The sequence below is a fragment of the Thiomicrospira aerophila AL3 genome, assembly GCF_000227665.2.
In the GTDB taxonomy this organism is placed as follows: domain Bacteria; phylum Pseudomonadota; class Gammaproteobacteria; order Thiomicrospirales; family Thiomicrospiraceae; genus Thiomicrospira; species Thiomicrospira aerophila.
On sequence record NZ_CP007030.1, the window covers coordinates 400,249 to 515,591 of the forward strand.

A 115,343-nucleotide genomic window follows, 5' to 3' on the forward strand; every position below is an offset into this window, starting at 1 on the left:
TAGGTATGGCGCAAAAACGCTGGCAGATGCCTTAGCCTTGGCACCCAATATCGATATGCAAATTAACCTGTTAGGCCAACGGGTCATTGTTATGCGCGGTGTGGGTGCGGCCTTTTCTAATTCAAGTGTTAAGGTCATGCTTGATGGCGTCAATACGGTGCATGCGAGTCAGGGGTTTGCACAAACTCTATTGCATATGCCTGTTGAGCAAATTGAGCGGATTGAGATTATCCGCGGTGCGGCAACCGTGGTGCATGGTGAAGATGCGATTGCCGGTGTGGTTAATATTATTACTCGTGATACGCCGCATGCCCATCTAGCCGTTGGTTCGAATGGTTATCGTGGCGCGTCGATTTCCCAAGGCTCGGACCTAGGTTCAGGACGCGTGCGCATTAATTTGAGTGCCTGGGGTCATCAGGCTACTGGCGTGCGCGCTGAAAGTGACGCAGTGACGGTGTTTTCGGATGCAGTGAATGAACGATTTGGTTCATCGTTTGGTTTTGAGCAGTATTCAGCCGCACCTGGCCGGGTCAATAATCAGCGCGCCTTTGAGCAGCTGCAGTTAGGTTGGCAAACCGACCAGACGCAGCTAAGTTTTGCATACAATCGCCTGCGAACGGGTGATTTTTATGGCGTGATTGAGTTTTTACCGCCCAGTGACGAGCGTTATGCGCAGACCTATGAAGATTATCTAATCAGTTTGAACCATGAGCAGGCGTTGACCAATAATCTGCGCAGTGTCACGCAGCTGTCGCTGAGTCAATTGAGTTATGAGCTAGATACACTATATGTACCAAATTTAATTCCAGGCTCAGTTGTGAACAACCTTCAACAAGGAGTTTTAAGTTTTTGTAGTTCGCAGCCAGAACCTATGAACTGTATAAATGAGGAAACCTCTAGACTCTCATTTTTGCCTGGTTTTTTGGAGCAACAAAGTTACATTAATCAAGTCCGCGAGCAGCAAGTCCAGCTTCAGCAACAGTTTATTTATGATTTAAACTCCGCACATCGTTTATTGTTTGGCGTGGATGTACGGTGGGTTGAGATTACTCATGCAGCTGCAGAGGGTATTCAAAATTTACCGAGTAATGACCATGAGAATGTAAAAACTCGGTTTGGTTCAACTGGTGACAGCAGGCATACGCTTGCGTTGTTCTTGCAGGATGAATGGCGTATTAGTGAAGATTTTACATTAACGGCAGGGATTAGATGGCAGCAGCAATGGGTTAACTATACTGACCGTTCGAAAGATAATCAAAAATTGGCTGATCCTTGGCAGGACTTAGAAGTTGCAAAAGTGACACCTAAATTAGCCGCGGTTTGGCAAGTTGCGCCAAAACATATTTTAAAAGCGCAGTTTAGTCAGAGTCATGTCACGCCGCCAATCAATCAAGTAACGGATGTAGGTAACTTAAAGCCAGGTGAAGTTCGTCCAGAGGCTGCTCAGTCCGATCATTACGAGCTAGGGTATGTATATGCTGGTTATGTGCAAACCCATCGTATAACCTTCTATCATTCTGAATTTGCACAACTCGCTGCGGGTACCCATTATTATCATTATTTTAGACCATTAAATGCAAGTGAGTTTGGACAAACTGACTATGCCGGTTTACGCCAAATCCGCGCTAAGGGTGTGGAGTGGGATGCTGATTTTAGACTCGGTTTTCGTTGGCGAGGGTTTACTAATTTAAGTATTAATCAAACGGATGACCTGTCTGGCAATGCTGTCGTCGGGTCGCGTCCCTATTTAGGGCGATTAGGCTTAGACTATAAATTTAATGATGCGCTGCATTTAGCCGGGAGTGTATCCTATGCCGCTCCCTTAGCGCTGGAGCCTTATGATGATCGTGATGATTTACCTAGCTATTGGCTATGGAATGCGGCGGCAAACTATATGTTACCCGTCCGCGGTTGGCGGGCTAGGTTAACCGTCAATAATCTGACTAATGTGCAGGTCGCCAGTCCATCACCGATTAATGTTTCCTTGAGTCAGTTGGCTGGTAAACCCACAGCCCCTTATGCCAATGGCTATCTCCATGAGGGGCGGAGTATTACTTTGAGTTTAGATTATCAGTTTTAAGCACTAACCATGCAGCGCTGATAAGCAGGCCTGCTTGTATCCAGCCGGCCATGTCTAAGCCTGGGTTTTGTAATTCTAAGTAAATGGCTACGCCAACTAATGCAATAGCAATGGCACGGCGGCGTTGTTGTTTGGCTTGGTTTTCGAGCGCTTTTTCGAGTCGCGCGATTTGGCCAGAGTGCAATTCTAATTGACCATGCGCGGCTTTATTTAGCACCGAATGCACCAGGCCTGGTAGCTGCGGTGCGTTTTCAATCCAAAACGGCAGGTTGCGTTGGGTGTTTTTAATCAGGCTTTTTAGGCCAACTCGTTCTTGCATCCAGTCTTCTAAAAAGGGTTTAGCGGTATCCCATAAATCCAGTTCATCATCCAGCTGACGCCCTAAACCTTCAATGTTTAATAGGGTTTTTTGCAATAACACCAATTGCGGTTGCACCTCCATACCAAAGCGACGTGCGGTTTGGAACAAACGCATTAAAAACAAACCAAATGAAATCTCTTTTAACGGACGATCCCAGATCGGTTCACAGACCGCGCGAATGGCGGATTCAAGTTCATTGACACGGGTATTTTTTGGCACCCACTCAGATTCAATATGCAGCTCAGATACGCGCAGGTAATCGCGATTAAAAAATGCCAAAAAGTTCTCGGCTAGATAACGCTGATCTTCCGGTGTGAGCGTACCCATGATGCCAAAATCGATTGCCGCATAGCGACCATCCGGTAGGACAAAAATATTGCCCGGGTGCATATCAGCATGGAAGAAGTTATGCTTAAACACCTGGGTAAAGAAAATCGTCACCCCTTTGGCTGACAGGTCGGTGAGGTCGATGCCTTGTGCAATCAGTTTTTCGGTTTCAGAAATCCGCGTGCCATAAATACGCTCCATCGTCATCACATGCTCATTGGTATGTGACCAGTAGATTTCCGGTACATACAATAAATCTGAATCAGCAAAATTGCGTTTGAGTTGCGCCGCATTCGCTGCTTCACGCATCATGTCCATTTCATCGAGGATGGTTTTTTCAAATTCGCCCACCACTTCAGTGGGGTGTAAGCGGCGACTTTCCTTAACCGCGATTTCGACCAAGCGAGCGAGGGTGAACATAATGGACACATCTTGCTCAATAACCGGTTTGATGTCGGGGCGCACCACCTTAACGACCACTTCTTCACCGCTATGGAGTTTAGCGGCATGCACCTGCGCCATCGACGCCGATGCCATCGGGGTGGCTTCAAATTCGGCATAGGCCTCAGCAATTGAGCGCTTGAGTCCTTTTTCGATAATTTGACGTGAGCGGGTTTCATCAAAGGGTGGGCAATCGTCTTGTAATTTGGTCAGTTCAACCGAAATGTCTTCTGGGAGCAGGTCTTTGCGGGTGGAGAGGGCTTGGCCGAGCTTGATAAAAATCGGTCCAAGTTCTTCTAAGGCCAGACGCAGACGCAGACCCCGATCACCTTGATGGGTCGCGCGCCAGTTCCAAGGGAACAGTACACGATTAAGCCAAATGAACGCGCGATATTTGCTGTTGCCCAGCACCATTTCATCGAGTCGATAATGGGTAATGACTCGGTTAATTTTGATTAAACGAAATAACTGTTTGATGGGGTTCATAAGAGGTCTTTAAGGGTTAATGGCGTTTTTCATACGTTGAATTCGCGCATCCATTTCATTAAGGCGGTTGTCAAGCTCTGCAACTTGCTGGGCAAAGGTTTCGAATTCAGTGCGTGTAGGTAACACATCCAGTTCATAACGCACATATTCTTTTAGCATCTGCTCGCCGTCATTCTTAAACGCACGGGTTTGGTCTTTAAATTGGCGCACACGATAGCCTATTTGAAAGGCGAGTGGATCGCCGACTAGCTTCGCTAAATCATCTTCCCAATCACGTTTGGCACGTTCTGTGGTCATTTAGAACTTCCATCCTCTATGTAATGCAACAATTCCGCCGGTCATATTCATATAGGTGGCACGATCAAAGCCGGCATCGAGCATCATCTGTTTTAAAGTGTCTTGATCAGGATGCATGCGGATGGATTCAGCAAGATATTGGTAACTTGCCTCATCTTTGGCGATTAACTTGCCCATTTTGGGCAGGATTTTAAAGGAGTAAACATCGTAAACTGGACTCAGCAGCGGGCTATGTACTTTAGAAAACTCTAAAATAAGTGCCTGCCCACCGGGTTTCAGTACGCGATAAATTTCAGCCAGTGCTTGGTCTTTGTGGGTGACATTGCGCAAACCAAATGCCATGGTCACGACATCAAAATGATTGTCTGGAAAACTCAAGGCTTCGGCGTTAGCGACGTTAAATTTGACCTGGCTGCCAACGCCGGCATCAATTAAGCGATCGCGCCCAACACGCAGCATGGACTCGTTAATATCAGCAAGGACCACTGTACCGGTTTTACCAACTTTTTTTGCCATTGCCAGGCTTAAATCCCCCGTGCCGCCTGCTAAATCCAATACCGTCATGCCCGGGCGTACGCCACTGAGCGCGATGGTTTGCTGTTTCCACAGTCGGTGAATGCCCAGCGACATAACATCGTTCATCAGATCATAATTGTCAGCGACAGAGTCAAACACGCTTTTAACTTTTTTGACTTTTTCATTTAAGGGGACTTGGCTAAAACCAAAGTCGATGGTGTTGTTGTCTTGTTGGTTCATTTTCCCGCTTCCTTTTTAAGTCGCGTTAAGTCTGGGTGGCTGTGGCCGGCTCGCATGACGCGGCGTAAATAATCCACCCAGCAGGCCTGGTAGTTTTGGCCAAGCTCATACAAACGTTCCCAGGTGTAAAGGCCACTGTCGTGACCATCATCAAAATGGAGCCGAATCGCATAGTTGCCCACTGGGCTAATCGCTTCAATACCTACATCCTGTTTATCAAGTTGTAGTTTTTCCTGCCCAGGCGCGTGGCCTGTTACTTCGGCAGATTGTGAATAGACCCGTAAAAACTCACAGCTGTAGTCAAATGTCTGCCCATCATCAAAACTTATCAATAGCCGGCGAGAGGCTTTTTTGAGCGTAATATCTGTTGGGTAAGGCATGATTAGGCCGCCTCTGGGCTTGGTGCCTCTATGTGGCAGTTGTCATATAAATCAGCAATAGGGAAGCAGAGATCAAAATCTCCCCATTCTAAGTCCCCATCTGTAAGGCGATAGGCTTTAAATAAAGAGAGGTCTTGATATTTGCTAATCGCTGGATTGAGTGATGATTTTATAAAGTCCGCAAAATCTATCTTTTGAATTTTTCCGTCATTGAAAAATAGTTTAAGTTGATAGTCACCAAGATAATCAACCTTATCAATTTTGAGGGTTATCATCGTTTTACTCTCCCTTCAATATGAATACAGGTGATTGATTTATGATAAACAAAGTAATCAATCCAACGCTGGATAATTTGATCGCTAAACGCAGCAACAAATTCTTTAAAGTCTTTTTGTTTCGCAGGTTCTAGCGGTCTTTTGCCACGCACCTCTTTTATTAAAATATCGACCAGCTTGCCATCTATTATGATTAACTCTGCCTTGCTTTCCATACCTTGAAACTTACCATGAACATGAATTGGCTCGTGTTCATTTGAATAAAACATAATGATAATACCAAGGTATTCAAAAAGTTTTGGCATTCAATCCGTCCTTAGAGAATATATTGTGATAAATCTTGGTCTTTTGCGAGGGCACCTAAGCGCTCATTCACAAAGGCCGCATCGACCACCAAAGCTTGACCTGACTGGTCAGGTGCGTCATAAGAGGCTTCTTCAAGTAAGCGTTCCATCACCGTATGTAAACGGCGAGCGCCAATATTCTCGGTGCTTTCATTTACTTGGTAAGCAATTTCAGCCAAGCGCTGAATGCCCTCTGGGGTAAAGCTGACATTGAAGCCCTCTGTGCCTAATAAAGCGGTTGCTTGGGTGGTCAGCGCCGCTTTCGGTTCGGTAAGAATGCGCACAAAATCTTCAACGCGCAAGGATTTTAGCTCCACTCGAATCGGAAGGCGGCCTTGCAGCTCGGCGATTAAATCAGCAGGTTTGCTGATATGAAACGCCCCAGAGGCTATAAATAAGATATGGTCGGTTTTGATCATGCCGTATTTTGTTGAAATAGTGCTGCCTTCGATGAGCGGCAGTAGGTCGCGCTGCACGCCTTCGCGAGATACATCACCGCCACTGGCACCACTGCGTTTGGCCACCTTGTCAATTTCGTCGATAAATACAATGCCGTTTTGTTCAACGTTTTCAACGGCTTGCGTTTTAATGTCATCGTCGTTGACTAAGCGTTGTGCTTCTTCATCTACCAATAGGCGCAAGGCTTTTTTGATGGGCAATTTCCGTTTTTGTTTTTTATTACTGCCTAAGGATTGAAACATATCTTGTAGTTGCGAGGTCATGTCCTCCATGCCAGGAGGGGCCATGATTTCAACATGCGCAGGGCTCATTTTTAGGTCGATTTCAATTTCTTTATCATCCAGCGCTCCTTCACGCAGTTTTTTGCGGAATTTTTGGCGGGTGTCGGCCATGGCTTCGTGGCTATCGTCTTCACGACCTCGTGCAGGCGGTAATAAAATATCTAAAATGCGTTCTTCAGCAGCATCCTCGGCACGGGTTTTAACTTTCTGTACTGCATGTTCGCGTTGCATTTTGACGGCATTATCGACCAGATCACGAATAATGGAATCGACATCGCGCCCCACATAGCCGACTTCGGTAAATTTAGTGGCCTCAACTTTAATAAAGGGAGCGTTGGCAAGCTTAGCTAGTCGGCGGGCGATTTCGGTTTTACCCACCCCGGTTGGGCCGATCATTAGAATATTCTTCGGCGTGACTTCAGTGCGCAAGTCTTTAGGGAGCTGCATCCGGCGCCAACGATTACGCAGCGCAATCGCGACCGCTTTTTTGGCGTCATCTTGCCCTATGATGTGTTTGTCGAGTTCGTGAACTATTTCTTTTGGCGTCATCATGCTGGTTGCGCACCTCAATATCAAAATTTAAAGTGCTTATTATAGTCCAAAAGGTCGCTGTTCGAAGCCTTATGATGTGCGGAATTGGGGTAAAAATGTCAACAATGAAGGGGTTGGATTGCATGGTTATCCGCTTAGTTTGCTGTCATAATAAAGCTTTTGGATGAATTTCATGGATGTGCTATTAACGCAATATAGTCATGGTGCCGGCTGTGGTTGTAAGATTTCGCCAAGTCAGCTCAATATTATTTTGGCCGGTGCGCAATCCAGTGTTAACTTTCCAGGCCTGGTAGTCGGCCATGGCGCGAAGGACGATGCGGCCGCGTTTGATCTTGGCGATGGCCGAGTGGTGTTATCGACCACCGATTTTTTTATGCCCATCGTGGATGATCCACATACGTTTGGGCGTATTGCTGCGACTAATGCGCTGTCAGATATTTATGCGATGGGTGGGCAGCCCCTAATGGCAATTGCGATTCTCGGTTGGCCAATGGATAAGCTCAGTCCAGAGATTGCCGCCGAGGTGATTGCCGGTGGCCGCCAAGTGTGTGAGCAAGCCGGTATTCCGCTAGCGGGTGGGCATTCTATTGATGCGCCGGAGCCGATTTTTGGTTTAGCGGTGACTGGTATAGCCAACCAATCTAACTTAAAAACCAATCGCATGGCACAAGCGGGCTGTGATATTTTTCTGACTAAGCCGTTGGGTGTGGGTATTTTAACTACTGCGCAAAAGCAACAAACAATCACCGCAGCTGACTTAACCCATGCCATCAGTAGTATGTGTCAGTTAAATGCTATCGGGGCGCGTTTAGCCGATTTTGATGGGGTGACCTGTATTACCGATGTGACCGGGTTTGGCTTGTTAGGACATTTGTTAGAGGTTTGCGAGGCAAGTGGTATTCGAGCGCGTTTAGATGTCAACGCAATTCCTCTATTACCAAATGTTATCGCCTATTTAGAGCAGGGTTGCGTACCGGGTGGCACGCTGCGTAATTGGCACAGTGTTCAAGACAAGGTTGTGCCCTTGGATGAGCAGACGCAGCGTTTATTGTGTGATCCGCAAACATCGGGTGGATTGCTAGTGATGGTCAAACAAAGCGCGCGAATTGCGTTTCAGGCCTTGTGCCAGCAACAGGGTGTGGATTTACAGCCGATTGGACAGACCTTCAAATCTGCGTTAAATCAGCCCAATGCGCCGATTATTGAGGTTGTGTAATGAGTCGTGAATTACCGACAGTGGACAATTATGCCGCGATTGCCTTAGCGCAAACCCCGTTATTAGATGTGCGTGCGCCGGTTGAATTTGAACGTGGCGCAATTCCGCAGGCCACTAATTTACCACTGATGAATGACGATGAGCGTCATCAAGTTGGTCTCTGTTATAAACAACGCGGCCAGCAGCAGGCGATTGCCTTAGGGCATCAGTTGGTGCAGGGTGACTTGCGTGCAGAGCGTTTGGCGAGCTGGCAGGCCTTTTTTAGCCAGCATCCCAATGGCTTACTGTATTGTTTTCGGGGCGGTCTGCGCTCGCGTACGTCGCAACAGTGGCTCGCTGATGCCGGTGTGGAGGTGGCGCGTATTGCCGGTGGTTACAAAGCTTTTCGTCAGTATTTAATCGACACGCTTGATCAAACGGCAGCGGCACTAGAGCAGGGCGCATTGGCTTCTTGGATACTCGCTGGGCGCACAGGTTCGGGCAAAACGGCGTTATTGCAGCACCTGCCCGGCGCGGTGGATTTAGAAGGACTTGCCCAGCATCGAGGTTCGAGTTTTGGTGGTCGTGCTTGGTCGCAACCCTCGCAAATTGATTTTGAAAACCGTTTGGCCTACCGTTTGATTGAGTTGAATGCGCAGCCTATTCGACAAAGGGTTTTCGAGGATGAAGCCCGCAATATTGGTTCAGTGCATTTATCCCCGCCCCTGTTTAATGCGATTAAGGCCGGCAAGCGGATCGTGTTAGATGTGCCCTTTGACACGCGCTGTCAGCATATTTTGCAAGAATATGTCATTGAAGGGCAGTTGGAATTTGGTGGTTTAAATGCGTGGATGGCGCATATGCAAGCGCGGTTTGCGCGGATTGCCAAACGCCTTGGCGGTGTGGGTTATACAAAATTAAGTCATGCTTTTGAGCAGGCCTGCATTGAGCAGCAAGCAACGGGTGATTTTGGCGCTCACATAAGCTGGATTGCACCTTTATTGCAAGACTATTATGATCCTATGTACGATTATCAATTGAAGCGGCATAGTCAGCCAGTCATTATGCGTGGCGGTGCTCAGGATGTTTCAGCGTTTATGCAGCATATCAGTAGTGTCAACTAAGCGCGGGTGATGAGAGCAGGTAATGAGGATAAGCAGTGAATATCAAATTTAGCAAAATGCATGGCTTGGGCAATGACTTTATGGTGGTCGATGCCATTAACCAGTCGATTGAATTTTCACCAGGCCTGGTGAAAGCGTTGGCCAATCGCCATTGGGGCGTGGGGTTTGATCAATTGCTAGTGGTCGAAAAACCACAATCGACCCAGGCTGATTTTCGTTATCGAATTTTTAATGCCGACGGTTCGGAAGTCCAACAATGCGGCAATGGCGCCCGCTGTTTTGCGCGCTTTGTCTATGATCAAGGGCTGACGCAAAAGCGTGAAATTCCGGTCGAAACCGCCTCGGGTTTGATTGTGTTGTATTTGGAAGCCGACGGCCAAGTGCGTGTCAATATGGGCGTGCCGCGTTTTGAACCTAACGCCTTGCCATTTGAGGCCGAGCAGCAAGCCCCGACCTATCAAATTGATGTCGATCACCAGGCCTGGTTAATCGGTGCGGTGTCGATGGGCAATCCGCACGCGGTCTTGATGCCGTTTGAAAATGTGGCACAAGCACCGGTCGAAAGCTTGGGTGCGGCGTTAGAATCCCATCCGCGCTTTCCTGAACGCGTGAATGTCGGCTTTCCGCAACTGATCGATGCCGAGTATATTAAGTTGCGTGTGTTTGAACGCGGCGCAGGCGAAACCCAAGCCTGTGGCACCGGCGCGTGTGCCGCGATGGCGGTGTTGCGACTGTGGGGTAAAGTGAGCGAGCAGGTGACAGTGTCTTTGCCAGGGGGCGATTTGCAGATTCGTTGGTCGGGCAAGCTGGATGAACCTTTGTGGATGACCGGACCGGTGGCCACGGTTTTTTCGGCCGAGTTAGATGCTTCATTTTGGGACGAAGGAAATTTATGACCACGGATAATAAAGGGCTAAGAGCCGATGAAGTAGCGGAATATCTCGCTAAAAACCAACAGTTTTTTCATATCTTTCCAGGCCTGCTAGATGAGCTCAGCATTCCCCACCCGGAGTCAGGTAAAGCGGTATCCTTGCTGGAACGTCAGGTGTGGCAGTTGCGTCAACAAAAGCAACTTTTGCAGGATCAGGTCGATTCGTTGGTCAGTATTGCCGGTGATAATGGGGTGATTCTGCAAAAATTGCATCACTTAGCCTTGCGTTTATTACAAGCGCCCACTCAGCAAGTGGCTTTGGATGCACTATATCAGCAGTTGCAAGGTCCGTTTGCAGTGGAACAGGTAACGTTATTTAGTTGGGAATTGCCCAATACGAGTTTAGCAGGCCTGCAGCAATTGGGCGTGCGTCAAGATTGGGTGGCCAGCTTGAAGGCGAGTCTAGTGCCAGGGCAGCCGGTGTGTGGCTTTATTGAAGCGCAATGGAAGCAAGGCTTATTTAAAACCACCGAGCCGATTGAGTCGATGTGCTGTGTGCCCTTGGGTTGGCAATCGGTGTGGGGCGTGCTGGCGCTGGGTAGTCACAGTAATCGTTTTCAACCCGATTTAGGCACTTATTTTTTAAAGATTCTCGGTGAGCTGGTCAGTGCACAGTTTAATAATTTATTTAATGATGCGTTACCCGCCGAGCCTGAATTGACATTGAGTCAGTCCTAGTATGAGCCGAGAAACCGCACCGATTGATGCCTGCTTGAGCGCGTTGGTGGCCGAGTTAAATGCGCAACACTATTCGCCTCATTCTATCGCCAATTACCAGCGTGATATTTTGGCTTACCAGGCCTGGTGCCAAGCGGGTGCTGGCACTAAGTCCTTAAAAAGTCACCAGTTTTGGTCTGCGCAAAAGCTGCAAGATTTTGAGGCTTATGTGATGGCCATGAGCGAACAGGCGTTGCATCCACGTACCATTCGTCGCCACTTGTCAGCTTTGCGGCGTTTTTATCAGTTTATGCTTCGGCAAGGGTGGGTAGCGGACAATCCCGTGCAGTGGGTGCAAGCACCCAAAGCCGATAAGCCACTGCCAAAAAGTGTCTCAGTGGATAAGATGCAACAATTATTAGACCAACCGGCTGACACTGCTTTGGCGAAGCGTGATCAGGCGATGTTTGAATTGCTTTATTCCTCTGGAATCCGGGTGGCTGAGTTGGTGAGTTTGCGTTATCCGGACAGCCTAACCCAATTAGATGAAGGCTATATTAGCGTGGTGGGCAAGGGCAATAAGCAACGCCTTGCGATGGTGGGGCGGACAGCGATCACCGCCTTGCAGGTCTGGTTGCAGATTCGTCCGCAATGGGCTAGCCATGATGATGCATTGTTTATTAGTCAACAAGGCAAGGGCCTGACTGTGCGCAGTGTGCAAAAGCGTTTAGCACAACGTGGTCAAACCGCCGGTTTAGATACTCGGATTAGCCCACATCGTTTGCGCCATGCCTGTGCGACCCATGTGTTAGAATCCAGCGGCGATTTACGGGCGGTGCAGGAATTATTGGGGCATGCGCAACTGAGTACGACTCAAATCTATACCAAATTAGATATGCAACATCTAGCGCAGGTGTACGATCAAGCCCATCCCCGCGCCCGCAAAAAAGATGTAGCAGGCCACGCGAAATCAGACATTTATTCAGACCAACAGAACGAACAGTAACAAAGGACAAAACTATGCAACATGATCCGGCAACGATTTATGGCACCACTATTTTATGTGTTAAGCGCCATGGCCAAATGGTTATTGGCGGTGATGGCCAAGTTACCCTTGGCCATATTGTAATGAAGGGCAATGCGCGTAAAGTACGCCGTCTTTACAATGGTCAAGTCTTAGCGGGATTTGCCGGCGCCACGGCGGATGCCTTTACCTTATTCGAGCGTTTTGAAAGTCGCTTACAAACCCATAATGGGCAATTGATGCGTGCAGCGGTTGAAATGGCCAAAGATTGGCGAACTGATCGTGCCTTACGCAAACTTGAAGCGATGATGATTGTCGCCGACGCCGACACTATGCTTTTGATTTCTGGCACCGGTGATGTTATTGAGCCACAAGATGACTTTATCGCGATTGGGTCGGGTGGTAGCTATGCGCACGCGGCAGCGCAAGCCTTAATGCGCCATAGCGAATTGGGCGCCGAAGACTTGACCCGCAATGCCTTAACCATTGCGGCTGATTTATGTATTTACACCAATCACAATCTAACGATTGAGGTGCTGGAAAAGGCTTAACCTATCCCAAGCGCCTTTAGCATGGGGTATTCGCGGTTAATAAAATTGCTGGCGCGTTGAGTCAGTTCAGCCAAGTTTTCTTCGGCTGATTCAAGCGTGCGACCATACTTCATCACCCCTTCTCCGAGGGGTTCTAAAATCGCCCAAACAAATTCAGCCAAGGCTTCAGGCGTTTGTTGACCTTGTTGATAGCCTTGCAAAAACAATTGACTGAAACGTGCCACTTCAATACCACCGCCGGTGACCGGACAAGCTAAAAAATAAATACTGGCACTGCCATGGGCTTTGGCCATGAGCGCTTGGTTAAACTTATCACAGCGATTTTTCACTGCCGCGATGGCTTCGTCACTTTGTGCCGATTGAATTTCACCGCGATGGGTAAAAATAAACATCGCTTGCACAATTTCCTGCAAACCAATTTTGCCATGGATGGCCAACGCCTGTTCGATTTCACCAAGAGTATGGACTTGGTAATCAGCCAAATAATCGAGAATCGGGTTGTAAATATCGGCCGCCAAATCGGCAATGCCGAGTGCGCCTTCTAAGACCAGCGAAATCGCACCACGTGGTTTGGTCATCACCACACGCTCGGCACGCAGCGCATTAATCACTTCAACGGGATTGAGGCTTTGTGCGCCTTTGGTCCAATAATCTTTGCGGAATTTTTTATCGACGCAAAAATCGCGCGTGTTTTCTCTTAGCGCGACATCATCAATTTGATTAAGCAATTGTTGTTGTTCAGCGGATAAGTTAATCGCTTCAATCAGATCAAGATAACTGGCCGAGCTCGCGTAATCTAATTTTGCCCCCGCCATAACCTCGGCCATATCGGCAAAATCCATCGGTTGCCAATCGCGATTGAAATATTCATGCGCTAGATAATGGGGATCTTGACTGAGCAATTCTTGCAGTTTAGGCGCAACCTGGCTATTGGCCGTGGCGTGTAAAGGTTGGGTTTTTAAGACTTGATCAGCAAATTGCAAGGCTTGGCGAATCCGTTGCGCACTGCCTTCGCCCGGTGCACCCATGCGCTGGGTATGCTGTACCATTAAACGGCGTAAAGGCATAATCTGCGCCCAACCGACTTGGGTGTTATAGCTGACATAGACCACGCCGCCGACCTTTAGGTTTTTTTTGATAAAGGCCATGATCAGGTCACGGTTTTCATGGGATACCCAAGTCCACACGCCATGTAAGCAAATAAAGTCAAACTTGGGCAAATCATCACGCGCTAAAAATTCGGCAAAGGATTCATCAGTAAACTGGGCATTGGCACCGCTGGCATTGACCAGGTTTTGCGCGCATAAGGCTTGCGAGGGTAAAAAGTCGTTACCCCACCATTGGGCTACTGCCGCACTGGCATGAATCGCTGCGCTTAACCCTTGCCCAAAACCGAGTTCGCATGCGGTGCTCACTTTGGGTGGTTCGATGCCGGCGTTCAATAAGGCCAAGCGCATCCGCAGTGGATTGAGTTCTTTGTAATAACCATAGGTATAGCCAATATCGGCTACATAACCTGATGTCCAATCACTCATTTGTCCGTCCTTTTAGCTGTATTAAAGCGTTATGATTCAAAGTTTAGTCATTATAACCCTTCAAATGGGTTAGGCCGAGGCGTTTGTGTTGATGCTGGATTTTGTTCCGTACTGGCGGGCTTTGGCAACCAGTGTTCGGTTTTACCGGTGAAAAAATAAACCGTTAAGCCTATCCATTCACGCCAGCCGGCTTCGAGTGCCTTTAAATGGTCATAAAAGTCGAAGTTAATCTGGCGTAGTTCACGACTATTGCTGCGGTAATCCACGGGATAGGGAATCACATTAATACCTTTTTGGCGTGCAATACCGACCGAGCGTGGCATATGGAAGGCCGAGGTTACTAGTAGATAAGTGCCGTCAGGTTTAAGCAGCGGTTGGGTATTACGAAAATTTTCATAGGTATTGCGCGATGCCGATTCCAATATTAAACGTGATGGATACAGCCCAAGATCATTAAACACCTGTTGGGCAATGTGGCCTTCTGCACCGGTGTTTTGTAATTGAATTGAACCGCTGCCACCACTAAAAATCACTGGGGCAAAGGGATAGATGTCCGCCAGTTTTTTGGCGGCAATATAGCGGTCACCGCCTAAACCCAGTTCCGCTACATTCCAACTTAACGAGCGTTTTAAATCTTCGCCGCCGCCCAGAATAATGATGCCATCAATCTGGTCTGGAAGTTGAGCAGGTATGCTAAAACGTTGTTCCAGCGGTTTAATCACCCAGTCACCCACCGGATAGCTGAGTAACAGGCTTGCTAGTAAGGCATTGGGAATCAATAGCCACTTCGCCAGTTTTCTTAAGTTCATGAGCACTAATAGGCTACCTAAGATAAAGATAATAATTATCAGGTTACCGGGACTAAGTAGCGCCCAGGCGAGCTTTGAGAGATAAAAAAACAAGGTATCAGTCATGGTGGTGTCCTGTTATTAACCTGTGGATTAAATTTTTGACCTGCTCTTGAAAGCCTTGCGGCTAAATCCCATATAAAGGTTAATGAAATTTGAGGATTCAGCCATGATGGATAAATTTACTAGCCAGTTTCAAGCAGCCCTTGCGCAGTCGCAATCGCTAGCAAATAGTCAAGATAATCAATTTATAGAACCTTTACACATTCTAGCGAGTTTAATGCCTGAGCAGGGGCATTTATTGCGCCTGGCCGGTGTGGACGTGAATGCACTCAATCAAACTGTGCAGGCGAAACTCAAAACCCTGCCGCAAGTCTCTGGCACAGGGGGCGAAGTGCAGCTATCGCGCCAATCAGGAGCGATTTTAAATTTAATGGAACGACAAGCGCAGAAAAACGGCGATGCCTATATTTCGAGCGAACTGTTTTTCCAAGCGGCCTTGGAGTCGAAAGATCAGGTCGCCGATATTCTGAAACAAGCCGGGGCGCAAGCAAACAAGCTCGCCGATGCGATTCAACAAGTACGTGGAGGGGAAAGCGTGCAAGATCAAAATGCAGAATCAACGCGCCAAGCGTTAGAAAAATACACCATCGACTTAACCGCGCGTGCCGAATCCGGCAAGCTCGATCCGGTGATTGGTCGTGATGACGAAATCCGCCGCGCGATTCAAGTATTGCAGCGTCGTACCAAAAACAACCCGGTACTCATCGGTGAGCCTGGCGTGGGTAAAACCGCGATTGTCGAAGGCCTTGCGCAACGTATTATCAACGGCGAAGTGCCAGAAGGCTTGCGCCATAAACGTGTGTTGTCGTTAGATTTAGGCTCGTTATTGGCTGGCGCGAAATATCGCGGTGAGTTCGAAGAACGCCTAAAAGCGGTATTAAAAGACTTGTCGAAAAACGAAGGTCAGGTGATTTTGTTTATCGACGAAATTCACACCATGGTCGGCGCAGGCAAAGCCGAAGGCGCAATGGATGCGGGCAATATGCTTAAACCGGCGTTAGCGCGTGGTGAGTTGCATTGTATCGGCGCGACTACGCTCAACGAATACCGCGACAATATCGAAAAAGACGCCGCGCTGGAGCGTCGTTTCCAAAAAGTGTTGGTAGATGAACCGACCGAAGAAGATACGATTGCGATTTTACGTGGCTTAAAGGAACGTTACGAAGTGCATCACGGCGTGGCGATTACCGACCCGGCGATTGTGGCGGCGGCGCGGTTATCGCAACGTTATATTACCGACCGTCAATTGCCGGATAAAGCGATTGATTTGATTGACGAAGCCGCCTCGCGTATTCGGATGGAAATTGACTCCAAGCCGGAAGAAATGGACAAGTTGGATCGCCGCTTAATCCAGCTCAAAATGGAGCAGGTGGCGCTGAAAAAAGAAAAAGATGACGCGTCGAAAAAACGATTAGCTATCTTAAAAGACCAAATCAAAGACCTAGAAAAACAATATTCTGACTTTGAAGAGGTCTGGAAAAAAGACAAGGCCGCGTTGCAGGGCGCGCAACAGTACAAAGAGGCGCTCGATAAAGCGCGTACCGAAATGGAAGCTGCGCGTCGCGAAGGCAACTTGGGGCGCATGTCTGAATTGCAATACGGTGTGATTCCCGATTTAGAAGCCAAAATCAAAGCGGCGGACGAGTTGGAGATCACCGACGAGAATAAAGGCGAAATGCACCTGTTGCGCAATAAAGTCTCCGAAGAAGAAATCGCCGAAGTCGTATCGCGTTGGACGGGCATTCCGGTATCACGCATGATGGAAGGCGAGCGTGACAAATTGTTACGTATGGAAGATAGCCTAAGCGCCAAAGTGGTCGGTCAAGACGAAGCGGTCAAAGCCGTTTCGGATGCGATTCGTCGCTCACGCGCCGGTTTGTCTGATCCAAACAAACCCAACGGTTCGTTCCTATTCCTTGGGCCAACGGGGGTGGGGAAAACCGAGCTAACCAAATCCTTGGCGGATTTCCTGTTCGACAGCCAAGATGCGATTGTGCGTTTGGATATGTCTGAATTTATGGAAAAACACTCGGTGGCGCGTTTAATTGGTGCGCCGCCCGGCTATGTGGGTTACGAGCAGGGTGGTTATTTAACCGAAGCCGTGCGCCGCAAACCCTATTCGGTGATCTTGCTGGATGAGGTAGAAAAAGCGCACCCGGATGTGTTTAATATCCTGCTACAAGTGCTCGACGACGGGCGTTTAACCGACGGCCAAGGCCGTACAGTTGATTTTCGTAACACGGTGATTGTGATGACCTCGAACCTTGGTTCGCAGATTATCCAAGAGCTGGCAGGCGAGGGCAATTACGACGCAATGAAGTCGGCGGTAATGGAAGTGGTCGGTGGTCATTTCCGCCCCGAATTCGTTAACCGAATTGACGACATTGTGGTATTTCACCCGCTTGGTAAAGGCCAGATTCGCGCGATTACCGATATTCAGCTTGAAAGCCTACGCAAACGTTTGGCCGACATCGACCTGAAAATCGACGTCTCGATTCCGGCATTGGATGTCATTGGCGAAGCCGGATTTGATCCGGTGTACGGTGCGCGTCCGCTAAAACGAGTGATTCAGCAACGTCTGGAAAACCCATTAGCGCAACGCATCCTAAAAGGCGAGTTCCTTGCCGGTTCAACCATTCACGTTGAACTTGAAGACGGCGAACTCAATTTCCACTAACGTGTTACTAAGTTAATTCTGTCATGCTCCTAACCCCGCGCAAGCGGGGTTTTTTACACCCAAAACCCAACCACCAGGCCTGGTGGTCGGGCGGGTTTTAGGCAGTCACAACCCGGTTACGGCCTTGATGTTTTGCTTGGTAGAGGGCCTGGTCGGCACGGGCGATCAGGCGATCGAAATCATCACCGGCTTGGTATTGCGTCACGCCCATGCTGAGGGTTTGCTGGCCAATGGTGTCAAATTCGGTTTGGGCAATGGTTCGACCTATACGTTCGGCTAATTTAGTGGCTTCAAAAACTTCCACCTGCGGGCAAATAATCAAAAACTCTTCGCCGCCCCAGCGGCCAATGCTGTCGTCTTTTCGCAGTAGTGCTTGTAAACGCTGACTGAGACTAATAAGCAGTTTATCACCGGCCAAGTGACCATATTGATCATTCACCTGCTTAAAGTGGTCGGCATCGATCAAGATAATCGAAAAGTGTTGCTGTAGCATTTGCGCTTGTTCAATACAGGATTGTAGCAGTTTGTCGGTGTTGTGGCGGTTATAGAGCCCGGTCAGTTTATCGGTTTCGGCGACTTGTTTAATTTCAACCAGCGCATCTTCTAACGCATGGGTTTTTTCTTTAATGCGTTTTTCTAACCAGGAATTGCGTTCTTCGAGTTCTTTAATCGGGTAGGACTCATCTTCGCAGTGGGCATCCGTTGGAAAAGAGGCATGAAGATGCGTCACTCGCCATTGCGTCTGTTGCTGAACAGCAACCAGGGTGACGCGAAGCTTATTAAACACCAGCTGTTGTTGCAGGATTTCAGTTTCAAGCCGCAGGATAGCATTAAATTGATAGGCTTGGTCCGCCACCAAACATAGCAGGTGTTGTTGCTGAATTTGGTAGTGAATCGGATTGGGAGCGTTGGCAATATCTTGTTGATAGAGGGCAATGGATTGTTCACGGTTGACGCCGACTTCACCGGCACCTGTGCCAAAACCGGTCATCTGTTCATGCAGTATCTCTGCAATGCCTGCAAGATTGCGTTGCTCGAATAATAGATCAAGATAGTGATGAAAAAACGTCATAGCCTCAGAGTCCCTTTCGATACAAACCTTAGGGTCTAAGCTAGACTTTTTAAAATCGGTCACTAGGAAAATACCTTTTTATATGCAAATGCAACGGCGATCTTTACTTCGTCAACCATTCTGTTGCGCTCTTCTTGGGACATAAAAAAGCACAGATCAACATGATGCCGAATATATCTAGGCGACATGGTGTTCAATGCAATGCAGGCTATGTCTTCTAATTCATCTTCGCTGAGTTCATGAGTCCAGTAGTGCTGGACTATTTCATCAAAAACTAGCTTTTCGTAATAGTTTTGGATTGCATCAAACGCCATACTAATCCTCTAAAATCTTAGCAAGTTATTTAAAAAGGCAAGCGACGGCGTAGGTTTTCTAGCATTTCACCGCCTCGTTCTTCGATCTGCTGCTGGATTTGTTCGCCAATTTTCTCTTTTTGCTCTTCAACCTGTTTTTCGATTTGACGCTGAATACGTTCTTGTTCTTGACGTAAGCGTTCTTCAACTTCTTGACGCGCACGACTTTCCAACAAGGAGGCTAAATCCAGTGACACTCTAGGACTCACCAACGAGCCGGTCAGTTTTACTGGGATGGTTAAGCCAACAAGATTATTTAAATCAGCACCATCTTGTCCTACCGCTGATGCAACAATACTGGTGCGTACCAGATAATCCAGTTCTTGTTTAGGTAAATTGACGGTGCCTTCACCCCGTATACGCATAAATGGCGCTTCGGCGGTTAGACGCTCTGTTGTCACCACACCTTGCTTGATAGTGGCGCGTAAATCTAAGGCGCTAAAGTCAGTTTGTAATGGACCCTCGTCGGCTTGCGCACGCTGTCCGCGGAATAAGGCCTGCGCATCACGTACTGATTTAGCGAGGTTAAATCCTTTAACCGCACCGTCACGTAGGTTTAGGGTGACGTGTCCGTTAAGACTCTCTTGCCATTGACTGATACGATCACCGGCCATAGTTAAGTCAGCTTGTACCAGGCCTGTTCCGGATAGCCGATCAAAGTCCACAAAACTGCTGATGACTTCACCAATGGGAATATTGCGACTGTCCAATTTAACCGCCATTTTTGGTTGATCGTTGCGGACATCAAGTTGTGCACTCGCCACCGCTTGGGTGTTAAATAAGTCAGCACGTAACTGCGATAGATCAACCACCCCCTCTTTGGCTTTAATAACAACAAGAATATTGGCCATGTTTAATTGATCAAACGTCAGTTGACCCACGCGGATCTGACCATCTAAGTCTAAGCTGCGCAACAAATCATTGGGGAGTTCTAACACAAACTCAGGCTGGTCGTCAGGTTTTGGTTCAGGTTCAACCCCTTCTGATTTAGGTGGTAAATAATCATTTAGGTTGATTTGATTTAACGCTAAATTCCAGCGTGCCAATAGGCTGTCGCCTGGCTGCACTTGCGCTTGCCCGGTCAGCTGACTATTGTCTAGATCAAGTTTGAGGTTATTGATAGCAATATCAGGTGCAGCTTCACCTAGGGTGACGCGGCTATTAAAACTGAGTGCTAGCTTTTCAAGGGTGTTAGCCTTTGCCATTTCAGGCAGCTCAACTTGTAATTGGGTTAATAGCTTGCGCAGGTTAAACGTGTCAATAGCTAGCTCGCTAGTGATAGTGGGCGTGGTTTGGAGTTGCGTAATCGCAATCCTCGAAGTCAAGACTAAATCCAACAGTGCCAGTCGGAGGCTATCAACAGTCAAGGTTTGTTCACTGAGGTTGGCCTGCAACTGGGTGCGGAGGTCAAAATCGGTTTTTCCGACAGGCAGTAGTGGTGAGTCTATAGCACCGTTTAGCACTATACTCGGTAATGACAGAGTTTGGGTGTCAAGTTTTGCATTTAGGCCGGCAAAGTTAAGGTTTAGATCGAGGCTGTTTAGCAGTTTTTCATCACTAGATTGAGTCGGGCCTTTGGCATTCAGCGTTAAGGCAAACTCGGGTAGCGTCAGCTGCTGCTCGGTTAGATTCAATGTCACCGCTTGAATGTCACTTTGTCCGGTCACAGAGGCAATAGGCAAGCTATCGTTAAATTGTGCAGCTAGTTTTAAGCTTAGATCATTGAGATTGAACATCTGTTGTTCAAGATCGAGAACAATAGTGGGGAGTGCTAGATTCACTCTGCTTTGAGTGACGGGCAATTCACGACTATTCAAGTCCAATTGTGCCGTCAGATCTTTAAGGCTTAGGCTCAGCTGGTTATCGACTTTGACATCAATAGCCAATTGCCAATTTAAGTTAAGTTGCGGGTCTTGCACGGCTAGGTTGCCGGCAAGGCTAAGATTAAAAAATTGGTTCAACTTAATCGCAGTGGTGGAGATATTCAGGTCGTCAAGTTCAATGCGTTGTTGACTTGCCTGGTCATCCCAAATAAAGGATGCGTTTTGAATGCCAATACCATCAATCGCAAGGTTTTGCAATTGCGCTATTAAAGCGTCAGTGTCAGTCGGTGCTGGCTCAGTGGCTGATTGAATTTGCTCGGCTGGCTGACTCGTCTCTGGTTCTGGGAGTAAGTCCTGCCAGTTGGTGGTGCCATCGGCGTTGCGGGCTAAATAAACAGCGAGTCCATTGAGTTCTAAGGTGTCAACGGCCAACTCTTGGCGTAACAGTGGCATGAGGGCGACGCCGATTCGCATTTGCGCTATGTTGACCATCGTCGGCTCTTCAAAGCCGGCGGCATTGCTGAGCTGCGCGTTGGTAATGGCTAAGCCTATAGTTGGATAAAGGGTTAGGCTGATGTCATCCAAACTGAGTTCACGGCCGGTTTGATCTTGCACTATTTGGCTGATTTGATCGCGGTATTTGTTGGCATCAAAGGTGAGTAATAGCACCGTGATCCCTATCACTAAAACCAGCGCTAAACCAAGGGTAATCTTAATTGTCCAGCCAAGCCATTTCATCGGTATCTACTCCAAAAAAATAATGGCTTTAATCTTAGCAGAATCGCTAATAAAAAAGGAATTTAGATTTTTTAAACCTCATAGATGTTTGCACTAAGGCTGATTGTTACGGTATTGATCAATCAGTTCTTGAATAGCTGTAGCTATTAGGTCAGGGCGCTGTCGTTGAATGGTGTGACCGGTTGGGACTTGGCGCCAGTCTGCCTGTGGGTAAAGGTTGGCTAAATCCTCTCGCTTGATAGTAACGTGATTTCTGGCAGCTTTATCTCGGCTGTAGTCTTGTCCTGCCACTAAAATAATTATTGGCATGTGTTCAGGATTCGGCATGTTAAGTACAGCGTCACCCGTGGTCATGAGGTTAAACAATTCTTTTTTTTCAGTTTTAGAGGTAAACAACTGAAATCCCATTCGGCTCCACCAGCGCCAATTCTCATAAGCCCCGCGGTTTTCCATTTGCGTGGGATGGACTGAGTCCACAAGCAGCAGGCCTGCTAAATCGTCTGGATAACTGCGAGCAAAATATTGTGCGTATAGACCGCCTAATGAATGTCCTACTAGGATGTAGGGTGGTTCAATTTGTTGCTGCGCTAATAGCTCTCGAAGTTCAGCCACAATAAATTCGCCAGTTCGAGCCTGATTGCTAGGTTCGGAGCGGCCATAGTCAGCTCGATTGTAAATCAGGTAGTTTACGTCATCCGGTAACAGGGGTAATACACCCCGCCAAGTTGTTAGCTTGGATGTCAGACCATTTTCAAACACGATGGTTAAGTCTGCTTGTTGGTCTTGATAAATAAATTCAACCTGACGATCTGTAATCGTGACTTGTTGAGTCGGTAATTTGGCGCAGCCAGATAAAAACATAGTGCCCATGATAAAACTGCCCAGCAGGGTAAGTCTAAGTCTATTCATATATTATTTAGTTACTTTTTTCGGTTACTGCTTTTAATATTAATTTAACTATAATGAACTTATTAAGGTAGATTTTAAGACAAAAAACATGAATCTCATCAAAAAAGAATTTAGGGTGTTTGAAGCATTCCGCTTTATGATAATGCTGGGTACGTTGGTATGGGGTGTTATTTTGCTATCAGCCTGTGGCCACCAACCTAATCAGACGAATCCTGTGGACTATCATACTAGTCAAATTTCAGTGGATTGGGCCGGGACCTACACTGGGAGTCTACCATGTGCAGATTGTGAAGCTATTCATTGGCGTTTAACGCTGAATAATGACCGTTCGTTTATCTTACAGCGAAACTACTTGGGTAAGTTAGATGACGCAATAAGGGACGATGGACGTTTTAGTTGGGCAGATGATGGGCAACGCATTATTTTAATAACTAAGAGGGGCGAGAGCATCGGCTTTTTTGTTGGTGAAAATCGTATTTGGTTACTTGATCAAGAAAATAGGCGCATCACCGGTGGACTTGCAGACTTATATACACTTATAAAAGAATAGGCATTGATAGCGATAGTTTAACTTCTACTAACTTGTTATGATTAATAAATTGTATATTAAATTGGCAAAATGTCCTTTCTAAAAACGTACGAAATGGGAGCAGTGTGATTAGGGTTTTAATCGGGCTTGTAGTGTTTTTTTTCGTTGCTTTTGCCGCCTTGCAGATGTGGGTTATTGATAGGCCTCAACCAACAATTAAGGTCGGGGTTTTGCATGCCTTAACCGGTACCATGGCAACTAGTGAGCAGCCTTTGGTGCAGATGGTAGAGTTGGCGGTTGAGCAAATCAATCAGCAGGGTGGATTGTTAGGTCGTCAACTTGAGTTAGTGATTGCTGATACCGAATCCGATGCCGATATTGCCGCCTACCAAGCGCAAAAACTTATTGTTGATGATCAAGTTAGTGTTGTATTTGGATGTTGGACATCTGCCTGTCGAAAGATGGTCAAACCCGTGTTTGAGGAGCATCATCATTTATTATTTTATCCAGTCCAGTACGAGGGACTAGAGGCCTCCAATCATATCTTTTACACAGGTTCTTCCCCTAATCAACAAATTGTGCCGGGTGCACGTTGGGCGATGCAGCAGTTTGGTCCACGAGTATTGTTGTTGGGTTCAGATTATGTGTTTCCACGCATCGCAAATATGATTTTGGCTGATATGATCAGTGCAAATCAAGGTGAGATACTTGCTGAACTCTACAAACCGCTAGGCGATCTAGATTTTGACGCGGTCATAAAGCAGATTGAACAGCTTAAACCGGATGTGATTCTGAATACCTTAAATGGTGATAGTAATCTTGCATTCTTTAATAGTCTAGTAACATCAGGCTTGCAGGATATTCCGACCATGTCTTTTAGCGTAGCTGAGCCAGAACTACAGGCTTGGGGAGGGGAGCGGTTAACACAGCATTATGGTGTATGGGGTTTTTTCCAATCACTAACTGACCCACTGACTCGTGAGCTTGTTAGTGCCTATCAACAGCGATTTGGCGCGAACCTGCCAGTTTCAGACCCGATGATAGCAAGTTATCTCGGTGTACAGCTTTGGGCAAGTGCGGTGGTTTACGAGCAGTCAGCCAATCCGCGCCAGGTTAATAATGTGTATCTGCAAAGCTTGTCGATGCCTGCACCAGGTTCGATGGTGGTGTTTGAGCGCACCAATCGGCACCTTTGGCGCCCAATGCGGATTGGTCATGTTCAGCCAGACGGTCAATACCAACAAGTTTATGTGACCGAACGTTTAATCCACCCAACGCCTTGGCCAACCTATCGAACCCGCCATGATTGGGAGCAGGCGCGCGCGAGGTTAGGGCTGTGAGTTTCTTTTCTAAAATATTACCGCGTTTAATGCTAGGTTTTACTCTGTTGGCCGTAGTGCCGATGGTCGGAGTCTTTAGCATTAATAGTATGTATGTTGAGCGAGGATTACAGCAAACTGCGTTGAATCATTTGTCGGCGATAGCTGATCGCAAGATGGTTGAGGTTAATCAGTTTATTGCTGAACGAATTGTGAGTGCCAGACATATCTCCCATGTGCGCTGTACCCATAATGCAATGGAAAGTTTTGCTAAGTATCCGATGTATTCAGAGGACTGGGAGTATTACGCCGAGCTTTATCTAAGAGATGTCAGTGTGCTCTATGAAGATGGTGGTTATTACGATTTGTTGCTGATTGATGCGAAAGGCGATGTGGTCTACTCCGCATTACGAGAAAGCGATTTAGGCACCAATTTATTAACGGGTGTTTACAAGAAAACGGCTTTGGCGCAGGCGTTTCGCGATGTGTCATCGCTGCTACAAACTCAAATCACCCGTGCCGAACCTTATCAACCCTCTAGAGAACAGGTAGCGATATTTGTGGTCAGCCCGATTGTTAGGGAGGGTGAGTTTATTGGAGCGGTGGCTTTGCAAATTGATGTCAAAAAACTAATGGATATTTCACTTGATCGTGCCGGCTTGGGAGAGACGGCGGAAATCGTGATCGCGCAGCGTCAGCCAGCATCTGACCAAGTATTGTATTTATCAGAATTACGTCATATCCCTGATGCGGCTTTTCAGCGCTTGGTGCAATTTGATAAGGTGCCGCCGCCGATGATTGCAGCTTTGAGTGGCAGGCGAACTGAATCTTTGACTTATGACTATGCTGGTGTGAGCGTGTTGTCGGCCTCACGTTTTTTGCCGGCAACTCACTGGGGCATGGTCATTAAGGTGGATGCTGATGAAGCCTTTGCTCCAATCTATCAACAACGTAATTTGGCGTTTATCTTAATGGCGCTGTTTATGTTGATATTTGGCGTCGCGGCTTATTTATTTGGCAATCGTTTAGTCAGACCGATTCGTCAACTGCAGCAAGTTGCAAAAGCAATGGAGTCGGGTGACCTGACCCAGCGAGCGCCAGAGTCAGGTTCACAAGAAATCAAACAATTGGCCCGTGATTTTAACCGTATGGCGGCACATATTCAGCATGACCGAGAGCGCTTGGAGTGTCGAGTGCAAGAGCGTACTGAACAGTTAGAGCGTGCGCGCCAAGAAGCGGAGTTAGCCAATAGCGCGAAATCGGAATTTTTGGCCAATATGAGTCATGAAATTCGTACACCAATGAATGGGATTATCGGTTTAAGCGAGTTAGGAATGAGTGAAACCAACCCAGGCAAAATGCGCGACAAATTGGAGAAGGTTAATCGCTCCGGGCGTTTGTTGCTTGGTATTATTAACGATATTTTAGATTTTTCAAAAATTGAAGCCGGCAAAATGTCGTTAGACCCCCAGCCGTTTTTGCTTTCAACTTTATTAGATCATTTACACAGCTTGTTTGCCCATACCGCTGAACAAAAGGGGTTACAACTGGTATTTGATGTCGAGGGCAATGATGGACTGTGTATAGTCGCGGATCAGTTACGCTTGCATCAAGTGTTATCTAATTTAATCAATAATGCGATCAAGTTCACTTCGCAAGGTTCAGTGGTGTTGCGTATAAGTCGTGCGTCTAAGGGAACTGATAACCAGGCCTGGTTGCGGTTTGAAATTGCAGATAGTGGAATCGGCATGACTGAAGAGCAGGCAAGCAAGTTATTTAAAGCGTTTAGTCAGGCCGATACCAGTACCACGCGAAAGTATGGTGGGACAGGGTTGGGCTTGGTGATTAGTCAGCGTTTAGCAAAATTAATGGGTGCGAATAAGATTGAAGTCAAAACGCAATTTAATCAGGGATCTTGTTTCTGGTTTGATTTACCTGTGGAATTATGTGAACCGGCCGCTGCGGTTAAGCCGACAAGTTTGATGCAAACAAATGCTTCAACCGAGGATATGCGTTTTAAAGGTATTGTGTTGTTGGTCGAGGATAATGAAATCAATCAAATCGTGGCAGCGGAACAATTAAAGAAGGCAGGCCTGGTTGTCGATCTGGCTGAAAACGGTCAGATTGCAGTAGAGAAAGCCCAAAACCAAGCGTTTGATTTGATTTTGATGGATATTCAAATGCCGGTAATGGGCGGTTATGAAGCAACACGAAAAATCCGTGCCTTCAATGCGAAAGTGCCAATTATTGCCTTGACGGCGGCAGCGATGATTGAAGACCGTGAAAAAGCACTGGCTGTTGGCATGCAGGATCATTTGAGTAAACCCTTGAATACGGCTGAGCTCATAAGTGTACTCAATCATTATCTTAAGGCATCTTTTTCTTCATCAGATGAAATGCATCAGCCAGAGCCAGCTTCTATCCAGCAAGGGGCTATTAAGGTTACTGGAGAGGTTTTAAATGTTGCGGCTGGTATAAAGCAATTAGTGGGTAACCAAGCGTTATTTTGTCGTTTACTGAATAAGTTTTGTCAGCAAATTGAACAGGACTTTATGCAGATAGTCCCTAAACTTCATCAACTGAGTTTGACGGACTCCCTAGACGCCATTGATCATGTGCAAAAACTTAATCATGGATTAAAAGGGGTAGCGGGAAATCTGGGTACCGAAAGGTTGTTTAGTGTTTCGCAACAGCTAGATTTAATGCTTAAGCAAGGGCAGCGCCCCCCTGAGGAATTGATTGGTTTATTTAATGATGTGTTAAACCAAACTCGTGAAGAGATTGAAGAGTATATAGCAATGGCATGTCAGCAATAGGTTGATTTTAATGTTGAGCCTATTTATTGTTGAATATAAATGGGATTAATAATCTTCATCTTCACTGCGCGCGGTGACGCTGATATCGCCCTCGTAATCCACCTGTACATGCAAATGAATGGGGCGACAACAGACAAAGCAATCTTCAACATAGTGTTGTTCTGATTCGGACGGGTCCACGACAATTTCAATTTCTTCCCAACAATAGGGGCATTGAATAAATTGGGTATCGAGCATAGCTTAAGCTCCGGTTGCATTTTGGGGCTGACAAGCCAGCGCAAATACTTGCGCACTGTGCCAGGCCTGCTTATTGGCAAAATCGGCCATTTGATGGCGACAACTGGTGCCGGTGGCAACAATTAAGTCGTCAGCCTGCGCGCCAGCCAGAGTGGGCAACAAGGTTTGTTCGGCAATTTTGAGTGACACGGCGCGATTCTTATAACCAAATTCTCCCGACATACCACAGCAGCCCGATGGAATCAGCTGAACATTTAGCTGTGGAATGAGGCTCAGTGCGGCTTTGGCATCTAAGGCTTTGGCTAAGGATTTCTGATGACAATGCACGTGCAACCACAGGGTTTTATTGATCGGTTGCAGCGGCAGTGGCGCTTCTTTGGCGAGCGCTAGGAACAGTTCTTCAAATAGGCGTACATCTTGATAATGCCATACCGGTTCAACCTGTGCAGGCAATAATGCGCTGGCTTCATCGCGCCATACCAGTGTATCGGACGGCTCAAGACCGACAATCCAGTCGCCATGACTAACCTGGCTTAATTGTGCCTGAATCGCTTTTAAACTCTGTTTGGCTTCATCAAGCAAGCCTTGGCTTAAGAGTGCGCGGGGTGAGTGGTCTAAAAATACCGGTATTACCTCAAGGTTTAGCGCGCATAAGCTAGTAATTGCCGCTTGGCCAATTTCCGGTTCTTGATAATTAGTGTATAGATCAATCAGTAACCAGACGCGACCCCGTGTCGGGCTGGATGGCTCAGGTAGCAGGCCTGCTGATTGTAGCCACCAGTCGGCTAAGGTTTGCTCAGCGAGCGTGGGTAACGGCCGCGCCGCATCAACCCCCATGAGTTTTTTACTCAGCCAGAGGTTTTGGACGCGGTTAAAAAGCTTGGGCATTCTGCTACCGAGTTTGAGTAGCGGCGCATAGTGTTTAATTGACCAACGACTAAACGAGAAGGGCTGGGTTTGATAGAGCACTTCAGATTTTAACCGTGCCATATCGACACTGGCCGGACATTCGGTTTTACAGGCCTTACAGCCTAAGCACAAGGCTAAGGCATCTTGTAGTTCAGCATTATTAAGTGCCGCACGTGGGTCGGGTTCGGTTAAGGCGCGACGTAATAAATTACTGCGTCCTCGTGTGGAATAATTTTCTTCACGGGTGGCCTGATAAGACGGACACATGGTGCCTTGTCCGGCTGATTTGCGACAGGCGCCAGCGCCATTACATTTTTCGACCGCGTCGAGCAGGGATAGGTCTTTGCGCCAGTTATAGCCGGTGCTAAAAATTTGTTGTGCGCGGCGTTGCGCACGCAGGTTTTCTGTAATCGGCGTATCGCTCAAAATGACGCCGGGATTAAAGAGATTGTGCGGATCAAACAGTTGTTTAAGTTGCACTAAGCATTGATAAACCGCGTCTCCGAGCTGACTTTTTAAATAGGGCGCGCGGATCCGCCCATCGCCATGCTCACCGGACAGGGCGCCCCGGTATTTTTTCACCAACGCAGCACTGCGCTCGGCAACTTGCGCAAACAGGTCAGGACCTGTTGGGCTGGCTAAATCTATTTCTGGGCGCACATGAATCAGCCCAACCGACGCATGGCCATAATAGACGCAGCCGAGTTGCAGTTCAGCCATCAGCGCTTGGGTGTCGCGATAAAAATCAGGTAAGGCCGCTACCGGCACACAGGCATCTTCAATTACGGCGACGGCTTTGTTGCGGGTTGGTTTGCCCATTAGCAGACCCAGTCCGGCTTTGCGCAAATTCCAGACTTTTACACTATCGATCGGGTCGATAACCGGGCAGGCGTAGGCACCCTGTTGTTGCATCCAGGCCTGGTCATGAGCAAGGCGTTGCGCGAGCTGGTCAGCGCAATCATCAAAGAGTTCAACAACTAAAACCGCCGCCGGGTCGCCTTCTACCCAAAAGCGATTGGCCATTTGTTCACGATTATTCAGCGTGCCATCGAGGGTCGCTTTGTCAATCAGTTCTATGGCCGCAGGCTGCTGGGGCAAATAGGCTGGGACGACCTGCATCGCGGTAAAGATGGAATCAAAATGGGCACAAAATAGCTGACGATGTTTAGGCAGCGGTACCAAATTAAGCGTGGCTTGAGTAATGACCCCGAGCGTGCCCTCACTGCCACAAATTAAAGGCACCAGGCTAAAGGGCTTGCCTTGTGGATTAAAGGGTTGGTGTTGGGTGTAGAGCACATCCAGCGCATAGCCGGTATTGCGGCGGATAATGCTTGGGTCGGGGTAGGCTGCTACTATCGCCTCGCCATGTTGTTGTAATAGTTCTAATACGCCACGATAAATTTGACCTTCTAAATCAGTTTGTTGGCATTTTTGCGCTAATTCGGCTGCGCTGAGTGGACCAAAACTAACCTCTTTACCATCAGCTAGAATCATTTTTAGCGCTTTAACATGCTCACGGGTGGTGCCATAGTAAACTGAATAAGCGCCACAGGAATTGTTACCGATCATACCTGCAATCATGGCGCGATTAGACGTGGAGGTGTCTGGCGCAAAGCGCAGCCCATCTTGGCGAACCAGCGCGTTTAAATCATCCTGAATCACTCCAGGTTCTACATCGACTTCGCGTTGCGCAGGTCGATAATCCAACACGCGGGTAAAGTGTTTTGATAGGTCGAGTAGCAGGCCTGGTCCAATCGCTTGACCGCCTAGAGAAGTCCCACCAGCGCGCGGTGTAATAGGTAACCTTGCCGCCAGTGCCTGGCGCACCTGTGCCAGCAAATCAGCCTGATCGGTTGGGTAGGCAAAGCGTTGCGGGATAATTTCAAATACGGAGGCATCGGTGGTTATGCGAGTCATAATTTGATCGGTCACTCAGTGTAATAGTCGGGTGCGTAGCGTACCCGGAATTTGTTTTAATTGTGCCAGAGCCGCATCACGGTCTTTAGCATCGAGGTCAATGACCACATAACCAATTTCGTTGTTGGTTTGCAGATATTGTGCCGCAATATTAATGTTTTGTGCAGCAAAGGCTTGGTTAATTTGTGTCAAAACCCCGGGTTGGTTGTGGTGGATGTGTAGCAGGCGACTACGTCCAGTATGTTCGGGGAGCGCCACTTCAGGAAAATTGACGGCCGATAAACTGGTGCCAATATCGGAATAAACGACTAATTTAGCGGCGACTTCTTGACCAATACTGGCTTGAGCTTCTTCAGTGCTACCGCCAATATGCGGGGTGAGCAGTACATTATCCAGGCCACGTAGTGGTGATTCAAACGGCTGCTTATTGGTTTCCGGTTCAGTTGGGAAGACATCAATTGCGGCACCGGCCAGTTGACCTGATTTAAGCGCATCGGCCAAGGCGTGAATGTCAACGACGCGGCCACGGGCGGCATTAATTAGCAGGCTACCGGCTTTCATTTTAGCCAGTTGGTCTTGGCCCATCATCCATTCGGTGTCAGGCGTTTCAGGCACATGTAAACTCACTATATCAGCGGCGGCCAGCAAGGCATCAAGACTGGCGACTTGCTGGGCATTATTAAGCGGAAGTTGCTTGACGATGTCATAAAAGATCACGCGCATACCCAGGTTTTCAGCCAAGATACTCAATTGCGAGCCGATTCGTCCATAACCAATAATGCCAAGGGTTTTGCCGCGTGCTTCAAAAGCGCCTTGGGCGGTTTTTTGCCAAATGCCGCGATGGGCGAGGGCATTCTTTTCGGGAATGCGGCGCAATAATAATAGGATTTCGCCTAGCACTAATTCAGCCACTGAACGGGTGTTAGAGAAAGGCGCATTAAAAACGGGGATACCCAAGCGCATGGCGGCGGTTAAATCTACTTGATTGGTACCAATGCAAAAACACCCAATGGCGTTAAGTTTTGGCGCTTGGGCAAGCAGTTCGGCGTTTAGCTGGGTACGTGAGCGAATGCCAATAAAATGACAATCGGCCAAGGCGTCTTTTAGTGCACTAGGGCTGAGTGCTCCGGTATGGCTAGTAATGTTGTTATAACCTTGCGCCCGAAAATAAGCCTCTGCACTCGGGTGGATGCCCTCAAGCAGTAAAATATTAATTTTATCTTTAGCTAAGGATAGCTGAGTGTCGTGCATGATAATAACCTAGTAAATTAGTGGGTTATTAGTATAGAGCAAATTTATCGGCTTACCAAGCCTAATCATTGGATTGACCACCAAGCATGAAAATGATGAGTCGGTCCATGCCCTGACCCGACTGTCAACTGATCTGCGTGCGCAATGGCGGCATTGATATAGTCTTTGGCCTGTTGAATGGCTTGGGCTAAATCGCCTGTTTGCGCCCAAAAACTGGCAATCGCTGACGACAGGGTACAGCCGGTGCCATGGGTGTTGTGGGTGGCAAGTCGAGGATGGCTAAACCAAAGCGCTTGTTCAGTGGAGAGCAGCAGATCTTGACAGTGATCACCCGGCAAGTGGCCGCCCTTCGCCAATACCGCTTGCGCGCCAAGGTCTAGTAGTTGTTGCGCCTGTGAAAGCATCTGTTCTGGCGTCGTGGCTTCATCTTGCGCCACTAGTGTGGCGAGTTCTGGCAGATTGGGCGTCACTAGGCCTGCTAGTGGTAATAAGCGATCGCGCAGTGCAAGTTGGGTGGGCGAATCAATTAATGCCGCACCCCCTTTGGCAATCATCACCGGATCGAGCACAATCGGGCCGTTAAAGTCAGCCAGTCGGTCGGCGATGACATCGATAATCCGCACATCGCTGAGCATCCCAATTTTAATGGCATCAATGCGAATATCCGCTAGTAAGCTATCGAATTGTTGCGCGACAAAATCGGCGGGTAAAGGGTGAATGGCTTGCACACCCTGGGTATTTTGTGCGGTGAGGCCGGTAATCACTGACATGCCATAGCAACCACAAGCCGAAAAAGCCTTCAGATCCGCTTGAATGCCCGCGCCGCCTGACGGATCGGAGCCTGCAATGGTTAAAAGATTACAAATCGGTTGCTTCATCTTCGCTTTTGTCATCTTCGCTGTCCTCATGTTAGGCTGACCTAGGTGCTGACTGCATGGCCGCTAACCAGGCCTGGTGAAATTGACTCGTGACCGCAGCGGGATCGTTTGCGCTGCAAATGGCCGAGGCAACCGCCATGCCTTGTGCACCGGTACGATAGACGTGGTTGACATCGGCCAAGCCCAGCCCACCAATTAATACCACCGGTTTATGGCTTAAGGCCACGCCCGCTGTGGCACCAGCCCAGCCGATGGGCGGTAGATGATTTTGTTTAGTGGCGGTGGCATAAACCGGGCCATGACCCACATAATCGGCGTATAAGAGTTCATCCGCTTGCAGCGCGGCCGCATTCGGCGCAGTTCGCCCAATAATGGCATGCGGGCCAAGGGTGGCGCGAGCGTGCGCTAGATCGCCATCACCTTGACCCAAATGCACGCCGGCCGCCTTGGCTGCTTGGGCAATCGCCACGGAGTCATTAATAATTAATGGCAGGTTAAAATCATCTAGGCGTTGTTTGAGGGCTTGGGCCAGAGCAAAGCAGGCCTGCTCATCGCCGCGTTTATCGCGCAATTGAATCAAGCTAATTCCCCCGCGTGCCGCCGCAGTAGCGACCTCCAGCGGCGGATGCAAACACCGTGAGGGGTCTAAAATTAAATAGAGGCTTAAATCCACGTTACTTTCCAATGCTCACCTACCAAGATTCGCTGACTTGCGTTTCGACCCAGGCCATAAAACCCTCATGCCAGGCCATGTGTTGTTTAGCGGCCAGATCAAAATCAAACGGATTACTAGCTTTGGCCAGTTCGTGGGGTGCTTTAAGCAGTTTGTAAGGGTTTTCAGCTTGCGCGGCTTGGTTACCTTGTTGATAGGCATCGGCAAGTTGTTGTTGCTGATGGGCATCCTGTGCTTGTTGCTGCAACCAGGTATCTTGCGCCCCATGCTGATGCACATAACGCAGAATCTCTAGCGCTTGTTCCAATTCATTACGGCTTAATTGCGCCAAAAAATCGGCTAAATTAAAATCCGAGGTTTGTTGACCTAGGTGCGCCAACAGTGGCCAGTGTTTTTGGGTAAAGTTGGGTGGCGAAGCTGTCTTTAATGGTGTCATCAATCATCCTGTTTAAGCTAAGGTGGCTAATCTAGTTGAGGCATTCTAATCGGTTTTGCAATTAGGGTGTAGGGGCTTCATTGATGCGATAGGGCGCAAAGACCTGATGCATATCCACTCTTGCGCGAAGTTTGGCGGCCAATAAATACAGGCCGCCCAGTTTACGATGAAAAAACAGCGCATCCGCAGGGGGGCTGTGCCAATAGTTTTGTTCAAAACTCAGCGCCATGCCTTGATCCTTAATCCGCGCCAACATATCGGATTGCGCAAAATCAAAGGCGCCATGATAACAAAAGGGTTCGCAGGCCTGCTTAAATAGCTCAATCACTGTGTCTTGTTGTGCCGGCAAAATGTTTTGCTGGAAAAACCCAATTTGGCGGGCCGCATTCGCCATTTTGTCAGCACGGTTATCTTGAGCAGCGCTAATTAATTGGCGGTAACCTAACGCTGTATCAGCACTAAATGAGCGGGTGGCGCCAAAATCGAGCAGTACAATTCGTTGGGTGTCGGCTTGGTATAAAAAGTTGGCAAAGTTCGGGTCAGTTTGCATCCGTTGCCAGTCAAACAGCTCGGTCAAAAGTAATCTAAACAGCGCGGTAACCAATTTATCCCGCGTGGCTTGGGGTGCGTTAGCCAGGGTTTCGATGGGTTCGCCGGCCATAAAACTCATCGCCAAAATCGCTTGGTTAGACAAGGTTTGATCCACTTTTGGCAACACAAAATAGTCGTTCAGATCGTTTGCCTTAAGAGCGGTCGCCATCGTATTTAAAGCTTCGGCTTCGTGCTGATAATTCGTTTCTAAAAGCAGTTGTTGTTTGGCTTCGGCAAGAATCGGTGCTAAATCGACGTCTTTGGGTATTAATCGGGACCAGCGTAATAAACTGGCTAAATTATCAACATCACTGTCAATGCTATTTGCCACACCCGGGTATTGAATTTTGATGGCTAAATCTTCACCGGCTAGGCTATGGGCGCGATGCACCTGACCAATGGATGCGGCGGCAATCGGGTAAAAACTAAATTGACTAAAGGCCTGCATCCAATTATTACCCCAATGCTGGTTGAGTTGGGCTTGCAGTTGCGAAATGGGCATAGAGGGCGCTTGATTGCGCAATTGCGCGAGGATGGTGGCGAGTTCATCGGGAATCAGTTCACCGGCATCAAGGGATAAGAGTTGGCCCACTTTCATCGCGGCACCGCGCATTTTGGCCAGTTCATCGGTCAAGCGTTGAATGTTTTGGCTGCTCAATACCAGTGATTGCTTGGTTGATTTTTCGCCTTGTAACCATTGTTTGGTACCTTGGTAAAGAATAGATCCGGCCATGCCCCCGGCCACCTTGCCTAAGCGTGCTAGGCGGTTAAGGCGGTGGCTAGGTAGTGGATAGCTGTTTGGCGGCGCGGATTTAGTCATGAGGCAACCTTGGTCAAAAATGAAATTAACACGGCTATTGATGCAGTGTATTGCATAACTTTTGTACAACTTTATACTGTAAAACGAAGTAAATGCAAGACGAAACTTGGATAACAATTCGCAATAAGCACAGGACTAAGTAGCGTGACAGATTTAGTAGAGGGTGATTTGGATCGTATTATTGAAATGGCTTGGGAGGATCGTACTCCTTTTGAAGCCATTGAGTTGCAGTTTGGTTTAACAGAGCCGCAGGTGATTAAGCTGATGCGCAATAACCTAAAGCCGGGCTCTTTTAAGCGTTGGCGTGAGCGGGTCACCGGGCGTGCCACGAAACATTTGCAGTTGCGCGAGTTTACGGTGGGACGGGGCTATTGCGCGACGCAATACAAAGCGCCGCAGTATCGTCAACGTTAATGATCGTGAGGATACGATGAATCAAGACATACTCGTGGTGGGGGCCAGTGGCTCGATTGGTCATGCGTTAGTTAACCAGGCTTTGTTGCACTTACCGGCTCAGGCACGTTTAGTACGAATGGCACGTCAACCGCAGCGTTTACCGTCATTGAATACGCCACATCAAGTCATTGATTTAGCGATGGATTTCAGTGATCCAGCGCACATTCCAGAGCTATTTGAGCAGGCTTACCAGGCCTGGTCGCAAGCAGCAGGGTTAGCGCAGCCTGCTGAACACCTAGCGCAAGTGTGGCTCGCCACAGGTTTGTTGCATGATGCGACGATGCAACCGGAAAAGCGCTATCAATCACTTAATGCGACGGCAATGCAGCGCGCCTTTGCGGTTAATAGCATTGGACCAAGTTTGTTACTATCACAACTTATCGATAGGTTACCCAGGCGTATAGCCCTTAAAATCGGGGTATTGTCTGCGCGCGTGGGCAGTATTAGTGATAATCGCATGGGTGGCTGGTATAGTTATCGTGCATCGAAAGCCGCGCTAAATATGTTGCTTAAGACTTTCGCTATTGAGTTGGCGCGAACCCACCCACAGCTTACCTTGATGGGGATGCAGCCGGGTACCACTCGTAGTGATTTGTCGGCGCCGTTTAGTCGTCATGTTGCTGACAGTGATTTGCAGTCGCCCGAATTTACCGCCGCGCACTTATATCAGGTGCTCGCATCGTGTCAGCCCAGTGATTCCGGGAAGCTGATTGACTTTATGGGCGAATTTTTTGAGCCTTAAATTCAGATCTATTTAATTAACTAGGAAAAGCTCATGAAACAACATCTAACCCCCACTGCAGAGCAAAGGCTCTTCCCAAACTTTAATCAAACGCCAGGCGAGCAGGCCTGGTATTTTGTTAGTGATCAGGTGATGGGCGGTGTATCCCATGGCGAGGTGCACACCTATGCCGAGCAGGGTCAAATCCAAACTTGTTTGCAGGGGCAGGTCAGCCTAGAAAATAATGGTGGTTTTATTCAAATGCAATGGGTGCTGGATCGAGGCGTGGATTTGTCCCAGTTCAATGGTTTTTATGTGGATTGGCGGGGCCAGACACCGGCCTTGGCGCTCCATCTAAAAACTGACCAATTGATGCGACCCTGGCAATCTTATCGTTATGAAACCCAAGTCAGCGCGCAATGGCAGCGCCAATATATTGCTTTTACCGATTTTGCGCCTTATCGTACGGATGCCCCGTTGGATTTGGCGCATGTGCGTCGTTTAGCGGTGATTGCGTTGGGTGAGGCCGGGCCGGTGCAGGTTTGCGTGCGAGAAATGGGGTTGTATCGCTCATGACGCACCAAACATTATTGCTCACGCCGCTGCCATTGCAGTTTAGCCAGCGTGAAGATCTGGTGGCACAGGTACTTGCCTTGTCGCCTGACTTAATTGCCTTGAATGACGGTCCTGTTGCGAGCTGTGTGTCCGATGTTGTGGGTGGAGCCGATGAGGCCGCGATGGCACTACAGCTTTGGCCTGTTGCCGACTATGGTAAAACGCGCAATTATTTAAATGGTGCGGTGTCGGGTTTGTCACCCTATTTGCGCCATGGTGTGTTGACGCCAGCTGCCCTCAAGCAGGCCTGCTTGGCGCAGCAAAGCTTAGACGAAGCGCAAAAACTCTTGCAGCAACTAAGTTGGCGCGATTATTTTCACCATATTGCACAGCTCAATCCTGCCGATTTATGGCAGGATATCGAACCTTATAAAACTGGTTTTGCGGCCAGCAATTATTTGGCCGAGCTTCCCTTCGATGTGATGCGCGCACAAACTCCGGACGCCTTTATTAACCAGTTGATTGAACAACTCTATTCGCAAGGTTATTTGCATAATCATGCGCGATTATATTTGGCCAGTTATTTGGTCCATTGGCGGCACGTGCGATGGCAGGCCGGCGCACAATGGATGCTGGGTCATTTGCTGGATGGCGACTTAGCCAGTAATAGTTTATCTTGGCAATGGGTGGCCTCCACCTTTAGCAGCAAACCCTATATTTTTAATCTTGATAATGTGGTGAAGTTTGCCGGTCAGTCTCATGCCTTTGATCTCTCCCCTGCACACAACCCCAGTTTAGCGGCCAGTTATGAGACGTTGCAGCGACAGTTGTTCCCAAAGTTAGGGAGTAATCATGACTAGCCTAAGTTCGAATGTTAATCTTAATCAAACTCCAGCTCGGCTGTTCTGGTTACATGACGAAGCCTTGGCTAAACCAGATGATTGGCGGGCGAGCGATAGATTGGTGTACCTTTGGGACGCGAATTATTTTGCCCAGCAGGCCTGGTCATTAAAAAGACGGGTGTTTATTTATGAATGTTTGGTCGCACTTAAGGCAGAAATTTACGTCGGAAAGCCGTCTGAGTTTTGGCCTGCATTTTTGGCGCAACAAGATCAGTCTTTAGGGCAAGAGTCAGAACCAGTTGTCTATGTTGCTGCGGCACTGGATCCTGTGTTGCAGGCCTGGTTAGCAAGCTGTTCGTCTAAGGTTAGGCTAGAAATACAATCCAACCCGAGTCATTTTTTGTTGTCCGAGCTGCAACCGACGCGGCTAAAACGCTTTAGTCATTTTTGGCCCGCGCAAGCTAAAGCCTTGGGTGTGCCCGCATTTGGACGGTCAAATGGATCATCAAAACGTCAATCCGCAAGGAAACATCAATGAGCGAGCAAAAGCAGGGGATTGTTAAGTCGCCCATGTATCAAACTCTGGCGAAAGTTTTTACCTATGCGGGAATGTTGCCGTTTATCTATGGTGCGCTAGCAGCATTGGGTTTTGCTCCTGGTTTAGAATTATGGCCAGACTGGATAAGCTGGCCGCAAGCGATGATTTTTTATGCCGCGGTGATTCTAAGTTTTTTAGCTGGGGTGCAATGGGGGCGAAGTTTGCAGTCGGGCTTGACCGAGTCGGCTAGTCTGGGTTTGCTGGTCACTGCCAACATCATTGCTGTAGCGGTATGGGTGCTATTGATGCTAAACGACAGCAGCTGGGCGGTGTTAGGTTTGATGTTAGGTTTTATGCTGGCCTTAGCGGTGGATTATGTGGCGTTACGTCAACAAGATCAGCAGGCCTGGTTTTTCAAGTTGCGCTGGCAAGCTACCCTAGTAGCTTTAGGTGCATTATTCACCACCTTGTTGGTTTGATGGATATTAATTATGCACGTTAGGCTTTTAAAATGATCACCATAGCGGCATAATTACAGTACATAAAACTTATAAGGTGGGACATTCATGTCTGGTCAAGAATATATCCTTCCTAAGGATCTCGTCATTCTTTCAACGTCTGACCTTCGCGGTAACATTATTGATTACAATGCGGGGTTTAAAGAGGCGTCGGGTTACAACGATGCAGAATTGATTAATCAGCCTCACAATATTTTGCGCCATCCAGATATGCCTAAGGAGGCGTTTAAAGATTTTTGGGATACGATTCAAGCTGGCTTGCCATGGCAGGGCCTGGTTAAGAATAAGCGTAAAAATGGTGATTATTATTGGGTAATGGCCAACGCAGCTCCTGTGTTTAAAGATGGTAAGATTACTAGTTATTTATCAGTCCGTTACCCTGCTACTGAAGAACAAAAGCAGTTTGCAACTAAGCTTTATGCTGATATTAAAGCTGGCAAGGTTGGTTTCCCTTGGACAGCTAGACCCTCAATTCATACTGAACGAGCAAAAGCCACCTTGCCGTTATTGATTGGAGTAGCTGGTACAGTTGGCGCTGGTGTAAGCTTTGTCACAACCAGTTCACTTATTTACTTAGGTTTACTTGCTGTACCTGTTGTCGCTATGGGCTATATGGCTAGTCAGCTCTATAACAAACTTACGTTGAATAAGACTATCCTAAAAGGGATTGAGGATATCAACAACAGTGATTACCGCTTGCGGATTAATGATAATTCTGAACTCGGCTTTATGATGAACCTAATTCGTTCGCGTAAGGCTGAAGCGGCCGCAAGAAATTATGATCAATTACGTGCTTCGCAGGAGCTAACGACTGCCCTGAATGCTGCCAGCACTAATATCATGGTGGCGGACAAAGATTTTAATATCAAAAGTATCAATAAGTCTCTGCGCGAGATGTTTACCCGTAATGAAGCACAACTCAAACAAGCTTTACCTAAGTTCGAGGCAGCCAAGATTGTGGGTTCGAATATGGATATTTTCCATAAGGACCCATCGCACCAGCGCGCGATGGTGAGCAAGATGACGGCACCTTGGACAGGTGAATTGCGTGTTGCTGGTTTAGTGCTGCGCTTAACGGTGGTGCCGATTATCCACCAAGGTGAAAAAGTGGGTTATGTGGTGGAGTGGCTAGATCGTACTCAGGAAGCCAATATTACCGACGATATTATCCGTGTTATGAAAGACATGAATGACGGTAGCTTTGATTCTAAAGTTAGCGCTGAGGCTGATGGTGTGCTGAAAATCATGAAAGATAACATAAACGGTGCACTCACTCAAATTGGTCATGCGGTGACTGATATTAGCCGTGTGTTAGAAGCGCAGGCGACGGGTGATTTAACCCATCAGTTAGCTCCAGGTGTTTATAAGGGCCAAATTCATGATTTAAAGAATGCGATTAATTATGCGACAGACAAGCTAAAAGAAGTGGTTGCTTCAGCGGTTGAAGCAGCGCAGGTAGTGAGTGAAGCATCAGCACAGGTTTCACAGGGTGCTACGGATTTATCTGAGCGTGTGCAATCTCAAGCTGCGGCACTGGAGCAAACTAGCGCGACCATGCATCAGATGAGCTCGGCGATTGAAAATACCAGTCAAAATTCGCAAAAAGCGGCTAAGTTGTCATTGGAAGTTAAGTCGCAATCCATTGAGGGGGCTCAGGTAATGGAGCAAACCTTAGGTGCGATGAAAGCGATTGAAGAGTCGAGCCATAAAATTGCCGATATCATCTCGTTAATTGATAGTATTGCTTTCCAAACTAACTTGCTGGCATTGAATGCGGCTGTTGAAGCAGCTAGAGCCGGTGAGCATGGGCGTGGTTTTGCCGTCGTGGCGGGTGAGGTTCGTGCGCTTGCGCAAAAATCTGCCGAGGCAGCCAAAGAAATACGTGGTTTGATTGATGTGAGTGTTGACCGAGTTGGCAATGGTACACAGTTAGCGCAAAAATCAGGCGACTATTTAAATCAAATCACCCAGTCTATTCAAGAAATGGCGGATATGATCCAAGAAATAGCTAATGCGTCATTCGAGCAAAGCCAAGGCATTTCTCAGGTGCATGAAGCGATTACGCAGATTGATGCAGTGACTCAGCAAAACGCGGCCTTGGTTGAGGAAACGACAGCTGCAGCGGAAACCTTGGAAAATGAAGCCACTAATTTGCGCAATACAATGGCCTACTTTAAAACTGGCAATGAAATGTTGGGTCAGTCAGTGAAAAAGCCAAAGCCAGCTTTATTAGCAGCCACACCGAGCAGTAACCCAAAAGTCTTGGCAAAACCGGCCACCGAAAAAGTGACAAAACCCGCTAAAGCAAGCGCTGATGAGTGGACTACGTTTTAATGAGCATGCCGAAATTGCACATTTTATTGGTGGATGACAAACTCAGCATGCTTAAAATTCAGCATGGTTTGTTAAACAGGTTCGGACATAGTGTAGTTGCGGTCAGCTCAGCATCTGAAGCCATTACGATTCTGACCAATCAGCTCCAAAAGGCGAATTTTGATCTTGTGTTAATGGATATGCAGATGCCAGAGATAGACGGTTTAGAAGCGGCAAGAATGTTGCGAAGTCGAGGTGTCACTACGCCAATACTCGCTTTAACAGGGAATGATTGTGATGATCATCGTAAAGAAGCAGCTGAAGCAGGCATGAATGGCTATTTAACTAAGCCTTTGAATGAAACAAAGCTAAGTAGTGCTTGGGTGAGTATTAATTGAGAGAGCCTTTATTTCGGCAAAAAAAAGGGGCTTATGCCCCTTTTTTGTTGGTATAAATTAGTTTACAGCGTCTTTTAGACCTTTACCAGGGGTAAATTTGACTTGTTTGCGAGCAGCGATTTGAATTTCAGCGCCTGTCGATGGATTGCGTCCAGTACGTGCCGGCACGTCTTTAACACTGAATTTACCGAAACCGATTAGGCTAATGTCCTGACCTTTGACCATAAGATCAGAGATAGCTTGGGTAACTTGACTAATTGCAGCGGTTGCGTCTTTTTTGGTAAGACCGGTGTTTGCAACGATTTGATCAACTAATGCTTCTTTTGACATGAATACACTCCCGTTAAGCTTGAATAAAATGTGATATAAAACCAGCTAGTTAATTGAGTAGTAAGATTAAACCATTAAAACGGGTTAAAGATGTTTTACTTAAGCAATAACTAGTTGTAAGTTGAAAACAGGTGAGCCTAAAAAATATGTGGCCTGCATGAATATTAGGTAAAAATCGCAAAGACTGCAACATTTATCGAGCTTATATCGTTAAATTAAGTGAACATTTAATCTTTTTGTAAATAAACATGCTTGGAGTGATGAAATGAAATGGTTACGTAGCTTGTTTTTAGCTTTTTTACCCGTGTCTTCAGCCCTTGCTCTAGAGCCAGGTGATGTGGCACCTGATTTTAGTTTAATGAATCAACACCAACAAATTGAATCCTTAGCGAATTATCGTGGGCAATGGGTGGTTGTGTATTTTTATCCCAAAAATGATACGCCTGGTTGTACGACCGAAGCCTGTAGTTTTAGAGATAATATCAACGGCATCATTGCCAAACAGGCCACAGTTTTTGGGATAAGTGTCGACAATGTAGCCAGTCATGCTGCCTTTGCCGAAAAGTACCAGCTCCCGTTTAGCTTGTTGTCCGATGAACGTGGTGACGTCGCTAAGCAATACAACTCTTTATGGCAGCTAGGGCCGCTACGTTTTGCGCGTCGTAACAGCTTTATAGTTGACCCAAATGGTCGAATTGCCAAGGTTTACAAGGGTGTGGATCCAGAAGCGCACGTAGCTGATGTATTACGTGATTTAAGTCAATTGCAGCAAGAAGCCGCGCGGTCTTAATGTCGCAGCTATTATTATCGGTCGCCGGGCAAAGTTGGGTGTTAAAACGTGACAGCCGGCGTAAACGAGTCGCGTTGCGCGTTGATCCACAGGGGTGTTGGTGCTTAGCGCCCTTAGGTGTTTCGGACGCATGGCTAGCGCAGTTTATTGCCGAGCACCAGTCCTGGTGGCGTCAACAATTGAAGCAGCTTCCTGTTATAGCTGGTCTAGTACCTAACCAACTATGGCCCTATCGTAATATAGGTCGAGTCATTACGCCACAAGACTCGCCCACATCCCTCAAGCGTTGGTACTTAGAGCAAGCAGATGCTTATTTACCGCAACGCTTAGCCTATTGGGCTGATTTAATGCCGAAACAACCGCAAGGGTTGAAGATTCGTTTTTATAGCGGTCGTTGGGGTAGTTGTAACCGTCGCCAAGAGTTGCAGCTTAATTGGGCATTAATCGCATGTCCTGACGCGGCTATTGATTATGTGATCGTGCATGAATTAGCCCACCTCGTTCACTTCAACCACAGTCGAGCGTTTTGGCAGTTGGTTGAACACTATTTTCCCAATTACCATCAGCAGGCCTGCTGGTTGCGCCGAGAAGGCCATCATTATTTAACCCAATTAAAAAGCTTGAACTTTTAACCATTCTTGATAGGCTTGGTGGCATAAAAATAAACGCTACGAGGCATTATGTTAGTTGATTGGTTAACGGGCTTATTAAGTCATTGGATTGCTTACCCTACGTTATTAAATATACTGGTGGCGATGACCAGTGTAGTCACGGTGTTGTTGTTTGTAGGGGTCAGTTTTTATCTCTCCAGGCAACTGGTGCGGCCTTGGGTTAATCATTTAATTGACTGGTTTGAGGGCGATACCCTGGATGCCACTACTGAACAGCGTCCTGCGTTAGCCAGTCACATTGCACATTTAATCCCTGCGATTTTATTGGTTGAATTGGTCCCGTTTTTTTTTGGTAGTTGGCCTTGGTGGGAAAGTTTAGTTCACACGCTTACTTGGCTCTATCTCTATGCGTTTGTTGCCTTATTGCTGGCGGCACTTGCCGATGTGGTACAGGCGATGCTGGCGGCACGCCATCAAGATTCAAATATCCCGTTTAAAGTTATCTCACAGTTATCGAAACTGGTGATTTTTATCGTGCTGGCGATTATGACGGTGAGCCTATTAATGGGCGCCTCGCCTGCTTATCTGCTCAGTGGTTTGGGGGCGCTAACGGCAGTTTTGCTGTTGGTATTCAGAGATGCCTTATTAGGTTTTGTGGCCAGTATTCAAATTGCGGCCAATCGGATGGTGGCACGCGGTGATTGGATTGAGATGCCCAAGTATGGTGCAGATGGCAGTGTGATTGAGCTGGCGTTAACTACGGTTAAAGTGCGTAACTGGGATAATACCGTCACGACCCTGCCAACTTACGCGCTGATTTCCGATTCGTTTAAAAACTGGCGGGCGATGCAGGAATCTGGCGGACGTCGGATTAAGCGCGCTATTTTGGTCGATATTCACTCTATTCGTTTTGTCGATGCCAAAGAAATGGCTAAGATCAAGCAGTCGCCCATGCTGGCTGATTTTTTTGCCGAGCAAACTTTGATTAACCTTGATACAGCGGACTTGACCAATACCGCGCTCTTTAGAGCTTATGTGGAGTGGCGTTTGCGTAAACATCCGTTAATTAATCAAAATTTGATGGTGATGGTGCGTCAAATGCAGCCTAGCGAAGTGGGGCTGCCAATCGAAATTTACTGCTTTAGCGCCGATAAAAACTGGGCGAATTATGAGCGCATTCAATCAGATATTTTTGATAATTTATTAGCCACCTTGCCCTTATTCGATTTACAGGCTTTCCAACGTATTGGGAGTCGCCGTGATGAGCATGACCTTGAACTAACCTAGCCTTGGAGGATAACGATGTCAGTGAATTACATTCGGTTTTTTAGTGAGTTGACCCTGGATGATTTGCCGCTGGTGGGTGGCAAAAATGCCTCACTAGGCGAAATGGTGCAGGCTTTAGCTAGTCAAGGTGTGCCTGTGCCAGAGGGGTTTGCGGTGACGGCAGAGGCTTATCGCGAGTTGCTATCGGTAAACAAGCTGACTGGAAAAATTTCGGCTGAAATGCAAGCACTTAATCCAGATGATAAGGATGATTTAGCCACACGCGCTAAGCGGGTTAGAGGCTGGATTTATGATGCCAAGTGGCCGGCTGATATGATTAGTCAGTTGCATCAGGCTTATGGGCGTTTGCAAGCCGAGTCGGGTTTAGGTGACCAACTGAGTTTAGCGGTGCGTAGCTCCGCGACGGCGGAAGATTTGCCGAATGCCAGTTTTGCCGGTCAGCAAGATACTTACCTTAATATTCAAGGTGAAGCCGATTTGTTAGAAGCTTGCAAACGTTGTTTTGCGAGTTTATACACGGATCGTGCAATTCACTATCGTATTGATAAAGGCTTTGATCATGATCAGGTGGCCTTGTCGATTGGTGTGCAGCGTATGGTGCGTAGTGACTTAGCTTCATCTGGGGTGATTTTTACCCTGGATACAGAAACCGGGTTTGATCAGGTGGTGTTTATTACCGCCGCCTGGGGGCTGGGTGAAAATGTCGTGCAAGGTGCGGTTGACCCAGATGAATTTTATGTGCATAAACCGACTTTAGCACAAGGATTTGAGCAGGTACTCAAACGCCATAAAGGCGCCAAAAAAATTAAGATGGTGTATGCCTCAGCCGCAGCCAAGTCCCCCGTGCGAAATGTGCCTACCTCGCGTGCTGAACGCGAGGTGTTCTGTTTGAGCGACGCCGATGTGGTGACGCTGGCACGCTATGCGATGATTATTGAGCAACATTATTCGGCGCAAGCCGGTTACACCAAGCCGATGGATATAGAGTGGGCTAAAGATGGTTTAACCGGCGAATTATTTATTGTTCAAGCGCGCCCAGAAACCGTTATTTCGCAAAAAAATAAAGCGATTCAGCGAGACTATCGTTTAGCGGCGCCTCCTGAGTTTGCGCCGTTGGTGATTGGGCGAGCCGTCGGCGGTAAGATCGGTCAAGGGCAGGTGCGAGTGATTAAAGACCTGTCTGAGTTATCAAGTTTTAAACGCGGCGAAATTTTGGTGAGCGATACCACCAACCCTGATTGGGAGCCGATTATGAAAATGGCCGGTGCGATTGTCACCAATCGGGGCGGGCGTACCTGTCATGCAGCGATTATTGCGCGTGAGCTAGGGATTCCTGCTGTGGTGGGATGTGAACATGCCACAGAACATCTCACTAGCGGTATGGATGTGACGGTGAGTTGTGCCGAAGGTGAGCAGGGCAAGATTTATCCAGGACTGCTTGATATTGACATCACCGAAACCGACTTGAGTGACCTGCCGTTGCCTGCCACCCCGATTATGCTTAATCTTGGCAATCCTGAATTGGCTTTTGCCTATGCGCATTTGCCGGTAGCTGGCGTAGGTTTAGCCAGAATGGAATTTATCATTAATGCTATAGGTGTTCATCCACAGGCGCTATTGGACTATGAGCAGTTGACTGATCAGCCCTTAAAAACCGCTATTGGCGAGCGCATTCGGGGTTATGAATCACCGCAATCTTATTATGTTCAATCCCTAGCGGAAGGAATTGCTACCTTAGCGGCGGCCTTTTATCCCAAACCCGTGTTGGTCCGCTTTTCGGATTTTAAATCCAATGAATATGCCAATTTATTAGGTGGCAGCCTGTATGAACCAGAGGAAGAGAATCCGATGATCGGTTATAGGGGTGCGGCGCGTTACATTGATGCTGATTTTGCACCGAGTTTTGCGCTGGAGTGCCAAGCCATTAAACAGGTGCGAGAAAAAATGGGTCTGACCAACGTTAATGTAATGGTGCCATTTTGTCGTCGTGTGAATGAAGCGCAGGCGGTGGTAAGCTTGCTGAATCAATTAGGCATTCGGTCTGGTGATCAGGGGTTAAAAATCTATATGATGTGTGAAATCCCTAATAATGTCTTGATGATGTCCGCGTTCGCCGAGTATTTTGATGGTTTCTCCATTGGAAGTAATGACTTAACGCAACTGGTGTTAGGGGTGGATCGAGATTCAGCTAAAGTGGCCGCTTCTTATGATGAACGAGACCCAGGCGTGAAAAAGATGTTGCAGATGGCGATTGAACAAGCGCAAACTTTGGGTAAACCAATTGGTATTTGTGGTCAAGCGCCATCTGATTATCCAGAAATGGCTGAGTTTTTAGTGCATTTGGGGGTCAGTTCGATGAGCTTAAACCCCGACTCGGTGTTAACCAGCTTGCCGAAAATTTTAGCTGCTGAGCAGGTGAATGCTTAAGTCCACGCAAGGGTAAGGTTTTATGGTAAGCTATGCGGCTATTTTTCTTGGCTGGTGCCTGTTAACCATCTGATTTATAAGGTAAAGCAACATGAGTGATCTATTAACAAAGCAAGGTTCGTCCTCCAATGATTCAATTGTTGGCGGCGGGTTATTGATAAAAACCTATGGCTGTCAAATGAATGAGTATGACTCAGAAAAGATGGCTAATCTGCTTGAGAACACTCATGGTTTGCGTTTGGTTGAAACCCCAGAAGAAGCCGATGTAGTGTTGATGAATACTTGTTCGGTGCGCGAAAAAGCGCAAGAAAAAGTATTTGATGAACTGGGTAAATGGAAAAAGTGGAAAGCTGAAAAGCCTAATCGGGTGATTGGCGTCGGTGGTTGTGTTGCCTCACAAGAGGGTAAGGTTATACGCCAGCGTGCGCCCTATGTGGATGTGATTTTTGGGCCACAAACACTGCACCGTTTACCGAATATGATTAACGATGCGTTAGGCGCGCGCGCGCGGGACGGTAAGGCTAAAGCAGTGATTGACATTTCTTTTCCAGAAATTGAAAAGTTTGATCATTTGCCTAAGCCAGAATCCACCGGCGTATCGGCCTTTGTGTCGATTATGGAAGGCTGTTCAAAATATTGTACCTTCTGTGTGGTGCCCTATACCCGTGGTGAAGAGGTCAGTCGCCCGTTTAACGATGTGTTGGCCGAGATTCGCACTCTAGCCGAACAGGGGGTGCGTGAAATCAATCTACTGGGTCAGAATGTTAATGCCTATCGGGGTGTGATGTCCGATGGTGACATCGCCGATTTAGCGATTTTAATGCACGCAGTACGTTTAATCCCAGGGATTGACCGGATTCGCTATACCACTTCGCACCCCAATGAAATGACCAGCAATATTATCAATGCGTTTGGTGAAATTCCCGAGTTGGTGTCTCATTTACACCTGCCAATTCAGTCTGGTTCAGATCGAATTTTGGCGTTGATGAAGCGTAATCACTTAGCGTTGGAATATAAGTCGATTATTCGCAAAGTGCGGGCGCATCGTCCAAATCTAAGTTTGTCGGGGGATTTTATTATTGGTTTCCCAGGTGAAACTCATGCAGATTTTGAAGCCACCATGAAGCTAGTCGAAGAGTTGAAATACGATCGTTCATTTAGTTTTATCTACAGTCCGCGTCCTGGCACGCCAGCATCGAGTTTGCCTGATGATGTGTCGATGGATGAAAAGAAACAGCGTTTGTATGCGTTGCAAGCTTTGTTGAATGAACAAACACAAGCGATCAGTGCCGCTATGATTGGTACCAAACAAAGAGTGTTGGTTGAGCGTTTATCGCGTCGTTCAACGGATGAGATGGCTGGGCGAACCGAGAATAATCGGGTTGTTAATTTTCCAGGTCGCATTGATATGATTGGCCAGTTTGTGGAGGTGGAAATTCATGAAGCCTTAACTAATTCCTTGCGAGGTGAGGTGGTTGATGAACCAGAAGCAGGCCTGCAACGCGATGCGGCGCGTTATTATGCGTTATAACGGCCTATGAGTAACTCTAATCAGTTGGATTCCATTCTATTTGATTTGGCGCCCGAGTCTAATGAGCAGCTACAAAACTTTTGTGGCTGGCACAATCAACATTTAAGTGATTTAGAGCTTAAGCTTGGCGTTGAAATTAATCATCTTGGGTTTAAATTTAAAATCACCGGTCATCCAAGTCGTCTGGTTATTGCTGAGCGTGCTGTGCGCGCTTGGTATGCGGAAGCTGAGCATAAAACGCTGTTGCCTGAAGACCTGCATTTGTTACTGAGTTCTACAGATATTCAACAGGGTTTAGTCCAGGCTTCTGCAGGTGGCGGTGAAGGTTTTGAAATTATTCGCGTCAAGCGCAAGCAAATTAAAACTCGTAATCCTAATCAAACCCAGTATGTTCGGGCGATGAAAAATAATGAAGTCAATTTTGGCATAGGTCCAGCAGGTACGGGAAAAACTTACTTAGCGGTAGCTTCTGCGGTGGCGGCACTCGAAGCGGATCAAGTCAGACGGATCATTTTAACCAGGCCTGCGGTCGAGGCCGGTGAGAAGCTCGGGTTTTTACCAGGCGATTTAACCCAAAAGGTAGATCCCTATTTACGTCCTTTATACGATGCGTTATTTGATATGCTCGGCTTTGAAGCCGTTGAACGCATGATTGAAAAAAACGTTATTGAAATTGCACCGCTTGCTTTTATGCGGGGCCGCACCCTCAATGAAGCCTTTATTATTTTGGATGAAGCGCAAAACACCACCATTGAACAAATGAAAATGCTGTTGACGCGCATGGGCTTTAATTCACGCGTCGCCATTACGGGCGACATCACCCAGTGTGACTTGCCTAAGCATCAAAAATCTGGATTGCGTGATGCGATTGAGGTTTTGGCTGAGGTAGATGAGGTAGGGTTTACCTTTTTCCAAGTTAAGGACGTGGTGCGCCATAAACTGGTACAACGCATTGTGCAGGCCTATGAACAGGCCGCGCCGATCAATCGCCAATAGGGTAAAAGGGTAAAAGGGTAAAAGGGTAAAACCATGTTTGAACTTGATATACAAGTTGTCCAAGATGATCCACAGTTACCGACTGAAGCACAATGTTTAAGCTGGTTAGCAGCGGCGCAGGCCGAATTAATAGCCTATGATGCCGATGAGTTTTCGGATCAAAACTATGCCATAACACTAAGATTTGTTGATGCCCTTGAAAGCCAGCAGCTTAATGAGACCTATCGGGGTATTAATAAACCAACTAATGTGTTGTCTTTTCCCGTCGATGATTGGGATGAAGCCGGTTTGCCTGCTGAGCTATTGGCCGAACTGGGTACGCCGCATGTAGGGGATTTGGTGTTTTGTGTGCCAGTGATGTCAGCTGAAGCACAGGAGATGGCGATATCGCCTGAAGCCCACTGGGCCCATTTATTGGTGCACGGTTATTTGCATTTGCATGGTTTTGATCATCTTAAAGATGACGAAGCTGCATTAATGGAAGGGTTGGAATCAAAGATTATGTGCCAGCTTGGTTTTGCCGATCCTTATAGCGAAGCGGAGCTTGCGGATTAAGTCATGTAAACATGCCAATTTGGTTAAATTTGGTTAAATTGTCATACCGCTACAATTATTTTTTGTTACATTAAATTTTTTTATATTAATGGAGTTAAAGCCTCACCATGAGTGACAGTGACAGTAGTAGCGGGTCGTCTTGGATAGATCGTATTGCCCGGGTGTTTTCAAATGAACCGGAAGATTTAGACGACCTCATTATCCTGCTAAAAGATGCCCAACAGCAAGGGCTGATAGACCATGATGCCTTTTATATGATAGAAGGCGTGTTGGATGTAAGTGAAATGCGTGTTCGCGATATTATGGTGCCGCGTCCACAAGTCGATGTGATTGATGAATCTGAATCGCTCGAATCTATCTTGCAAGAAATTGCCCGTTCTGCCCACTCTCGTTATCCCGTTATTTCCGAGACCAAAGACCAAGTCTTGGGCATTTTATTAGCCAAAGACGTGCTTAAGTTGATGGTGCAGGGTGAATTAAATTCAATTGAAGACCTGCGCTCAATTTATCGTAAACCGGTGTTTATTCCCGAGAGTAAGCGGGTTAATGTATTGCTGCGTGAATTTAAGTCTAGTCACAATCATATGGCACTGGTGGTGGATGAATATGCCGGACTGGCCGGGGTAGTTACCATTGAAGATGTCCTTGAACAAATCGTCGGTGAAATTGAAGATGAGCATGACGAAGACGAAGAGGAATTAATAAAGCCGCACAATGGCGGCAGTTTTAGAGTGCAGGCAATCACACCGCTTGATATGTTTGCTGAGTCATTTAATGTTGCTCTTGAGCATGACAGCAATATTGAAACCCTAGGTGGGTTGATTGCGACACATTTGGGTCATGTTCCGCAAAAGGATGAAGAAATCGTCTTGCAAGGCTTTAACTTTCGAGTGCTGAAAGCAGATAGTCGCCGCGTGCATTTGTTTTTAGTGAAGCCGGTCAAAAAACCATCAGATAAGCAGCTTGTTCCCACGAATGTCTAAGTTTAAACGTGGCTTAAGTCATTTAGGCAGGGCGCTTGTGCCAAATCGTTGGGCAGGACTAGCACTGCTGTTTGGTGCCATGACTGTGCTGGGCTTTGCACCTTTTGAATTTTCCCCGCTTGCCTTAGTCGGCCTAACTGGTTTGTTTTGGTTGTGGATAGCTAAATCCACCGGCCTTGCCGATGGCGTTCGCTATGGCCTATGGTTTGGTATAGGGCAATTTGGCTTAGGCGTCAGCTGGCTATTTTCGAGTATTTATTTCTATTCAGAAGCCGGTCTGGTTGTTGCTATTTTGCTGGTGACGCTATTTGTTTTGCTGCTATCAAGCTTTGTCGCTTTAGCAGGCCTGGTTATTCGTAAATTAGCCTCGTCTAATTGGCCTGGTGCGGCATTATTGTGGCTGATGCCCGCGGTGTGGGTGTTGGTTGAATGGTTACGCAGTCATACCTTTGGCGGCTTACCCTTTTTGCTGATGGGTACCTCGCACTTAGATACGTGGCTAGATGGTTATGCGCCCGTATTAGGTGTTTATGGTGTTAGTTTTGCGGTCGCCATGACAGCAGGCTTGCTGGTCTGGATGCTGCAGTACCGTCAGGTGTTGCCAGCCGCCTTGGTAATGATTTTTTTATGGCCAATTGGCGGCAGTCTACAAAAAGTAAACTGGGTTACGCCGATTGATGAGCCGGTTTCGGTTGCCCTGATTCAGGGTAACGTATCACAAGATATTAAGTGGGAGCGAGCTGAATTTGCCAATATGATGCGGCTCTATACGCGCCTGACCCGTGAGAATTTGGATGCCCAAATTGTGGTGTGGCCAGAAACGGCGATTCCAGGCTATTTTGATCAAGCCGCAGCAGGCTTGCTACGGCATTTTGTCGGTGATGCGCAATTACAATCTCGTGATATTGTGGTGGGGGCGATTACTCGACCCAGTCCAGATGCTAATCAATATTTTAATTCGATGATTAATTTGCGCCAGCCTGATCAAACTTACCATAAACGTAAGCTGGTATTATTTGGTGAGTACTATCCGATGTCAGGAATGGTTGAGTTAGTTGCTGATCACCTTAATCTTCCCTTTTCACAGTTTAGTGCCGGTCCAGCTCGACAACCTTTAATGGAGTTGGCGGGGCACCCAGTGGGTGTATCGATTTGTTTTGAAATGATGTTTGGCGGCTTAATCGCCCGTGATCTACCCCAAGCACGGTTTTTAATTACCGCCAGTAATGACGCTTGGTTTAGTCATACTTTTGAGCCTGCACAGTTGCGTCAAGAGGCACAAATGCGTGCGCGTGAAGTGGGGCGTGAAATAGCCCGCGTGACCAATACGGGCTATACAGTCATTATTGGCGTAGATGGCCAGATTAAACAGCAGATTCCGCCTTATGAAATCGGCGTGTTGCGTGGTGAGGTTCAACCCTATGAAGGTGCAACGCCCTTTAGTCACTGGACCCATTGGCCTATTTTAATCTGGTCGTGGATGTTGCTAATGATGGCGGGTTATTTTACGCGATATAGTTTCAGTGAACTCATACAACGTTGGTTGCGATAATAAAAAAACCCAGCTTAGAGCTGGGTTTTTTGTGGATTAATGCTGCTCTGGAGATGGCTCTCCAGAAACACGTTAAGCTGAGTAGTACATATCAAATTCAATCGGATGGGTCGTTGCACGCATGCGTGTCACATCTTCCATCTTCAGTTTGATGTAGGAATCAATCGCTTCATCAGTAAACACACCGCCCGCTTTTAGGAATTCACGATCTTCGTTCAATGCATCTAATGCTTCTTCTAAAGAGGCACAAACAGTTTTGAAGGTCGCTTCTTCTTCTGGTGGTAGGTCATATAGGTCTTTCTCAGCAGGCGCGCCTGGATCGATCTTATTGATAATACCGTCTAAACCAGCCATTAATGAGGCTGCAAACGCCAAGTAAGGGTTAGCTGTTGGATCTGGGAAGCGTAATTCAACACGACGACCGCGCTCAGAAGCCGCATAAGGAATACGAATCGATGCCGAGCGGTTTGAGCCTGAGTAGGCCAACAAAATCGGCGCTTCAAAGCCAGGTACCAAGCGCTTGTAAGAATTAGTGCCTGGGTTAGTGAAGGCATTCAATGCACGTGCGTGTTTCATTAGGCCGCCAATGTACCAAAGCGCTTCTTGTGATAAACCAGAATACACATCACCAGCAAAAATATTTTTACCATTTTTTGATAATGACTGGTTAATGTGCATCCCTGAACCGTTGTCACCAACAATGGGCTTAGCCATAAAAGTAGCGGTTTTGCCTAATTGATGGCAAGTATTGTGCACTGCATATTTAAGCATTTGCACTTCGTCAGCTTTAGCCGTTAAGGTGTTGCCAGCAATAGCTAGCTCACACTGACCGCTGTTCGCTACTTCATGGTGATGAGCTTCGATTTTTAAGCCAATCGCTTCAGCCATAGCGCAGATGTCGGCACGCACTTCATGGAGCTGATCAACGGGTGGAACTGGGAAATAACCGCCTTTGGTTTTTGGACGGTGACCCATGTTGCCGCCATCATAAACTTTTTCTGTGTTCCATGAAGACTCATTACTGTCGATCTTAACGAATGAGCCAGACATGTCTGCGCCCCAACGTACATCATCAAAGATAAAGAATTCTGGTTCTGGGCCAAAGAACGCAGTATCCGCTACACCGGTTGATTTTAGGTACATTTCTGCTTTTTTAGCAATTCCACGTGGATCTTTTTCGTAAGGCTCTAATGTTGACGGTTCAACGATCATACAACGAATAACAATAGTCGGATCATTGGTGAATGGATCAACATAATATCCATCAGTTTGTGGCATTAGCAACATGTCAGAGTTTTGAATGCCTTTCCAACCACGAATAGAAGAACCGTCAAAGCTATGACCGTCTTCGAAAAACTCATCATCAACTTCAGTAGCCGGGATGGTTACATGCTGCTCTTTGCCAATGGTGTCAGTGAAACGTAAATCAGCCCATTTAATCTCTTGTTCTTTAATCAGGTCAAAAATTGCTTGCGACATAATCTTATCCTTCGTTGTGGTTGTAATTGTTTTCAGTCGATTTAAAGCGTAAACCATGCCAAGATTTTGTAAATACTAATCTCGCTTTATTAGGTGTTTGATTAATATTGAAATTTTTATAATTTCAATATTATTTTGATTCTTTTTAAGCGTGTAACGCTTGTTTATTTTGGTGCAGATTGTTTCGGGTTGGTGCTTAAAATAAATCAGTTATGAACTGTTTTGACATCTAGCTGTCATATTCACTGGTTATAGTGGGCAGAAATTAATCTCTCAAGATGGAAGTCCGTTTAAATGAGCCAGCTTATCAAAGAAAACCTCAATGAGGCCTTAACAGGAAAACGCTCTAAACGTCGTTTAGTGCGTCGTCGTATTGTTGATCATACCGCAAAATACGGCATCAGTACCGGGGGGATCGGGATTATTTTTGCCGTATTCCTAATTATGTTCTTCTTAATTTATGTTGTGCTGCCGATGTTTGTGTCGGCAGACATTGATAAGCGCACCGAGATGAGCGTGCCGGGTGGCTTGTCAGAACAAACCGTCCATTACGCTATTGACGACTATAAAGCCGTTGGTGTTCGAATTACCGACGCAGGTCGGATTCTAGGTTTCTCAACTGACAACGCGGATGTGTTATTAGATAAGAAAGTGCCGGTACCAGAGGGTGTTCGCGTGACCAGCTTTACGCTAGTGGACGAACCAACCAATCGCTTTGCTTTTGGTTTGAGTGATGGTGGCGTTATTCTAGGACAGATTAAATTTAACCTGACCTTTCCAGGTGGTCAGCGTGTCATTACGCCGGTTATTGAATGGCCATTTGGTGAGGATGCCAAAGCCATCCATGATGGATCGGTAGATCGCTTAGCGGTGCGTGATGTCGATGAAAATATGATGATTATTGCACAATCTGATTTTTCAGATGCTTTGAGTATTCGCAACTATCGCAAGCGCACCTCGTTTATCTCTGATGAAATCCAGTTGAATCCGGTTGCACAGTCACAGATTCGTACCGACTTCATTTCAGATTACATTATGTTAGCTAGCAACATGCGTGACCTGGTTTTGGTAACGCGCGAAGGAATGGCGCGTTATTATTCGATTGCAAATATTCAGCAGCCTGAAATGCTACAGCAGGTTCGGGTGGTGCGTCCAGATGAAACCATTACTTCGGCCAAGTACTTAAATGGTAATACTTCAATGCTGTTCGGGACAGATAAAGGCCGTATGGTGCAGTGGTTCCCGGTGCGCGATCGTAATAACGATTTTGCTTTGCAAGAAATTCGTGATTTTTCACGCGGTGATCAGCCGATTACTGCGATTGGTATTGAGGGTACGCGTCGTGGCTTTGCCTTGGGAGATAGTGCGGGGCAGTTTAACCTTTACTACTCAACTTCCCAGCGTCATCTTCGTGAAGTTTCAGCAGGCCCACAAGACCCTATTACCTTCATTCGTTTTGCACCACGCGAAGATGGCGCCTTAGTTGAAACCCAATCGGGTCGTCTAATCAGCTATGACATTCACAACCCGCATCCTGAGATTTCTTTCTCGTCCTTGTGGCAGAAAGTTTGGTATGAGGGCTATTCAGAGCCGACCTATACTTGGCAGTCCACTTCAGGTACTGATGACTTTGAAGGCAAGATGTCATTAACGCCTTTAACTTTCGGTACGATTAAGGCCGCGCTCTATTCAATGTTGTTTGCCGTGCCGATTGCGATCTTTGCCGCAATCTACACCGCTTTCTTTATGGACAAGAAAACACGACAGTGGATTAAACCGTCTGTCGAGCTTATTGAGGCGTTGCCAACCGTTATTCTAGGTTTCCTTGCGGGTCTTTGGTTAGCGCCCTATATGGAAGCGAATCTACCTGGCTTCTTTGCCATCGTCTTTGTCGTGCCCATAGGTATTTTGTTGTTTGGCTATGGTTGGTCTCGGTTGCCTGAAAAGATTCGTTTGATGGTGCCAATTGGTCGTAGAGCCGTATTGATGCTGCCGGTAGTTATATTCTTGGGCTGGTTTGCGCTAAGTATGAGTGTACCCATCGAAAAAATGTTCTTCAACGGTGATATGCGTGATTGGTTGACTAACAGTGCGGGGATTGATTTTGACCAACGTAATGCCATGGTAATCGGTTTTGCGATGGGCTTCGCTTTGATTCCGACCATCTTTTCGGTGGCAGAAGATGCAATATACAGTGTGCCGCGTTATCTAGTAAACGGTTCTTATGCGCTGGGTGCGAGCGGTTGGCAAACCATGGTTGGGGTGGTCCTACCGACTGCAAGTCCAGGTATCTTCTCGGCCGTGATGCTGGGCTTTGGTCGCGGTGTCGGTGAAACGATGATCGTATTGATGGCATCAGGTAATACACCGCTAATGGATGTCAATATTTTTGAAGGGATGCGAACCTTGTCAGCCAACCTTGCGGTTGAAATGGCAGAAACAGAGGTCGATAGTACTCATTATCGCGTGTTATTCCTATCTGGTTTAGTGTTGTTTATCTTTACCTTCTTCTTTAACACCCTTGCCGAAATAGTTCGTCAGCGTATGCGTAAAAAATACGGCTCACTGTAACCCAAGATAAAAGGAATTAGACATGAAAACATGGATGAATAAAGGCGAACATTGGGTATGGTTTAGTGCTTCTGCCGTCAGTATCGCTGTTGTATTAGTATTTGGTTTATTGCTGATGATCTCAGCACGCGGGTTGAGTCATTTTTGGCCGCACCAGATCTATGAGTTTAAAGTAGAACAGGCGGCCGGCCCTGCGGTTTATACCGCTGAAATTCATAACACACGTGTGCGTGTGTTTGAAGATCCGCAAAACTCGGGCATGAGCTTACGTGAAAATCAAATCTTGCTCAAAACCGCGAACCGCGATGTATTTGGTATCGATTTTCGTTGGATTAACGAAAGCAATATCACCGCTAAAGAAGTAGCGAAAGGCATTACGGTCTTTGAGCGTTACTCTCATGGCGATTTGTTTGGTTATATCAACGCCTTTGAAGTGAATGGTGAGCGGCTTGATGATTTGCAGGCGGTTAAAAATCGTATGCATGCGCAACTAAAAGAAAGCCGTCAGATTCGTAAAGAACTGCGTCGTATTGAAAAAGGTCTTATCGGGGGCATTAACTACCAACTAGAACAAATCCGTTTTGAACAACGTCGTTTAGATCAGCGTGGTCAGCTTACTCAAGAAGCGATAGCTAATTTCGATGCTGAACGTGCGCGTTTAAATCAAGAGTTTAGTGAGTTAGAAACAGTTCGAGCTGAGCTTTACAACCGCTTACGAGCTTTAGGTACGGTCGTTGTGACGCTATCAGATGGCTCAGAACGACGTTTAGGACTTGATCAGGTAGTCGATTTTTGGCAACCGAACGATATGCATTTGGGTCAAAAAACCGCGTTCTTTTTAGGTTCAATTAAAAACTTCTTGTTAGACGATCCGCGTGAAGCCAATACGGAGGGTGGGGTATTTCCTGCTATTGTCGGTACCTTCACGATGGTTATCCTTATGACATTGTTTGTAATGCCTATGGGTATTTTGGCTGCAATCTATATGCGTGAATATGCTAAAGAGGGCCCAGTATTAAAGCTGGTGCGTATCTCGATTAATAACCTAGCCGGTGTACCCTCTATCGTATTCGGTATTTTTGGTTTGGGCTTCTTTGTTTACGTACTCGGTTATTCGATTGACCAAATGTTTTATAGCCATGTGTTACCTAACCCTACCTTTGGTACACCAGGCCTGCTATGGGCGGCCTTAACCATGGCGCTGTTGACCTTGCCTGTGGTGATTGTATCAACAGATGAAGGTTTATCCCGTATTCCACGCGCGCTTCGCGAAGGCGGCTTGGCCTTGGGTGCAACTAAGTTAGAAGTGATTTTGAGGATTATCTTACCCATGACAACACCCGCCATTATGACCGGTTTGATTTTAGCCATCGCGCGTGCTGCGGGTGAAGTGGCGCCATTGATGCTGGTTGGGGTCGTGAAGTTAGTGTCGGAGTTACCAGTGAATACGAATCCACCGTTCGTACATTTGGATCAGAAGTTTATGCACCTAGGCTTCCATATTTATGATACCGGCTTCCAAAGCCCGAACGTTGAGGCTGCACAGCCACTAGTCTATGCCACTTCCTTGTTGTTGGTATTGGTCATCGTGAGCTTAAACTTGGGCGCGATTATGATCCGCAACCGCTTACGTGAAAAATATAAATCACTCGAACATTAATTGACAGAATTTAGGTTAGAAGGAAAAAGTTATGAGTCAGAACATTAGTGTAAATACGGGGCGTGATCACCGCAATATGAATCTTGCGGAAGAGAAAATCGCGATCCAGGTTAAAAATTGGGATTTGTATTATGGCAATTCTCAGGCCTTAAAGAATGTCACCATGGATATTCCTGAAAAGCGCGTAACCGCGTTTATCGGGCCATCAGGTTGTGGTAAGTCAACTTTACTGCGTTGCTTTAACCGTATGAACGATTTGATTGATATCGTTCGTGTCGATGGCAAGATGTATATTCATGGCCAGGATATGTATGCCAAAGAATTAGATGTGGCTGAAATTCGTCGCCGAATTGGTATGGTATTCCAAAAACCAAACCCCTTCCCAAAAAGTATCTATGAAAACGTCGCCTATGGTTTGCGTTTGCAGGGTGTCAACAATAAATCGACCCTTGATGATACCGTTGAGTGGGCGTTGCAAGGCGCGGGCTTGTGGAAAGAGGTTAAAGACCGTCTAAATGAAAATGCCTTGGGTATGTCGGGTGGTCAACAGCAGCGTTTGTGTATTGCGCGCGCGATTGCAATTCAGCCTGAGGTGATGTTACTAGACGAACCCACTTCAGCCTTAGACCCCATTTCAACTTTGGCAATTGAAGAATTGATTTTTGAATTGAAAAAAGACTTCACCATTCTGATTGTGACCCACAACATGCAACAAGCGGCTCGTGTGTCGGATTACACCGCGTTTATGTATATGGGTGAGCTGATTGAATATACCGATACGGATGGTTTATTTACCAACCCACAGGTTAAACGCACAGAAGATTATATTACAGGCCGTTACGGTTAAAAGAAGGGTAGTCGAAATGGAAAAACAAGAATTTGGTTCACATGTATCTGGTTCATTTAACCGTGCGCTTGAAGAGTTATTTAATCAAGTATTAGAAATGGGTGGTTTAGTAGAGCGTCAGTTGGCTAGCGCCATTCATGCTGTGCAAAACTACGACATAAATGAAGCAAAAGAGGTCATAAATCTTGATAAGTTGGTCAACCAACAAGAAATTGAAATTGACCGTTTAAGTGTGCGTCTATTAGCGCGTCAGCAACCGACCGCCTCTGATTTACGTTTGGTTATTGCGGCCATTCGCTTAGGTGTCGATTTAGAGCGCATGGGTGACGAGGTGGTTAAGATTGCCAATATGGTTGTGCATATCGCTGAAATGGATGATGGGCGTTGCCAAGGCTTAAATGGTTATAAGCAATTGATTGAAATTGCTTCACGTGCTACCGAGATGTTACAAAAAGCCTTGAATGCGTTTGTGCGTTTAGATATCAAAGGTTGCGGCAGCATTATTGAGGAAGAAGAGCGTGTGGACGAACTCTTTAAAGTGACGACTGATGAAGTCATGGCGCTGTTTAAAGATTCGGATGTCGATGTGGTATGTTTGTTCGAATTGATTTATGCTTTACGGGCAAGTGAGCGCATTACCGATCATGCTCGAAATATGGCTGAAACCATCATTTATTTGGTGAATGGTCAGGAAATGCGTAATATTGACCCGAATCGTTTAGCTGAATTTTTAGAAAATATTAGTTAATCGATGACCATGATGAGAGACTTTATGCCCCCTGCCAAAATACTTGTCGTAGAAGACGAATCCGCCATTCGTGATATGTTGCACTTTACCTTAAGTTCAGCAGGCTATGATGTGGTTTTGGCTGCTAATGCTGAACAGGGTTGGCAGAAAATTCAAGATGACGCACCGGATTTGCTTATTCTGGATTGGATGTTACCCGGTATTAGTGGGGTAAAGCTTGCGCAACGTATTCGACAGGATGAGAAAACGCGTAGTTTACCGATTGTGATGTTAACAGCGCGCGGTGAAGAAACCGATCAAGTGATGGGTTTTGATGCGGGCGCTGATGATTATGTAGTCAAGCCGTTTTCTCCTCGTGCTTTAGTCGCGCGTATTCGTGCCTTGTTTCGTCGTCAGGATCCAGAAACTCAAACCACAGAAGTGTTGCAACTAGGTGAGTTGAGAATGGATTTGGCCAGTTATCGTTTTTGGGCGAAGGAGCAGGAGGTCCGCATGGGACCGACTGAGTTTAAGCTGATGCAGTTTTTTATGCAGCATCCTAATCGGGTCTATTCGCGGGGCCAACTATTGGATCAGGTCTGGGGGCAACAAGTGGTGGTTGAAGAGCGCACAGTCGATGTGCATATTCGCCGCTTACGCAAATTGCTTGAACCGCTACAATGTGAAGATTATATCCATACTATTCGTGGTGCCGGTTACCGTTTTTCGGAACCCGACCCACGCGCTGCTGATTAATGTTGAGCAATCATTATGCTTGGCATTAAGCCACTCTTTGACTTATCAAAACGCTTACGCTTCCATGAAGAAGTAATTGGCATTGCGGTGCTTATTTTTTTAGCGACGATTGCCGGCTTAATTACCCAAGCCTGGGGCTGGTCTTTTTTATTGATTTTTTTGTTATATGTGTTGCGCAATATGTTTTATTTTGCGCGTTTTTTACGCATGGTGAAAAGTGCTGACTTGGAAGCCCACCAAGTGCCTTTTGGGGTTTGGGGTGATATTTTTGATAGTTATTTTGAAAAATCTTTTCAAGAAAAGCGTCAAATCAAGCGCTTAAAGTCGGAAACGGATCAAGTTCAACAGGCGATGAACCTCCTGCCTGATGCGCATATTTCGTTATCTAAAAATTTTAAAATTGAATGGATTAATCATGGTGCCGAAGCCTTGCTTGGATTAAATCAAAGCGATGTTGGGCAGTTGATTACCAACTTACTGCGTCAGCCGGAGATTATTGCTTATTTTGAAGCGGGTGAGTTTGATCAAACGGTCGAGTTCTATCAAACCCATCAAAGCACGCAGCGCTTGAGTGCGTCGATGGTGCCTTACTTTCAGCATCATTTCTTATTTATTGTGCGCGATATTACTGCAGCCCATAACCTGGCACAGGTCCGTCGTGATTTTGTAGCCAATGCGTCACATGAGTTACGCACACCCTTAACCGTGTTGAGCGGCTATTTAGAGTTAATGCAAGATGATCATGAGCGTTTACCGGTATTGTGGCAAAACCCGGTAGAGCAGATGAATAGTCAGGCACAGCGGATGCAAAATATCATCAATGATTTACTAACCTTGTCTGCAATTGAAGCAGATAGTTATAAAACCCCACCTGATTTGGTCGATATGCAAGAAGTCCTCACTGTTCTTGAGCAGGATATGCATCTACTGAGTCAAAATGAGCATCAGATTAAGTTTGAGATAGCGACCCATAAAAACCTGTTTGGCTTGGTGGAACCTCTACGCAGTGTGTTTGTAAATTTGGCCACTAATGCAGTTCGTTACACACCGCCGGGCGGCAAAATTACTGTACGTTGGCTTGAAAATGAGCAACATCAACTCGTGTTTGAAGTTCAGGATACGGGCATTGGTATTTCCCGTGAGGATATTCCTCGTCTAACTGAACGCTTTTACCGCGTCGATACCGCTCGTTCACGTAGTTCAGGCGGCACCGGGCTTGGCTTGGCAATTGTTAAACACATTATCGAACGTCATCATGCCAAGCTCGATATTCAAAGTCGTTTAAAAGTGGGTTCTACTTTCCGCGTTATTTTTCCCGCTGCCATGACGCGTGATCCCGTCATGCATCACGTCGTTGCGCAATTGTCATAAAACTGTCAAATCTTGTTCATTAAGCTGTTACCTTGCAACACCATACTATGCAGGAAGTTTAAATTCACTTAACTCTCCTAAGGAGCTTTAAATTATGCTACGTCGTAAACTTTTAGCCGCTATGGGCTTTGCTGCTGCTACATTAACACTACAACCAGCTATCGCAGCTGTTGATCCAACCTTGCCAAATTATGAGCGTACCTCGGGTATTTCGGGTTCATTAAGCTCAGTGGGTTCTGATACCCTTAACAACCTAATGACTAAATGGGCTGAAGAATTCAACCGTTTGTACCCTAACGTAAACGTACAGATTCAAGGCGCGGGTTCTTCAACTGCACCGACTGCCTTGACTGAAGGTGTATCTCAGTTTGGTCCAATGAGCCGTGCGATGCGTGCTGGCGAAATCGCTGCTTTTGAAGCACGTTATGGTTATGCGCCAACAGAAATCGGTGTGGCCATTGATGCGTTAGCGGTATTTGTTCATAAGGATAACCCGATCGAAGGATTAACTTTGCCACAGGTTGATGCATTGTTCTCATCAACTCGTGCTTGTGGTGCGCGTCAAGATGCGACTTCTTGGGGTGATGTGGGTCTAACCGGTGAATGGGCGAATCGTCCAGTACAGCTTTACGGCCGTAACTCAGTATCAGGTACCTATGGTTACTTCAAAAATATCGCGCTTTGCCGTGGTGACTTCAAGAACTCTGTAAACGAACAGCCAGGTTCTGCTTCTGTAGTACAGGGTGTATCTGCCTCTATTAACGGTATTGGTTATTCAGGTGTTGGTTACCTAACCTCAAGCGTACGTTCAGTGCCTTTAGCGCGTGCTGAAGGTGAGCCTTTCTATGAGTCATCACCAGAAAACGCGGCAAACGGTAACTTCCCATTAGCACGTCTATTGTACGTTTATGTGAACAATCCACCTTCACAGGCTATGGAGCCAGCGGTTAAAGAATTTATGACTATGGTTCTTTCTCAGCAAGGTCAGCAGGTTGTACTAGATAGTGGTTATGTACCATTACCACGTTCAGCTGCAGAGCGCGAGTTACGTAAACTAGATTAATTTGTTGTGAAAACACAGATTAATTGATTTAAAAGCCCAGCCTTGTGCTGGGTTTTTTTATGCTTGAGGAGTTTTTAGCATGATTAATATTGAGCGCACCCTAGTGAGTCATTATCCGCAGTTGCTGGCGCAACCGGGCGCCAAATGGCTCATTAAACTACTGCGTGCCATTACCCACGAAGATGAAATTAATGAGTTTATTCAAGCTAATCAGCATCTGCGTGGGTTTCATTTTTTAGATAAGGTGCTTGAAACCTTTCAATTTGATTATCAAGTCGCCGCCAGCGAATTGAAACGCATTCCAGCCGAAGGACGGGTCATGATTGTGGCAAATCACCCCATAGGTTCCTTAGATGGCCTTGCTTTACTAAAGCTTGTGCGCTCGGTGCGACCCGATGTGCGCATTGTTGCCAATCAGTTGCTGAGTGAATTAGAGCCGATTCGCAGTTTATTTATCCCGATTGATAATATGTCAGGCAAGGTTTCGCAAAAACAACAATATAAAGCCATGAAACAGGCGTTAGAAGACGATCAAGCCTTGATTATCTTTCCAGCTGGTGAAGTGTCGCGTATTCGTCCGAATGGCGTGCGTGATGGGAAATGGAAAGCAGGTTTTTTACGTCTGGCTTTGAAAACCGACGCCCCCATTTTACCTATTCGAATTGAAGCACGTAATTCGGCCTTGTTTTACAGCCTATCAGCGATTTATAAGCCCCTCGGTACCGCAATGTTGATTGAGGAAATGTTTAAGCAAGAACAGCGCGGCTTAGTATTTCATGTTGGTAAGTTGATTTTGCCCAAAACGCTGGTTGCACTTGACCTAGATCAGGACTTATTGGCAGCGCGTTTTAGAAAGCATATATATCGTCTTGGTACGCCGAAGAAATTGCGTAAACCGCCATTGTTCGCAGAAGTGAATACCATTGCGCATCCTGTCGATGGCAAGGCGTTACGTAAAGCCTTACGAGCGGCAGAGTTGCTGGGTCAAACCTCCGATGGTAAACACATTTATCTTTATGACTTTCAAGAAAACTGTCCAGTGATGGACGAGATAGGTCGTTTAAGAGAACTGACCTTCCGCACCGTTGAAGAGGGCACCGGCCTACCCAGTGATATAGATGCGTATGACCGTTATTTTCGACATTTGGTGCTTTGGGATGACGAGGCGTTGGATATAGTCGGTGCCTATCGCATTGGTGAAGGCGCTAGGATTGTCGCTGAAAAGGGATTGGCTGGGTTTTATAGCGCCAGTTTATTTGAGCTAGACGAGCCGTTACTTCCCAAGCTGCAACAGGGCATAGAGCTGGGACGTAGCTTTGTGCAACCCAAATACTGGGGTATGCGCTCGCTTGATTATTTGTGGTATGGCATAGGCGCCTATTTAAAAGCGCATCCAGAGGTGCAGTATTTATTTGGTCCGGTCAGTTTAAGTGCGGCTTATCCAGAACCAGCCAAACAGAAAATTTTGAGCTTTTACTGGCAGCAGTTTGGCGCGAAATTACCGGGGGTACAAGGTCATACGCCTTATCTGCTGTCTGAATCAACCTTGACAGCGGCTCAGGCTGATTATGCCCAGGATTATGCGACATCCTTTAAGCGCTTAAATTATCAACTTGAACAAGACGGGGTAAAAGTACCGACGCTATATAAGCAATACACCGAGCTTTGTGAGCCTGGAGGTTGTGAGTTTCATGGGTTTAATTTAGATGCGGATTTTGGCGGCTGTGTAGATAGTTTTATTCTGGTGTCGCTGGACAAGGTGAAGCCCAAAAAACGACAGCGTTATTTGGGCTAGGGTTATTAAGCAATCAGGCGGGAGCGTTAAGTGCCGATGACCCCGCCGTCGGTTTTGGTAATCACCACCGTGGCTGATCTAGGCACACCATAGCCCATGGGCCAGCGTGAACTAAATTGATTGCGTTTAAACGCGTCAGCCGTGGTGGTTGCGCCCGGGTGCTGCACGTTGATAAAAAGCGTTTTGCCATCAGGTGTAGCGGTAATGCCGGTGATTTCTTGGCCAATTGGACCGACTAAGAACCGGCGTAAATCACCGCTAGCTGGATCGCAGGCTAACATTTGATTATTACCAAATTGGCTAAAATCACCCGTATTCAATACACGCTCACTCATATCGGTTTGAATCCACAAACGACCATCCTTATCAAACCATAGGCCATCTGGGGCATTAAACTGGTTGGTATCATTGAGCGGCACACCAGCAAACTCTGAATCACTTTGATCGCCTGCCAACAAAAAAATATCCCAGTTAAAGTGAGTTGGCAGGGTGGTGGATTCTTGCCAGCGGATGATATGACCATAAGGATTGCCTGCGCGCGGGTTGGCTGCATCTACCTGTTCGGCTTGGCGGCGGGTGTTATTGGTTAAGGTGAAATAAACCTCTCCAGAGTTTGGGTCAATCGCGCCCCATTCAGGGCGATCCATTTTAGTGGCGCCCATTAGATCAGCGGCTAAGCGCGTGTTGATTAATACATCGCCTTGGCTATCAAAGCCATTTTCAGCGGTTAAAGGTCCTTGTCCAAAGACTAATGGTAACCACTCACCTCGACCATCCTCATGGAATTTGGCTACATACAGCGTACCCTTGTCTAACAGGTTGGGCTGCGGCTTATTTTTGGAATAAGTGGTATCGCTTACATAACGATAAATATATTCAAAACGGGCATCATCGCCCATATAGCACTCGATCGGTTGACCCTCAATAGCGGGTCTAAAAATCACGCCTTCATGAGCAAAACGACCTAATGCAGTACGTTTAATCGGTGTGCTATGCGGGTCGAGTGGATCAATTTCAACCACCCAGCCAAATTGATTCGGTTCATTAACAAATTCATCGTCGGCTTTAAAACGCTGGAATAGGTCAGCATGAGTCGCAGAGCCTTTAGCGCGCTCCCAAGCATAACGTCCTGACGTTTCGCTGCGCACGCCGTAACGTTGTTGTTCACGTGGTTGACTGGTGGGGTTATAAAAATAACCCGCCCAGTTTTCTTCACAGGTTAAGTAGGTACCCCAAGGGGTTACGCCATGCGCGCAGTTATTAATTGTGCCGCGGGCTTGAGTACCCTCTGGACTAAATGGTGTGCGCATTTTTTCATGTCCACGCGCCGGACCGCTAATCTCCATCAGGGTGGTGGCATCGATGCGGCGATTGAGTGGACTGGTCGTTGGTAGCCATTCGCCTTGCTCATCACGTTTAATGTGCACGACAGTGACACCGTGCGCGGCCATTTCATCTAACACCTCTTTGGCGTCACGATGCCCTTCGGAATCAATGTACACCGCAGATGAGCTGAAGGTGCGTCCCTGATAACTGTTATGCAAAAAACGCGGCTCAATATATTCATGATTGAGCACGAGTAAGCCTTCACCATTGCCGCCATAGATGGGGAAAAAATGCATCCCATCATGATGACTGCCAATAGTAAGTTCTTGGTCAGGGTGGGGCAGACGCGAGCCAAAAGGCAAAATGACCTGGTATTGATAGCCCTCAGGTAAGATGATTTTATCGGCTTCACTGACCATGACAGGGTTAAACCCCAGTCGAGAAGCAGGCCTGCTGACGGTTGATGGCGTACTTTCATTTGCCAAAGCCGCTCCTTTAGGAAGGGTTAAAAACGCCAAGCCTAAGCTGCCGATTAAAAAGTCGCGGCGCTTGAGCTTGGGTGCTAACACCTGGTAAAACTCAGTGTTATTGCTGGTATTACACAAGCGCTCATCCGCGTCTTGGTGATCAATACGATGGTTAGTTAAGGTCATTACTTTCTCCTTAAGCAGCAGGAAGCTGCACCAAATTAGCCTTATTGGAAGCAGGTAAAGCGTGGCGCTTGGAAGGTTCAATCAATCTAAATTGACTGACCTTTTGTTCAAGACGCGTGACTTCATGAATAATGTTGGCTGAGGTGCTGGCAATTTGTTCAACCAAAGCAGCATTTTGCTGGGTGGTATGGTCAATAGCCGACAGCGCGTCATTAACCTCTTGAATGCCTTCATTTTGACGATTTAAGGCAGTATTCATTTTGCCAATTTTAGTGTTAATCTTCTGTACTCTTGCCAGGGTGTCAGCAAATATTTGTTGGGTTTGATGGCTGAGGGTCATGCCCTTACCAATTCGTTCAATATTCATGTTACTGGCTTGTCTAATTTGTTTGGAAACCTCAGCCGTACGTTGTGCTAGATTGCGTACCTCTGATGCCACCACTGCAAAGCCACGCCCAGCTTCACCGGCTCTGGCCGCTTCCACTGAGGCATTGAGTGCCAACAGATTGGTTTGGAAAGCGACTGAATCAATCGCGTCAGTCAAGGCACTGATATCATGGCTTGCTTCTTGAATAGCGGTCATCGCATTAACCATTTCACTGACTGTTGCCGAGCCTGTAGTAGAGGCCTGGAACATTTGTTCTGTGCTTTGCGAGACATCTTGCGCATCCGCCATAGTTTGGTTGACATCTACCACCATGTCGAGCATGCTTTGAGTGGTTTGTTGCAGTGCAGCAGCTTGTTTTTGGACACGATCATTGAGATCTTGATTGCCGCTACTAATCTCATGAATGCCGTGGGCGGCATGATCTGAGGCATCTCTTACTTCGGTCAGCATTTGGCTAATACTCTGTGCCATGCGCATCATGTGTTGGTTTAGCTCATGAAGCTTGCCATTGAATACAGCCTCAGACTGGTGGCTAAAATCCCCCTGACTAAATGCTTCAAGAGCCGCTGATTTAGCATCTAGTGCTTCCGCTAGGCGATCTAAAGATTCATTTAGATAGCGTTTTAGATTAGCCAGATCTCCAGGCATCTTGAGGGTAACACGTTGGCTAAAGTCACCTTCTCGCATTGCATGGGTCACATGACGAATATCTTCTATTGCTTGGTTTTGAATGTTCATCGCGTCTTTAATAGCTTGGGTGACGATTAAAAATCGACCTTGCTGATTTTGGCTGTCAATGCTGAGTTTATAGTCCCCACCAGCCAAGGCCTGCGCGGCGGTTTCGACTTGGTTCAAAGTTTGTTCGATATTGGCCAAGCTCGCGTTCATTTCTGTAGCTAGCTTGGCTAAATCACCGCGGTAATCCCCGCTCATGCGTTGCGAGGTTTGCCCCTGCGCTAAATTTTGGCTAACCTGAGTTATTTGGTTAAACGCATCGGTAACTTGGGTGAGCAGTGTCATCATCGCTTGTTGCATTTCGACCAACTCATTGCGACCGGTTAAGGATGACATGGTAGAAAAGTTGGACGTTTCGTTGAGATTTAACAGTTGTTTTTTAAGTTGATCAATTGGCGAAACAATCGAGCGACTAATCAGCAGATTGACTAACAATAAAACCAAAGCGGCTAAACTACTAATAATAACGAGTTGGTTAGCCATTGTGTCAGCCTCTTGTGCTTGCTGTTGCAAACTAGTGGTATTGGCTGCTTGCAACAATGCGCTAGTGGTGACCAAAATGTCGTTGCCCTGTCCTGAAAGTTCTGCCAACGAATGATTGTTTTGGACTTGGGTAATGAGCGTATCGCGGATATCACCAAAGGCATCAAAGTAATTGCCCCATGCTTCATCAAGCTGGCTAGCTAATTGGCGATTAAAAAAATCACCTCGTAATGCGTCTTGCACGCTTTGTACCAACGGACGTGCTGCAAAGCCAAGACCAATTTCATCAAATTGAGATTTGATTTCAGGGTTTTTTGCAGCAATCATTTCAGCGGTTAGTCGTTGAGAAAGTACCAAGCGCTCTCTTAAGCTAGCAAGAATACTGGCTAATTCAGCGTTGGCGGCTGTTTGATTATAGCGATTGAGTTCATCCAACGCGTTACGAAGACTTAAGCTAGACGCCTGAATACCAAAGTCCAAAGTCTGTAATATGCGTTGTTCCATAAACACACTAGAGTTGGTAGCGTTTTTTAGATTACGTAATATCCGGTCTAAACCATAAAGAGTGTTAATAAAATCAAGGTTTTCTTCGTTGTGGATATCAAGGATGAGTAAACTGCCTCCTTCGTCATAATCTAATTCAGCACCTAGCTCATTAAGCAGGCCTGCTAATGCGGCAATTTGTTCATCCACTTTAAGGTTGAAATTTTGTCCAGTGTTAGCATCGCCCGTTAAAGTGTAGGCGTTTGAAAGTTGTAGGGTTTCAATAAAGTTTTGATTAAAGAACCGCAAGGGTTCGCCAAGTTGTAGATCGGTTTGAATTAAACGCTCCGCTTCGCGAGCGCTAGTGTTAGCGGTTTGCCAACCAAGTAGCACCAGGGTTGCAAGTGCCAGAAAGATCATTGCTAAATTTAAAAATAAGCGTGTTTTAATGGTTAGGTTATTCAAAAATGCCATGGCTTAATCCTCAAAAATTTATGATCTAAACAGTAATAAATTTTTTATGCAGCTAGGTTATGTTTTTATGACGCTTCAGCGTCAAAAACTTGTCAAGCAAGCGTCATTAAACGGACATCTCGTTCGCGTAGCCTAAAAGTTTTATTTAATAGGAACGCGTATGGCACTGCTACAAAATTGGCCGCTTCAATCCGCGCAAGCGCAGCCACCTCGTTCGGCCGCTTGGCCGCGTAATTTGGTGTTACATCATCCAAAAACCCATCGCCAACTTCATCGTCCATTAGCTTTTATTACCGATATCCACGGTGATGCGCCAGCCTTAGTGCGCTCATTAATGGCCGGTGGCTTAGTGACGCCCCAGTCTTGCGTGGCCCATCTTGAATGGACGGAATCAGGCAAGCAGCGTCAATTAGTTTTAGGCGGTGATTGTTTTGATAAAGGCCCAAGCACACTGGTGTTGTTGCGACTGTTAAAGCAGATTTGGCAGGCTAAACCCGATTCAATTTGGTTGGTGGGCAATCATGATTTGCGTTTTATGTTGGGGATGCGCGCGCTCGAGCTAGACGCCCATCCGCTGCATAGTCATTTCTTCTCTCGAATGGGTAAAAAAGCCATAGGTTTGTTGGCAGAGATGCACGCAGAATGTCCGGCTGATTATCTCGTCACCCATCCTGCCTGTTGGGTTGATGCCTATTGGCCGCAAGCCTTTCGTCAGCAGGCGCAGTCGTTATTAGGCAAGCGATTAGTAAAAAAAGAAATTAAACAGTTGCACGCCAAGCAAGCCGATATGCAGCAGGCCTGCTTAAAGCGTTTTGATTCAGCACAGGCATTTAACCAGGCCTGCAGTTGGGCCGTGGCGCAATTTTTAGCGCCGGGTGGCGAGTTCTCGGATTTAATTGATACTTGGCAGTTGCATTGGGTGGCGGGGCCTTATTGGTTTTGTCATGCTGGAGTGAATGATGCCGCCATTGCCTTGTGGCAAGCGGGACAACGACAAAATTGTAATGCGTTAGAGCAGCAGTATCAGCAGGCCTGGCAAAGTGGCGATTTATTTAATTTGTACTATGGCCCGTTAGGGGCGTTGATGCGCACTAAATACCGCAAATATGACTGGCCGTTGACCGCGCAAGGCGCGCAACAGCTTAAAGCGGCGGGGATTATCGGCTTGGTAAATGGTCATCGTGATAGTGTGCAAGGGCAGCAGTTGTATGTGCGCCAAGGCTTGTGGAATTTTGATTGCGATACCCAAATGAATAGAAATTGTCGCGCACGTGATGGATTAGCTCATCCAGGGTGGGGCATAACCCTATTTGAAGCGTCGGGGGAGGTCGTGGCGTTAAGTAGCGATCATAGCGGCCGGCGCTGTTTTCAGTTGTAGAGCCAGTTTTAAATTAGTCTTGGCCAAATAGATCACGGGTATAGACTTTGTGTTGCACATCTTGCAGGTCGTCAACCAGGCGGTTGGCGATGATGACGTCGCTTTGCGCTTTGAAGTCGGCTAGGTCGCTGATGACTTTGGAGTGGAAGAAGTAAGTTTGGCCTTGTTCGGTTAAGACGGGTTCGTAAATGACCACTTCAATGCCTTTGGCTTTGATGCGTTTCATCACGCCTTGGATAGCACTGGCGCGGAAGTTGTCGCTGCCCTGCTTCATGACGAGGCGGTAGATGCCGACCTTGGGGGATTCAGGCTCCACTGCGTTAAGCGCTGACTTCGCTTGGGGCGAGATTGCCGCGTCGCTGTCGCTCCTCGCAATGACTTTTTTTGTTTCAGTCATCGCGAGGCCGGAGGCCGTGGCGATCTCCGATTGTTTTGCAATCGCATTTAGTTTCCTAATCACTTGGTCGGCGATAAAGTCTTTTCTTGTGGTGTTGGCATCGACAATTGCGGCAATCAGGTTCTGTGGTACGTCTTGGTAGTTGGCGAGCAGCTGCTTGGTATCTTTTGGCAGACAATAACCACCGTAGCCAAAACTCGGGTTGTTGTAGTGGTTGCCGATGCGTGGGTCTAAGCCGACCCCTTCAATCACTTGGCGCGTACTGAGGCCGTGGGTTTCGCAGTAGGTGTCGAGTTCGTTGAAGTAGGCCACACGCAACGCCAAATAGGTGTTGGAAAACAGTTTTATCGCTTCGGCTTCGGTGGAGTCGGTAAAGAGTACCGGAATGTCGTCTTTCGGTTTGGCCGCCCCTTCTAGTAGCAGGCCCGCAAAGACTTGCGCGCGTTCAGACTGTTCACCCATCACAATGCGAGATGGGTGTAGGTTATCACATAGTGCTTTGCCTTCACGGAGGAATTCTGGCGAGAAAATGATATTGTCGGTATTGAATTTTTGTTTGACGGACTGGGTGTAGCCGACCGGGATGGTGCTTTTGATAATCATGGTGGTGTTGGGATTAATCGCCAGCACATCATTTATAACCGCTTCAACCGACTTGGTATTAAAAGTATTGGTTTCGGTGTCGTAGTCGGTTGGGGTGGCGATAACGACGAATTCTGCGTCTTTATAAGCCTGTTGTTTATCCAAGGTTGCGGTTAGATCTAGCGGTTTATTAGCCAGAAAATATTCGATTTCCTCATCAACAATCGGTGAGCGCTTGGCGTTTAACAGGTCAATTTTTGCGGGCAGAATATCCAATGCCACGACTTGATGATGTTGCGCAAGTAATACCGCCAAAGATAAGCCTACATAGCCGGTACCGGCCACCGCGATTTTCATCTAAATCCCCTTGAATAATTTTATTACTCCATGCTAGAGTCGATTTGTAACGGGCAGATGATGGTTTTATAGCGGTTTTATGAAGAGGGGATGATAGTGGTGGGAACAGGGCTGGTGGCAAAAAAAAGACCGCCCGAGGGGGCGGCCAAAACGACTTCGCGAGGACCCAAAGTCGTGACTAACTAACGAAAAAGGAAAACACAGCTTTACGGCTTCAACGCAACTTAGAAGTTGTAGATTAAGCCTAAAGAGAACGCAGATACATCTTTACCATTAACTGTTGTGATACGGGTATCACGACCACCACCTACAGCAGAAAACTTGGCGTTATCTTGGTTGTTGGTCATAGCGTAAGCACCGTAAAGAGTTAAATCACGACCAAAGCGACGATCTAAGCCCACAGCAAACATATCTGCACCAGTTTTTTTGGTGTCGCTTTCATTGCTGGCATTATAGTACTGACCACGTACAACATAATCACCCATGCGGTATGAAGCACCTACACCAAATACATCGCGAGAGCCTATTTCATTATTAACAGTGCGATCGGCGTTGTAAGTTTTACGCTTGTTTGAGTTTTGGTAGAAAGCAGCCACTTTTAACTCTTTAGTAAAATCGTAAGTTAAACCCAAACGATACGCCACTGCATCATCATTTTGCTTAGTTGCTGTGTTAGATGCATAACCTTGACCTAAACTTTCTACTGCGGCTGACATACGTAAGCCATCTGCACGATAATTAAGTGCAGCACTAAATGCCTCACGACCATTGTCTAGGTTAGCATCGCGTCCACTACCGTTATCTTCATTAGTGGCTGAGTATTGAAGATCAAAATTAAAGCCATTGAAATTTGGTGTGGTATAGCCGATAGAGTTTTTGAAACGGTTGTCAAAGCTCAGGTTATCACCTGAAGTAATGTTACGCGCATCACCAATACGGTCACCGAACATGTCAGTGAAGCTACGGACTTTCTTTAGAGGCGTGTCAAAATAACCAATACGTACAGTACCGAAATCACCCTTTAAACCAGCAAATGTGTCACGCGAGCCAAATGTTCCACCCTCACCTTGATCGAAACGAATCATAGATTCAAGTTGCATGATTGCGGTTAAGCCTTCAGTCACTTCTTTTGAGCCTGAAATACGAAGACGCGAAGAGTTTGAAGATGCAGTTAAACCAGATCTTTTTGCATCTGCTGCACCTCTAGCGCCTGAAGCACCATTATCAATATGATCAACTGATACATGCGCGCGGCCAGAGATTTTCAATTCTGCTGACATGGCCGGAACCGTTGCAGCCGTTAAAGCGGCACCAATAGAGAGTGCTAAAAGTTTCTTTTTCATTTGGGTTGTCCTTGTAAAGTAAAAAAAGGTGTGCCAACAAACACAGGCAACACTTTACTGATCCCAAGGATTGTGTAGGTGACGCTTTGGTTAAACAAAATGAAGGTTAGGTTACGGGATTTTTACAAACTTGACGCTTGATATATGGCTAGGTGGGGTTAAGTGACGGAACGCAGGTGTGGCGCTACAGCGTCTGCCAATCCATTTGCACCAGGTTGCGTGCGTGCTTGTTAAACACTAGCCCCAGTTGGTGAACCTGTTTGCCTTCTTGCTGTTGGGCGAGGTATTGTTGCGCGTAGGCTTTGCTTTGGATTTGCGCTAGCGCGGGATTAGGCTGAGTCGGTTGATAGGCCTCGGTTTTATCCAGTTTAATTTCAGTCACATAAATATGCTCGCCGAGCATAATGGTCATGTCCGCTTGACCGTGGTTGTTAATGTCTTCTGGAATAATCACCGCGTTAATACTGGATAGCCAAGCAAACAGTACCGAGGCGTAATAGCCTTCGGCATCGGGCAGGTCGTTTTGAGTGAAATTGCGCCAAGGGATGCTCGCGAATAGCGATTCGATTTGTTGCTGGATCGCCGGGAAGTTGGCTTGCGTTAGCGCATTGTAAAGCGATTTTTGATAGCCAACTTGATCGAACTGTTGGCTATAACCCGCAAAGAATTGATTATTGAGTGCCAGCATAACTTCTTTATTCGGTATCCGCAGATGATAAATTTGCCCACCCCAAGCGGATTCTTCTACCTGATCAATTGTTAAATAGCCCGCTTGAAATAACAGGGTAATCGGATTGATGTGCTCAACATCAAATGAATCAAGAATTTCTTCACCAACTTCAATGTTGGCAAGGTCGGGTAAAAAATAGCGCTGTTGGCGAAATAACTTGAGTAGAAAACTCGGGTTGCCGGTTTCAAACCAGTAGTTGCGATAGGTGTGTTGATTGGAGATAAACAGCAGAATATCAAACGGGTTATAGACTGGCTCACCTAAGAACTGATAACCGTTGTACCAATCTTTGAGTTTAGCCCAATCAACGCCTTCAAGGTGATTGGCAAAGCTGGTTTCCAAATCCTGCTGGGTGTAACCACAGAGGGTCGCATAATTGGCATCCAGCGTAATGTCTTTAAGCTGGTTCATCCCGCTAAACAGGCTAACCTTGGAGAACTTGGTGACACCGGTCATAAACACGAATTGAATAAACGCATCTTGGCCTTTAAACACCGAATAGAGGTTTTTTAAGCCATCACGAATTGAGGCGGCCAGTTCCGGCTGGTCAATGTTGTCTAGAATCGGTTTGTCGTATTCATCGACCAATACCACCACTTGCTGTTGATAGTGTGCCGCTGCCATTTGAATTAGTTGCGCTAAACAACCTGCGGGGTCATGCAGTGAAAACTGATCACACATCAGGTTGAGCCGCTGCTGATTCTCTTTTAACAGGTTGTAAATTAGCTGGTCTAAATCCTCACGGGATTCAATCACGCCATTGGCGAAATTTAAATGAATAACCGGATAGGTTGTTGACCAATCCCATTTGTCTTCAATGTACAAGCCTTTAAACAAGGCTTGGTTGCCTTCAAACAGTTCCTTAAAGGTATCGAGCAGCAAACTTTTACCGAAACGCCGTGGCCGCGATAGAAAAAACCGCCCAGCACTGTTGACCATCTGATGCACCAGCGGGGTTTTGTCGATATAAACAAAATCACCTTCGCGGATTTTAGCGAAGGTTTGAATGCCAATTGGGAGCTTTTTCATAGGCTACTGCTGATTTCATCGTGATTAATATGACCATTATCTTAGCACAACTCAGCTTGCTGCCTATTACCCATGATTTCAACTTAATTAGGACAGTAGAAGACTAAATAACCCCAGGTTTAGTGGTAGCAATAACAAACTGGGTAGGCGTTTAAATTGCAGTAAAGCAAGATTGAGTAGCGCGACAGCGATAGCGGCAGGGCTGGTGAGGGTGTGCAGGGCGAGTGGATTAATAATCATCGCAGCCAGTAAGCCGACCAGTGCCACTAATACCAGTGGTTGCGCACGTTGCCACCAGGCCTGCTTAAATAGGTTTTGTCCCAAACTTAAGCTGATCCAAGCCAGTAATAACCCGGGTAAGAAAATCATCAAGGTGGCCACCAGTGCGCCAATGGGTCCATGGGTCAGTGCGCCTAAATAACTGGCAAAAGCAAACATAGGTCCCGGCATAAATTGCGCATAGGCATAGCCAGCTAAAAAGTCTTCGGCACTGATCCAACCGTTATTGACCCATTGAATTTGTAAAAAGGGCAGCACCACTTGACCTCCGCCCATTACGAACAGGCCGGCATGATAGACCGCACTGCTGATTGCCCAAAGATTGGGGGAGGCATCGCTATTGAATAACCATGCCAGCAAGGGAAGCAGTAGAGCTAAGCCGAGTGTGCCACCCAGTAACCACCAGGCCTGCTGACGACTTGGACGATGCGGGATATGCTGCGTGGTTTCGGGCGCGGTTGCGGCAGGCGATGGATTGAGCGTTTGCGCTGAAGCCGTTTGGGCTCGCCGAGATGCTAACCATGGCCGCAATTGCGCCAATAAGGTTAACATAACCAGCCATACTAGCAGGCCTGCTAGACTGTTTTGCCAGACTAGCCAACCAGTGCTGACCAAGGCCAGTGCCCAGAGTAGTAGTGTAGTACAAAACTTTTGCGCCATGTGCCAGGTCGCTTGGGTCACTAGTGCCAAGGCAAACACCAGTAAACTGGTTAAAATAATTGGTTGCCAATGGGCGGGCAGCGCGGTGAGATTGTAGTAGGCCAGCGTCAGCATGAGGAGCGCAGTGGGCCAGGTAAAGCCAATGAAAGCGGCGATGCCACCGGCTAATCCGCCGCGATGGACGCCAATTAAAAAACCCAGTTGTGAACTCGCGGGACCGGGAAGGAGTTGGCTGATTAATAGATAGTGACCAAAGTCTTGTTCAGATAACCAGGCCTGGCGATTAACTAACTGGCGTTGAAACAGGGCGATGTGCGCAGGTGGCCCGCCAAAAGCTTGCCAACCTAGCCGGGTAAATTGCCAAAAAATACTAATGAACGTTGTGAAGCGGGAGGGCGCAACAGGGTGGTTCATCGTCTATCCTTTATGAGTAGGCCTGCTGCGCCATGTTTTGCTATAGAAATTAGAAAGGCTTAGCAATCACAGCAATTCTATTTCGACATCACCTACGGGAATCACGCTGCAGGTTAAAATATGGCCTTGTTCGGGTTCATAGATGGGGTCTTGAATCAACTCGACTTCGCCGGAAATTAATTTGACTTCGCAAGCGCCACAGTTGCCGCCACGACACGAATAGGGCATATCAAATCCTTGTTCGTCAAGGGCTTCTAAAAGTGAAAATTCGCCGTTAAATTCGGCGGTTCCTTGACCGATGACTGTAATGGTGGCCATGCTGACTCCTCTTGCGTTTTGAAAATAAAATCGTATTCTAGCAAAAATAACTCAGCCGCAACGCCCAACACCTAATCGATAAATAAGGAAATCCTGTGAGTATAGCTGAACAGATTGAAGCCAAGATTAAACAAAATTTACCTATTTATGACATGCAGCTGCACAATGATAGCCATTTGCACGCCGGGCCAGCGACGGAATCGCATTTTAAACTGGTGTTGGTGAGTGAGGCATTTAACGGCTTGAGCCGTGTCAAACGCCATCAGGCGGTCTATCAGGTGCTCGGCGACTTGATGTCGCAATTTCATGCACTGGCCTTGCACACCTATACGTTAGATGAATGGCAGGCACGACAAACCGAATTACCAGCGTCAACCCCCTGCGCACATGGCTAATCCTAAGACGCCTCATTAAGCTGAGCGGATTTGACAAGTCGCTAGCCGGCATGGTTGAATAGACATGACTGTAAAGCTCCGGTATGGAGCTATTTTTTTATTAGCGGGTTTTGCAAGCCTGCTGAGCTATTAAAAGGATGTGTTATGAAATTATGGATGGCCGCATTGGCTCTATCTGGCGGGATGATGACTACTCAGGTCGCCTTAGCACACAATCACACCGCACCTGTGTCAGCTGAAACCTCGGCGATGCCTTCAGATGCGGATGTCGATTTGTTCGCGCAATCAATTATTAATGTTGAAAACCTAAAACAAAAATATCAAATGGACTTGATGCAAATGCCTGAAGCGGAAGTGACTGAGCAGTTGCTAGAGGAAGTGAATGCCCGTTTTGAGCAGGAAGCGATTGCCTTGATTGAAAAAGAAGGTATGAGCGTAGAAAAATACGGCGAGATGATTGGTTTATTGCAGCAAAATCCTGAGTTTTTGGCGAAGGTGCAGCAGCGTGTTGATGCGTTGCAATAAATTTATACTAGTTTAGATTCGTTTTAACTTTGTTGTACCCAAACCGCCTGCCTCATTGATTGACTCGAGTTCAGTCATGGAGTCAGGCGGTTTTTTGTTGGCCAGTATTGGCATAGTCGTCAGTAGATTCATCGGATAACTCGGGATCCATTTCAGGATATTTGCTATGCCAATATTTTTTAAACCGAGCCTGGTCAAGACGTTTTTGTAACAAGGTCGCAGCTTGATAATACTGCAATACATAGCCATAACGTTGTTTACGCAAGGCTTGTAATAATGCACCATAGCGTTTAGGTAAAAACGCGCTAAAGTGAATCAGTAAACCTTGTTCTCCTTCTATTCCTTTAATGATCTCTTCCAAACGCGCCTGCACTTGGCGTTGCGTGTCATGTTCATAACTTTCAAATAATTTACCCAAAAACCACACCACCAAGAGCGCGACTAAAAACCCATACAACATGTTGTTGACTAGCCAGGTGGCGAGCAGGGTAAAGATTGCCAAAATGCCAATCGTGATTGGAAAGGTAAAGGTGTGCAGCCACACGCGTTTGCCGAGCACCTGCTGTTCGACTTCTTGCGGATTAAGCTGGGCAAGATCAATCGCCTGTAAGCGTTGTAACAGTTCGTCGGCCTTAATCAAGAGCGCACCTCAACTTGAACTCGCTGGTTTGGGGTCGGCATAACAGGGGCAGCGCACGCTGTGGCGAATTTGGGTATCCGCACAATAGGCGGTTAGCTCGCCGCCCCACAAACACCCGGTATCGGTGGCATGGACTTGGTAGGCGTCCATGGCACCGAGCGTTGACCAATGGCCAAAAAAGATTTGATGATCTTTATTGCGTCGGTTCGGATGCGCAAACCAGGGTAAATACTCAGGATGATTAAAGTGCTGCGGGTGTGATTTGGTTTTAAACTCTAATTTACCTTTGGCATCACAATAGCGCATCCGGGCAAAGGCATTGACAATATATCGATAACGCTCCCAACCTGTTAAGGTCGGATGCCAAGTGCGCGTTTTACTGCCGAACAGATGGTCGCGAATAAATGCTTCCCAGCGGGGCGAGCACATGACATCCTGAAGTTCTTGCGCATAGACCGCCGCCTCGCTAATAGTCCATTGCGGTGGAATACCGGCATGAACCATTACCCAGGGATGCAGTGCGTCTTGGATCATTAGCGGTTGTTGGCGAAACCAATCAATCAACTCATCGGCATCATCTGCTTCAAGAATCGGGTCGAGCGTATCGGATTTGGCGCGGTATTTTTCAACGCCGAGGTAGCTGGCTAACAAATGAAAGTCATGGTTGCCCAATACGGTTTTAGCCGCATCGCCCATGTTTTTGACATAGCGCAAGCATTCAAGTGATTGTGGGCCGCGATTAACAATATCACCAACAAACCAGGCCTGGTCATGGGCGGGATCAAACTGAATCTGTGCGAGTAACTCAATGAGTGGGTCTAAACAGCCTTGTAAGTCGCCAATGACATAGGTCGCCATGGTTAGGTGTCCTTTTGTTTTTGGGTGTAGTGGTTTGCGAGGGTTACAAAATCGGCCACGGCTAGTGCTTCAGCGCGCAGACTGGGGTCGATATCACACGCGGCATAATCGGCATCATCGAGCCAGCCTTTTAAATTATTACGCAGGGTTTTGCGTTTCATTGCAAAGGATTGTTTTACCAGCGCGGCAAAGTCGGCCAAGTGGGTGGCTTGATAGGGCAAGGGGCGTCTTGGGGTGAGGCGCACAATCGCTGAATCAACTTTTGGCGGTGGGTCAAAGTGCTGTGGCCCGACAATAAATAGCAGTTCTGCCTCGCAATAATATTGCACCATCACCGACAAGCGACCAAAAGCTTTATGGCCCGGTGTCGCGGTGAGGCGTTCAACCACCTCTTTTTGTAACATAAAATGCATGTCAGCAATAGAGTCAAGATAATTGAGCAGGTGAAAAATCAACGGGCTGGAAATATTGTAGGGCAGATTGCCCACTAGACGTAAGGGTTGGTTGTCGGTGACCAGCTGGGCATAATCAAAACTGAGCGCATCGGCTTGATGTAGAGCAAAAGCCGGGTAGTGCCCAAGTTTGTTACGCAAAGGTTGATGCAAGTCGCGATCGATTTCAATAATATCCAGGCGTTTAACCTGTTGTACCAAGGGGGTTGTCAGCGCGGCTTCACCTGGACCAATTTCTACCAAATGTTGGTCGGGCTGGGGATGAATCGCGTTGACAATTTGGCGAATGATGCCATCGTTATTCAGAAAGTTTTGGCCAAATTGCTTTTTATGCTGATGGCCGCTAGCGCTATAACTGGGTTTGCCGTGGGTATTAGCGCGGCTCATGTTGCGCCTCCAGCATTTCTAGTGCGACTTGAATAGCATAGCGAAAACTCCCTGCATCGGCTTGACCTGTACCGGCCAGCTCGAGTGCGGTGCCATGATCTACCGAAGTGCGCACAAACGGCAGACCTAGCGTGATATTGACAGCCTGGCCAAACCCTTTGTGTTTGAGTACCGGCAAGCCTTGATCATGATACATCGCTAAAAAGGCATCGGCCTGATTGAGTTTGGCCGGGGTAAACAGGGTGTCTGCCGGATAACTGCCCGAAACCGCCCAACCCTGTGCTTTGCGTTGCGCAATGATGGGGTTAATGATGTCGATTTCTTCGCGCCCCATGTGGCCATCTTCGCCCGCATGCGGATTTAAGCCGGCAACGAATAAGCGCGGTGTGGCTAGACCGAACTGAGTTTGCAAGGCGTGATAAGTAATATCCATCACGCGACCCACTAATTCGGGGGTAATCGCATCGGCCACTGCGCGCAAGGGGAGGTGGGTGGTCGCCAGTGCCACACGTAATCCGGGCGTAGCCAACATCATCACTACTTGATCTACCTGACTGAGTTCTGCCAGCATTTCAGTATGACCACTAAAGGCGACACCGGCGTCATTAATCACGCCTTTATGCACCGGACCGGTAATCAATGCACTAAATTCCCCGGCCAAACAGCCTTGGGTAGCACGCGTGAGCATATTAAGGACATACTGGGCATTGGCAGGATTAAGCAGGCCTGCTTGACAGGGCGCCGCTAAGGGTTCGTGTAGTAGATAGAGTTCACCAGGAGGCAGTGCGGCTTGCGCCTCATCGGCTTGATAGTCATGTAGGGTCAACGGCAGGTTTAGTTGTTGCGCACGGTCTAGCAGGAGTTGGCGATCGCCTATCACCACCATCGGCACCGGCCAATGGAGTTGGGCGAGCTCAACAATCAAATCTGGGCCAATGCCGGCAGGTTCGCCCGAGCTAATGACTAAACGACTAGGGTGATAGGACATATTCAGCCTCACAACCGAATATCGATGACCGCATCATCGCGTAAACGGCGCATCCACAAATCAAAAGTTTCATTGCCTTTACGATTACGAATCGCTTGAATCGCCTCTTGTTCTAAGTCCAAACCGGATTGGCTTTGATTACGGCGCGTTTCGAGCAAGGTCACAATATGAAACCCGTTCGAGCTTTCAATAATTGGCGAAATATCACCCGGTTGTAAACTGCGCACCGTGTCGGCAAAAAATGACGGAATTTGATCATCGGTTAACCAGCCTAAATCGCCACCGTTTAGCGCTTGGCGTCCTTCAGAATGGGTAATAGCCATTTCAGCAAACGATGCCCCCTCTTGTAGCTGTTGGTAAATCCGATTAATGCGGGCTTGCAGTTCATTACGCTGCGCTTGAGTCGCAGAATCGGGGCGGCTAATTAGGATATGTGCCAAGCGGTATTCGTTATTGGCCGCATCAAGTTTACGACGCTGGATAAACTGCTGTACTTCGTCTTCGGTGACCGCAATTTGGCTAATCACTTCAATTTCACGTAAACGCTGAATCAGGGTTTGATTCGCAATTTGTTGCCGAATTTTGTTGAAGCCGTCAGGTTGTTCGCGATTGAGCACATCGCGCAACTGGACTAACGTCAGGTTGTTTTCTTGCGCAATCTGAATCAATTGACGATTGATATCATCATCGGATACCCGCAAACCCCGCTCACGTGCACGTTCTTCTTGCAGCTTTTGCATGATGATGGAATCTAATACGCGTTCTTGCATAATGTTGCGTGCTGGCGGGTTAATGCCGCGTTCGCGTAACTCAGCCAAAGATAAATCGGTTTGTTCATCAAGTTCGCTGAGCAAAATAATATCGTTATTCACCACCGCCGCAATGCGGTCTAAGGGGGTTTGGGCTTGTGCAAGACTGGCCACGGCCATAAGCAGGCCTGCTAATAGCCAAGTGGGTAATGAAGAGCCATTAAAGCGAGTTTGAGCGGTCATAGTGTGTCCTTTAAAAATCCAGTTCGCGACGTAGGGTATCAGCGAGGCGGTTACCCACATTGCTTAAACCTTTAAATTCGATGACATATTTAATGCTGGTATTATAACGGCCATCGAGCAATTCTGCTTGTTCTATAATCAGTTCGGATGCCCAGCAACAACTTTCATAGCGTAGCCCACCAGCGCGTTGCAGGGTGCGGTCGGTTTCTAGGTCCCATTGCGCATAGCCTGCTAGCTGCCAGTTTTGGCTAAGTTGATAGACACTACCTAAGCCTAGCGACTGTTGGCGGCGTACTTGATCATTTAAATTGAACCCTTGGTGGGTAGCCAGCAAAGCCAGGCGTGGTTGCCAATAAGCCTCTAAACGGTTATTGATTTGTTTGAGCGCTAGAGTTTGTTCATCCCATTGACTGGTGCTGGTCGCGCTAAAAGGGTCAAAAAAACTACGTAAACGTACAAAATAATCGGAGCGAGGGTCTGTGTCTAAGGCTGAACCGGATAAGGTCACTTGACGGTCTTGCAGATAATAAATTTGGCCGATTGCGGCATCGAGCTTGGGCGCGCCTTCTGGGTCAATAAAGCGGGTAGTGACGGCTAGCGTCACTTGTTCGGTGTCACCGATTCGGTCAACGCCACTAAAACGGTTAAGTTGAAACAAATTGCTAAAATCTAAACTGGCCCGTCCTGAGTCATAAACGGGCAAGCGACGTTGATCAACATACGGCACATACAAATATTGCACTTCAGGCTCAAGCGTTTGTTGCCAGGCCTGGTTAAATAGGTTGATATCGCGCTCAAAGATTAATCCTCCGCGAAGGGCAGTTTGCCACACCATATTGGATGATTGTGCATCGGTCTGCGCATAGGGATTGATCACTTGATACTGGCGCTGGTTGGCTTGCACTGTGGCATTAATAAAGCCATAGCTTTCGCTGATGCGATAATCTAGGCGTGGTTGCACTAACCAACGCTCGCCCATTTGCTCGCGATTAATCATGCCGCGCACTTGACCTTCGCGTTGAAAGTCGTTGAAACCACGATAACGAACAAATTCGGTGCGTTCAGTGTTCAGGCTCACGCGCCATTGACCCAGGTTTTGACTGTAACCCAGGCGAAGTTCTGGCGCCTTCTCGAGATAGCCTTCATTAATACTGTTATTTTCACCATTACGCAATGGCAAATAGCCCAAATAATTTAATTCCGCACGCCATGCCCCTTGGTTATAGCGCAATTCAGCGCGACGTTCCAGGCGGGTGTCACGAGTGCGTAAACTGCTGGTTTCATTAAAATTGGTCGGCAGGTCATTATAAAAGTCAGGATCAGACACTTCATGCCAAACGAGGTTAGAGCGCAGAGCGCGTGACCAGGCCTGCTGACCGGCAAAACTGACGCGCCAACGATCGGCACTGGCATCCATATTTTGACTTTGGCCAGAGCGATCGACAAAACTAAGCCCTTGATCGTTCACTAGTTGATCATTTAGGAAACTGACACTGAGTTCGCCACGATGATGTGGCTGTAAATAACGCCACTCGTTATCCAGCATCAAGCCGCGTTGTTCAATGGCAATCAAAGTCAGCGTCGTGTCTAAGTTGGGCGCTAAATTGACATAATAGGGTTGTGCAAAAACGCCTAATGCCGCGCCTTGTGGCGCGTTGACACTGCCAAAATAGGGAAAGAGTAACCCGGTAGCACGGTCATCGAGAGGAATATCTAAATAGGGGCTGTAAAAAATCGGCACCCCATAAAAATCTAGACGCGCATGCTTAACATAGAGCCGACGGGTGTTTTGATTCAGCTCCAGTTCGCGTCCGCTTAATGTCCAATCTGGGTTATCTAACGCACAGGTGGTGTAAGACGCTTGGGTTAAGTAGCTGATGTTTTGTTCAGGTTGTACATCAATCTGGGTGGCAAATCCGTGGGCACGGGTGTCGGTAAATTGATAGCGAATATCCTGCGCCAAAAGCTGTTGCGGATTGGCAATATAATGCAAGTTTGGCGTATGTAAGATGAGATCTGCTTGTTGTAAACGCACTTGACCAAACAGCCGTGCAGTTTGTTGCTCACGCTGATAGATGGCTTGATCTGCCTGAATCCACAGGCCATTTTCTTGCAGTTCAACTTGTCCGGTTAGCCAAAAGGTATTGGCATTGGGTTGGCTCAGGGATTGACCACTCAGACCTTGTTGATTAATGGGGAAACTTAAATCACGCGGCGGTTCGAGCCAGTCTACTGCACAGCGATCAGCCAGCGCATGTGAGCTGGTCAGGATTAAAGCGCCCATTAGTAACACAAGTGGCATTGAAAACCCATCCAGGCCAAGCCTCACCCCGTGCAGTAATAGTCTACTGGGTTGAGCGATAAATGAGGGCAATGGTTGACATTTAAAAACAGGCATTATTAAATTCAGGTTTTGAAAAATTCTTTGCGCTCATTCTACCTGAGAATAGGCTGGGCGTCTTAGAAATGGGCGGGTGTTCCGCAAAAGGATAAGCCTTGCAGTCAGACAGTCAACTTACTAGTCAATTTAACAATTCCCTCAGCCATCAACCCGACCCGCGACTAGAACAGATGCAGGCCTGGTTAAGTCAGTTACCACTGTTGCAAGACCAGGCCTGGTTGCCCTTGCAAGTGGCGTCTGCCGACGCCAGCTTTCGGCGTTATTTTCGGCTTATCCGCGCCGATCACGCGCAATCGTTTATTGTGATGGATGCGCCACCTGGGCTAGAGGATATGCAGCCGTTTGTGCGCTGGGCGCAGGCCTTAAGCGCCCTGGATTATCAGGTGCCACGGATTCATGCCCAGGATGATCATTTTGGTTTTTTGGTATTGGATGATTTTGGCCACACCACCTTTTGGCAGGCGGTATCACAGGTTCAGCAGGATAAGGATGCCGTGAATCGCTTTTATCAGCAGGCTTTATTGGATTTGGCACAAATTCAGTTAAATAGTTTTGAACAGGCGCAACAGGTTTGGCCTCAGTCAGGGCTGATAATGCCTTATTCGGCAAAAAAGCTGGCCGAAGAAATGAGTTTGTTTAGTGATTGGTTAGCGACTAAATTTTGCGCCCAATCATGGACGGCTAGTCAGCAGCAGGCCTGGTCAGCAGTAACCGAGAGTTTAACAAACCGTGCCTTGGCGCAACCTCAGGTCTGGGTGCATCGTGATTACCATAGTCGCAATTTAATGTCCTTGCCGACCGCCGCAGACACGAAGCCCATTCTTGGCGTGCTAGATTTCCAAGATGCCGTGTTAGGACCGATTACCTATGATGCGGTATCGCTGATTCGTGACTGTTATATTGATTGGCCAATGGCACAGCAGCAGGCCTGGTTGCAGCAGTATTATCAGCGTCTATTAGCCAGTGAGTTAGTGCAAGGTGGGCAGTTAGGTCTGCCGGACTGGCAAACCTTTCGGCAAGATTTTGATTGGATGGGAGTGCAGCGGCATTTAAAAGCGGCAGGGATTTTTGCGCGTTTATATCTGCGTGATGGCAAAGAGGGGTATTTAACGGCCTTGCCGCTTACATTGGGTTACCTTTTACAACAAGTTCAGGCTTACCCTGAGCTGGCAGCGCTGGAAGAATTGGTCAGCCCTGTTATGGTTTATTGCGAGGCATCACCCCTATGTAGTTTACCAAGCGCAACAGGATGCAACGAATGATGCAGGCGATGATTTTAGCGGCCGGTCGTGGCGAGCGCTTACGGCCCTTAACCGATAGTTGTCCCAAACCGCTGGTGGATGTCGGTGGGCAGAGTTTGCTATGGCGTCATTTAGTTGCGTTAGAACAAACACCGGTGACGCAAGTGGTGGTGAATGGCGCTTGGCTTGCTGAACAAGTGTTCGCTGAGGTGGCGCGTTATGCACAGCAGGCAAAGGCGCGTTTGCCGAGCCAGTGGCAGTGGCATGCCCAGTTGGAACCGGCCGGCGGATTAGAAACCGCCGGCGGCATTATCATGGCGTTACCCCAGTTAGGTGAGCAGCCGTTTTGGGTGGTCAATGCCGATATCCTGACCGATTTTAATTGGTCGGTGATGCCGCAAACGCTCGCCGAGGGGATGTTGGCGCATTTGGTACTGGTTCCCACGCCGGCGTTTAAAACAGTTGGGGATTTTGGCTTGGACGAGCAGGGTTACGTGAGTGCAGAAGGCGGTTGGACCTTTAGCGGTATTAGTTTGTTATCACCAGACTTATTTAAAGGTTTAACCGTTTCGCGGTTAGGTTTAGCGCCCTTGTTACGCAATGCGATGGCGCAAGGACGCGTGACCGGCCAGGTTTATAACGGTTATTGGCAGGATGTCGGTACGTTGGAGCGCTTAGCCCAAGCGCGCCAAGATGTTCAAGCGAGATAGGATTTGAGTGGGTTTAGTGCTTAGCTTGGTGCTATACTGAAAAAGTACAGGATTTAACAGTTTAACCTTGGATAGTTAACCCCAGATAAGGAGACGAAGATGAGTAATAAACACGATGCGATGATAGCGAAAATTTTTGCCCACCCGATTGCAGCGAATATTGATTGGAAGAAACTGACTCATGCCCTTGAGCATTATGGTGCGACAGTGGATATGTCCCATCATGGTCGTGCCAAGATTGTGCTAGATGGTAATGAGTTAGTGATTCATACGCCGCACCATGGTCATGATATTGAAAACAAAGATGACATTATGGCCTTGCGTCATTTTTTAACCGAGTTAGGTATCAAACCTGTTGAGGCTTAAGCTATGTTGATGTTGATTTCACCAGCGAAAGCGCTAGATGAAACCCCGCGCCCCACTGATTTAGCGATCACTGAAGGTCGCTTTATGACGCAGGCTCACGCCTTAATGCAAGCGCTACAACCGCTTGGACCGGTTGAGTTAAGTCAGTTGATGCATATTAGCGATGAATTGGCGGAATTGAATTTTCAGCGCAACCAGACCTGGTCAGTGCCCAAAGCAGATGATGCGGCGGCAAAACAGGCCTTGCTGATGTTTAAGGGCGATGTCTATCAGGGTTTGGACGCGTCGAGTTTGACTGAAAAAGGTTGGGCTTATGCGCAGCAACATCTGCGGATTTTGTCGGGTTTGTATGGCTTATTGCGCCCAACGGATTTGATGTTGCCTTATCGGTTAGAAATGGGCACTAAGTTTAACAATAGCCAGGGCAAGGATTTGTATGCCTTTTGGGGGGAACAGATTACCCAAGCCGTTAACGATGATTTGACCCAGGCGCAAGGCCCGTTGGTGAATTTGGCGTCGAACGAGTATTTTAAAGCGGTCAAGCCGAAAAAACTCACCGTGCCGGTGATTACGCCACAGTTTAAAGATTGGAAAAACGGTCAGTATAAGATGATTAGTTTTTATGCCAAAAAAGCGCGTGGCTTGATGGTGCGTTATGCGATTGACCATCAGCTGCAAGACGTGGAAGGTTTAAAACATTTTGATTATGCCGGCTACCAATTTGCGCCGGCATTATCGAGTGAAAAAGATTGGTTGTTTACCCGCGATCAAGCCGTTTGATTTGCAAATAATGCGGTTAAAGCGTCAGATTTTAATGGTTTGGCATAATAGTAACCTTGAATAAAGTCACAGCCATGCGTGCGTAGAAACTCAGCTTGTTGCTGATTTTCTACGCCTTCGGCAATGGTCTGGTAACCTATCGCTTTTGCCAGTGAAATTATGGCTTTGCACACCGCCTCATCTTCCTCATCAATGCCAATTTCATCAACAAATGTCTTATCAATTTTTAATGTATTCAGCGGGTATCTTTTTAGATAGCTGAGTGATGAATAACCTGTGCCAAAATCATCCAGCGCTAAGCTTACTCCCAATCGACGCAATGATTGAAAAATCATTAATGCCTTTTGGGGCTGTTCCATTGCAATGCGCTCAGTGATTTCTAGTTCAAGCTGACAAGCATTGATAGTCGGATGCTTGGATAAATGTTGTCGAATTCGCTCTACAAAGTCAGAACGAATCAGTTCGCGCGCTGAAATATTGACCGATAGGGTTAGGTTTGGGTGTTCACCGCTCAGGGTTTGCAGGGTGGTAAGTGCTTGGCTTAAAACCCAGTCGGTGAGGTCGATGATAAAATCAGAACGCTCGGCTACCGGAATAAACACTTCCGGTGATACAGTGCCCATTTCGGGGTGCTGCCAGCGAATCAGGGCTTCAAAGCCGGTGAATTGGTTCTGTTCAAGTGCATATTGAGGTTGAAACACCAATACAAACTCATTGCGTTCAATCGCATAACGCAATTCAGTTTCAATGTTAACGGTGCGCGTTAGTTGAGTTTCGAGTTCATTTTTAAATACATACACACTGTTGCGTCCAGATTGCTTGGCGTGATACATGGCGAGGTCGGCATGTTTTAATAGGGTGTTGTAATCCTGTGCATCGTCGGGAAATAACGCGATGCCAATCGATGCTGAAATGTGAAGATTGGCGTCTTGGATTAGATAGGGTTCGGCGAGGGTCGTCACCAAGCGTTCACCTAAATCTAGACTGTTAAAAGGGTTGAGTCTGGGGAATAGGATGGCAAATTCGTCACCGCCTAAGCGCGCTAAGGTGTCCTGAGGTCGTATTAATTGGTTGATGCGCTGCGTGACTTGTTTGAGCAGTAAATCCCCCATATCGTGTCCATGCACATCGTTTACTTCTTTAAAGTGATCCAAGTCAATAAACATTAAACTAAAGGCAATCGGTTCGCGTGAGGCCTCGCTAATGAGTTGTTCAGTGCGTTCGCGCAATAACAGACGATTCGCTACGCCGGTTAAACCATCATAAAACGCGAGATGCAGAATTTCATCTTCAGCTTGCTTTTTGGCGGTAATATCATTGAACACACCCAGATAGTTAATCAGGTTACCCTGAGTGTCTTTGATCGCGGAAATGGAGAGCTCCTGCGGGTAAATCTCACCCGATTTACGTTTGTTCCAAATTTCGCCACGCCAATGACCAAAGCGCAGAAGGTTGTCCCAAAAGGTCTTGTAGAATTCAACTGAATGCCGACCTGAGGCTAAAAAACGCGGATTTTTTTTCCAGCATTCTTGTTCTGTGTAGCCGGTGATGTGCTCAAAGGATTTATTAACTGACAAAATGCACCCGTCCGGGTCACAGATCATTATACCATCCTGGCCTTTTTTAAATATTTCATTCGAAATCGTAAGCTGTTTTTCGTGTTCGGTTTGCTCTGTGATGTCATAGGTAATGCCGCCGACTGCAAAGACCTGGTTGTTCGAATCAAACAGTGGAAATTTATCCGTCAAGAAATAGAAAATTTTGCCATCTCTAACCATGTCCTCTCTGAGTTGCAGGGGCTTTTGTGAACGAATTACTTCGATATCATTTTGAAAATGACGATTTGAGTCCTGCAAAGACATTAATTGTTCACGCGTTTGGCCGATGACGTCAGACGGGGTGGCTAAGCCGTACATGTTTGCAACCTTTTGATTAGCGAGTAAACACTTTCCATCAGAGTCAAAGGCATAAATCATCACCGAGCTATGATCCAAAATGCCTTGAAACATGTGCCAGTCTTTTTGGCGCTGATATTGGGCGGTTAAATCCATAATGGTGATGATGAATTGACGTTCATCAAGCTGATCAATCACTGGTTTGATCGGCATAATACTGACTTTTACCGGAATGCGCTGGGCTTGTATTTCACACTCAAAATCAGCCGATAAGGCCTCCTGATTTTCGCGGTCGTTTAAGCGATTAAATAACCATTGACTGTTGTTTTTGCTTAAAAAGCGAAAGATTGAGTGATGGCTTAAATGGCGTGTCGTTCGGTGGGTAAAAAACAATTCAGCTTGATGGTTATTATCAAGAATAATGCCAGCTTGATCGAGCAATAAAGCCGGGATGGGTAAGTGCTCAAACAGTTTTTTATATTGGACCTGTTGGTGATCCAATTTGAGCTGGGTGTCTTGAAGTTGTTGATTTTGGACTTCCAGCTCGGCTAAATAGACCTGCATTTCTTCAACCAATGCCGACATATTCGCTTGCGAAAGCCGTTCGATATCGGTGAAATCGGGCCGGTCTTCTAACAATTGCTTCGCCCGTTGGCGTAAGGTGTCTTTATCTAGCGTGTTCATGGTCATTATTGGTCACTAATACCAGTTACATCGATAAAACTAGCCACAGCACCATGCTTGTCGCTTGAAGGTATTTTGTAAGGCAGAATCCGCAACAAGTAGCTCTTGTGGTTTTGGTGTATCAATTCAGTTTCAAACGGAAGTGTGGTTTTTAAGGTTTGTTCAAAATAGTCGATTAAATGTTCGTTATCAAAACTGTGGTGCAAGTCGCTCAAAGGGCGTCCAAGGTCTGAATCACGTAACTTAAACAGCCCAACCGCATCGGGACTGAACCGGCTGATATTTAGATTGTGATCAACAAAGATGGTCGCTACGCCCACAGCCTTCGCCATGGTATCGAGGTCGGCATTTAATTGGTTAAGGCGTAGCACTTTTTCTTGGTATTCGGCATTGACCGTATTGAGCTCTTCGTTGACTGATTGCAGTTCTTCGTTTGAGCTTTGTAGTTCTTCGTTCGAGGCCATCAACTCTTCATTGGTGGCCTGCAGTTCTTCGTTAGAGGTTTCAAGCTCCTCAATCGTGGCTTGAAGGCTTTCACGGGTTGCCGCTAATTCTTGTTGTAACACCTCAATCCGTGCAGCGGTTTCATCATCGAGGTTAATGGTTTGGCTTTGCGGGTCATTATCTTGCAAGGAAAGGGGTTCAAACAGCACCAAAGCAAATTTTTCGTCAGCATTGCTGCTAATCGGTCTGACGCAGACACGTAACAAGCAAGGATTTTCTGGTTCGAGTTCAAGTTTTAGGCGGTCAGAATAAAATATTTTTTGGTCTTTTAATGCTTTGAATAATAAAGCGGAAACCACGGAGATAAGCCCATCCGGTAAAATGCGGGTAATATCCATACTGGCTGCGCCGGCACGAATTTTATAAAAGGGTTTGACATCGCCGTACAGGTGAATGATTTCTTGATGATCGTTCACTAAAAAACCAGGCGGAGAATAGGCGCTAATCAATTGATGACTGGTTTCATCAAGTAGTGCGACTTCAGACGTTTCAAGTGCGTTCAGTTTGCTGAACTGCCTGGTTAGGCGAGGTTGGCGTTTCAGCGAGTTTTTACTATTGTCTAGGCCGATAAGTGGCATATTGACATAGTTTCTGCGGAAGATTTTGCTTTTTGCATGAACCGTATCAAAGCCCTTGGCAATCGCGTTTATCGATTCACTCGAGCCTAAAAATAAATAGCCGCCGGGTTTTGTCGCGTATTGCAAGCTTTGCAAGGCTTTGTTTTGCGGTTCGGCTTGAAAGTAAATTAAAGTATTTCGACAGGTGACCAAATCCATTCGGGTAAAGGGCGGGTCTGCCAATAGGTTATGTTTGGCAAATACCACGACTTGACGCAGCTCGGGTTTAACAATGTATTCACTACCGGATTTGCTAAAAAAACGTTGCAGACGTTCTGGGCTGACTTCAGCCGCAATCGATTCAGGGTAATGACCGGCTGAGGCGAGTTCAATTGCTTGCGGATTGACATCGGTGGCGAATATTTTTAAATTCGGCCAGCGACGGGCACGTTCAAAGGCTTCAAAAAACAAAATCGCTATGGAGTAAACTTCTTCACCACTCGATATGCCTGCTGACCAGATACGAATGCCGTTGCCGTTATCAGCTTTGCTGACAATATCATCTATCGCAATCGTTTGTAGGTCATCAAATGCAGGCGTGTCTCTGAAAAAACGGGTCACCGGTATAAAGAGTTCGCGTCTTAAATTTGCCAGTTCCGTGCGGTCTATCTCAAGTAGTTTGGCATAGTCTTTGACATCTGCTATGTGTTTAACTTGCATCCGCCGTTCAATCCGTCGGGTGACGGTGGCTTGTTTGTATTGGTGAAAATCAACGCCTGTGGTTTGCGCCAGATAGTGGAAAATTAAATGGGTGGGGTCTTCATAATCCAGGCCTGGTTGCGCCGTGTCTTGTTTAACAATTTTTTGCGGATTTTTAATGTAGTCGAGGAGTCGGCTAGCAAGGTGTTCAGCATCTAACACGTCATCAATCAATCCGGTAGCAATTACGCTGTTTGGCATGCCGTTAAACTTGGCTTCTTTTGGTGATTGTGCCAATAAGAACCCGCCAGCTTCGTTAATCACATACGCACCGCGTGTGCCGTCTGAGCCTGTGCCTGAAAGAATAATGCCGATGGCCTTGTCGCTGTAATCTTCGGCCATCGAGGTGAAAAAGATATCAATTGGCAAGCTGAGTACATGCGGCGTTTTTTGGGTGAGTACAAAATGACCGCTTACCACGCGCATAATCGTGCCAGCAGGAATCAAATAAACATGGTTGGGCTGAATCGGCATGCCTTCTTCAACCAGTTTAATTGGCATGACGGTGTAGCGTCCGAGTAAATCGGCCATCATGCTTTTATGGTCTGGCGATAAATGTTGGATTACGATAAAGGGTAAACCGGTATCGGTTGGGCAAGCGGCAAAAAACTTTTCAAGCGCCTCAAGCCCGCCGGCGGAGGCGCCTAGGGCGACAACAAATCCACGGTATTTGGCGGGCTGGAGAGGATCGTTTGATTCCATAGATCTGTTCCTGATTATCGGGTGTATTTTATAAATGTTGGAATGCTTTGATGAGCATTTTTGCGGTGTTGGGCAGAATCCAGTCTTCGGTAAGATCAAGTTTATCTTTCAAGAGAATGTTGTGGGAGGATTGGCGCAGATGAGGGGATACATTGATAAATCGCATTGACCAACTACTAAAGCTTCGTTGATCTATCGGGCGGCTATATATTTGGCGAACATCATAGTGACGGAAGTCTTGTTTAATCCTGCTATATAAGGATTCAACATCGTGTTGTTCGCCTTCAAGAAGTTGTAAAAAAATCCCGTTGTTATAAAGTAGCAGTCCTGTTATCTGCTGCATAGAGTTAAAGTAAATAGCCTCATTGCGTAATTCTTCCAGTTCAATTTCCGTCATCATGCTACTAGCACGACTAGTGTAAACAAGCTCAAACATTATTTTTCCTTCTATGAACCAATTGGTCATATACTTTTGCTATTGACATGGTTACTATTCATAAAATATGAATAGTATTTACGATATCAGGCGCCACAATGCGCAACTTCTTGTTAATTTTATAGGTAATAAAACGCTTTTTTCTGAAAGAATTGAGCGTTCGCCTACGCAGGTTAGCCGTATCTTGGGTTTGAATCCAACACGCAATATTGGAGAAAAATTTGCACGTCACATTGAGCACTGTTTTTGTTTGCCAAAATTTTGGTTGGACCAAACACACCAACAGCTTGAAACCGTTAAAGCAAATATTAATACCATAAATCAAGATCGCTATGAGCATCTACATCATGTGCTGTGCGAGCTTTACCAAGCGACGATTACTAAACATATAGACCAAACTACTTACAATATGCTCGTTGAAGTGTTTGAACATCATCAAAAAACAGTCTAAAAATTTACCAATTTGATACATATTCTATCGCTTAGGCCATCACTGTCAACCCATTTTTATTAATTGAGATTTATTTGTTTTTGCTTGTGGGCTAGGCGTTTACCCGCCAGTTGGCGGAGTAAACTTTCCAACTTGGGCGTCGGATGGTCGGATGACGCCCAGATGGGACTTAGAAGCGGTAGGTAACCGCAAGTTGTAAAATAGGAAGGAAGTCGAGTTTTGCCACTTCGTCTTTTAGTTTACGTTCTTCGTTTTTGAGGGCGTCGTTTAGTGCTTGTTGTCGTGAGTTGTCATTAATAGTGCCATTTAAATTCACATCGGCGGCACCGGTAAAAATCGCGCCGACTTCAAATAAAGCCCCCCAACCTTGCTTCGGGCTGTGGCCCCAACCAAGTGAAAGTGTCGGTGCGTTATCCCATTTTAGTTTGCCGTTAATGGCTACAGTTCCATCAAAAGTATCATCACCAACAGTCACTGTTCCGGATTCTCTTGCATTCGCGGTCAGTTCAAATTGGTTAATTGCATAGCCGGCCGACAAGAAAAAGCTGCCCTGAAATGGATGATAATTTAAGCCCAAACGGTGAATACCGCCATCGGCTTTAATTCTGTAGTTGACGTCGTCAACGCGATTAGTTTGATTTAAACCCATGCCACTTGAAACTGAACCGCGCGCGACTAAATAACTGTTAATAGGGTAGTTAAGCTCCAGGGTCGGACCGGCCAATAGACCATAGCCTATGCCGACACCCAGACCGCCATCGGCTTGCACCTGGGTAGCCATCATGCCTAGGCCGATTGCGCTGGCTAAAAGACTGTTTTTTAATGCGTTTTTCATGGTTCATACTCCAATGTTAGATTAAAAATACGGATTTACTAGCCAATTATGCCGTTTATGCTAGGGTAAAGCCATAAATAATGCACAAAGTGGGTTTATTGGCCGCGATTGTTTTCAGGCTAAGCCGGTTTAAACAGTTGATCTAGATCGTCGGCATTAAAGCGTTCGTAGCGATTGCACATATCATTGTGTACGACGATTTCCCCTTGTTCAGCTAGGATCGCGCGCGCCTCGGTTTCGCCAAGCGCCTTTATCATGGTCGCGACCTGTTCACGGTTGCCGGGGCAGTGATAGAGCGGCAGACGAGCCGGAAAGAGTTCAACCTGTTCTTCGTGGTATAAGCGCGTCAATAGCGTTGCGCTGTCGAGGTTTAATAATTCTTCCGGTTTGACTGTGGCTGCTAAATGGCTGACGCGATCCCAAGCATCGGCATCATGGCCATCGGTTTCGGGCATTTTTTGTAAATAGAGCGCGCCAATCGTCGTGTCGCTAACGGCAATAAATAAGCGTGATTCTAGTTGCTCTGATTGGGTAAGAAAGCCTTGTAAGTCCTGCACCAGGTCATCCGATTCGCGGCCAACATAAGACTGATAAAAATGATCCGTTTGGCGGTTTTCTAGGGTAACTAATATTTGCCCATCACCCAATAATGCCTGTGCGCCGGTTAAGTCGGTTAAGGGGGCTTGGGTTTTGGCTACCCCGCGTAATTGCAGAGCGTCGTCAATATCGACAACTAATAAATTAACCGGACCCTTGCCTTGCACTTGCAGGGTGAGGCGGCCTTCGTATTTCATACCGTTTGCCAGCAATACCGCAAAGGCGGTTAGCTCACCAAACAGCTGTTGCAGGTTAGTGGGGTAATGACGATCCTGCAGCATGGCTTGCCAGGCCTGGTGCAGTTGCAGCACTTGGCCGCGCACGGCATGGTCTTGAAATAAAAAACGTTGAATCGAATCTTGAGCCATTAAAATTCACCTTTAGCTTGTAAATCAGCATGATAAGAGCTGCGCACCATCGGGCCACTGGCAACATGGCTAAAACCGAGCGCATAAGCATCGTTTTGTAATTGCTTAAACTCATCGGGTGTCCAATAGCGTTCAACGGCTAGGTGATGAACACTCGGCTGGAGGTACTGTCCCACCGTTAGCATATCCACCTGATGAGCGCGTAAATCTTTAAGTACCTCGAGCATTTCGGCATAGCTTTCACCGAGTCCGACCATGAGGCCCGATTTGGTTTTGACCTGTGGATGCAGTGTTTTAAAGCGTTGCAGCAAATCCAGTGACGCTTGGTAGTCAGCGCCTGGTCTGGCTTGTTCATAAAGGCGCGGTACGGTTTCTAAATTATGATTAAGCACATCGGGCGGGCACTGAGCGAGCAGATCTAGCGCGACGGTTAAGCGACCCCGAAAATCCGGTACTAGGGTTTCTATTTGGGTGTCGGGTGCGTGTTCGCGAATAGCTTGTACACAGGCTAAAAAGTGGCGCGCACCGCCATCGCGTAAATCATCGCGGTCAACAGAAGTAATCACCACATACTTAAGTTGCATGGCTTTGATGGTGGTCGCTAAGTGGTGAGGTTCTTGTTGGTCGAGTGCTTTTGGACGCCCATGTTTGACATCACAAAATGGGCATTTGCGAGTACAAATATCGCCCATAATCATAAAGGTCGCGGTGCCATGACCAAAGCATTCGCCTAAATTAGGGCAAGAAGCTTCTTCACAAACCGTGTGCAGTTGATGCTCACGCAGGATTTGCTTGAGTTCGGTAATGCGATGAATGTCCTTGGCCTTGGGCAGTTTGGCGCGAATCCAATTAGGTTTGGCCAAGCGTTCACGTTCAGGGTCGGGGCGGTGCTTGAGCGCTTTGGTTTTATATTCGCCTTTACTCATCGCTTGATTGCGAGCTTTAAGTCCGCCAATGGTATCGAGGCTGATTTCCTGATAGTTTTGCATGGTCTAATCTCTTTGGGTCGAGGGGCTATTATAACGAAGATGCGCCATGTGCGTGAAGTGCGGCGATAAGATGGCTGAGTAACGCCTCGCCAAGCTGCTCAGAATCGTGGCTTGTATCGAAGTTAGGTAAATGGTTGCTGACTTGCGTCATCTGCATGCCTGTCAGCCCGCAAGGGGTAATCCACTGAAACGGACTAAGGTCCATTGCGACGTTTAGCGCCAGACCATGATAGCTGCATTGGCGTTTAACCTTTAAGCCCAGTGAAGCAATTTTTTGACCGGCCACATAAAGGCCAGGCGCATCAGCGCGGGCGGTGGCGGTGATGCCAAAATCAGCTAAAAGTTGAATGCCTGTCTGTTCAAGCAGATGAACGAGTGCTTTGACACCGAGCTGGCGACGTTTTAGGTTAAGCAGCGGATAGACGATCCATTGTCCCGGCCCGTGATAGGTGATTTGGCCGCCACGGTCAGTTTGGATCAGTGGGATGTTTGCTGGGCGTTGCAAGAGATCTAGCAGGTTTTTGGTATCGCCGTTCAGACCCTGAGTAAATACCGGTGGATGCTGAACTAACCAAATTTCATCGTCGGTGTCAGAGTGGCGTGCTTGGGTGAAATTCTGCATCGCTTGGTAGCAGGCCTGGTAGTCAATTAATCCCAGGCGTTTAATATGAATGGGCAGACCAGCCGCCATAGTTACCGCGCTTAAAGCGTCCAAAGTACATCAGGGTGGGTATTAAGTTCACCATAGATGCCATGAATTTGTTGAATATGGGTGGCGTAAATGGTGATTTTTACTGATACATATTTGCCATTTTTAGAGGCTTGCAAGCGTATCGCATCGCGGCTGACGTCAGGCGCGTGTTTTTGGGTGGTTTGATAAACCAGCTCAACAAACTCGTCACAATGTTGTCCCATCGCTTTTAATTCAAAGTGACAAGGAAATTCAATTAACGTGTCGGGCTGATTGGGCGCAGTTGTGTGAGTTGGGTACTTATTGTCTGTCATGCCTATCCTTTAACGATTTTTATACGCTTGATACAGGTCAAACATCTGTGACCAAAGCCGACCAGCTTGGCCAGAGCCAACGGGCTGATGATTAAGCCGCACAATCGGAATAATCTCTTTGGTTGAACTGGCTAACCATAATTCATCGGCGGTACTTAGTTCAGCTTGATCAATATCGCGCTCAATAAATTCTATATGGTGTTGGCGACAAAGTTTTTCAACCACCAGTCGGGTAATGCCTGGCAATATAAATTCATTGAGCGGCGGGGTATGAATAGTGCCATCTTTAATTAAAAACATATTGCTCGCGCTACCTTCAGTTACGCGGCCGTCAGGTCTAACTAACAACGCATCTTGCGCTTCTGCGGCCTGTGCCGCTTGTTTAGCCATGACGTTGGCTAACAGAGTAATCGCTTTGATATCACAATGTTGCCAACGTAAATCGGCATGAGTAATCGCCGCAATACCCTGGCTAACTTTTCGTTTGTCTATCGGCGCTAGGGGGTTGGTATAGGCAAGTAGCGTAGGGATTAATTCAGCGGCCGGCAAATGATCACGGGGTGTTTGTACACCTCGGGTGATTTGTAGATAAATAAACTGATGAGGCCAAGGGTGGCGTTGAATCAGTTCGTTTAGCAAGGCTAACCAGGCCTGCTGATCGAGTGGGTTGGGGATATGGGTTAACGCAAGCGAGCGCTCAAGTCTGGCATAGTGTGCCGGCCACTCAAATACTTGTTGGTTGTAAACCGGTACCACTTCATAAACGCCGTCGCCAAATAAAAAACCTCGGTCAAGGACCGAGATTTTCGTTTCGTGCAAAGGCTGAAATTGGCCATTTAGATATGCCCATTGCGTCACCTTATCGCTCATGGCTAGTTACCAAAGCTAAATAGGTTTTTAAAGAAGAGTTTGATGCTGTCAAACAACCGTTTAAAAAACGAGCCTTTTTCAACTGCTTCAAGGGCGACTATCGCTGGCTCCGCTAGGATTTCGTTATTGAAACTAATTTGTAAGCTACCAATTTGATCGCCAGTTGCGATGGGCGCATTGAGTTTGTTAGGAATCACTAACTCAATCGCTAGGTTTTGGTATTGACCACGTGGAATGGTGACATGGACGGCCTCTTCAACGCCGATGTTAATAAGGTCCTTGGCACCGCCAAAAACTCGCGTTTCTTGTAGACGTTGTCCCGCATCATATAGTTTGTGGCCTTCAAAGAAACGGAACGCATAGTTAATTAAACGTTGGCTTTCGGCAATACGTTGGTTAGCACTATCTGTACCCGCTATAACACTAATAACACGCATATCATCACGCTTAGCTGAACTGACTAAACAATAGCCAGCGGAACTGGTATGGCCAGTTTTTAAGCCATCAACGGTTGGATCTTGCCACAATAAACGGTTACGGTTGAACTGAGTAATACCGTTAAAGGTAAAACTGCGCTCAGAGTACCAGCTGTAAAACTCGGGAAACTCATTAATCAGCGCACGGGCAAGAATGGCCAGGTCACGTGCTGTGGTTAGATGCTCAGGGTCAGGAAGTCCTGTGGAGTTCAGAAAGTTGGTATTAGTCATGCCAAGTTTTGCGGCATATTGATTCATTAAGATTGCAAAGTCTTCTTCGGTTCGGGCGATGTGTTCTGCTAAGGCCACACTGGCATCATTCCCAGACTGAATGACCATGCCACGAATCAAATCTTCAACCGACACTTGTGTATCGACTTCAATAAACATACGTGAACCGGGCATACGCCAAGCTTTATGGCTAATCGTTACCATATCATCGAGCTGAATGCGGCCATTGCGAATTTCACTAAACACGACATAGCCGGTCATGATTTTCGTCAAACTAGCCGGTTCAATTTTCATGTCAGGTTCTTGGCTGGTGATTATCGCGCCGCTGTCAAAGTCCATCACAATGTGAGCGGTGCCTGCCACATTAGGCGGTGATGGGATAATGAACGGGGTATTGGCCAACACTTTAGGTGCAATTAAGCTAAGGCTGACCAAAAGACTCACGAACAGTGTACGACTTAGTTTCATAAAGCTAGACTCATAAAAGGTTTAAATAGTAATGGCATAATTTATCATAAATGAGGCATGTTTTGGGCTTAATGCTACTCAAAACTAAGCCTCCTGGTTGTTTTGATATAGAAACTTCTTATGGGTATGGATTGACATTAGTATCCCAAAACTGATCAGTAGGGTGACCATAGACGTCCCGCCATAGCTTATAAGCGGTAAGGGTAAGCCTACCACAGGGAATAAGCCGCTTACCATGCCAATATTGACAAGGATATAGATAAAAAACGTGAGGGTGAAGCTTGCCGCGACCAATTGGGCATAACGCTCTTGAGCTTGATAAGCGATCATTAAGCCACGTACCAATACAAATAAATAAACGACAAGCAGAGCCACAACACCAATGAGGCCAAACTCTTCAGCAAACACTGAAAAAATAAAGTCGGTGGTGCTTTCAGGTAAAAATTCCAAATGGGCTTGGGTGCTTCCTAAAAAGCCTTTACCTTCAATACCCCCAGAGCCAATCGCAATTTTTGATTGAATAATGTGATAGCCGGCACCTAAAGGGTCTGATTCCGGGTTTAAAAAGGTTAGGATGCGTTGTTGTTGATAGGAATGGAGGAAGTTCCATGCAATAGGTGCGCTAGCAAGAAGTGTAACTAATGCACCGACAATAAATTTCCATGGCAGGCCTGCTAAAAAAACCACAAACAAACCGCTCATTGCAATAAGTAGTGCGGTACCCAAGTCGGGTTGTAAAAAAATCATCCCAGCCGTGAGCAGGGTTAATAAGATGCCTAGGATAAACCTTAGCGGATGAATGCGAAGATCGTGGCTGATAAATAGCCAAGCGATCATCATTGGGAGCACTAGCTTCATCATTTCAGAGGGTTGAAAGCGAACAAAGCCCAAGTCTAACCAACGTTGTGCCCCTTTACCCATATCGCCCACAACCAGTACGGCAATGAGCATAAAAAAACCAGCAATAAAAAACCAAGGTGTAACCAATTTAAGCCAGGACGGTGGGATTTGAGCAAATATTAGCATTAAAACTACGGCAATCCCCATTCTAATAGCATGGTTTTTGGTCACCTGCCAGTCGGCACCTGATGCACTGTAGATAGTCATTAAACTGATTGTGAGTAGCGTAGCCAGACCTAAAAGCAGCCAGCCATCAATATGAATGCGTGCCAGCCAATTTTTGGGTTTAACATAGGTTGAACCCAGCCGAGCTTTAGACCAGAGTGCTATCATCGTAATTCTCGCTGGTAATAATCTATCGCCCGAATGGCAATAGGCGCAGCAGTGCGACCGCCTCCGCCCCCATTTTCAACGATAATACTAATCGCAATATTGGGTTGATGGGCGGGTGCAAAAGCTACAAAAAGTGCGTGATTATGAAGACGCTTATCTAGCTCTTCCTCTACATAAAGTTGATCATTTAAGCTAAACACCTGCGCCGTTCCAGTTTTGCCAGCAATTTTATATCCTTGAATGTGTCTGCCTGAGCTCCAAGCCGTACCCCTGGGGGTGTGCACCGAATCGATCATGCCATTAATAACATATTCCCAGTTTTGACGATTACGAATCGGCAGTTGATGCATAGTGGGTTCAAGGTCACGCTTAAAATGCGGGGTGATGACTTTGCCGCGATTGGCTAAAATACTGGTAGCCTGTGCTAATTGTAAAGGCGTCACTAGATTATAGCCTTGTCCTATTGAGGAGATAATGGTTTCACCGCGAAACCAAGGTTGTCCGTGAGTGGCTCGCTTCCATGCCTGTGAAGGTAGAATTCCCATTTGTTCACCGGGATGATCAACGCCGGTTAGTGCACCAAAACCAAAGGGTGCTAAGATGTCGTGAATAGTATCAATACCCATGTCTAGGCTCATTTTGTAGTAGAAGGTGTCCACCGATTCAACAATGGAGCGTTTTAGGTCTGTCCAACCATGTCCTTCGCGTCGCCAATTGTGGTAGCGCCGATCTTGAAATTCAAAATAACCTGGATCAAAAATTCGTTCAGTCATGGTGGTGAACCCAAGTTCCAAAGCACCTAACGCCGTTATGGGTTTTGTGGTTGAACCGGGCGGATATTGACCTCTACTAGCACGATTGATCAGTGGGCGTTCTGGGTCGTTTAATAGGGTATTGTATTCGCTGTGACTGATGCCATCGACGAACAAGTTGGCATCATAACTTGGTGTGCTGACAAAGGCTAAAATCTGCCCTGTGCTCGGTTCTATTGCCACCGCAGCAGCGCGTCGTCCTGCTAACTCTTGTTCTAAAAATTGTTGTAGGCGGATATCAACGGTTAGGTGTAAGTCCTCCCCCGGGGTAGCTGGAATCTGTTCAAGAATGCGGATAACTCGGCCACGCGCATTGGTTTCGACCCGCCTTAAACCAGGCTGGCCGTGTAAGCTGGATTCATAAAATCTTTCTAACCCTGACTTCCCAATAATATCGGTCCCACGATAACGTGCTCGATCAATACGCGCCATATCTTGTTCACTAATTCGGCCAACATAGCCCACAAGATGCGCGGTTGTTTCACCAAATGGATAGACACGTTTTTGGCGAGCAGTTAGTTGAATGCCTGGAAACTTATGATTATGAGCGGCAAAGACAGCGGCTTGCTGTTCATTCAGGCTGACTGGAAACACATGCGTTTGATGTCGCGGTAATCGCAATATGCGTTGGGCAAACTGTTCTAGTCTTTCTGGGTCTAAGTCAGGAAATAAAACTTGTAAATCATTAATACTTTCAGCTAGGTTAGGGATACGTTCCCGGGTAAAACTTAATGAGAAAACGGGACGATTATCGGCCAAAATTCTGCCTTGGCGATCAAAGATTTTACCGCGTTCTGGCGGAATGACCTGAACAGAGATACGGTTGCCTTCAGCAAGACCCAAATAGGTTTCATAATGGTGATATTGTAGATACACCATGCGGGTAATAAGACCGCTAAATGTGATTAAAATAACGGCGAGGGCGATCCAAAGTCTTTGCTTGAAGGGCCAACTATTGTTTTTTTTGGGTGTCCAACTGTTGCCCATTTCAGAAGACTTTTTATTAAATAGTGCCATAGTCTGCTAGGTGTGGGTATGGAGAGAGATTATCCAGCGAAAGCTCATATAAATAGGCACCCAAAGTAATCCTGCTAGCAGAGGTACTGTCCAGTAATGCCAAGTTTGAGAGCCCGTTAAGATTTCACCGTTCATTAAGTAATTAGTGAGTTGGTAGATCGCTAAATAAAAAGTAATCACTAGTGATTGTTGCCAAATCCTATAGCTTCGAAAACGTAGCCTAATACGTAGCATCAAAAACATAAGTAAAACAAAAAGCAATGCATGCATGCCAAGCAGCGATTGATACAAGCCATCATATAAAAGACCTAGTATAAAAACACTAATTAGGTGTGGGGAATGGATGTAGTAGGTTGTCCAAAAAAAGGCAATAATCAACGCTAGTGGTGGAAGAAAAAAAGGCATGGTCAGCTGTAGGTTAATGGCATTTAAAGTAAGTGCAACAAAATAACTTAACAGCCATAACCAGGTGACCCTAGAAAATTCGATGTCATTAATTCTATCAGTCATCTTTTTGTCTTTCTATGATAAGGACTTCATAACTGTGCTGCAGGTTGGCAAGTGGCCTCGCTTTAATTGTAAGGTAGCTTTCACCAGGAAATTGTTCAACGCTCTCGATTGTTGCAACCGGGTAGCCAGATGGAAATAAGCCGTCTAATCCAGAAGTAACCAGCAAGTCATCAACTCTTACAGAGCTGTTAGTGGGCATGAAGTGCAATTGTGTCATCCCATTGCCCATGCCTGTTAGGATGCCGCGTGCCCCTGTTCGTATATTTCTAACTGAGATCTGATGGTTGGGGTCACTAATAAGCAGTACGCGACTTTTAAATGGAGTGACTTCGCTTATTTGCCCAACAACACCCTCTGCATCAACGACGGGTTGCTGTAAGCGCACCCCATTTATTAAACCTTTATTTAGCGTCTTGTATTCAGTGATGGGTGTTATTGAGAATTGAATGACGCTGGCAATTTGTAAATCATAATTAGCCATACGTCCCGTTGTACCCAATAAGCGTTGCAATCTTTCTAGTTCGTGCTCTGTGGTATCAAGGTGAGCAAGTCTATTTCTTAGGAGTAGATTCTCAGAACGTAATTGTAGTAATTCATTTCTAAGTTCTGCTTGATCAGTACTGGAACTCAAATACCAGCTGTGTACTTGAAAAGGCAGGTTAGCTACCCTTTCAACGGGTTCAAGTGCTGTTGCAAGTAAACTTTTTACCTGACCAGAGTATTGACCATAATAATCGAAAACCATTAGCAACAAACTAAGGATGAATACCGCTAAGAAGTGAACGGCATCCTGTTGCGGGCTGCTGGCATTGAGGCTAATGGTCTGTCTCCTAACTTGACTTGAATACTAAAGGATCAGTCGTGCGAAAATACGTCTAGACCCTTGTCATCCATCATTTCTAATGCTCGGCCGCCGCCGCGTGCTACACAGGTTAAAGGATCGTCGGCCACAATTACAGCAACACCGGTCTCTTCACTTAAGCGGGTGCTTAAATTGCGCAGCAAGGCACCGCCGCCGGTTAACACAATACCGTGTTCTGCTACATCAGATCCTAACTCAGGCGGCGTGCGCTCTAAGGCCGTTCGAACCGCACCAACAATGGCGGCGAGTGGATCTTGCAAGGCTTCAAGGATTTCATTCGAGTTTAAAACAAAGCTACGCGGTACGCCTTCAGCTAAATTGCGACCACGTACTTCAATCGTTTTAGGGTCGGCCTCATAGTAAGCAGAGCCAATTTCATGTTTGATTTTTTCAGCGCTGGCTTCACCAATCAACATCCCGTAGTTGCGGCGTACAAACTTAATGATCGCGTCGTTAAAGCGGTCACCCCCGACTTTTACCGAGTCGGCATAGACAATGCCATTCAAAGAAATAGTCGCTACCTCAGTGGTGCCCCCACCAATATCAACCACCATTGAACCACTGGCCTCACTTACGGGCATGCCAGCCCCAATCGCAGCGGCCATGGGTTCTTCAATCAAAAACACTTGTCTTGCACCCGCACCCGCTGCAGATTCACGAATTGCGCGACGTTCTACTTGGGTCGAACCAGAGGGCACGCATACCAATACGCGCGGGCTGGGTTGAAAAAATTTGGCCTCATGTACTTTACGAATAAAGGCTTGCAGCATTTTTTCAGTGATATGGAAGTCAGCAATCACACCGTCTTTCAGTGGTCTAATGGCATTGATATTACCAGGGGTGCGTCCTAACATGAGTTTGGCTTCATTGCCGACCGCAACGATTTGGCGGTTACCGCGACCATTGTCACGAATGGCAACGACTGAGGGTTCGTTGAGCACAACCCCTTGTCCTCTAACATAGATAAGAGTATTTGCGGTGCCCAGGTCGATGGATAGGTCGTTAGAAAACAGGCCAATTAATTTACGAAACATGCGATGTCCTAATAGAGTAGTTTTAATGAGACTAATTTTTATTATTTTAGCGCAATTTTTGTTTGGGTATTAGAATAAAAGTTATCTATGCCAAGACTAAATTGGCGTCACTTGGATTCAATGTTAAAATTACTGGCTTTAGTAATCCGGTCAAAAATTTTTAAAAGGGTCGTCTGTATGGCTTTATCAGAACAAGAAGTATTGAAAATCGCTAAATTGTCGGCACTTGATGTATCTTCGCAGGATTTAAGCCGGTTGTCGGCTAAGTTATCGAATGTGTTGGATTTATTTGCTCAATTAGAGCAGGTCAATACCGATCATGTGTTGCCGATGGCGCACCCGCTGGATAAAGTCCAGCGCTTACGAGCTGACCAAGCAGTAGCGGACATTCCACGTGATAAATATCAGGCCATCGCTCCGGCATGTGAGCAAGGGTTATATTTAGTCCCCAAAGTGATTGATTAAAATAAGAGAAGCGCATTAATGAATATGATGTCTTTAGCAGAGCTTAACCAAGCTTTGCAAACCAAACAGGTTTCGAGTGTTGAGCTGACCGAGTTTTTTTTGGCGCGGATTGCTGAGCATGACGCTAAGTTGAATAGTTTTATTACCGTGACGGCTGAGCAGGCGTTAAGTGTTGCGCAAGCAGCAGATAAGCGTTTGGCGCGTGGTGATGCGCCTCATTTGTGTGGTATTCCGATGGCGCACAAGGATATTTTTTGTACTGATGGCGTGTTAACCAGTTGTGGTTCAAAGATGTTGGCCAATTTTACGGCTCCTTATGATGCACACATTGTCAGTCAATTTAAAGCCCTTGATATGCCGATGTTGGGTAAAACCAATATGGATGAATTTGCGATGGGTTCGTCTAATGAGTCGAGTTATTTTGGTGCGGTTAAAAATCCTTGGGCGCTTGATGCGGTCCCTGGTGGGTCTTCGGGCGGTTCAGCTGCGGCTGTTGCAGCAGGCCTGGTTCCGTTTGCCACTGGTTCAGACACCGGCGGTTCTATTCGCCAACCTGCGAGCTTTTGTGGCATTAGTGGCCTAAAGCCAACTTATGGTTTAGCCTCGCGCTTTGGCATGATTGCGTATGCGTCAAGTTTTGATCAGGCTGGCCCGATGGCGCAATCGGCAGAGGATTTAGCGCTAACGCTGGATGTGATGCATAGTTTTGATATGCGTGATTCGACTAGTTTAGATCAACCTAAACCTGATTATATAGCGGCCTTATACCAGCCCTTAGCAGGCCTGCGGATTGGTGTGCCGGCCAGTTATTTTGGTGAGGGCTTGGATGCCGAGGTTAGACAGGTTATTGAAGCAGCGATAGCTGAATATGAAAAGTTGGGTGCGCAGTGTGTCGCCGTTGAATTACCCAATCAAGCACATGCCGTGGCGGCCTATTACATTTTGGCGCCTGCAGAGGCGTCATCAAACTTATCGCGATTTGATGGCGTGCGTTATGGCCATCGTTGTGAGAATCCAAAAGATTTAGCTGATCTTTATGAACGTTCGCGTGCTGAAGGTTTTGGCATTGAAGTGCAAAAGCGGATTATGCTGGGCACCTATGCGTTATCGGCTGGCTATTACGATGCCTATTATCTTAAAGCACAAAAAGTGCGTCGATTAATCCAACAAGATTTCTTAACCGCTTTTGAACAGTGTGATGTGATTATGGGTCCTGTGGCGCCGACCCCAGCGTTTAAACTGGGCGAAAAAACCGATGATCCGCTGAGTATGTATTTAGCGGATCTTTACACGATTCCCGTTAACCTAGCCGGCTTACCGGCCATGTCCATTCCAGCAGGCCTGGTGCAGGGCTTACCAGTCGGTTTGCACTTGGTAGGGCCCTATTTTAGTGAAGCGAAGTTGCTCAATATAGCGCATCAGTTCCAATTACATACTGATTGGCATCGTCAAGTATCCCCGTTAGCACAAGGAGCCGCACTATGAATTGGGAAGTTGTGATTGGACTTGAAATTCATGCGCAGCTGGCGTGTGAATCGAAAATATTCTCTAATGCGCCGACCGCTTATGGTGCAGAGCCTAATACGCAAGCCAATATTGTTGACTTGGCCATGCCAGGTGTATTGCCCGTATTAAATGAGCGTGCGGTGGAGTTAGCAGTACGTTTTGGCTTGGCGGTTGGCGCAGAAATTGGGCAAACTTCGGTGTTTGCACGTAAAAATTATTTTTATCCCGATTCACCAAAAGCCTATCAGATTTCTCAGTTTGAACTGCCGATTGTAGGTAAGGGTGAAATCACCATTGAAGTTGATGGCCAGCAAAAGACCATTGGAATTACGCGTGCACATTTAGAAGAAGATGCCGGTAAGTCGTTACATGAAGATTTTCATGGTTTAACCGGAATCGATTTGAACCGTGCTGGCACGCCTTTGTTGGAGATAGTGTCTGAGCCGGATATGCGTTCGGCTGCCGAAGCGATTGCTTATGCGAAAGCTATTCATGAGCTGGTGCAGTTTTTGGAAATTGGTGATGGCAATATGCAAGAGGGTTCATTCCGCGTCGATGTCAATGTGTCCTTACGCAAGCCAGGCGCGCCATTTGGTACGCGCACCGAGTTAAAAAACATTAACTCCTTTAAGTTTATTGAAAAAGCCTTGGCCTATGAAATTGATCGTCATATTGAAATTTTAGAAAGTGGTGGCGAAATCGTACAAGAAACACGTTTGTATGATCCAGAACGCGATGAAACTCGTTCGATGCGCTCCAAAGAGGAGGCGAACGACTACCGTTATTTCCCTGACCCAGATTTGTTGCCCGTAGTGGTGAGTGATGAACAGTTGGCCGCAATTAAAGCGAGTCTGCCAGAGTTGCCTGGACAAATGCGAGTGCGTTTTGAACAGGATTATGGTTTGTCTGCCTATGACGCGCAATTGTTGACTGCGGCCGCGGTCAATGCTCGCTATTTCGAGGGACTGGTCGCAAATCTTGGGGCTGAACAAGCCAAGTTAGCAGCCAATTGGATGAATGGCGAGCTGGCTAAAGCTTTAAATAAAGCAGGCTTAACGCTTGATCAGTCACCGATCAACGCGGATGCCTTAGCAGGCCTGCTGGCGCGAATAGTCGATAATACCGTCTCAGGCAAGTTGGCAAAGCAGGTATTTGAGGCGATGTGGGCGGGCGAGGGCAGTGCCGATCAAATCATTGAAGCCAAAGGCTTGAAGCAAATTACCGACACCGGTGCGATTGAGAAAATCGTTGATGAGGTGTTGGCGGCCAATGCGAAGCAAGTTGAGGCTTATAAAGCGGGTCAAGAGAAGATGTTTGGCTTTTTTGTAGGGCAGGTGATGAAGCAGTCGAAAGGGCAAGCTAACCCAGCGCAAGTGAATGATTTGTTGCAAGAAAAATTAAAAAACTAAGTTTTTTGGGTGATGAGGACAATCACTACTTGAAACCTCATAAAAAAAGCTTATATTAACACTGATAAATTTTTAATCTTCTCAAATAAGGAGAAATACGAATGAAACGAATTGGTTTGTTTTTATTAACCAACATCGCGGTCATTGCTGTTGCATCGATCGTATTAAGTTTGTTGGGCGTGGGTTCAACCCTGCAAGCCAACGGTGTAGATTTAGCTTTGGGTAACCTGCTGATTTTTGCAGCGGTATTTGGTTTTGCTGGTTCATTTGTGTCCTTAGCCTTATCGAAGTTTATGGCGAAGAAAATGACCGGTGCGCAGGTCATTGAAAATCCACGCAATGCTGATGAACAATGGTTGGTTGATACCGTGCGTCGTCAGGCTGAAAAAGCTGGTATTGGCATGCCCGAGGTCGCGATTTACAACGCACCGGATCCAAATGCCTTTGCAACGGGTATGAGTAAAAACAATGCGTTGGTCGCCGTGTCTACGGGATTGTTGCGCAACATGACGCGCAATGAAGTTGAAGCGGTATTGGGTCATGAAGTGGCGCACATTGCCAATGGCGATATGATTACCATGGCATTAGTACAGGGCGTAGTTAACACATTTGTTATCTTTTTTGCCCGTATCGCCGGTCACTTTGTTGATCGTATTATTCTTAAAAATGAATCAGGCCATGGTATTGGTTACTATGTCGCGTCATTCATCTTTGAAATCATCTTCGGTATATTGGCGAGTGTGATTACCATGTGGTTCTCGCGTCGTCGTGAATTCCATGCGGATAACGGCGGTGCTTATTTGGCCGGTAAAGAAAATATGATCGCTGCACTACGTCGTCTGCAAATGATGCAGCCAGGTGAATTGCCCGATCAAATGGCGGCGTTTGGTATTTCAAATCGTCCAAGCAAGCTAGGGGCGTTGTTTATGTCACATCCGCCCATTGAAGATCGCATCGCTGCCTTAGAAGCGACTCGTCAAGAAGAGTTGAAAATTGCTTAATTAGTTAAATTAGTTAAGTTATCAAAAACCCAGCCTTGCGCTGGGTTTTTTGTTTGGGTTGATTGTGTGTAACAGGGTTTAAACTCTAGCCTGCGCTTCCGCTTGAATGCGCTTGATCATGTGATATAAGCCGGTCGAACGGTTAGGTGAAAGGTGCTGTAATAACCCTGTAGTCGCTAAAAAGTCGAGTGGTGTATTGATGATTTGATCAGGGGTGTGGTCGTGATAGACTCTTAATAAGATCGCAATGAGGCCGGCTACAATCGCCGCATCACTGGTTGCCTGCATTTGCAACTTGCCGTCTTGCTCACTGATCGCAATCCAGACTTGGGATTGGCAGCCATGAATACGGTTGTCTTCGGTTTTGAGCTCGTCTGGAAAAGGCGTGAGCTGTTTACCCAGATCAATGATATATTTGTATTTATCTTTCCAATTGGTAAAGTAATTGAGACGATTTACCAGGTCTTGTTGTTGTACATCGAGTGTTTGAGCCACAGTCTTCTCCCATTAAATAAACCAAATTTTAGCCGATTCTAAACCTAAGGCGCAAAGTTATCTAAAGTTTCGCGGTGATTGCCTTAATTATTGGCTAATTAATCACTAACCTTGCTAAAATACGGCTTTATTTTGTAATGAATTCATCATGATTAAACGAATTTTTAATGCCATCTCGCGGCGTCTGGCCAGAATTACCCCGGAGCAAACACGCGAGGTAACGGGTGCTGAGATATCCGGCACGAATGTACAGACCTACTCTGGTCATCAGCAGGGTATCCACCACCGCCTGATTGATAAGGCCGCGCTTGATACGGTATTTAGTTTAAAGCGAGCCGGTTATGAGGCCTATTTGGTCGGTGGCGCGGTACGGGATCTGATGTTAGGTATTGAGCCTAAAGATTTTGATATCGTTACGAATGCCTCGCCGGATCAAGTAAAGCAGGTGTTTCGTCATCGCTGTCAGTTAATTGGTCGGCGTTTTCGCCTGGCCCATGTGCGTTATGGCCGCTTAATTATTGAGGTGGCGACCTTTCGGGGTGGCCAGGATGACAATCATCCTGCTCGACAAATTGATGATAGCGGTCGCTTACTCCGCGACAACGTCTATGGCACGATGGACGAAGACGTCTGGCGGCGAGATTTCACTATTAATGCGCTCTACTATGATCCCAAACGCGATGTTGTTATTGATTATGTAGATGGGCGTGAAGATTTACAGGCTGCTCAAATTGCGTTAATTGGCGATCCTTGGGTTAGATATCGTGAAGATCCGGTGCGAATGATTCGTGCGGTGCGCTTTGCGGCAAAGCTTGGTTTTAATTTAGCGCCAAGCGCTGAGGCGCCGATTGCGGAGTTGGGCGGCTTACTAAAAGAAGTATCCAATGCACGCTTATTTGATGAGGTGCTAAAGCTATTTCATAGTGGTGCGGCGATATTGGTATTTGAAAAGCTGCGCCATTATGATTTGTTCAAACATCTGTTCCCGTTAACAGATGCGATTTTAGCCACTGAAAACGAGCATTTTCCCCGGCAGTTAGTGATTGAAGCGCTGCAAAGTACTGATCGACGTATTGCTGAGGATAAGCCGGTTAATCCTGCATTTTTGTTTGCTGCGATGCTTTGGGAGCCGATGATGCAAGCTCGGCAAGATTATTTGGATGATGGCTTGTCGCCTCAAGATGCGTTATTCGCTGCCGCAGGTGATGTGCTACATATTCAATGTTCGCACACCGCTGTACCGAAACGCTTTACTGCACAAGTTCGCGATATTTGGAATCTGCAGTTTAGATTGCATAAGCGATTTGGTGATCGAGCCGCTGCGTTAAGAGCCCATCCGCGTTTTAGGGCTGCTTATGATTTTATTGGCATTCGGGTTGCGGCCGGTGAGACTGAGCTTAAAGATTTATTTGATTGGTGGACAGACTACCAAGAAAAAGATCCACTTGAACAGATTCGTTTTGCTAATCAAATGGTTCGCGATGCCAAACCAGGGCGGCGCAAACGTTCTAATCGTAATTTTTACCGTAAAAAATCAGATCAGTCTGCTACCCATGACTAACCACACTAAGGTTATAGAACAGCCACCAACAGATAACTGGGTGCAGGTTTTTGTGGGCTTAGGCAGTAATTTAGGTGATTCGGAGCAGGTACTGCGGCAGGCCTGCTTTGAGATGATGCAGTGGTCCTCGGTTCGTAACCTGCAGGTCTCTAACTGGTATAGGTCTAGACCCCAGGGACCACAAGATCAGCCTGATTATGTTAATGGCGCATGTTGTTTTGAAACCCATCTAGCGCCTGAAGCCTTATTATCTGCTTTGCAGGCGCTTGAATTAGATTTGGGTAAGGTTAAGCGCCGTCATTGGGGCGAGCGTTTGGTAGATTTAGACATCATCTGTTATGGCCAGCTAAGTATGAAAACGGCTGATTTAACCTTACCGCATCCTATGGCAGCCAAGCGCGATTTTGTCTTGGTGCCGCTACTTGATTTAGCACCTGACCTGGTATTGCCCGGTTATGGCACGATTGAAGCCTGTTTAGCAAAACTGCCGGATACTTTTTTATATGCATCTGATACTTCAGACTCTAAGGTAATGGCATGAAAAAAACTTTGAAACAACTCTATAAAATGGCGGCGGCGCAAGAACCCATAGCTTGTTTGACGGCCTATGATGCGGCCTTTGCGCATTGGGCTGATACGGCGGGCGTGGATGTTATTTTGGTGGGTGATTCCTTGGGTATGGTGGTGCAAGGTCAGCGCACGACTTTGCCGGTTTCGCTTGAGGACATGGTTTATCACACGCAGATGGTACAGCGCGGTAATAAGCAGGCCTGGTGTATTGCTGATGTGCCTTTTATGGCCGATAAAAATCTAGACACGGTGATGGATGCGGCCGCGCAGCTTTTAAAAGTAGGCCAGGCCGATATGGTAAAGCTTGAGGGCGGTCAGCGCATCGTCTCTTATGTGCAGGCATTAGCTGAGCGTGGCGTACCGGTGTGTGGTCATTTAGGCTTGTTACCGCAATCGGTGTTAAAAAAGGGCTATCAGGTACAAGGTACTGACCCCGCGCAAGCGGCGCAGTTGTTAGCCGATGCCCAAGCGCTCGTAGCGGCGGGTATTGATTTATTGGTGCTTGAATGTGTGCCTAGTGAATTGGCAAAGCAGATTACTGCGGCCTTACCCATTCCGGTCATCGGTATTGGTGCGGGGGCTGTGGTTAATGGTCAAGTATTGGTGAGCTATGATGTGCTAGGTTTAACACCTGGAAGAGCGCCCAAATTCAGTCAAAACTTTTTGACTGGGCGTGATTCGATTTTGGCCGCTTTTGAGGCGTATGTGCAAGCGGTTAAAGATAAAACCTTTCCCACTGCAGACCATGAGGTAGGTTAATGCAAGTTGTACAGGATATTGCGGCGTTACGCGCGCAGTTGGCGCAGTGGCGTCAAGCTGGCAAAACCTGGGCCTTGGTGCCGACGATGGGTAATTTACATGCCGGTCATTTGAGCTTGGTATCACTGGCACAAAGCCATGTTGATTATGTTGTAGTGAGTATTTTTGTGAATCCGCTGCAATTTGGTGAAGGCGAAGATTTTGCCCAATATCCACGCACATTGGCAGCCGATTGTGATCAATTGCAAGCCCTAGGGTGCGATCTGGTGTTTAGTCCCTCAGCTAGCGAGCTTTATCCTACTGAAGGGCGGCAGAGTCGTGTGAGTGCTGATCCCTTATTGGCGTCGCGTTTTGAGGGCGCACTGCGTCCCGGTCATTTTGATGGTGTGGTGACGGTAGTGGCCAAGCTGTTTAATCTAGTGCAACCCCATGTGGCCGTATTTGGTCAAAAAGACTATCAGCAATGGCGGGTGATTCAAGCGATGGTGGCCGATTTAAATTGGCCGATTCAGCTGCTGAAAGGGCCGATTGCGCGTGATACTGATGACTTGGCACTCAGTTCAAGAAATCAATATTTGGATGCAACTCAGCGCCGTATCGCCCCGCAGTTATATCAAGTATTAAGCAAGCTGGCACAGGCTATCGTTGCAACCGAACACCCTATGATCAGTTGGCCAGGTGTCTGTGCAAAGGCACAGCAAGAACTCATTGTGGCGGGTTTTGATGAGGTGGATTATATTGCTTGGGTGGATCAACAAGATTTGACTGATGTGATGGATATCACTAAGCCGAGTGTATTGTTGGTGGTAGCCCGATTAGGCACCACCCGTTTATTAGATAATATCGAGATTATACCGCCGCTTTGAGCGGTGCAATGGTATTGCGAGTATGGGTGATCTTATTGTCCGCATCAACATAAACCAACATAGGTTTATATAAATCGGCTTCAGCCTCAGTCATTTGGGCATAGGTTGCAATAATCAATAAATCGCCTGGTGCCGCTTTATGTGCCGCCGCCCCATTGACCGAAATCGTGCCTGAGTGGGCTTCTGCACTAATAGCATAGGTGGTAAAGCGCTCGCCATTACGCACATTATAAATCTGAATCTGTTCGTATTCGCGAATACCCGCCGCGCTTAGTAAGGCGGCATCTATTGCACACGAGCCTTCATAATCTAGTTCGGCGTGTGTCGTGGTCACACGATGAATCTTTGATTTTAAAAGTTGAATTTGCATAGTGTTATGTGCCTGCCTGTAAAGGGGATCAAAAATAAATCGGCGCCCATTATACCTAATAGGGCGCCAATTACCAAATCATCAACCTATATCGCGTTGATTAACGCTGTGCTTAATCTAATACCTAGCCGGTATTGCGCATACCCGCTGCAATTGCGTTAATGCTGTTAAGAAGGGGTTTAAGCCAAACCTCTCGTTCTTGCTCAGTGACATTTTCGTCTTTGTAACGTTTTAGCAATACGATTTGGATATGATTAAGTGGATCCAAATAGGGGTTGCGGCGTTGTAAAGACAAGGCAATAGATGGGGTTTCAGCCATCAAGTAAGGATTGCCGCTCACCGATAATGAATAGTCAACGGTGCGGGTATGTTCTTCAGCAATCATGTTATAGATGTGCATGGCTTGCGCTCGATCACTGGCAATTTCACAATATTCTTTACCGGTAATTAATTGCGTTTTGTACAACGCCATTTGAATGTTACTCAATAATGCGCGGAAAAATGGCCATTGGTTATACATATCTAGCAGGCCTGCTTGACCATGGCGTTTCGCCCATTCATCTAGCGCATAGCCTGTGCCAAACCAAGCCGGGAAGGTTAAGCGTGCTTGTGCCCAACCGAATACCCACGGAATGGCGCGTATTGATGATTTAGACAAGTTACCTTTTTTACGATGCGAAGGTCTTGAGCCAATATTCAGTAACCCAATTTCATTAACTGGTGTAGCTTCATAAAACAGCTTAAAGAAACCTTCGGTATGATCGGTCAGTAGGCGGTAGGCCGACTCACCATCTTTGGCAAGTTGCTCCATGGTGTTTAGATGGGCCGGATTATCTTCTGCCACATCCGTAACCAAACAGAGTGATGCTTTCATTAGGCCAGTTACGCCCAAGGACAATTCATAGCTGGCTGTTTCAGAGTTGCTGTATTTGTATGACAATACTTCACCCTGCTCGGTAAATTTAATTTCACCGCGCACTGTCCCAGTCGGTTGTGACAAGATCGCCATATGGGTTGGACCGCCGCCGCGACCAATTGTGCCACCGCGGCCATGAAACAAACGACAGTCAATTTCAAACGCATCAGCCACTTTCATGATTTTTTGCTGCGCTTGATAAAGCGACCAAGCCGATGAAAGATTGCCGCCATCTTTGGCCGAATCAGAATAGCCCAACATGATTTCTTGTTGGTTGCCGCTGGCTTTTAATAACGCATGATAGGTTGCGTTGTTAAATAGGTTTTCGGTTACCGGAACGATGTGTTCTAAATCTTCAATGGTTTCAAACAGTGGGGTGATATGAATGTCACAATAGGGCTTGCCTGCGTTATAGCCTGCCAGGCCTGCTTGATGCGCTAAAAATAACACTTCCATGACATGACTGGCTTCATGAGTCATGGAGATGACATAGTTATTAAAGGCTTTAGGGCTGATTTCTTTGCGCAGTTCGCGTAGCACATTAAAGACTTCGAGCACTTCCACGGTCATCGGCTTCAATGCCAGATGCTGGGTATCAATAATGGTAGCTGAAGCAACATGCTTAGCAAGCAGAGCTAATTTGTCGTTTTCGTCTAAGGCATTGTAGTCAATATCAAGATGACTCAATAACTCGGCAACCGCCTCGGTATGCACAGTGGACTCTTGACGAATATCCAAGCGCATTAAATAAAAGCCAAAGGTTTCCACTAAGCGAATCA

Annotated in this window: 105 protein-coding genes (2 of these 105 only partly in view); 52 read left to right on the forward strand and 53 right to left on the reverse strand. The window is 46.8% G+C overall.

Annotated elements, in window-relative coordinates:
- On the forward strand, positions 1-2,080 hold the 3' portion of the coding sequence (locus THIAE_RS10945) for a TonB-dependent receptor (protein ID WP_006459816.1). The gene continues 218 nt to the left of window position 1, outside the view; the window shows 2,080 of its 2,298 coding nt (coding positions 219-2,298); its start codon lies beyond the left edge, outside the window; its stop codon occupies positions 2,078-2,080.
- On the opposite strand, the gene ubiB is transcribed toward THIAE_RS10945, so the two are convergent.
- Genes ubiB through hslU form a run of 7 tightly spaced genes read right to left on the reverse strand, consistent with a single transcriptional unit; the run spans position 2,052 to position 7,039 of the window.
- Positions 2,052-3,695, reverse strand: a complete 1,644-nt coding sequence (ubiB, locus tag THIAE_RS01940; RefSeq protein ID WP_006459817.1) for a ubiquinone biosynthesis regulatory protein kinase UbiB — start codon at positions 3,693-3,695, stop codon at positions 2,052-2,054. The genes THIAE_RS10945 and ubiB overlap by 29 nt on opposite strands.
- 9 nt (positions 3,696-3,704) lie before the next feature.
- Positions 3,705-3,992 (reverse strand): hypothetical protein, encoded by a 288-nt coding sequence (locus THIAE_RS01945; protein ID WP_006459818.1) that lies wholly within the window; start codon positions 3,990-3,992, stop codon positions 3,705-3,707.
- Positions 3,993-4,748: a bifunctional demethylmenaquinone methyltransferase/2-methoxy-6-polyprenyl-1,4-benzoquinol methylase UbiE gene (gene ubiE / locus THIAE_RS01950; protein WP_006459819.1), complete on the reverse strand. Its 756-nt coding sequence runs from the start codon at positions 4,746-4,748 to the stop codon at positions 3,993-3,995.
- On the reverse strand, positions 4,745-5,128 hold the full coding sequence (locus tag THIAE_RS01955; protein ID WP_006459820.1) for a gamma-butyrobetaine hydroxylase-like domain-containing protein: 384 nt from the start codon (positions 5,126-5,128) through the stop codon (positions 4,745-4,747). The genes ubiE and THIAE_RS01955 overlap by 4 nt, the downstream gene beginning before the upstream one ends.
- Positions 5,129-5,130: 2 nt before the next feature.
- The gene (locus tag THIAE_RS01960) at positions 5,131-5,403 is read right to left on the reverse strand and encodes a DUF2442 domain-containing protein (protein WP_006459821.1); all 273 of its coding nucleotides are present in this window, start codon (positions 5,401-5,403) and stop codon (positions 5,131-5,133) included.
- Entirely contained in the window at positions 5,400-5,708 is a 309-nt protein-coding gene (locus tag THIAE_RS01965; RefSeq protein WP_006459822.1) for a DUF4160 domain-containing protein, read from the reverse strand. The genes THIAE_RS01960 and THIAE_RS01965 overlap by 4 nt, the downstream gene beginning before the upstream one ends.
- An 11-nt stretch (positions 5,709-5,719) precedes the next feature.
- Complete coding sequence (gene hslU / locus THIAE_RS01970) at positions 5,720-7,039, reverse strand: ATP-dependent protease ATPase subunit HslU (protein ID WP_006459823.1); 1,320 nt, start codon at positions 7,037-7,039, stop codon at positions 5,720-5,722.
- Between the two features lie 172 nt (positions 7,040-7,211).
- Here hslU and selD point away from each other — a divergent pair, with 172 nt between their 5' ends.
- From selD to hslV, 6 genes are read left to right on the forward strand one after another with little or no spacing between them, the layout of a single operon-like run.
- Positions 7,212-8,255, forward strand: a complete 1,044-nt coding sequence (gene selD, locus THIAE_RS01975) for a selenide, water dikinase SelD (RefSeq protein WP_006459824.1) — start codon at positions 7,212-7,214, stop codon at positions 8,253-8,255.
- A complete protein-coding gene (mnmH, locus tag THIAE_RS01980) occupies positions 8,255-9,358 on the forward strand; it encodes a tRNA 2-selenouridine(34) synthase MnmH (RefSeq protein ID WP_006459825.1) in 1,104 nt (367 codons plus the stop codon). The genes selD and mnmH overlap by 1 nt, the downstream gene beginning before the upstream one ends.
- A 35-nt stretch (positions 9,359-9,393) precedes the next feature.
- Entirely contained in the window at positions 9,394-10,254 is an 861-nt protein-coding gene (dapF, locus tag THIAE_RS01985; protein ID WP_006459826.1) for a diaminopimelate epimerase, read from the forward strand.
- On the forward strand, positions 10,251-10,967 hold the full coding sequence (locus THIAE_RS01990) for a DUF484 family protein (protein WP_006459827.1): 717 nt from the start codon (positions 10,251-10,253) through the stop codon (positions 10,965-10,967). Before dapF ends, THIAE_RS01990 begins: the two co-directional genes overlap by 4 nt.
- 1 nt (position 10,968) lies before the next feature.
- The gene (locus tag THIAE_RS01995; protein WP_006459828.1) at positions 10,969-11,952 is read left to right on the forward strand and encodes a tyrosine-type recombinase/integrase; all 984 of its coding nucleotides are present in this window, start codon (positions 10,969-10,971) and stop codon (positions 11,950-11,952) included.
- 14 nt (positions 11,953-11,966) lie between these two features.
- On the forward strand, positions 11,967-12,521 hold the full coding sequence (hslV, locus tag THIAE_RS02000; protein WP_006459829.1) for an ATP-dependent protease subunit HslV: 555 nt from the start codon (positions 11,967-11,969) through the stop codon (positions 12,519-12,521).
- Here hslV and THIAE_RS02005 read toward each other — a convergent pair.
- Both THIAE_RS02005 and THIAE_RS02010 read right to left on the reverse strand, forming a co-directional pair.
- Positions 12,518-14,056, reverse strand: a complete 1,539-nt coding sequence (locus THIAE_RS02005; protein WP_006459830.1) for a class I SAM-dependent methyltransferase — start codon at positions 14,054-14,056, stop codon at positions 12,518-12,520. The genes hslV and THIAE_RS02005 overlap by 4 nt on opposite strands.
- Before the next feature lie 50 nt (positions 14,057-14,106).
- Positions 14,107-14,970 (reverse strand): YdcF family protein, encoded by an 864-nt coding sequence (locus THIAE_RS02010; RefSeq protein WP_006459831.1) that lies wholly within the window; start codon positions 14,968-14,970, stop codon positions 14,107-14,109.
- Between the two features lie 103 nt (positions 14,971-15,073).
- Here THIAE_RS02010 and clpB point away from each other — a divergent pair, with 103 nt between their 5' ends.
- Positions 15,074-17,644 carry an ATP-dependent chaperone ClpB gene (gene clpB, locus THIAE_RS02015; RefSeq protein WP_041483119.1) on the forward strand — a complete coding sequence of 857 codons (2,571 nt, stop codon included), beginning with the start codon at positions 15,074-15,076 and terminating at the stop codon, positions 17,642-17,644.
- Positions 17,645-17,741: 97 nt separating this feature from the next.
- Here the strand turns inward: clpB and THIAE_RS02020 are convergent, their stop codons facing one another.
- The 4 genes from THIAE_RS02020 to THIAE_RS02035 all read right to left on the reverse strand — a co-directional run bounded on the left by THIAE_RS02020 (position 17,742) and on the right by THIAE_RS02035 (position 22,539).
- Positions 17,742-18,716, reverse strand: coding sequence for a GGDEF domain-containing protein (locus THIAE_RS02020; protein WP_025299263.1), 975 nt, complete (start codon positions 18,714-18,716; stop codon positions 17,742-17,744).
- Positions 18,717-18,778: 62 nt separating this feature from the next.
- Complete coding sequence (locus THIAE_RS02025; protein WP_006459834.1) at positions 18,779-19,030, reverse strand: late competence development ComFB family protein; 252 nt, start codon at positions 19,028-19,030, stop codon at positions 18,779-18,781.
- 29 nt (positions 19,031-19,059) lie between these two features.
- Complete coding sequence (locus tag THIAE_RS02030) at positions 19,060-21,630, reverse strand: AsmA family protein (protein WP_006459835.1); 2,571 nt, start codon at positions 21,628-21,630, stop codon at positions 19,060-19,062.
- A 93-nt stretch (positions 21,631-21,723) separates the two neighbouring features.
- Positions 21,724-22,539, reverse strand: coding sequence for an alpha/beta fold hydrolase (locus THIAE_RS02035; protein ID WP_006459836.1), 816 nt, complete (start codon positions 22,537-22,539; stop codon positions 21,724-21,726).
- An 88-nt stretch (positions 22,540-22,627) separates the two neighbouring features.
- On the opposite strand from THIAE_RS02035, the gene THIAE_RS02040 reads away from it, so the two are divergent.
- The 3 genes from THIAE_RS02040 (at position 22,628) to THIAE_RS10475 (ending at position 27,203) form a co-directional block, all read left to right on the forward strand.
- On the forward strand, positions 22,628-23,089 hold the full coding sequence (locus THIAE_RS02040) for a copper resistance protein NlpE (protein WP_006459837.1): 462 nt from the start codon (positions 22,628-22,630) through the stop codon (positions 23,087-23,089).
- A 104-nt stretch (positions 23,090-23,193) separates the two neighbouring features.
- A complete protein-coding gene (locus THIAE_RS02045; RefSeq protein WP_006459838.1) occupies positions 23,194-24,408 on the forward strand; it encodes an urea ABC transporter substrate-binding protein in 1,215 nt (404 codons plus the stop codon).
- Positions 24,405-27,203 (forward strand): hybrid sensor histidine kinase/response regulator, encoded by a 2,799-nt coding sequence (locus tag THIAE_RS10475; RefSeq protein ID WP_006459839.1) that lies wholly within the window; start codon positions 24,405-24,407, stop codon positions 27,201-27,203. The genes THIAE_RS02045 and THIAE_RS10475 overlap by 4 nt, the downstream gene beginning before the upstream one ends.
- 45 nt (positions 27,204-27,248) lie before the next feature.
- On the opposite strand, the gene THIAE_RS02055 is transcribed toward THIAE_RS10475, so the two are convergent.
- The 7 genes from THIAE_RS02055 to THIAE_RS02085 all read right to left on the reverse strand — a co-directional run bounded on the left by THIAE_RS02055 (position 27,249) and on the right by THIAE_RS02085 (position 34,915).
- Positions 27,249-27,440: a CPXCG motif-containing cysteine-rich protein gene (locus tag THIAE_RS02055; protein ID WP_006459840.1), complete on the reverse strand. Its 192-nt coding sequence runs from the start codon at positions 27,438-27,440 to the stop codon at positions 27,249-27,251.
- Between the two features lie 3 nt (positions 27,441-27,443).
- Entirely contained in the window at positions 27,444-30,266 is a 2,823-nt protein-coding gene (locus THIAE_RS02060; RefSeq protein WP_006459841.1) for an FAD-binding and (Fe-S)-binding domain-containing protein, read from the reverse strand.
- 15 nt (positions 30,267-30,281) lie between these two features.
- Positions 30,282-31,517, reverse strand: a complete 1,236-nt coding sequence (gene serA, locus THIAE_RS02065) for a phosphoglycerate dehydrogenase (protein WP_006459842.1) — start codon at positions 31,515-31,517, stop codon at positions 30,282-30,284.
- Between the two features lie 65 nt (positions 31,518-31,582).
- A complete protein-coding gene (gene thiD, locus THIAE_RS02070; protein WP_006459843.1) occupies positions 31,583-32,410 on the reverse strand; it encodes a bifunctional hydroxymethylpyrimidine kinase/phosphomethylpyrimidine kinase in 828 nt (275 codons plus the stop codon).
- Between the two features lie 16 nt (positions 32,411-32,426).
- Positions 32,427-33,080 carry a thiamine phosphate synthase gene (thiE, locus tag THIAE_RS02075; protein ID WP_051418483.1) on the reverse strand — a complete coding sequence of 218 codons (654 nt, stop codon included), beginning with the start codon at positions 33,078-33,080 and terminating at the stop codon, positions 32,427-32,429.
- A gap of 7 nt (positions 33,081-33,087) precedes the next feature.
- Positions 33,088-33,504: a hypothetical protein gene (locus tag THIAE_RS02080; protein WP_006459845.1), complete on the reverse strand. Its 417-nt coding sequence runs from the start codon at positions 33,502-33,504 to the stop codon at positions 33,088-33,090.
- A 61-nt stretch (positions 33,505-33,565) separates the two neighbouring features.
- Positions 33,566-34,915: an ABC1 kinase family protein gene (locus THIAE_RS02085; RefSeq protein WP_006459846.1), complete on the reverse strand. Its 1,350-nt coding sequence runs from the start codon at positions 34,913-34,915 to the stop codon at positions 33,566-33,568.
- A 144-nt stretch (positions 34,916-35,059) separates the two neighbouring features.
- On the opposite strand from THIAE_RS02085, the gene THIAE_RS02090 reads away from it, so the two are divergent.
- The 8 genes from THIAE_RS02090 (at position 35,060) to THIAE_RS02125 (ending at position 41,256) form a co-directional block, all read left to right on the forward strand.
- The gene (locus THIAE_RS02090) at positions 35,060-35,329 is read left to right on the forward strand and encodes a TIGR03643 family protein (protein WP_006459847.1); all 270 of its coding nucleotides are present in this window, start codon (positions 35,060-35,062) and stop codon (positions 35,327-35,329) included.
- Positions 35,330-35,345: 16 nt separating this feature from the next.
- Positions 35,346-36,113 carry an SDR family NAD(P)-dependent oxidoreductase gene (locus THIAE_RS02095; protein ID WP_006459848.1) on the forward strand — a complete coding sequence of 256 codons (768 nt, stop codon included), beginning with the start codon at positions 35,346-35,348 and terminating at the stop codon, positions 36,111-36,113.
- 33 nt (positions 36,114-36,146) lie between these two features.
- Positions 36,147-36,668: a CIA30 family protein gene (locus THIAE_RS02100; RefSeq protein WP_006459849.1), complete on the forward strand. Its 522-nt coding sequence runs from the start codon at positions 36,147-36,149 to the stop codon at positions 36,666-36,668.
- A complete protein-coding gene (locus THIAE_RS02105; RefSeq protein ID WP_006459850.1) occupies positions 36,665-37,507 on the forward strand; it encodes an FAD-binding domain-containing protein in 843 nt (280 codons plus the stop codon). Before THIAE_RS02100 ends, THIAE_RS02105 begins: the two co-directional genes overlap by 4 nt.
- Positions 37,500-38,027 (forward strand): hypothetical protein, encoded by a 528-nt coding sequence (locus THIAE_RS02110; RefSeq protein WP_006459851.1) that lies wholly within the window; start codon positions 37,500-37,502, stop codon positions 38,025-38,027. The genes THIAE_RS02105 and THIAE_RS02110 overlap by 8 nt, the downstream gene beginning before the upstream one ends.
- Positions 38,024-38,506 carry a DUF3429 domain-containing protein gene (locus THIAE_RS02115; protein WP_006459852.1) on the forward strand — a complete coding sequence of 161 codons (483 nt, stop codon included), beginning with the start codon at positions 38,024-38,026 and terminating at the stop codon, positions 38,504-38,506. Before THIAE_RS02110 ends, THIAE_RS02115 begins: the two co-directional genes overlap by 4 nt.
- An 87-nt stretch (positions 38,507-38,593) precedes the next feature.
- Entirely contained in the window at positions 38,594-40,879 is a 2,286-nt protein-coding gene (locus THIAE_RS02120; protein ID WP_006459853.1) for a methyl-accepting chemotaxis protein, read from the forward strand.
- The gene (locus THIAE_RS02125) at positions 40,879-41,256 is read left to right on the forward strand and encodes a response regulator (RefSeq protein ID WP_006459854.1); all 378 of its coding nucleotides are present in this window, start codon (positions 40,879-40,881) and stop codon (positions 41,254-41,256) included. The genes THIAE_RS02120 and THIAE_RS02125 overlap by 1 nt, the downstream gene beginning before the upstream one ends.
- A 57-nt stretch (positions 41,257-41,313) precedes the next feature.
- Here THIAE_RS02125 and THIAE_RS02130 read toward each other — a convergent pair whose 3' ends face one another.
- Positions 41,314-41,586: an HU family DNA-binding protein gene (locus THIAE_RS02130; protein ID WP_006459855.1), complete on the reverse strand. Its 273-nt coding sequence runs from the start codon at positions 41,584-41,586 to the stop codon at positions 41,314-41,316.
- A gap of 265 nt (positions 41,587-41,851) precedes the next feature.
- Here THIAE_RS02130 and THIAE_RS02135 point away from each other — a divergent pair, with 265 nt between their 5' ends.
- The 9 genes from THIAE_RS02135 (at position 41,852) to lnt (ending at position 52,318) form a co-directional block, all read left to right on the forward strand.
- Positions 41,852-42,376 (forward strand): peroxiredoxin, encoded by a 525-nt coding sequence (locus THIAE_RS02135; protein WP_006459856.1) that lies wholly within the window; start codon positions 41,852-41,854, stop codon positions 42,374-42,376.
- A complete protein-coding gene (locus THIAE_RS02140) occupies positions 42,376-43,008 on the forward strand; it encodes a M48 family metallopeptidase (protein WP_006459857.1) in 633 nt (210 codons plus the stop codon). The genes THIAE_RS02135 and THIAE_RS02140 overlap by 1 nt, the downstream gene beginning before the upstream one ends.
- 48 nt (positions 43,009-43,056) lie before the next feature.
- On the forward strand, positions 43,057-44,274 hold the full coding sequence (locus tag THIAE_RS02145) for a mechanosensitive ion channel family protein (RefSeq protein ID WP_006459858.1): 1,218 nt from the start codon (positions 43,057-43,059) through the stop codon (positions 44,272-44,274).
- A gap of 15 nt (positions 44,275-44,289) precedes the next feature.
- Complete coding sequence (ppsA, locus tag THIAE_RS02150; RefSeq protein WP_006459859.1) at positions 44,290-46,701, forward strand: phosphoenolpyruvate synthase; 2,412 nt, start codon at positions 44,290-44,292, stop codon at positions 46,699-46,701.
- 91 nt (positions 46,702-46,792) lie between these two features.
- Positions 46,793-48,232 (forward strand): tRNA (N6-isopentenyl adenosine(37)-C2)-methylthiotransferase MiaB, encoded by a 1,440-nt coding sequence (gene miaB, locus THIAE_RS02155; RefSeq protein ID WP_006459860.1) that lies wholly within the window; start codon positions 46,793-46,795, stop codon positions 48,230-48,232.
- 6 nt (positions 48,233-48,238) lie between these two features.
- Positions 48,239-49,228: a PhoH family protein gene (locus THIAE_RS02160; RefSeq protein ID WP_006459861.1), complete on the forward strand. Its 990-nt coding sequence runs from the start codon at positions 48,239-48,241 to the stop codon at positions 49,226-49,228.
- Between the two features lie 33 nt (positions 49,229-49,261).
- The gene (gene ybeY, locus THIAE_RS02165; protein ID WP_006459862.1) at positions 49,262-49,783 is read left to right on the forward strand and encodes an rRNA maturation RNase YbeY; all 522 of its coding nucleotides are present in this window, start codon (positions 49,262-49,264) and stop codon (positions 49,781-49,783) included.
- A gap of 107 nt (positions 49,784-49,890) precedes the next feature.
- Complete coding sequence (locus THIAE_RS02170) at positions 49,891-50,766, forward strand: HlyC/CorC family transporter (RefSeq protein ID WP_006459863.1); 876 nt, start codon at positions 49,891-49,893, stop codon at positions 50,764-50,766.
- Positions 50,759-52,318 (forward strand): apolipoprotein N-acyltransferase, encoded by a 1,560-nt coding sequence (gene lnt, locus THIAE_RS02175; RefSeq protein ID WP_006459864.1) that lies wholly within the window; start codon positions 50,759-50,761, stop codon positions 52,316-52,318. Before THIAE_RS02170 ends, lnt begins: the two co-directional genes overlap by 8 nt.
- Before the next feature lie 72 nt (positions 52,319-52,390).
- Here lnt and glnA read toward each other — a convergent pair whose 3' ends face one another.
- Positions 52,391-53,797: a type I glutamate--ammonia ligase gene (gene glnA / locus THIAE_RS02180; protein WP_006459865.1), complete on the reverse strand. Its 1,407-nt coding sequence runs from the start codon at positions 53,795-53,797 to the stop codon at positions 52,391-52,393.
- Between the two features lie 294 nt (positions 53,798-54,091).
- Between glnA and THIAE_RS02185 the strand changes: the two genes are divergently transcribed.
- The 8 genes from THIAE_RS02185 (at position 54,092) to THIAE_RS02220 (ending at position 64,587) form a co-directional block, all read left to right on the forward strand.
- Positions 54,092-56,368, forward strand: coding sequence for an ABC transporter permease subunit (locus THIAE_RS02185; protein WP_006459866.1), 2,277 nt, complete (start codon positions 54,092-54,094; stop codon positions 56,366-56,368).
- Positions 56,369-56,390: 22 nt separating this feature from the next.
- On the forward strand, positions 56,391-58,028 hold the full coding sequence (pstA, locus tag THIAE_RS02190) for a phosphate ABC transporter permease PstA (RefSeq protein WP_006459867.1): 1,638 nt from the start codon (positions 56,391-56,393) through the stop codon (positions 58,026-58,028).
- 31 nt (positions 58,029-58,059) lie between these two features.
- Positions 58,060-58,875, forward strand: a complete 816-nt coding sequence (gene pstB / locus THIAE_RS02195; RefSeq protein ID WP_006459868.1) for a phosphate ABC transporter ATP-binding protein PstB — start codon at positions 58,060-58,062, stop codon at positions 58,873-58,875.
- A gap of 16 nt (positions 58,876-58,891) precedes the next feature.
- The gene (phoU, locus tag THIAE_RS02200) at positions 58,892-59,623 is read left to right on the forward strand and encodes a phosphate signaling complex protein PhoU (protein WP_006459869.1); all 732 of its coding nucleotides are present in this window, start codon (positions 58,892-58,894) and stop codon (positions 59,621-59,623) included.
- 24 nt (positions 59,624-59,647) lie between these two features.
- Positions 59,648-60,358 carry a phosphate regulon transcriptional regulator PhoB gene (gene phoB, locus THIAE_RS02205; protein ID WP_006459870.1) on the forward strand — a complete coding sequence of 237 codons (711 nt, stop codon included), beginning with the start codon at positions 59,648-59,650 and terminating at the stop codon, positions 60,356-60,358.
- 15 nt (positions 60,359-60,373) lie between these two features.
- Positions 60,374-61,729 (forward strand): phosphate regulon sensor histidine kinase PhoR, encoded by a 1,356-nt coding sequence (phoR, locus tag THIAE_RS02210; protein WP_006459871.1) that lies wholly within the window; start codon positions 60,374-60,376, stop codon positions 61,727-61,729.
- 94 nt (positions 61,730-61,823) lie between these two features.
- On the forward strand, positions 61,824-62,792 hold the full coding sequence (locus THIAE_RS02215; RefSeq protein ID WP_006459872.1) for a PstS family phosphate ABC transporter substrate-binding protein: 969 nt from the start codon (positions 61,824-61,826) through the stop codon (positions 62,790-62,792).
- A gap of 79 nt (positions 62,793-62,871) precedes the next feature.
- Positions 62,872-64,587 carry a GNAT family N-acyltransferase gene (locus THIAE_RS02220; protein WP_006459873.1) on the forward strand — a complete coding sequence of 572 codons (1,716 nt, stop codon included), beginning with the start codon at positions 62,872-62,874 and terminating at the stop codon, positions 64,585-64,587.
- A 26-nt stretch (positions 64,588-64,613) separates the two neighbouring features.
- On the opposite strand, the gene THIAE_RS02225 is transcribed toward THIAE_RS02220, so the two are convergent.
- A complete protein-coding gene (locus THIAE_RS02225) occupies positions 64,614-66,566 on the reverse strand; it encodes a PhoX family protein (RefSeq protein WP_006459874.1) in 1,953 nt (650 codons plus the stop codon).
- A 10-nt stretch (positions 66,567-66,576) separates the two neighbouring features.
- Positions 66,577-69,129, reverse strand: coding sequence for a methyl-accepting chemotaxis protein (locus tag THIAE_RS02230; protein WP_006459875.1), 2,553 nt, complete (start codon positions 69,127-69,129; stop codon positions 66,577-66,579).
- 160 nt (positions 69,130-69,289) lie between these two features.
- On the opposite strand from THIAE_RS02230, the gene THIAE_RS02235 reads away from it, so the two are divergent.
- Positions 69,290-70,507 (forward strand): metallophosphoesterase, encoded by a 1,218-nt coding sequence (locus THIAE_RS02235; protein WP_006459876.1) that lies wholly within the window; start codon positions 69,290-69,292, stop codon positions 70,505-70,507.
- A gap of 13 nt (positions 70,508-70,520) precedes the next feature.
- Here THIAE_RS02235 and THIAE_RS02240 read toward each other — a convergent pair whose 3' ends face one another.
- The 5 genes from THIAE_RS02240 to THIAE_RS02260 form a co-directional block, all read right to left on the reverse strand.
- A complete protein-coding gene (locus THIAE_RS02240; RefSeq protein WP_006459877.1) occupies positions 70,521-71,843 on the reverse strand; it encodes a nucleotide sugar dehydrogenase in 1,323 nt (440 codons plus the stop codon).
- Between the two features lie 224 nt (positions 71,844-72,067).
- Positions 72,068-73,186: a porin gene (locus THIAE_RS02245; protein ID WP_006459878.1), complete on the reverse strand. Its 1,119-nt coding sequence runs from the start codon at positions 73,184-73,186 to the stop codon at positions 72,068-72,070.
- Between the two features lie 184 nt (positions 73,187-73,370).
- The gene (locus tag THIAE_RS02250) at positions 73,371-74,945 is read right to left on the reverse strand and encodes an ATP-binding protein (RefSeq protein WP_006459879.1); all 1,575 of its coding nucleotides are present in this window, start codon (positions 74,943-74,945) and stop codon (positions 73,371-73,373) included.
- An 87-nt stretch (positions 74,946-75,032) separates the two neighbouring features.
- A complete protein-coding gene (chrA, locus tag THIAE_RS02255) occupies positions 75,033-76,298 on the reverse strand; it encodes a chromate efflux transporter (protein WP_006459880.1) in 1,266 nt (421 codons plus the stop codon).
- Between the two features lie 66 nt (positions 76,299-76,364).
- A complete protein-coding gene (locus tag THIAE_RS02260) occupies positions 76,365-76,616 on the reverse strand; it encodes a 2Fe-2S iron-sulfur cluster-binding protein (protein WP_006459881.1) in 252 nt (83 codons plus the stop codon).
- Positions 76,617-76,711: 95 nt separating this feature from the next.
- Here THIAE_RS02260 and THIAE_RS02265 point away from each other — a divergent pair, with 95 nt between their 5' ends.
- Together THIAE_RS02265 and THIAE_RS02270 are read left to right on the forward strand one after the other, a co-directional pair.
- On the forward strand, positions 76,712-77,011 hold the full coding sequence (locus tag THIAE_RS02265; protein WP_006459882.1) for a BolA family protein: 300 nt from the start codon (positions 76,712-76,714) through the stop codon (positions 77,009-77,011).
- A 144-nt stretch (positions 77,012-77,155) separates the two neighbouring features.
- Positions 77,156-77,536 carry a DUF4168 domain-containing protein gene (locus THIAE_RS02270; protein ID WP_006459883.1) on the forward strand — a complete coding sequence of 127 codons (381 nt, stop codon included), beginning with the start codon at positions 77,156-77,158 and terminating at the stop codon, positions 77,534-77,536.
- A gap of 82 nt (positions 77,537-77,618) precedes the next feature.
- Here THIAE_RS02270 and THIAE_RS02275 read toward each other — a convergent pair whose 3' ends face one another.
- The 6 genes from THIAE_RS02275 to THIAE_RS02300 are packed head-to-tail and all read right to left on the reverse strand — an operon-like array spanning position 77,619 to position 84,155.
- Positions 77,619-78,176 (reverse strand): hypothetical protein, encoded by a 558-nt coding sequence (locus THIAE_RS02275; RefSeq protein WP_006459884.1) that lies wholly within the window; start codon positions 78,174-78,176, stop codon positions 77,619-77,621.
- 9 nt (positions 78,177-78,185) lie between these two features.
- Positions 78,186-79,034, reverse strand: coding sequence for a symmetrical bis(5'-nucleosyl)-tetraphosphatase (locus tag THIAE_RS02280; RefSeq protein ID WP_006459885.1), 849 nt, complete (start codon positions 79,032-79,034; stop codon positions 78,186-78,188).
- A gap of 2 nt (positions 79,035-79,036) precedes the next feature.
- Entirely contained in the window at positions 79,037-79,873 is an 837-nt protein-coding gene (rsmA, locus tag THIAE_RS02285) for a 16S rRNA (adenine(1518)-N(6)/adenine(1519)-N(6))-dimethyltransferase RsmA (RefSeq protein WP_006459886.1), read from the reverse strand.
- Positions 79,860-80,861 (reverse strand): 4-hydroxythreonine-4-phosphate dehydrogenase PdxA, encoded by a 1,002-nt coding sequence (gene pdxA / locus THIAE_RS02290; RefSeq protein WP_006459887.1) that lies wholly within the window; start codon positions 80,859-80,861, stop codon positions 79,860-79,862. Before pdxA ends, rsmA begins: the two co-directional genes overlap by 14 nt.
- Positions 80,862-80,869: 8 nt before the next feature.
- Positions 80,870-81,853, reverse strand: coding sequence for a peptidylprolyl isomerase (locus THIAE_RS02295; protein WP_006459888.1), 984 nt, complete (start codon positions 81,851-81,853; stop codon positions 80,870-80,872).
- 10 nt (positions 81,854-81,863) lie between these two features.
- On the reverse strand, positions 81,864-84,155 hold the full coding sequence (locus THIAE_RS02300; protein ID WP_006459889.1) for an LPS-assembly protein LptD: 2,292 nt from the start codon (positions 84,153-84,155) through the stop codon (positions 81,864-81,866).
- A gap of 194 nt (positions 84,156-84,349) precedes the next feature.
- Between THIAE_RS02300 and THIAE_RS02305 the strand changes: the two genes are divergently transcribed.
- The 4 genes from THIAE_RS02305 to yaaA all read left to right on the forward strand — a co-directional run bounded on the left by THIAE_RS02305 (position 84,350) and on the right by yaaA (position 87,351).
- The gene (locus THIAE_RS02305; protein ID WP_006459890.1) at positions 84,350-85,516 is read left to right on the forward strand and encodes an aminoglycoside phosphotransferase family protein; all 1,167 of its coding nucleotides are present in this window, start codon (positions 84,350-84,352) and stop codon (positions 85,514-85,516) included.
- Positions 85,513-86,205: a nucleotidyltransferase family protein gene (locus THIAE_RS02310; protein WP_006459891.1), complete on the forward strand. Its 693-nt coding sequence runs from the start codon at positions 85,513-85,515 to the stop codon at positions 86,203-86,205. The genes THIAE_RS02305 and THIAE_RS02310 overlap by 4 nt, the downstream gene beginning before the upstream one ends.
- Before the next feature lie 99 nt (positions 86,206-86,304).
- Positions 86,305-86,571, forward strand: coding sequence for a hypothetical protein (locus THIAE_RS02315; RefSeq protein ID WP_006459892.1), 267 nt, complete (start codon positions 86,305-86,307; stop codon positions 86,569-86,571).
- Positions 86,572-86,574: 3 nt separating this feature from the next.
- Positions 86,575-87,351 carry a peroxide stress protein YaaA gene (gene yaaA / locus THIAE_RS02320; protein ID WP_006459893.1) on the forward strand — a complete coding sequence of 259 codons (777 nt, stop codon included), beginning with the start codon at positions 86,575-86,577 and terminating at the stop codon, positions 87,349-87,351.
- On the opposite strand, the gene THIAE_RS02325 is transcribed toward yaaA, so the two are convergent.
- From THIAE_RS02325 to THIAE_RS02335, 3 genes are read right to left on the reverse strand one after another with little or no spacing between them, the layout of a single operon-like run.
- Positions 87,339-89,936, reverse strand: coding sequence for a bifunctional diguanylate cyclase/phosphodiesterase (locus THIAE_RS02325; RefSeq protein ID WP_006459894.1), 2,598 nt, complete (start codon positions 89,934-89,936; stop codon positions 87,339-87,341). The genes yaaA and THIAE_RS02325 overlap by 13 nt on opposite strands.
- Positions 89,936-92,452 (reverse strand): chemotaxis protein CheB, encoded by a 2,517-nt coding sequence (locus tag THIAE_RS02330; protein ID WP_006459895.1) that lies wholly within the window; start codon positions 92,450-92,452, stop codon positions 89,936-89,938. The genes THIAE_RS02325 and THIAE_RS02330 overlap by 1 nt, the downstream gene beginning before the upstream one ends.
- 28 nt (positions 92,453-92,480) lie before the next feature.
- The gene (locus THIAE_RS02335) at positions 92,481-92,888 is read right to left on the reverse strand and encodes a BLUF domain-containing protein (protein WP_006459896.1); all 408 of its coding nucleotides are present in this window, start codon (positions 92,886-92,888) and stop codon (positions 92,481-92,483) included.
- Positions 92,889-92,955: 67 nt separating this feature from the next.
- Here THIAE_RS02335 and THIAE_RS02340 point away from each other — a divergent pair, with 67 nt between their 5' ends.
- Positions 92,956-93,339: a hypothetical protein gene (locus THIAE_RS02340; RefSeq protein ID WP_006459897.1), complete on the forward strand. Its 384-nt coding sequence runs from the start codon at positions 92,956-92,958 to the stop codon at positions 93,337-93,339.
- Between the two features lie 169 nt (positions 93,340-93,508).
- Here the strand turns inward: THIAE_RS02340 and THIAE_RS02345 are convergent, their stop codons facing one another.
- The 12 genes from THIAE_RS02345 to THIAE_RS02400 form a co-directional block, all read right to left on the reverse strand.
- A complete protein-coding gene (locus tag THIAE_RS02345; RefSeq protein ID WP_006459898.1) occupies positions 93,509-94,174 on the reverse strand; it encodes a hypothetical protein in 666 nt (221 codons plus the stop codon).
- A 119-nt stretch (positions 94,175-94,293) separates the two neighbouring features.
- Positions 94,294-95,139, reverse strand: a complete 846-nt coding sequence (gene hslO / locus THIAE_RS02350; RefSeq protein WP_006459899.1) for an Hsp33 family molecular chaperone HslO — start codon at positions 95,137-95,139, stop codon at positions 94,294-94,296.
- Entirely contained in the window at positions 95,139-96,128 is a 990-nt protein-coding gene (lipA, locus tag THIAE_RS02355) for a lipoyl synthase (protein ID WP_006459900.1), read from the reverse strand. The genes hslO and lipA overlap by 1 nt, the downstream gene beginning before the upstream one ends.
- 28 nt (positions 96,129-96,156) lie before the next feature.
- Positions 96,157-96,819, reverse strand: a complete 663-nt coding sequence (gene lipB, locus THIAE_RS02360; protein WP_006459901.1) for a lipoyl(octanoyl) transferase LipB — start codon at positions 96,817-96,819, stop codon at positions 96,157-96,159.
- An 11-nt stretch (positions 96,820-96,830) separates the two neighbouring features.
- On the reverse strand, positions 96,831-97,133 hold the full coding sequence (locus THIAE_RS02365) for a YbeD family protein (RefSeq protein ID WP_006459902.1): 303 nt from the start codon (positions 97,131-97,133) through the stop codon (positions 96,831-96,833).
- A gap of 9 nt (positions 97,134-97,142) precedes the next feature.
- The gene (locus tag THIAE_RS02370; RefSeq protein ID WP_006459903.1) at positions 97,143-98,003 is read right to left on the reverse strand and encodes an aminotransferase class IV; all 861 of its coding nucleotides are present in this window, start codon (positions 98,001-98,003) and stop codon (positions 97,143-97,145) included.
- A 2-nt stretch (positions 98,004-98,005) separates the two neighbouring features.
- Complete coding sequence (locus tag THIAE_RS02375) at positions 98,006-99,178, reverse strand: D-alanyl-D-alanine carboxypeptidase family protein (protein WP_006459904.1); 1,173 nt, start codon at positions 99,176-99,178, stop codon at positions 98,006-98,008.
- Positions 99,179-99,262: 84 nt separating this feature from the next.
- Positions 99,263-100,411, reverse strand: coding sequence for a rod shape-determining protein RodA (rodA, locus tag THIAE_RS02380; protein ID WP_006459905.1), 1,149 nt, complete (start codon positions 100,409-100,411; stop codon positions 99,263-99,265).
- Positions 100,408-102,240, reverse strand: a complete 1,833-nt coding sequence (gene mrdA, locus THIAE_RS02385; RefSeq protein WP_006459906.1) for a penicillin-binding protein 2 — start codon at positions 102,238-102,240, stop codon at positions 100,408-100,410. Before mrdA ends, rodA begins: the two co-directional genes overlap by 4 nt.
- Positions 102,241-102,246: 6 nt before the next feature.
- Positions 102,247-102,750, reverse strand: coding sequence for a rod shape-determining protein MreD (mreD, locus tag THIAE_RS02390; protein ID WP_006459907.1), 504 nt, complete (start codon positions 102,748-102,750; stop codon positions 102,247-102,249).
- Positions 102,743-103,570, reverse strand: coding sequence for a rod shape-determining protein MreC (mreC, locus tag THIAE_RS02395; RefSeq protein ID WP_275425066.1), 828 nt, complete (start codon positions 103,568-103,570; stop codon positions 102,743-102,745). The genes mreD and mreC overlap by 8 nt, the downstream gene beginning before the upstream one ends.
- A 35-nt stretch (positions 103,571-103,605) precedes the next feature.
- Positions 103,606-104,646 carry a rod shape-determining protein gene (locus THIAE_RS02400; protein ID WP_006459909.1) on the reverse strand — a complete coding sequence of 347 codons (1,041 nt, stop codon included), beginning with the start codon at positions 104,644-104,646 and terminating at the stop codon, positions 103,606-103,608.
- Positions 104,647-104,823: 177 nt separating this feature from the next.
- Between THIAE_RS02400 and gatC the strand changes: the two genes are divergently transcribed.
- From gatC to htpX, 4 genes are all read left to right on the forward strand, one after another.
- Positions 104,824-105,111 carry an Asp-tRNA(Asn)/Glu-tRNA(Gln) amidotransferase subunit GatC gene (gatC, locus tag THIAE_RS02405; protein WP_006459910.1) on the forward strand — a complete coding sequence of 96 codons (288 nt, stop codon included), beginning with the start codon at positions 104,824-104,826 and terminating at the stop codon, positions 105,109-105,111.
- 18 nt (positions 105,112-105,129) lie between these two features.
- Positions 105,130-106,596, forward strand: coding sequence for an Asp-tRNA(Asn)/Glu-tRNA(Gln) amidotransferase subunit GatA (gatA, locus tag THIAE_RS02410; RefSeq protein WP_006459911.1), 1,467 nt, complete (start codon positions 105,130-105,132; stop codon positions 106,594-106,596).
- Entirely contained in the window at positions 106,593-108,026 is a 1,434-nt protein-coding gene (gatB, locus tag THIAE_RS02415) for an Asp-tRNA(Asn)/Glu-tRNA(Gln) amidotransferase subunit GatB (RefSeq protein WP_006459912.1), read from the forward strand. Before gatA ends, gatB begins: the two co-directional genes overlap by 4 nt.
- A gap of 101 nt (positions 108,027-108,127) precedes the next feature.
- Positions 108,128-109,027 carry a protease HtpX gene (gene htpX, locus THIAE_RS02420; RefSeq protein WP_006459913.1) on the forward strand — a complete coding sequence of 300 codons (900 nt, stop codon included), beginning with the start codon at positions 108,128-108,130 and terminating at the stop codon, positions 109,025-109,027.
- Between the two features lie 78 nt (positions 109,028-109,105).
- Here the strand turns inward: htpX and THIAE_RS02425 are convergent, their stop codons facing one another.
- On the reverse strand, positions 109,106-109,522 hold the full coding sequence (locus THIAE_RS02425; RefSeq protein ID WP_006459914.1) for a SufE family protein: 417 nt from the start codon (positions 109,520-109,522) through the stop codon (positions 109,106-109,108).
- 148 nt (positions 109,523-109,670) lie between these two features.
- Here THIAE_RS02425 and pcnB point away from each other — a divergent pair, with 148 nt between their 5' ends.
- Genes pcnB through panC form a run of 4 tightly spaced genes read left to right on the forward strand, consistent with a single transcriptional unit; the run spans position 109,671 to position 113,278 of the window.
- A complete protein-coding gene (pcnB, locus tag THIAE_RS02430; protein WP_006459915.1) occupies positions 109,671-111,083 on the forward strand; it encodes a polynucleotide adenylyltransferase PcnB in 1,413 nt (470 codons plus the stop codon).
- Positions 111,076-111,624 (forward strand): 2-amino-4-hydroxy-6-hydroxymethyldihydropteridine diphosphokinase, encoded by a 549-nt coding sequence (gene folK / locus THIAE_RS02435; RefSeq protein WP_006459916.1) that lies wholly within the window; start codon positions 111,076-111,078, stop codon positions 111,622-111,624. Before pcnB ends, folK begins: the two co-directional genes overlap by 8 nt.
- A complete protein-coding gene (gene panB, locus THIAE_RS02440) occupies positions 111,621-112,412 on the forward strand; it encodes a 3-methyl-2-oxobutanoate hydroxymethyltransferase (protein ID WP_006459917.1) in 792 nt (263 codons plus the stop codon). Before folK ends, panB begins: the two co-directional genes overlap by 4 nt.
- A complete protein-coding gene (gene panC, locus THIAE_RS02445; RefSeq protein ID WP_006459918.1) occupies positions 112,412-113,278 on the forward strand; it encodes a pantoate--beta-alanine ligase in 867 nt (288 codons plus the stop codon). Before panB ends, panC begins: the two co-directional genes overlap by 1 nt.
- Here panC and panD read toward each other — a convergent pair.
- Together panD and ppc are read right to left on the reverse strand one after the other, a co-directional pair.
- On the reverse strand, positions 113,262-113,648 hold the full coding sequence (panD, locus tag THIAE_RS02450; protein ID WP_006459919.1) for an aspartate 1-decarboxylase: 387 nt from the start codon (positions 113,646-113,648) through the stop codon (positions 113,262-113,264). The two genes, panC and panD, sit on opposite strands and share 17 nt — an antisense overlap.
- Before the next feature lie 124 nt (positions 113,649-113,772).
- Positions 113,773-115,343 carry the 3' portion of a phosphoenolpyruvate carboxylase gene (ppc, locus tag THIAE_RS02455; protein WP_006459920.1) on the reverse strand. The gene runs 1,234 nt beyond the window's last position, so only the last 1,571 of its 2,805 coding nucleotides appear in the window; the start codon falls outside the window, past its right edge; it ends in the stop codon at positions 113,773-113,775.

Excerpts from the sequence above, each read along its gene's own strand:
- ubiB (WP_006459817.1), bottom strand. The coding sequence starts at position 3,695 with ATGAACCCCATCAAACAGTTATTTCGTTTAATCAAAATTAACCGAGTC.
- THIAE_RS01945 (WP_006459818.1), bottom strand. The coding sequence starts at position 3,992 with ATGACCACAGAACGTGCCAAACGTGATTGGGAAGATGATTTAGCGAAG.
- ubiE (WP_006459819.1), bottom strand. The coding sequence starts at position 4,748 with ATGAACCAACAAGACAACAACACCATCGACTTTGGTTTTAGCCAAGTC.
- THIAE_RS01955 (WP_006459820.1), bottom strand. The coding sequence starts at position 5,128 with ATGCCTTACCCAACAGATATTACGCTCAAAAAAGCCTCTCGCCGGCTA.
- THIAE_RS01960 (WP_006459821.1), bottom strand. The coding sequence starts at position 5,403 with ATGATAACCCTCAAAATTGATAAGGTTGATTATCTTGGTGACTATCAA.
- THIAE_RS01965 (WP_006459822.1), bottom strand. The coding sequence starts at position 5,708 with ATGCCAAAACTTTTTGAATACCTTGGTATTATCATTATGTTTTATTCA.
- hslU (WP_006459823.1), bottom strand. The coding sequence starts at position 7,039 with ATGATGACGCCAAAAGAAATAGTTCACGAACTCGACAAACACATCATA.
- selD (WP_006459824.1), top strand. The coding sequence starts at position 7,212 with ATGGATGTGCTATTAACGCAATATAGTCATGGTGCCGGCTGTGGTTGT.
- mnmH (WP_006459825.1), top strand. The coding sequence starts at position 8,255 with ATGAGTCGTGAATTACCGACAGTGGACAATTATGCCGCGATTGCCTTA.
- THIAE_RS01990 (WP_006459827.1), top strand. The coding sequence starts at position 10,251 with ATGACCACGGATAATAAAGGGCTAAGAGCCGATGAAGTAGCGGAATAT.
- THIAE_RS01995 (WP_006459828.1), top strand. The coding sequence starts at position 10,969 with ATGAGCCGAGAAACCGCACCGATTGATGCCTGCTTGAGCGCGTTGGTG.
- hslV (WP_006459829.1), top strand. The coding sequence starts at position 11,967 with ATGCAACATGATCCGGCAACGATTTATGGCACCACTATTTTATGTGTT.
- THIAE_RS02005 (WP_006459830.1), bottom strand. The coding sequence starts at position 14,056 with ATGAGTGATTGGACATCAGGTTATGTAGCCGATATTGGCTATACCTAT.
- THIAE_RS02010 (WP_006459831.1), bottom strand. The coding sequence starts at position 14,970 with ATGACTGATACCTTGTTTTTTTATCTCTCAAAGCTCGCCTGGGCGCTA.
- clpB (WP_041483119.1), top strand. The coding sequence starts at position 15,074 with ATGATGGATAAATTTACTAGCCAGTTTCAAGCAGCCCTTGCGCAGTCG.
- THIAE_RS02020 (WP_025299263.1), bottom strand. The coding sequence starts at position 18,716 with ATGACGTTTTTTCATCACTATCTTGATCTATTATTCGAGCAACGCAAT.
- THIAE_RS02025 (WP_006459834.1), bottom strand. The coding sequence starts at position 19,030 with ATGGCGTTTGATGCAATCCAAAACTATTACGAAAAGCTAGTTTTTGAT.
- THIAE_RS02030 (WP_006459835.1), bottom strand. The coding sequence starts at position 21,630 with ATGAAATGGCTTGGCTGGACAATTAAGATTACCCTTGGTTTAGCGCTG.
- THIAE_RS02035 (WP_006459836.1), bottom strand. The coding sequence starts at position 22,539 with ATGAATAGACTTAGACTTACCCTGCTGGGCAGTTTTATCATGGGCACT.
- THIAE_RS02040 (WP_006459837.1), top strand. The coding sequence starts at position 22,628 with ATGAATCTCATCAAAAAAGAATTTAGGGTGTTTGAAGCATTCCGCTTT.
- THIAE_RS02055 (WP_006459840.1), bottom strand. The coding sequence starts at position 27,440 with ATGCTCGATACCCAATTTATTCAATGCCCCTATTGTTGGGAAGAAATT.
- THIAE_RS02060 (WP_006459841.1), bottom strand. The coding sequence starts at position 30,266 with ATGACTCGCATAACCACCGATGCCTCCGTATTTGAAATTATCCCGCAA.
- serA (WP_006459842.1), bottom strand. The coding sequence starts at position 31,517 with ATGCACGACACTCAGCTATCCTTAGCTAAAGATAAAATTAATATTTTA.
- thiD (WP_006459843.1), bottom strand. The coding sequence starts at position 32,410 with ATGACAAAAGCGAAGATGAAGCAACCGATTTGTAATCTTTTAACCATT.
- THIAE_RS02080 (WP_006459845.1), bottom strand. The coding sequence starts at position 33,504 with ATGACACCATTAAAGACAGCTTCGCCACCCAACTTTACCCAAAAACAC.
- THIAE_RS02085 (WP_006459846.1), bottom strand. The coding sequence starts at position 34,915 with ATGACTAAATCCGCGCCGCCAAACAGCTATCCACTACCTAGCCACCGC.
- THIAE_RS02095 (WP_006459848.1), top strand. The coding sequence starts at position 35,346 with ATGAATCAAGACATACTCGTGGTGGGGGCCAGTGGCTCGATTGGTCAT.
- THIAE_RS02100 (WP_006459849.1), top strand. The coding sequence starts at position 36,147 with ATGAAACAACATCTAACCCCCACTGCAGAGCAAAGGCTCTTCCCAAAC.
- THIAE_RS02105 (WP_006459850.1), top strand. The coding sequence starts at position 36,665 with ATGACGCACCAAACATTATTGCTCACGCCGCTGCCATTGCAGTTTAGC.
- THIAE_RS02110 (WP_006459851.1), top strand. The coding sequence starts at position 37,500 with ATGACTAGCCTAAGTTCGAATGTTAATCTTAATCAAACTCCAGCTCGG.
- THIAE_RS02115 (WP_006459852.1), top strand. The coding sequence starts at position 38,024 with ATGAGCGAGCAAAAGCAGGGGATTGTTAAGTCGCCCATGTATCAAACT.
- THIAE_RS02120 (WP_006459853.1), top strand. The coding sequence starts at position 38,594 with ATGTCTGGTCAAGAATATATCCTTCCTAAGGATCTCGTCATTCTTTCA.
- THIAE_RS02125 (WP_006459854.1), top strand. The coding sequence starts at position 40,879 with ATGAGCATGCCGAAATTGCACATTTTATTGGTGGATGACAAACTCAGC.
- THIAE_RS02130 (WP_006459855.1), bottom strand. The coding sequence starts at position 41,586 with ATGTCAAAAGAAGCATTAGTTGATCAAATCGTTGCAAACACCGGTCTT.
- THIAE_RS02135 (WP_006459856.1), top strand. The coding sequence starts at position 41,852 with ATGAAATGGTTACGTAGCTTGTTTTTAGCTTTTTTACCCGTGTCTTCA.
- THIAE_RS02140 (WP_006459857.1), top strand. The coding sequence starts at position 42,376 with ATGTCGCAGCTATTATTATCGGTCGCCGGGCAAAGTTGGGTGTTAAAA.
- THIAE_RS02145 (WP_006459858.1), top strand. The coding sequence starts at position 43,057 with ATGTTAGTTGATTGGTTAACGGGCTTATTAAGTCATTGGATTGCTTAC.
- ppsA (WP_006459859.1), top strand. The coding sequence starts at position 44,290 with ATGTCAGTGAATTACATTCGGTTTTTTAGTGAGTTGACCCTGGATGAT.
- miaB (WP_006459860.1), top strand. The coding sequence starts at position 46,793 with ATGAGTGATCTATTAACAAAGCAAGGTTCGTCCTCCAATGATTCAATT.
- THIAE_RS02160 (WP_006459861.1), top strand. The coding sequence starts at position 48,239 with ATGAGTAACTCTAATCAGTTGGATTCCATTCTATTTGATTTGGCGCCC.
- ybeY (WP_006459862.1), top strand. The coding sequence starts at position 49,262 with ATGTTTGAACTTGATATACAAGTTGTCCAAGATGATCCACAGTTACCG.
- THIAE_RS02170 (WP_006459863.1), top strand. The coding sequence starts at position 49,891 with ATGAGTGACAGTGACAGTAGTAGCGGGTCGTCTTGGATAGATCGTATT.
- lnt (WP_006459864.1), top strand. The coding sequence starts at position 50,759 with ATGTCTAAGTTTAAACGTGGCTTAAGTCATTTAGGCAGGGCGCTTGTG.
- glnA (WP_006459865.1), bottom strand. The coding sequence starts at position 53,797 with ATGTCGCAAGCAATTTTTGACCTGATTAAAGAACAAGAGATTAAATGG.
- THIAE_RS02185 (WP_006459866.1), top strand. The coding sequence starts at position 54,092 with ATGAGCCAGCTTATCAAAGAAAACCTCAATGAGGCCTTAACAGGAAAA.
- pstA (WP_006459867.1), top strand. The coding sequence starts at position 56,391 with ATGAAAACATGGATGAATAAAGGCGAACATTGGGTATGGTTTAGTGCT.
- pstB (WP_006459868.1), top strand. The coding sequence starts at position 58,060 with ATGAGTCAGAACATTAGTGTAAATACGGGGCGTGATCACCGCAATATG.
- phoU (WP_006459869.1), top strand. The coding sequence starts at position 58,892 with ATGGAAAAACAAGAATTTGGTTCACATGTATCTGGTTCATTTAACCGT.
- phoB (WP_006459870.1), top strand. The coding sequence starts at position 59,648 with ATGCCCCCTGCCAAAATACTTGTCGTAGAAGACGAATCCGCCATTCGT.
- phoR (WP_006459871.1), top strand. The coding sequence starts at position 60,374 with ATGCTTGGCATTAAGCCACTCTTTGACTTATCAAAACGCTTACGCTTC.
- THIAE_RS02215 (WP_006459872.1), top strand. The coding sequence starts at position 61,824 with ATGCTACGTCGTAAACTTTTAGCCGCTATGGGCTTTGCTGCTGCTACA.
- THIAE_RS02220 (WP_006459873.1), top strand. The coding sequence starts at position 62,872 with ATGATTAATATTGAGCGCACCCTAGTGAGTCATTATCCGCAGTTGCTG.
- THIAE_RS02225 (WP_006459874.1), bottom strand. The coding sequence starts at position 66,566 with ATGACCTTAACTAACCATCGTATTGATCACCAAGACGCGGATGAGCGC.
- THIAE_RS02230 (WP_006459875.1), bottom strand. The coding sequence starts at position 69,129 with ATGGCATTTTTGAATAACCTAACCATTAAAACACGCTTATTTTTAAAT.
- THIAE_RS02235 (WP_006459876.1), top strand. The coding sequence starts at position 69,290 with ATGGCACTGCTACAAAATTGGCCGCTTCAATCCGCGCAAGCGCAGCCA.
- THIAE_RS02240 (WP_006459877.1), bottom strand. The coding sequence starts at position 71,843 with ATGAAAATCGCGGTGGCCGGTACCGGCTATGTAGGCTTATCTTTGGCG.
- THIAE_RS02245 (WP_006459878.1), bottom strand. The coding sequence starts at position 73,186 with ATGAAAAAGAAACTTTTAGCACTCTCTATTGGTGCCGCTTTAACGGCT.
- THIAE_RS02250 (WP_006459879.1), bottom strand. The coding sequence starts at position 74,945 with ATGAAAAAGCTCCCAATTGGCATTCAAACCTTCGCTAAAATCCGCGAA.
- chrA (WP_006459880.1), bottom strand. The coding sequence starts at position 76,298 with ATGAACCACCCTGTTGCGCCCTCCCGCTTCACAACGTTCATTAGTATT.
- THIAE_RS02260 (WP_006459881.1), bottom strand. The coding sequence starts at position 76,616 with ATGGCCACCATTACAGTCATCGGTCAAGGAACCGCCGAATTTAACGGC.
- THIAE_RS02270 (WP_006459883.1), top strand. The coding sequence starts at position 77,156 with ATGAAATTATGGATGGCCGCATTGGCTCTATCTGGCGGGATGATGACT.
- THIAE_RS02280 (WP_006459885.1), bottom strand. The coding sequence starts at position 79,034 with ATGGCGACCTATGTCATTGGCGACTTACAAGGCTGTTTAGACCCACTC.
- rsmA (WP_006459886.1), bottom strand. The coding sequence starts at position 79,873 with ATGAGCCGCGCTAATACCCACGGCAAACCCAGTTATAGCGCTAGCGGC.
- pdxA (WP_006459887.1), bottom strand. The coding sequence starts at position 80,861 with ATGTCCTATCACCCTAGTCGTTTAGTCATTAGCTCGGGCGAACCTGCC.
- THIAE_RS02295 (WP_006459888.1), bottom strand. The coding sequence starts at position 81,853 with ATGACCGCTCAAACTCGCTTTAATGGCTCTTCATTACCCACTTGGCTA.
- THIAE_RS02300 (WP_006459889.1), bottom strand. The coding sequence starts at position 84,155 with ATGCCACTTGTGTTACTAATGGGCGCTTTAATCCTGACCAGCTCACAT.
- THIAE_RS02310 (WP_006459891.1), top strand. The coding sequence starts at position 85,513 with ATGATGCAGGCGATGATTTTAGCGGCCGGTCGTGGCGAGCGCTTACGG.
- THIAE_RS02315 (WP_006459892.1), top strand. The coding sequence starts at position 86,305 with ATGAGTAATAAACACGATGCGATGATAGCGAAAATTTTTGCCCACCCG.
- yaaA (WP_006459893.1), top strand. The coding sequence starts at position 86,575 with ATGTTGATGTTGATTTCACCAGCGAAAGCGCTAGATGAAACCCCGCGC.
- THIAE_RS02325 (WP_006459894.1), bottom strand. The coding sequence starts at position 89,936 with ATGACCATGAACACGCTAGATAAAGACACCTTACGCCAACGGGCGAAG.
- THIAE_RS02330 (WP_006459895.1), bottom strand. The coding sequence starts at position 92,452 with ATGGAATCAAACGATCCTCTCCAGCCCGCCAAATACCGTGGATTTGTT.
- THIAE_RS02335 (WP_006459896.1), bottom strand. The coding sequence starts at position 92,888 with ATGTTTGAGCTTGTTTACACTAGTCGTGCTAGTAGCATGATGACGGAA.
- THIAE_RS02340 (WP_006459897.1), top strand. The coding sequence starts at position 92,956 with ATGAATAGTATTTACGATATCAGGCGCCACAATGCGCAACTTCTTGTT.
- THIAE_RS02345 (WP_006459898.1), bottom strand. The coding sequence starts at position 94,174 with ATGAAAAACGCATTAAAAAACAGTCTTTTAGCCAGCGCAATCGGCCTA.
- hslO (WP_006459899.1), bottom strand. The coding sequence starts at position 95,139 with ATGGCTCAAGATTCGATTCAACGTTTTTTATTTCAAGACCATGCCGTG.
- lipA (WP_006459900.1), bottom strand. The coding sequence starts at position 96,128 with ATGCAAAACTATCAGGAAATCAGCCTCGATACCATTGGCGGACTTAAA.
- lipB (WP_006459901.1), bottom strand. The coding sequence starts at position 96,819 with ATGGCGGCTGGTCTGCCCATTCATATTAAACGCCTGGGATTAATTGAC.
- THIAE_RS02365 (WP_006459902.1), bottom strand. The coding sequence starts at position 97,133 with ATGACAGACAATAAGTACCCAACTCACACAACTGCGCCCAATCAGCCC.
- THIAE_RS02370 (WP_006459903.1), bottom strand. The coding sequence starts at position 98,003 with ATGAGCGATAAGGTGACGCAATGGGCATATCTAAATGGCCAATTTCAG.
- THIAE_RS02375 (WP_006459904.1), bottom strand. The coding sequence starts at position 99,178 with ATGAAACTAAGTCGTACACTGTTCGTGAGTCTTTTGGTCAGCCTTAGC.
- rodA (WP_006459905.1), bottom strand. The coding sequence starts at position 100,411 with ATGATAGCACTCTGGTCTAAAGCTCGGCTGGGTTCAACCTATGTTAAA.
- mrdA (WP_006459906.1), bottom strand. The coding sequence starts at position 102,240 with ATGGCACTATTTAATAAAAAGTCTTCTGAAATGGGCAACAGTTGGACA.
- mreD (WP_006459907.1), bottom strand. The coding sequence starts at position 102,750 with ATGACTGATAGAATTAATGACATCGAATTTTCTAGGGTCACCTGGTTA.
- THIAE_RS02400 (WP_006459909.1), bottom strand. The coding sequence starts at position 104,646 with ATGTTTCGTAAATTAATTGGCCTGTTTTCTAACGACCTATCCATCGAC.
- gatC (WP_006459910.1), top strand. The coding sequence starts at position 104,824 with ATGGCTTTATCAGAACAAGAAGTATTGAAAATCGCTAAATTGTCGGCA.
- gatA (WP_006459911.1), top strand. The coding sequence starts at position 105,130 with ATGAATATGATGTCTTTAGCAGAGCTTAACCAAGCTTTGCAAACCAAA.
- gatB (WP_006459912.1), top strand. The coding sequence starts at position 106,593 with ATGAATTGGGAAGTTGTGATTGGACTTGAAATTCATGCGCAGCTGGCG.
- htpX (WP_006459913.1), top strand. The coding sequence starts at position 108,128 with ATGAAACGAATTGGTTTGTTTTTATTAACCAACATCGCGGTCATTGCT.
- pcnB (WP_006459915.1), top strand. The coding sequence starts at position 109,671 with ATGATTAAACGAATTTTTAATGCCATCTCGCGGCGTCTGGCCAGAATT.
- folK (WP_006459916.1), top strand. The coding sequence starts at position 111,076 with ATGACTAACCACACTAAGGTTATAGAACAGCCACCAACAGATAACTGG.
- panB (WP_006459917.1), top strand. The coding sequence starts at position 111,621 with ATGAAAAAAACTTTGAAACAACTCTATAAAATGGCGGCGGCGCAAGAA.
- panC (WP_006459918.1), top strand. The coding sequence starts at position 112,412 with ATGCAAGTTGTACAGGATATTGCGGCGTTACGCGCGCAGTTGGCGCAG.
- panD (WP_006459919.1), bottom strand. The coding sequence starts at position 113,648 with ATGCAAATTCAACTTTTAAAATCAAAGATTCATCGTGTGACCACGACA.